85 protein-coding genes and 1 CRISPR repeat array are annotated in these 95,449 nt (G+C 61.6%); of the genes, 22 read left to right on the forward strand and 63 right to left on the reverse strand.

The genetic code is table 11. From position 1 onward, the window contains the following. The first annotated feature begins 277 nt into the window (after positions 1-277). Positions 278-830: a CRISPR direct-repeat array (repeat unit 37 nt; unit sequence GTTGATCCGCCGAGATCGTCGGCGGCCCCATTGAAGC). A gap of 471 nt (positions 831-1,301) precedes the next feature. The 8 genes from J3481_RS07165 to J3481_RS07200 form a co-directional block, all read right to left on the reverse strand. Next, positions 1,302-2,300, reverse strand: a complete 999-nt coding sequence (locus J3481_RS07165) for a type I-G CRISPR-associated protein, Cas3-extension family (protein ID WP_206831269.1) — start codon at positions 2,298-2,300, stop codon at positions 1,302-1,304. Then, positions 2,275-5,259 carry a type I-G CRISPR-associated helicase/endonuclease Cas3g gene (gene cas3g / locus J3481_RS07170; protein WP_206831270.1) on the reverse strand — a complete coding sequence of 995 codons (2,985 nt, stop codon included), beginning with the start codon at positions 5,257-5,259 and terminating at the stop codon, positions 2,275-2,277. Before cas3g ends, J3481_RS07165 begins: the two co-directional genes overlap by 26 nt. Positions 5,260-5,285: 26 nt before the next feature. Beyond that, positions 5,286-6,782, reverse strand: coding sequence for a type I-G CRISPR-associated protein Csb2 (csb2, locus tag J3481_RS07175; protein ID WP_206831271.1), 1,497 nt, complete (start codon positions 6,780-6,782; stop codon positions 5,286-5,288). Further along, positions 6,779-8,008 carry a type I-G CRISPR-associated RAMP protein Csb1/Cas7g gene (gene cas7g / locus J3481_RS07180; protein WP_206831272.1) on the reverse strand — a complete coding sequence of 410 codons (1,230 nt, stop codon included), beginning with the start codon at positions 8,006-8,008 and terminating at the stop codon, positions 6,779-6,781. Before cas7g ends, csb2 begins: the two co-directional genes overlap by 4 nt. A gap of 203 nt (positions 8,009-8,211) precedes the next feature. Continuing rightward, positions 8,212-8,364 (reverse strand): hypothetical protein, encoded by a 153-nt coding sequence (locus tag J3481_RS07185; protein WP_206831273.1) that lies wholly within the window; start codon positions 8,362-8,364, stop codon positions 8,212-8,214. 144 nt (positions 8,365-8,508) lie between these two features. Further along, a complete protein-coding gene (locus tag J3481_RS07190; protein WP_206831274.1) occupies positions 8,509-9,795 on the reverse strand; it encodes a glutamate-5-semialdehyde dehydrogenase in 1,287 nt (428 codons plus the stop codon). Beyond that, complete coding sequence (proB, locus tag J3481_RS07195; RefSeq protein ID WP_206831275.1) at positions 9,792-10,919, reverse strand: glutamate 5-kinase; 1,128 nt, start codon at positions 10,917-10,919, stop codon at positions 9,792-9,794. Before proB ends, J3481_RS07190 begins: the two co-directional genes overlap by 4 nt. Positions 10,920-10,950: 31 nt before the next feature. Next, positions 10,951-11,817, reverse strand: a complete 867-nt coding sequence (locus J3481_RS07200; protein WP_206831276.1) for a fumarylacetoacetate hydrolase family protein — start codon at positions 11,815-11,817, stop codon at positions 10,951-10,953. 251 nt (positions 11,818-12,068) lie between these two features. On the opposite strand from J3481_RS07200, the gene yicI reads away from it, so the two are divergent. Next, positions 12,069-14,399 (forward strand): alpha-xylosidase, encoded by a 2,331-nt coding sequence (gene yicI, locus J3481_RS07205; RefSeq protein WP_206831277.1) that lies wholly within the window; start codon positions 12,069-12,071, stop codon positions 14,397-14,399. 69 nt (positions 14,400-14,468) lie between these two features. Here the strand turns inward: yicI and J3481_RS07210 are convergent, their stop codons facing one another. After that, positions 14,469-14,729, reverse strand: a complete 261-nt coding sequence (locus tag J3481_RS07210) for a universal stress protein (RefSeq protein ID WP_206831278.1) — start codon at positions 14,727-14,729, stop codon at positions 14,469-14,471. A 329-nt stretch (positions 14,730-15,058) separates the two neighbouring features. On the opposite strand from J3481_RS07210, the gene J3481_RS07215 reads away from it, so the two are divergent. Continuing rightward, positions 15,059-15,970: an AraC family transcriptional regulator gene (locus J3481_RS07215; protein ID WP_206831279.1), complete on the forward strand. Its 912-nt coding sequence runs from the start codon at positions 15,059-15,061 to the stop codon at positions 15,968-15,970. Between the two features lie 86 nt (positions 15,971-16,056). Next, complete coding sequence (locus tag J3481_RS07220; protein WP_206831280.1) at positions 16,057-18,123, forward strand: beta-galactosidase; 2,067 nt, start codon at positions 16,057-16,059, stop codon at positions 18,121-18,123. Positions 18,124-18,210: 87 nt separating this feature from the next. Here J3481_RS07220 and J3481_RS07225 read toward each other — a convergent pair whose 3' ends face one another. After that, the gene (locus J3481_RS07225) at positions 18,211-19,425 is read right to left on the reverse strand and encodes an ammonium transporter (protein ID WP_206831281.1); all 1,215 of its coding nucleotides are present in this window, start codon (positions 19,423-19,425) and stop codon (positions 18,211-18,213) included. 3 nt (positions 19,426-19,428) lie between these two features. Next, entirely contained in the window at positions 19,429-19,794 is a 366-nt protein-coding gene (locus J3481_RS07230; RefSeq protein ID WP_206831282.1) for a P-II family nitrogen regulator, read from the reverse strand. A gap of 346 nt (positions 19,795-20,140) precedes the next feature. Here J3481_RS07230 and J3481_RS15060 point away from each other — a divergent pair, with 346 nt between their 5' ends. The 4 genes from J3481_RS15060 to J3481_RS07250 all read left to right on the forward strand — a co-directional run bounded on the left by J3481_RS15060 (position 20,141) and on the right by J3481_RS07250 (position 24,323). After that, positions 20,141-20,476 (forward strand): winged helix-turn-helix domain-containing protein, encoded by a 336-nt coding sequence (locus tag J3481_RS15060; protein ID WP_407929324.1) that lies wholly within the window; start codon positions 20,141-20,143, stop codon positions 20,474-20,476. 603 nt (positions 20,477-21,079) lie between these two features. Further along, entirely contained in the window at positions 21,080-21,928 is an 849-nt protein-coding gene (locus J3481_RS07240; RefSeq protein WP_206831284.1) for an ATP-binding cassette domain-containing protein, read from the forward strand. A gap of 958 nt (positions 21,929-22,886) precedes the next feature. Next, positions 22,887-23,534: a hypothetical protein gene (locus tag J3481_RS07245; protein WP_206831285.1), complete on the forward strand. Its 648-nt coding sequence runs from the start codon at positions 22,887-22,889 to the stop codon at positions 23,532-23,534. A gap of 12 nt (positions 23,535-23,546) precedes the next feature. Next, positions 23,547-24,323: a hypothetical protein gene (locus J3481_RS07250; protein ID WP_206831286.1), complete on the forward strand. Its 777-nt coding sequence runs from the start codon at positions 23,547-23,549 to the stop codon at positions 24,321-24,323. A gap of 37 nt (positions 24,324-24,360) precedes the next feature. On the opposite strand, the gene arfA is transcribed toward J3481_RS07250, so the two are convergent. From arfA to J3481_RS07325, 15 genes are all read right to left on the reverse strand, one after another. Continuing rightward, a complete protein-coding gene (arfA, locus tag J3481_RS07255) occupies positions 24,361-25,866 on the reverse strand; it encodes an arabinosylfuranosidase ArfA (protein WP_206831287.1) in 1,506 nt (501 codons plus the stop codon). Positions 25,867-25,888: 22 nt separating this feature from the next. Beyond that, entirely contained in the window at positions 25,889-26,818 is a 930-nt protein-coding gene (locus tag J3481_RS07260; RefSeq protein ID WP_206831288.1) for a carbohydrate ABC transporter permease, read from the reverse strand. Next, entirely contained in the window at positions 26,815-27,723 is a 909-nt protein-coding gene (locus J3481_RS07265; protein WP_328702062.1) for a carbohydrate ABC transporter permease, read from the reverse strand. The genes J3481_RS07260 and J3481_RS07265 overlap by 4 nt, the downstream gene beginning before the upstream one ends. A 69-nt stretch (positions 27,724-27,792) precedes the next feature. Then, positions 27,793-29,193 (reverse strand): ABC transporter substrate-binding protein, encoded by a 1,401-nt coding sequence (locus tag J3481_RS07270; protein ID WP_206831289.1) that lies wholly within the window; start codon positions 29,191-29,193, stop codon positions 27,793-27,795. Positions 29,194-29,409: 216 nt separating this feature from the next. Continuing rightward, a complete protein-coding gene (locus J3481_RS07275) occupies positions 29,410-30,333 on the reverse strand; it encodes an ArsR/SmtB family transcription factor (RefSeq protein ID WP_206831290.1) in 924 nt (307 codons plus the stop codon). A 72-nt stretch (positions 30,334-30,405) separates the two neighbouring features. Continuing rightward, positions 30,406-31,599, reverse strand: a complete 1,194-nt coding sequence (locus J3481_RS07280; protein ID WP_206831291.1) for a sn-glycerol-1-phosphate dehydrogenase — start codon at positions 31,597-31,599, stop codon at positions 30,406-30,408. 65 nt (positions 31,600-31,664) lie between these two features. Then, positions 31,665-33,149, reverse strand: coding sequence for an L-arabinose isomerase (gene araA / locus J3481_RS07285; protein ID WP_407929321.1), 1,485 nt, complete (start codon positions 33,147-33,149; stop codon positions 31,665-31,667). Positions 33,150-33,175: 26 nt separating this feature from the next. Continuing rightward, complete coding sequence (locus J3481_RS07290) at positions 33,176-33,886, reverse strand: L-ribulose-5-phosphate 4-epimerase (RefSeq protein ID WP_206831292.1); 711 nt, start codon at positions 33,884-33,886, stop codon at positions 33,176-33,178. After that, a complete protein-coding gene (araB, locus tag J3481_RS07295; RefSeq protein ID WP_407929322.1) occupies positions 33,880-35,574 on the reverse strand; it encodes a ribulokinase in 1,695 nt (564 codons plus the stop codon). Before araB ends, J3481_RS07290 begins: the two co-directional genes overlap by 7 nt. 97 nt (positions 35,575-35,671) lie before the next feature. After that, complete coding sequence (locus tag J3481_RS07300) at positions 35,672-37,108, reverse strand: sugar porter family MFS transporter (RefSeq protein ID WP_206831293.1); 1,437 nt, start codon at positions 37,106-37,108, stop codon at positions 35,672-35,674. 201 nt (positions 37,109-37,309) lie between these two features. Then, positions 37,310-38,437 (reverse strand): GntR family transcriptional regulator, encoded by a 1,128-nt coding sequence (locus J3481_RS07305; protein ID WP_206831294.1) that lies wholly within the window; start codon positions 38,435-38,437, stop codon positions 37,310-37,312. A gap of 68 nt (positions 38,438-38,505) precedes the next feature. Continuing rightward, positions 38,506-39,558 (reverse strand): substrate-binding domain-containing protein, encoded by a 1,053-nt coding sequence (locus tag J3481_RS07310; RefSeq protein ID WP_206831295.1) that lies wholly within the window; start codon positions 39,556-39,558, stop codon positions 38,506-38,508. A gap of 26 nt (positions 39,559-39,584) precedes the next feature. Next, positions 39,585-40,583: an ABC transporter permease gene (locus J3481_RS07315; RefSeq protein ID WP_206831296.1), complete on the reverse strand. Its 999-nt coding sequence runs from the start codon at positions 40,581-40,583 to the stop codon at positions 39,585-39,587. A gap of 4 nt (positions 40,584-40,587) precedes the next feature. Then, entirely contained in the window at positions 40,588-42,093 is a 1,506-nt protein-coding gene (locus J3481_RS07320) for a sugar ABC transporter ATP-binding protein (RefSeq protein ID WP_236011365.1), read from the reverse strand. A gap of 157 nt (positions 42,094-42,250) precedes the next feature. Next, positions 42,251-43,378 carry a GntR family transcriptional regulator gene (locus J3481_RS07325; RefSeq protein ID WP_206831298.1) on the reverse strand — a complete coding sequence of 376 codons (1,128 nt, stop codon included), beginning with the start codon at positions 43,376-43,378 and terminating at the stop codon, positions 42,251-42,253. 547 nt (positions 43,379-43,925) lie between these two features. Here J3481_RS07325 and J3481_RS07330 point away from each other — a divergent pair. Further along, positions 43,926-45,905 (forward strand): glycoside hydrolase family 127 protein, encoded by a 1,980-nt coding sequence (locus tag J3481_RS07330; protein WP_407929323.1) that lies wholly within the window; start codon positions 43,926-43,928, stop codon positions 45,903-45,905. A 46-nt stretch (positions 45,906-45,951) separates the two neighbouring features. Here the strand turns inward: J3481_RS07330 and J3481_RS07335 are convergent, their stop codons facing one another. Beyond that, on the reverse strand, positions 45,952-46,560 hold the full coding sequence (locus tag J3481_RS07335; RefSeq protein ID WP_206831300.1) for a nitroreductase family protein: 609 nt from the start codon (positions 46,558-46,560) through the stop codon (positions 45,952-45,954). Between the two features lie 370 nt (positions 46,561-46,930). On the opposite strand from J3481_RS07335, the gene J3481_RS07340 reads away from it, so the two are divergent. Continuing rightward, positions 46,931-47,248 (forward strand): hypothetical protein, encoded by a 318-nt coding sequence (locus J3481_RS07340; protein ID WP_206831301.1) that lies wholly within the window; start codon positions 46,931-46,933, stop codon positions 47,246-47,248. Positions 47,249-47,298: 50 nt separating this feature from the next. On the opposite strand, the gene J3481_RS07345 is transcribed toward J3481_RS07340, so the two are convergent. Both J3481_RS07345 and J3481_RS07350 read right to left on the reverse strand, forming a co-directional pair. Beyond that, a complete protein-coding gene (locus J3481_RS07345; RefSeq protein ID WP_206831302.1) occupies positions 47,299-49,206 on the reverse strand; it encodes a DHA2 family efflux MFS transporter permease subunit in 1,908 nt (635 codons plus the stop codon). A gap of 12 nt (positions 49,207-49,218) precedes the next feature. Then, the gene (locus tag J3481_RS07350) at positions 49,219-49,905 is read right to left on the reverse strand and encodes an HlyD family secretion protein (RefSeq protein WP_236011366.1); all 687 of its coding nucleotides are present in this window, start codon (positions 49,903-49,905) and stop codon (positions 49,219-49,221) included. Positions 49,906-50,121: 216 nt separating this feature from the next. Between J3481_RS07350 and J3481_RS07355 the strand changes: the two genes are divergently transcribed. Together J3481_RS07355 and J3481_RS07360 are read left to right on the forward strand one after the other, a co-directional pair. Continuing rightward, the gene (locus tag J3481_RS07355) at positions 50,122-50,784 is read left to right on the forward strand and encodes a DnaJ domain-containing protein (RefSeq protein WP_328702063.1); all 663 of its coding nucleotides are present in this window, start codon (positions 50,122-50,124) and stop codon (positions 50,782-50,784) included. Positions 50,785-50,818: 34 nt separating this feature from the next. After that, entirely contained in the window at positions 50,819-51,580 is a 762-nt protein-coding gene (locus J3481_RS07360) for an SDR family oxidoreductase (protein ID WP_206831304.1), read from the forward strand. A 7-nt stretch (positions 51,581-51,587) separates the two neighbouring features. On the opposite strand, the gene J3481_RS07365 is transcribed toward J3481_RS07360, so the two are convergent. Both J3481_RS07365 and J3481_RS07370 read right to left on the reverse strand, forming a co-directional pair. Further along, the gene (locus J3481_RS07365; protein ID WP_206831305.1) at positions 51,588-53,663 is read right to left on the reverse strand and encodes a putative bifunctional diguanylate cyclase/phosphodiesterase; all 2,076 of its coding nucleotides are present in this window, start codon (positions 53,661-53,663) and stop codon (positions 51,588-51,590) included. A gap of 238 nt (positions 53,664-53,901) precedes the next feature. After that, on the reverse strand, positions 53,902-55,011 hold the full coding sequence (locus J3481_RS07370; RefSeq protein ID WP_206831306.1) for a TDT family transporter: 1,110 nt from the start codon (positions 55,009-55,011) through the stop codon (positions 53,902-53,904). A gap of 113 nt (positions 55,012-55,124) precedes the next feature. Between J3481_RS07370 and J3481_RS07375 the strand changes: the two genes are divergently transcribed. Continuing rightward, positions 55,125-56,033, forward strand: a complete 909-nt coding sequence (locus J3481_RS07375) for a LysR family transcriptional regulator (protein ID WP_328702064.1) — start codon at positions 55,125-55,127, stop codon at positions 56,031-56,033. A 64-nt stretch (positions 56,034-56,097) separates the two neighbouring features. On the opposite strand, the gene rlmH is transcribed toward J3481_RS07375, so the two are convergent. The 19 genes from rlmH to J3481_RS07470 all read right to left on the reverse strand — a co-directional run bounded on the left by rlmH (position 56,098) and on the right by J3481_RS07470 (position 72,696). After that, positions 56,098-56,577, reverse strand: coding sequence for a 23S rRNA (pseudouridine(1915)-N(3))-methyltransferase RlmH (gene rlmH / locus J3481_RS07380; RefSeq protein WP_206831308.1), 480 nt, complete (start codon positions 56,575-56,577; stop codon positions 56,098-56,100). 54 nt (positions 56,578-56,631) lie between these two features. After that, positions 56,632-57,825: a S1C family serine protease gene (locus J3481_RS07385; RefSeq protein ID WP_236011379.1), complete on the reverse strand. Its 1,194-nt coding sequence runs from the start codon at positions 57,823-57,825 to the stop codon at positions 56,632-56,634. Between the two features lie 71 nt (positions 57,826-57,896). Next, positions 57,897-58,703: an MBL fold metallo-hydrolase gene (locus J3481_RS07390; protein WP_206831310.1), complete on the reverse strand. Its 807-nt coding sequence runs from the start codon at positions 58,701-58,703 to the stop codon at positions 57,897-57,899. Positions 58,704-58,757: 54 nt separating this feature from the next. Then, positions 58,758-59,594: a two-component system regulatory protein YycI gene (locus J3481_RS07395; protein ID WP_206831311.1), complete on the reverse strand. Its 837-nt coding sequence runs from the start codon at positions 59,592-59,594 to the stop codon at positions 58,758-58,760. After that, positions 59,591-60,904, reverse strand: a complete 1,314-nt coding sequence (locus J3481_RS07400) for a YycH family regulatory protein (protein ID WP_206831312.1) — start codon at positions 60,902-60,904, stop codon at positions 59,591-59,593. Before J3481_RS07400 ends, J3481_RS07395 begins: the two co-directional genes overlap by 4 nt. Next, positions 60,901-62,667 carry an ATP-binding protein gene (locus tag J3481_RS07405; protein WP_236011367.1) on the reverse strand — a complete coding sequence of 589 codons (1,767 nt, stop codon included), beginning with the start codon at positions 62,665-62,667 and terminating at the stop codon, positions 60,901-60,903. Before J3481_RS07405 ends, J3481_RS07400 begins: the two co-directional genes overlap by 4 nt. Next, entirely contained in the window at positions 62,667-63,359 is a 693-nt protein-coding gene (locus tag J3481_RS07410; protein WP_206831314.1) for a response regulator, read from the reverse strand. The genes J3481_RS07405 and J3481_RS07410 overlap by 1 nt, the downstream gene beginning before the upstream one ends. 13 nt (positions 63,360-63,372) lie before the next feature. Further along, on the reverse strand, positions 63,373-63,834 hold the full coding sequence (locus J3481_RS07415) for a hypothetical protein (RefSeq protein ID WP_206831315.1): 462 nt from the start codon (positions 63,832-63,834) through the stop codon (positions 63,373-63,375). After that, positions 63,831-65,210 carry a replicative DNA helicase gene (gene dnaB, locus J3481_RS07420; protein WP_206831316.1) on the reverse strand — a complete coding sequence of 460 codons (1,380 nt, stop codon included), beginning with the start codon at positions 65,208-65,210 and terminating at the stop codon, positions 63,831-63,833. The genes J3481_RS07415 and dnaB overlap by 4 nt, the downstream gene beginning before the upstream one ends. 8 nt (positions 65,211-65,218) lie before the next feature. After that, on the reverse strand, positions 65,219-65,662 hold the full coding sequence (gene rplI, locus J3481_RS07425; protein ID WP_206831317.1) for a 50S ribosomal protein L9: 444 nt from the start codon (positions 65,660-65,662) through the stop codon (positions 65,219-65,221). Between the two features lie 96 nt (positions 65,663-65,758). Then, positions 65,759-66,064, reverse strand: a complete 306-nt coding sequence (locus J3481_RS07430) for a MazG-like family protein (protein ID WP_328702065.1) — start codon at positions 66,062-66,064, stop codon at positions 65,759-65,761. A 194-nt stretch (positions 66,065-66,258) separates the two neighbouring features. Then, a complete protein-coding gene (rpsR, locus tag J3481_RS07435) occupies positions 66,259-66,489 on the reverse strand; it encodes a 30S ribosomal protein S18 (RefSeq protein WP_012812131.1) in 231 nt (76 codons plus the stop codon). Positions 66,490-66,563: 74 nt separating this feature from the next. Beyond that, positions 66,564-67,034 (reverse strand): single-stranded DNA-binding protein, encoded by a 471-nt coding sequence (ssb, locus tag J3481_RS07440; RefSeq protein WP_206831318.1) that lies wholly within the window; start codon positions 67,032-67,034, stop codon positions 66,564-66,566. A 17-nt stretch (positions 67,035-67,051) separates the two neighbouring features. Beyond that, positions 67,052-67,339, reverse strand: a complete 288-nt coding sequence (gene rpsF / locus J3481_RS07445) for a 30S ribosomal protein S6 (RefSeq protein WP_206831319.1) — start codon at positions 67,337-67,339, stop codon at positions 67,052-67,054. Positions 67,340-67,514: 175 nt separating this feature from the next. Continuing rightward, a complete protein-coding gene (gene ychF, locus J3481_RS07450; protein ID WP_206831320.1) occupies positions 67,515-68,615 on the reverse strand; it encodes a redox-regulated ATPase YchF in 1,101 nt (366 codons plus the stop codon). 374 nt (positions 68,616-68,989) lie between these two features. Beyond that, positions 68,990-71,023, reverse strand: a complete 2,034-nt coding sequence (locus tag J3481_RS07455; RefSeq protein WP_206831321.1) for a molybdopterin-containing oxidoreductase family protein — start codon at positions 71,021-71,023, stop codon at positions 68,990-68,992. After that, the gene (locus J3481_RS07460) at positions 70,995-71,219 is read right to left on the reverse strand and encodes a DUF951 domain-containing protein (RefSeq protein ID WP_328702066.1); all 225 of its coding nucleotides are present in this window, start codon (positions 71,217-71,219) and stop codon (positions 70,995-70,997) included. The genes J3481_RS07455 and J3481_RS07460 overlap by 29 nt, the downstream gene beginning before the upstream one ends. Positions 71,220-71,237: 18 nt before the next feature. Further along, a complete protein-coding gene (locus J3481_RS07465) occupies positions 71,238-72,086 on the reverse strand; it encodes a mechanosensitive ion channel family protein (RefSeq protein ID WP_206831323.1) in 849 nt (282 codons plus the stop codon). Positions 72,087-72,120: 34 nt separating this feature from the next. Next, positions 72,121-72,696, reverse strand: a complete 576-nt coding sequence (locus tag J3481_RS07470; protein WP_206831324.1) for a hypothetical protein — start codon at positions 72,694-72,696, stop codon at positions 72,121-72,123. Between the two features lie 99 nt (positions 72,697-72,795). Here J3481_RS07470 and yyaC point away from each other — a divergent pair, with 99 nt between their 5' ends. After that, the gene (yyaC, locus tag J3481_RS07475) at positions 72,796-73,404 is read left to right on the forward strand and encodes a spore protease YyaC (RefSeq protein WP_206831325.1); all 609 of its coding nucleotides are present in this window, start codon (positions 72,796-72,798) and stop codon (positions 73,402-73,404) included. A 23-nt stretch (positions 73,405-73,427) separates the two neighbouring features. Here yyaC and J3481_RS07480 read toward each other — a convergent pair whose 3' ends face one another. The 13 genes from J3481_RS07480 to rpmH all read right to left on the reverse strand — a co-directional run bounded on the left by J3481_RS07480 (position 73,428) and on the right by rpmH (position 84,278). Next, positions 73,428-73,952 carry a DUF4446 family protein gene (locus J3481_RS07480; protein ID WP_206831326.1) on the reverse strand — a complete coding sequence of 175 codons (525 nt, stop codon included), beginning with the start codon at positions 73,950-73,952 and terminating at the stop codon, positions 73,428-73,430. A gap of 105 nt (positions 73,953-74,057) precedes the next feature. After that, entirely contained in the window at positions 74,058-74,762 is a 705-nt protein-coding gene (locus J3481_RS07485; RefSeq protein WP_206831327.1) for a DUF554 domain-containing protein, read from the reverse strand. A 35-nt stretch (positions 74,763-74,797) separates the two neighbouring features. Further along, the gene (locus J3481_RS07490) at positions 74,798-75,646 is read right to left on the reverse strand and encodes a ParB/RepB/Spo0J family partition protein (RefSeq protein WP_206831328.1); all 849 of its coding nucleotides are present in this window, start codon (positions 75,644-75,646) and stop codon (positions 74,798-74,800) included. Next, positions 75,639-76,406, reverse strand: a complete 768-nt coding sequence (locus J3481_RS07495) for a ParA family protein (protein WP_012812143.1) — start codon at positions 76,404-76,406, stop codon at positions 75,639-75,641. Before J3481_RS07495 ends, J3481_RS07490 begins: the two co-directional genes overlap by 8 nt. 201 nt (positions 76,407-76,607) lie before the next feature. Next, positions 76,608-77,492: a nucleoid occlusion protein gene (gene noc / locus J3481_RS07500; protein ID WP_206831329.1), complete on the reverse strand. Its 885-nt coding sequence runs from the start codon at positions 77,490-77,492 to the stop codon at positions 76,608-76,610. 145 nt (positions 77,493-77,637) lie between these two features. After that, entirely contained in the window at positions 77,638-78,360 is a 723-nt protein-coding gene (gene rsmG / locus J3481_RS07505; RefSeq protein ID WP_206831330.1) for a 16S rRNA (guanine(527)-N(7))-methyltransferase RsmG, read from the reverse strand. Further along, complete coding sequence (gene mnmG / locus J3481_RS07510; protein ID WP_206831331.1) at positions 78,353-80,239, reverse strand: tRNA uridine-5-carboxymethylaminomethyl(34) synthesis enzyme MnmG; 1,887 nt, start codon at positions 80,237-80,239, stop codon at positions 78,353-78,355. The genes rsmG and mnmG overlap by 8 nt, the downstream gene beginning before the upstream one ends. Before the next feature lie 16 nt (positions 80,240-80,255). Beyond that, complete coding sequence (mnmE, locus tag J3481_RS07515) at positions 80,256-81,653, reverse strand: tRNA uridine-5-carboxymethylaminomethyl(34) synthesis GTPase MnmE (protein WP_206831332.1); 1,398 nt, start codon at positions 81,651-81,653, stop codon at positions 80,256-80,258. A 76-nt stretch (positions 81,654-81,729) separates the two neighbouring features. Next, positions 81,730-82,377: an RNA-binding cell elongation regulator Jag/EloR gene (gene jag, locus J3481_RS07520; RefSeq protein ID WP_206831333.1), complete on the reverse strand. Its 648-nt coding sequence runs from the start codon at positions 82,375-82,377 to the stop codon at positions 81,730-81,732. Between the two features lie 77 nt (positions 82,378-82,454). Continuing rightward, positions 82,455-83,474 (reverse strand): YidC/Oxa1 family membrane protein insertase, encoded by a 1,020-nt coding sequence (locus J3481_RS07525; RefSeq protein WP_206831334.1) that lies wholly within the window; start codon positions 83,472-83,474, stop codon positions 82,455-82,457. Between the two features lie 12 nt (positions 83,475-83,486). Then, positions 83,487-83,705, reverse strand: a complete 219-nt coding sequence (gene yidD, locus J3481_RS07530) for a membrane protein insertion efficiency factor YidD (protein WP_206831335.1) — start codon at positions 83,703-83,705, stop codon at positions 83,487-83,489. Next, positions 83,702-84,064 carry a ribonuclease P protein component gene (rnpA, locus tag J3481_RS07535; RefSeq protein WP_206831336.1) on the reverse strand — a complete coding sequence of 121 codons (363 nt, stop codon included), beginning with the start codon at positions 84,062-84,064 and terminating at the stop codon, positions 83,702-83,704. Before rnpA ends, yidD begins: the two co-directional genes overlap by 4 nt. Positions 84,065-84,143: 79 nt before the next feature. Beyond that, complete coding sequence (rpmH, locus tag J3481_RS07540) at positions 84,144-84,278, reverse strand: 50S ribosomal protein L34 (protein ID WP_206831337.1); 135 nt, start codon at positions 84,276-84,278, stop codon at positions 84,144-84,146. Positions 84,279-84,742: 464 nt separating this feature from the next. Between rpmH and dnaA the strand changes: the two genes are divergently transcribed. The 9 genes from dnaA to J3481_RS07585 all read left to right on the forward strand — a co-directional run bounded on the left by dnaA (position 84,743) and on the right by J3481_RS07585 (position 95,119). Then, positions 84,743-86,110 carry a chromosomal replication initiator protein DnaA gene (dnaA, locus tag J3481_RS07545; protein WP_328702067.1) on the forward strand — a complete coding sequence of 456 codons (1,368 nt, stop codon included), beginning with the start codon at positions 84,743-84,745 and terminating at the stop codon, positions 86,108-86,110. 219 nt (positions 86,111-86,329) lie between these two features. Next, positions 86,330-87,454: a DNA polymerase III subunit beta gene (gene dnaN / locus J3481_RS07550; RefSeq protein WP_206831338.1), complete on the forward strand. Its 1,125-nt coding sequence runs from the start codon at positions 86,330-86,332 to the stop codon at positions 87,452-87,454. Further along, positions 87,454-87,684, forward strand: a complete 231-nt coding sequence (gene yaaA, locus J3481_RS07555; protein ID WP_206831339.1) for a S4 domain-containing protein YaaA — start codon at positions 87,454-87,456, stop codon at positions 87,682-87,684. Before dnaN ends, yaaA begins: the two co-directional genes overlap by 1 nt. Continuing rightward, positions 87,665-88,783, forward strand: a complete 1,119-nt coding sequence (recF, locus tag J3481_RS07560; protein WP_206831340.1) for a DNA replication/repair protein RecF — start codon at positions 87,665-87,667, stop codon at positions 88,781-88,783. The genes yaaA and recF overlap by 20 nt, the downstream gene beginning before the upstream one ends. 80 nt (positions 88,784-88,863) lie before the next feature. Then, positions 88,864-90,777 carry a DNA topoisomerase (ATP-hydrolyzing) subunit B gene (gene gyrB, locus J3481_RS07565; RefSeq protein WP_206831341.1) on the forward strand — a complete coding sequence of 638 codons (1,914 nt, stop codon included), beginning with the start codon at positions 88,864-88,866 and terminating at the stop codon, positions 90,775-90,777. 59 nt (positions 90,778-90,836) lie between these two features. Next, a complete protein-coding gene (gene gyrA, locus J3481_RS07570; protein WP_206831342.1) occupies positions 90,837-93,296 on the forward strand; it encodes a DNA gyrase subunit A in 2,460 nt (819 codons plus the stop codon). A gap of 217 nt (positions 93,297-93,513) precedes the next feature. Beyond that, positions 93,514-94,302: a GNAT family N-acetyltransferase gene (locus tag J3481_RS07575; RefSeq protein ID WP_206831343.1), complete on the forward strand. Its 789-nt coding sequence runs from the start codon at positions 93,514-93,516 to the stop codon at positions 94,300-94,302. Positions 94,303-94,387: 85 nt separating this feature from the next. Then, positions 94,388-94,768, forward strand: a complete 381-nt coding sequence (locus J3481_RS07580; RefSeq protein ID WP_206831344.1) for a cytidine deaminase family protein — start codon at positions 94,388-94,390, stop codon at positions 94,766-94,768. A 42-nt stretch (positions 94,769-94,810) separates the two neighbouring features. Beyond that, positions 94,811-95,119, forward strand: a complete 309-nt coding sequence (locus tag J3481_RS07585) for a hypothetical protein (RefSeq protein ID WP_206831345.1) — start codon at positions 94,811-94,813, stop codon at positions 95,117-95,119. Positions 95,120-95,449 lie beyond the last annotated feature (330 nt).

Consider the following 95,449-nt stretch of genomic DNA (forward strand, 5'->3'; position numbering starts at 1 on the left):
GTACCGCGAAGCGACGACGCACCACCACAAACGTGGATTAGTTCTTACGGCCCGGAAATTCGTGCGACTGGTCTATGCGCTGCTGAGCAAAGGCCAAATCTACGACGAAAGGCGGGCGACAGGCTAAGCGCTGACTCCTTAACCGACATCCTGGAACATTCGCTACCAAGAGGATGAAAATTCCAATCATCCTCCGTAGGGGGGCTTGCTTTGTCTCAAGTTGAACTTACACGAATTTCATTCGTCACCCCCTTGACATTTCACCGCAGGTCTTATCGTTGATCCGCCGAGATCGTCGGCGGCCCCATTGAAGCATATCCTGGGTCTTGGCGAACCCAGGCAAGGAAGGTTGATCCGCCGAGATCGTCGGCGGCCCCATTGAAGCGCTACTGTCATGGAGTCATCTACTGTCCATATCCCACATCGTTGATCCGCCGAGATCGTCGGCGGCCCCATTGAAGCTTGCTCCTCCGATTCTCCTCCGCGCTCCTTGACAGCAGTGTTGATCCGCCGAGATCGTCGGCGGCCTTATTGAAGCAGGCTCCGCGGTGTCCGCCCATCAGGTGGAATGGGGCGGTTGTTCCGCCGAGATCATCGGCGGCCCCATTGAAGCAAGTCGTGATTGAACCTGTCGTCACGCAATATCCCGGTTGTTCCGCCGAGATCGTCGGCGGCCCCATTGAAGCAAGTCGTGATTGAACCTGTCGTCACGCAATATCCCGGTTGTTCCGCCGGGATCGTCGGCGGCCCCATTGAAGCGCGTTCATTGGCCGCTCCCATCCGGTAGTATTCCGTTGTTCCGCCGAGAGCGTCGGCGGCCCCATTTACGCTTATTTCTTGGGAATGTGGGCGTCCACACGATGCTTGGGAGGCAGAGTGATGGAAACGTCGAAGGGTTTTCAGAGTTCACGAAGCCAAATCCACCAGAGCCCGTGAAATATTTGGATTTCATTGACAAGTGTCGGTGGGCTCCCGCTCTGTCGGTTTTCGCGTACGTCGGGGCGCAGTCTGTCCCATGAGTGCGTCAGCACAAGACTCTGAATGGGGTTCTGTTCTGGATCATGGCATCTGTCCTCGCCATTCTGATAATCGGTGTTCTGTATGCGTTTGTCCGCTATCTCATTGCATATTTCAGATGCACACGGTGAGTGCCACACACGCCGTGTTGAAGTGAGAACGGGACACGAAGTCCTGATCGAGCCACCGTGCATACGACGGCCACCTTCAGGCTGCGCCATGAAGCGCACCTTCGGGTGGCCGTTTGACTAGTTCCTAACTGAACCCAAATTCATTGGACCCGTTCAAGAGCCCCCGTCGCCTACCGGCTGGGCCCGCGTGAAGCTAAAGTATTTATCCAACTGAATGCGCCGCGACACCATCACCTGTTTCACGCCCAGCTGGCGCAGACCGCCGGTGCGTAAGCCGGGATGCGCGAGCATCCATCGAATGGAAGGCAGTGTCGCTGGTTCTGTCCAGATGGGCCATGCAAAGGAGAAGCCTTGGGCGTCATAATGCCCGCCGACAATTGCGAGCCGGTTTCCGCCATCTGTCGGCGCCGCGCTGAGCACGGAGATGCCGATGGCAGCAAGCCGATTGGCCCCAAGCTGCGTGCCCAGCTTGTACCTGGCGTCAGTTGGATTGCCTGCCATGAGCGCGTATCGGGCGATCTCGTCTGGGTCCCATCGAAACGAGAAGAGCATCGCGTCTTCACGTGTCCACGGATGGAACAGCGTGGCCACGAGGTGCTTGATGGAAGCCTCCCCCTGCTGACCTGGTTCTTCTTGCCTCCCCGGCTGCCACCGAGGGACGTCTCGCAGTCGGGCCAAAAAGTGTTGATGCCCCTGACCAAACAAAAGACAGACCGGTGTTGGCTGGATACGAGGATCACCCGATTTTTTCCTGTTTTTGGACTCCACCGCGCCATCGCTCATGAGTGCGGCGAAGAGATCCGCTCGGTACCGACCGGCGGGCACCGCGGCTCGGGCCACTTCTTGGAGCACCTCACGCGCTTCCGACTGCTCGTAGTCGAGATCAGCATGGTCGCCGAATTCATGGTACTCTGCGAGCCGCCGAATCCCTGCGTCCGCACGCCGCGCGATGTCTTCCGGGGACAGGGACAAGCGTGTCACCAGCACCGGCCGAGTCGGCGCCTCCGTCCAATACACGCGAGGATGGATGCACGAAGCGGGCTCCAGCTCTTCATCAGTCGCGGTCAGGGCGCGAAGGAGGCCAAGCAGTGCGAAGAACGCAAGAGGATTGTCGGGCTCTAGGCCGTCAAGTCGGCATTCGCTCAAGGGCATGCTCGGTTCCTCCCACTCTGCGCTCGTCTTCCGACACGCGGTGATCGGCGAGTCTCAACACGCTTTCGAGGTACGCCAGCGTCCACACGCCGTACCGCGCCTTCAACCGCTCGTACAACCCGGCCCAGTCGTCACCTTCCCAGTCGAACGAAAGCTCCTGCGGTCCCGTGGCTGGCGAGATGGTGACAGATGAGCCGAGTAAGAGCCGAATCGCTGTCCTCGCCGAGCGGAGTTCGGGATCCGCGTGCGGGAAAAACGGGCGGCCGTACCCGTGATGCGTCCCGACGAGCCACAGCACCAAGGCTGGATCGTTCGCCTCCCGAAAGCGCGGGTGGCGAAGTGCTATGGCCACGGACAAGGCTTCGTGACGCCACCTGTGCGGCAGTCCCGCCTGCGATCTCGCCTGTTGCGGAAGCCGCCTTCCCGACTTGGCGAGCAAGGGGCCCTCGAGATCGGGCCCGAGAGGGTCTCCGTAGGCCAGAAACGCCTGAAACCGAGGGTCTGCCTTGCCGAGGTCGTGCAACAGACCTGCGAGGGCAACGTCCTGCGTGACCTCCGCTGGCAATCCGGCGAGTCGGCCGAACCGAGCGGCCGCCTCCGAGACGCGCAGACAGTGCTCGTCCAGAGGCACGGGCAGGCTGGCAAGCGATCCGAACGCGTCGTCCTCCGTGGAGGGCGCCGCAACACCGCTCCGCCCGAGTGCGGACAGCCCGCGAGGAGCTTGAAACACGACACCCTTTGGTCGGCCAAGCGCGTCGCGACCATAGACTTCGTAGAGCGCCTCGACCTCGCCGTGAGCCTCATCCAACCTTAACAGCGCAGCACGCAGGGTTTCGTCGAGCTTGAGTTCGAGCAACGCGTCACGGGCGTTTCGCCACGGCAACACCTCGTACTCGGCGAGGAGGGCGGCGAGTTTGCCGTCTTCTTCCGCCGGGATAAGTCCCGGCGCAACGCGCACCGCGAAGTACGCGGTTTGGAAGGGCAAATTGGCTTCTAGGCCGAGATCGCGCACGGGCTCATTCCACTTGGGGTTCCAGCCGTACATGTCGAGCCCTCCGTAGGTCGCTGGGACAATCACGGTGTCGCCGGGACGAATGTGGCGGGCATCCACCCAATGAGACGTGTCGGGATCGCCGGTCCATCGGAAGGCACGGCGTTCCCTCCGGCGGGTGTCCGTCTCTTCGCTCGGAGCCTGCGAGGCGACATCCGCCAGCTCGGTCTCCTCCGCCGTGTCTCGCGTGAGCCAGCGCCGAACGGCCCAGGCGGGAAGTTCCACAGCCTCGCTCGATCTCGGCAGCACGAGTTGCAACAGAGTGTACGTCGCGTCGTCGCCGAAAGCGGGATCGACGTCGGCGCGCCAAACGACGCTAACCGCGTCAGGCTGACGCCGCGAGCCATGGAGGTACAGCGAGACATCCGGGTCCGCGGCCGGCACGGGACTCGTAGCCGCCAGCATGTCCACGTGCGCAGGCATGAGGACAGGCGCGTCCTCGGTCTGCGACATGGCCTGCGCGGGCACGGGCTCCTCCTGGCCAAGGCGGTGGAACGCGGCGAGGCCAAAGTCGATCACGGGCGGCTCCTTTCGGCTCCCCGGCCGCGCGTGCCGCTTCAGGTAAGCCCACGCCTCCGCGAGAGCACGGCCGTACACCGGATCGTCCGTTCGGGCGGACAAATCCGCTGGCGCAGCCACCACAGCCCCGCAGCACGGTGTGGGGCGCCCGGCTCGGTTGAGGCGCCCGAAACGCTGCCGGAGAGCGTCGATGGGCGCGAGATCGCTCACCACAGCGTCGAGATCGATGTCGATCCCGACCTCCACGCACTGCGTGGCGACGAGAGCCATGGGCTTATCCAGCTGCCGCACCTCGGGCCATGGCCGCGTGCGCACGGGCTCAAGAAGGTGCGTCAACCATGCGTCTCGATCCAAGGGACGAGCCGGACCGATGACGAGCAACGTCTGCCATTCACGTGAGTCAAGCACCGCACCAAGCGCTTCGAACACCGCGCGGGCGCGTCCCACTCGGTTCACCACGACGGCGATGGCAGGGTTCGTCACACCTTGGGTCCGGAGCGTCTGCGCGGCCTGCAAGAATTCCTCTACAAGCACCTGCACGCGGCGCTCTTCGTCCGCGGCCTCCGACACGCCGCCAGCGGCGTCATTCGAGGCGGCTGCATCCCGCGCCTTTTTGTATTCCACCAGGCGAACGGGCTTCTCGGCAGACCAGCGCGCGCCAAGGATAGGATGATGTAGATCTTCTTCCGCGAGCTCGAACGAGCCTCCATCCTCCGCCTGCGGGGTTGCGGTCATGACCGTGCAGCCCCACGGCATGTGGACATCAACTTTCTTCCATGCCGTCCCGTTATACGCCTCTATCCAGGACAGCGTCTGGCGGAGCGGCTCCGCCAAATGCGCTTCATCAAGAAACAGTTGGCAGTCCACGCCCAACAGTCCTGCGTGTACCGGCTTCATGGCGTCTGACACGCCGTATCCACGAAACAAAAGCCGCGATCCAATCTGGTCCACGGTGGAGCACACGACGGTGGGTTGCACAGGCGTTCGAGCCCAATCGTCCTCGCGGGGCACGCCACCTCTGAGCCGTCGGACCACAAGCGGCTCCGCACCGCCGCTCATCTCACGAAGCCGCGCCGCCACGCGCGCCGTCACGGTCCCCTCCGGCGCTTGCGCGAGTTTTTCGGCCAAGTGCTTCGCGTGTTCGTACGCGTCGTCGACGACTAGCCTGCGGTCCACGATGAACCCCATGCGCACGGGCGCGCGCCGCTTCAGTCCAGCGCCCGCCTCCAAGGCGAGGAAAAAGACCGCAATGTCGATCACACTCGTCTTTCCCGACGCCGTAGGCAACTTGAGCAACCTCGGCCACGAGCCGGTGTCCGCGAGGTGATTCAATAGGCGAACCTGCCATGGAAACGGTTCATAGCCGTGGACTTCGCGCAGAAACTGCACAAAATCTCCTCGAGAAAGGGATGCGTTCAATCCGCCTCACCTCCGTCGGGCAAGGGACGGCACAGGCCGAGCCCCAGATATCGCCCGGCACCGAGCATCACCGGCCCACACACGGGCTCTGAAAACCAAATCACCGCGTGCGTCAGCATCCGCCCCTTGAGGTAATCAGGTACCTGCCATCGGACCCACGCCGGATTCCGGCGAGAAGAAATCACGGAAGGCACACCTTCCCAAGCCGAATGGCGCGAGACCTGAACCGCCGGCAGCGGGCCGTCCACCCCCGGCAGCATGACCTGCTGCGGCCGAGGGAGGCCGATGTGTTCGCACGCGCTTGCCACGTCCTCCATGATCTCGGTCACGGCTTCGCTCGCACGCCCTTTGATCCGGCGATTGAGCACCAAAGGCGTCACGGTCGCGTACGAGTGGCTCGGTTTTGCGGTGTAAAGCGCCGGATCGAGCGAGCGCTTCGCGGGCTGGAGCGTCGGAGAAAGCTCCAAGTTCCCCGTGGGCAGCGCGATGCGCAGGACCCGCCTTCCGCGCCGCACATCCATCGGGCAGACGGCGCGGAGTGCCCGGAGCCAGCCCTCGTCTCGAAAGAGATCGACGCCGCTCGGCGGCACACACGCGAATCCCAGAATTCTCCCATCTGCGTACGGAAAGCCCGCAAAAGGTAGCGGAACGATGGCCAGGTGCGGATGTCTCTCGGGTACACCGTCTTCGGAGCGCCCCGTGACAACCGGCGGTGGTGATGTCCCCGCGGCCAGATATCCCTCGATGATGCGAGTCCGGATGGCCTGCGCGACCAACGCACAGGCGCGGACATCAGGCATCACGCCACCCACATGCTCGAACACAAGCCAAACGGGGGAAAAGACCGTGTGCAGGCCGTCTGGCGCCACGGACAGCGGCTCAGGCACCACCCACTCGCCCACGCTCGGTCGCCGGCCGGACGCAAACGCGCGAACCAGCTCGTCCAGTCGGCCTCGATACACCCTGCGAAGTGGCGGGACGGCGTCTGGCGGTGCCGGTTCATCCGTCACGTACGCCCTGCATCGCGTCAGGCTGGACGAGTGCCCCACGTACGCCGTGTCTCGGGCGATGGCATCGAGCAGCTTCACCCGCTCTGCGACATCCGCGCCGTCAAGGACGTCCGCCCACAGGAGTCGCACCGTCGGCGAAGCGGGCCTAACCGTGATGAACCGACGCGGCTGCCGGCTGCGATAATCCGCGAGATTGTCCGACGCGCGCCGGACCTTGAGCGCGGCGCGATCGTTGGGCGGCACATACGCCAAGTAAGACGTGCGGAGCCATGCGGTAGGTGCCTCAATCCGCGGCGGATCGAGCGATTCCAGCCACTCCAAGGCAGCCCGCTCCTCCGGACGTTCCCCGCGGTACGCCCACGTGGCCACGAGCGCGGAAAACACGCGATCCGGCTGTGGCGGCCAGTCCGGCGCCTCGCTGTCCGGCTGGAGCGCTGCCACCGAGTTGCCCGTGAGGAATTCGATCTCGATGACGAGCGTCACTTCTCTTCCTCCGCCTCTCCGCCTTGCCCGGACAGCGCCAGCTGCTGACTCTCTTTGACGATGGCAACCAGCTTGTCCTGCGGCACGAGGCGAATGGGCTCCCGACGCAGCCGGAATCCTACGGCCTCGGCGTTGGCAAGCGCCTCTTCATACAGTGCGCGCGCCGAATCAAGGTCAAGCTTCACGGCGTCCGTCGAGCCATCTGGATGGACCACCTCAAACGGCGCCGGCCTCTCGGGGACGAGATCACACCGGGAGCGGAGCGCATACCCATTGCGGTCCTGCTCAAGCGCGGCGAGAAGGCCAAGAGCGGCGAGCAGCGTCCGAGCCGCGACATCTCGCTCGTCTCCGCCGAAGCGAAGGCGGCGCAGACCGGCAAATGTCAGCACGAACGTCTGCTCCAGATAGTCGCACGTAATGCCAAGCGGGTCCACGGTCGGCACGATGTTCCCGTGATTGATCTCCGACGGGCGGACCTGCTTCGCGTCCTTGCCCACTAGCTCAGGCCGAACATCCCACACGTCTTTCCGATCGTTGTGCTTGTACACTTGGACTTTCCTCAGGATCCCGAGAGGATCGATGCGGCTGCCCGTGCGGCGGCCGGCCGTGCGCACCACGACGGTGCCGTCCCGCCGCGGGATCTCTTCCACTGGCACGCCGATGGCGACAATCTCGGAGGTCAGGCAGCGCGCGAACTTGGCGCCGAGACCGCCGCCGCTTCCAGTAGAGTGCCACGCCCCGAAGACGAGCGCGGTTGGCGAGGTCTCAAGCAGCGCCGTAGCATCGGAGGGGCTGGCCTGGGCGAGCCGCAGGCCCACCTCGCTCTCCATGAACGGTTTGCCGTCGATCATGCTGTCGCGCAGGATGGCGTCGTAGATGCGGTGCGGCGCCTCAAGGGATGTGATCTCCGACAGGCCCAGCAGACCGCGGTCTCGGAAATCCACGACGACGTGCGGAATGGGTAAGCCGTTATGGCGCACGGCATCGACCAGGGCCTGCTCCATGCGATTGGCCTGAGACTGCACACTGTCGACCAACGCGCACCACACCTCCTCTCCGTCCAGCATGCGGCGCTCGAACACATGCCGAGGCGGATCGTTCTGGAACTCACCCGGATACGTGGGCGGGAAGATTTTGTCTCCTTTGCCGCCGGCCGGCTGCAGGCGCTGCCGGCGCCGAATCGCAGCGTCTCCCATCACCATTTGCGCAAGGGTTTTGACGTTCATTGAATGATTCTCCTCTCCTTCCTGCCGGGATCTTAGCCTGGCCGGAATTCAATTCCTGATCGGACGCTCCGCTTGCCTTCATTCGACGTCCGACACAGAATTCCTCCTCGTTCCGCTGGCGGAAATATTCGAACCATTGTCACGACAAAAGAACAGCCTTGGGCATCGGATCGCCCAAGGCTCATCTCTCACTTTTCAGCCGTTCAATACGCCCCGTACATGCCAGCGCCTGCGCCCGAAGAACAGCCGCAGCTCGGCGCGGGTGCCACGCTGACCGCGGGGACCAACAGGAAGAACAGCACGAAGATGATCAGAAACACAACCGCCCATCGCGTATAGCCGCCAAACGTACCCATGAACCCTACCCCTTTCAAGCAAGATGGTCCATCGTACGCTGGCGGCCCGCGCGTCACAGCCGACAGGAGCCCGTGGCCTCCTCCGCACCTGCCGTGCCGCGTTGGCCCTCCCCGCCATCCCCGCCTGCCCGGCGGGCCTCTGTTCTACTCCCGGGTCTGCCCGTGACCGTGGATAACGTACTTATAACTCGTCAGCTCGCGCAGTCCCATCGGCCCGCGGGCGTGCACCTTCTGCGTGGAGATGCCGATCTCCGCCCCAAAGCCGAACTCAAACCCGTCCGTGAAGCGGCTCGACGCGTTGTGATACACGGCAGCCGCGTCGATGGCCGAGAGAAAGAGGCGCGCCGCCTCCTCATCCTCCGTCACAATGACCTCCGAGTGCTGCGTGCCATAGCGTTCGATGTGCGCGATCGCGTCCTCCAGCGTATCCACCACGCGCACGGCCAGAATGAGATCCAAGTATTCCGTCTCCCAATCCGATTCCTCCGCCGCCACCGCGGGGATCCCGGCACCGCGCAGGATGTTGAGCGAGCGCGGGCACGCGCGCAGCTCCACGCCGCGCTCGACGAGCGCGCGCCCCGCCTCCGGCAGCCACGCGTCCGCAATTTCCGCGTGCACCAGGAGCGTCTCCGCTGCGTTGCAGACGGATGGACGCTGCGTCTTGGCGTTCACGGCGATGCGCGTCGCCATCTCGAAGTTCGCCGCTCGGTCTACGTACACATGGCAGTTGCCCACGCCCGTCTCGATCACCGGCACCGACGCGTTCTCCACCACGCGCCGAATGAGCCCCGCGCCGCCCCGAGGAATGGCGAGATCGACCAGCCCCCGCGCGCGGATGAGCACGTCCACGGCGTCCCGGTCGGCGTGCGCCACGAGCGACACCGCCTCTTCCGGCAGACCGGCCTGCCGCAGGCCATCGTGAATCGCCGCCACGAGCGCCTGGTTCGACCGAAGCGCCTCGCTGCCCCCGCGCAGCACCGCCACGTTTCCCGTCTTCACCGCGAGGGCCGCCGCGTCCACCGTCACGTTCGGCCGCGCTTCGTAGATCATTGCGATCACGCCTATCGGCACGCGCACCTTCCGAATGTCGAGCCCGTTTGGCCGAAGGATGCGCTCCACCTCTTCCCCGACAGGATCCGGCAGCGCCTCGACCGCGCGCACGCCCTCGATGATCTGCTGAAGCCGCGCCTCGTCGAGCATCAGCCGATCGACGCGGGCCGCCGGCTGGCCTTCCCGCCGCGCCGCGTCCACATCCGCCGCGTTGGCGGCCAAAATTTCGTGCCGTCGCGCCCAGATGGCGTCCGCCATGTGCAGGAGCGCATCATTTTTCACGCGCGTGGGCGCCGTGGCCATGCGCCTTTTGGCCGCCTGTGCCGCCAACAGCGCGGCGCGCACCGACGCCGCCATCTCCGCCTTCGAATCGACACTCATCCCGCCGTCGCCTCCGTCCAAATCACCATGTCGTTCCGATGCACCACTTCGTGCAGCGCGTGCACGTCCTCGCCTGCGCGCTTTTTCTCCAGCCACTCGGCGAGATCGCGCGATGAAAAGTTGGAGATGCCCTTGCCGAAGGCCGCGCCCGTGGGCCCCACGAGTTCCACCACCGCGCCTTCCTGAAACTCGCCGTGCACCTGCACAAGCCCCGGCAGAAGCAGGCTCTTTCCGCCGGCGATGAGCGCGCGCATGGCGCCGTGATCGACCTGAAGCGCGCCCTCCGGCTTGGGCGCGTGCAACAGCCACGACTTGCGCAGGCTGACCGGCTCCGGCGAGGGCAAGAAGCGCGTGCCCACCGATTCGCCGCCAAGCACCCGCTCGAGCAGGCGCGGCTCGTCGCGGTGAGCGATGACGACCTCCACGCCCGACTGCGTGGCGATCTTCGCCGCCTGGATCTTGGTCCGCATGCCGCCGGTGCCTGCGCTCGATCCCGCCCCTCCCGCGATGCGCTCGATCTCGTCCGTGATGACCTCGACCTCGGCAATCCGCGTGGCCCCGGGATCCACGCGCGGATTGGCCGTGTACAGGCCGTCGATGTCCGTGATGAGCACCAGTTTGTCCGCCTCGGCCACCAGCGCGACGAGCGCGGCCAAGGTGTCATTGTCGCCGAAGCGGATCTCGTCGACCGCCACGGTATCATTCTCGTTGATGATGGGCATGACGCCGCGCTGAAGCAGCGCCATCACAGTGTTGCGGATGTTCACGAATCGCTTGCGATCCTCGACGTCCGCGCGCGTCAGAAGCAATTGCCCCACGGCGATGCCGTACTCCGCGAACAGACGCTCATAGTGCTCCATTAAAAGCACCTGGCCGACCGCGGCAGCCGCCTGCTTCTCCGGCATTGAAATGTGCGCCCGCTGCCAGCCCAGCCTGCCGAGCCCCGCCGCGATGGCGCCTGACGAGACGAGCGCAAACTGACACCCCGTCTCGCGCTCGAGCCGCGCCATTTCCGCCACCAACTGGCGCATCCGCGGCAGCGCGAGCGATCCGTCCGCTTCCGTCAGCGAACTCGAGCCAACCTTGACCACCACGCGCCGGCGCCCTCGTCCGTCCCTCGACATGTCGTCCTCCTCCAAGCGTTTTTCCGCCGCTTCAATCTTTTACGAGCCGATTGACAAGGCGCCCAAGCCCTTCAATTTCGCAGGCCAACTCGTCTCCCGGCTTGAGCCACACCTTCTCCTCCCGGCCCAGGATGACGCCTTCCGGCGTCCCCGTGTAGACGAGATCGCCCGGCTCGAGCGTCATGATCCGGGACAAATCGCTGACGATCTGCGCCACCGAGAAGATCATATCCGCCGTGGAGGAGTTCTGCCGCAATTCGCCGTTCAGGTACAGGCGCAGGCCCAGGCGCTGCGGATCCCCCACTTCGTCCGCCGTCACAATGTACGGGCCGAGCGGCGCGAAGCCGTCGATGGCCTTGCCGTACAGCCACTGGGAGGCGCGCATCTGCAGGTCCCTCGCGCTGAGGTCGTTTCCCACGGCGTAGCCAAACACCGCGCCGAGCGCCTCCTCCAGAGGCACGTTCCGGCACCGGCGCCCGATGATCGCCACGAGCTCCACCTCGTAGTCCACCTCGCGCGCCACCTCAGGGATGGCGATCTCGTCCCCATGACCGGCCAGACTGTTCGCAAATTTGGCGAAATAGACCGGCGAAGACGGGATGGGCATCTTCGACTCCTCGGCGTGCTTGCGGTAGTTGAGCCCCACGCAGAGGATCTTCTGCGGATTCGGAACGGGAGGTGCGAGGCGCAGGTTCGACAACGTGCCCGCCACGGCCCCCTTCTCCTCGATCTCGACCAGCGCGCGCCGGCACGCCGGGTAGTCGGCGATCACGTCCTTCATCTCGCCAGGCACCGACAGCCCGAGCTGCGCCGCGCTCGTTGAGACGTCCACGACCTCGTCGCCGCGCACAAGCCCGAGGCGAAAGCCGCTCCCTTCCCGATAGGTGCAGAGCTTCATGGCGATCCTCTCCCTCGTCCTCAGTCGCTTTTCACTGCCGCCATTGTAACAAATTCGAGCCCGCGGCGGCGAAGCTCGCAGCCTCCGGGCGGATCTCGAGCGCGCGAGAAGCGTGTATCCGCGGGACGAGCTCAAAATCCTACCATTCAGGCAGCAAGGAAAAGCAAGATATTGCCGTAATGGCACAAAATCATCTGATACAATGCTTCCACGAAACGTGACGGTCGGCATCCTGCGGGGAGTGAACATCCATGAAATTCACGGACGGCAACTGGCTCGTGCGCGAAGGCGTATCGATTTACCCCGGCCTCTCGGTTCAGGACTGGCGGCGAGACGGCGACGGCGTCCTCTTTTTTGTCGCCTGCCGCCCAGTGGCGAACCGCGGTCACATGCTCGATGGCCCGATGCTCACCTGCCGCATCTCCTTTCCGCGCCCTGGAATGGTCCGGATAGAGCAAAACCACTTCCTCGGCCGCGTCCATCGCGGGCCCCATTTTCCGCTCGAAATGGAACCCCAGGCGTTTGACGTGATCGAGAACGAAGACGACGTCGTCCTTTGCTGCGGCGAGCTCGAGGTGCGCGTGCGCCGCGCTCCTTGGTCCGTCGCCATTTACGAGGACGGCCGGTTCCTCACGGAGAGCGGTCCGCGCTCCGCGGCGTATGTGCTCGATCACGGCCGCCCCTACATGCGCGGCCAACTCCATTTGTCCGTCGGCGAATGGGTGTACGGCCTGGGTGAGCGGTTCACGGCATTTGTCAAGAATGGACAGTCCATCGATATCTGGAATCGAGACGGCGGTACTGGGTCGGATCAGGCGTACAAAAGCGTACCTTTCTACCTCACCAACCGCGGTTACGGCGTCTTTGTCAACCATCCGGAGTGCGTCTCGTTCGAGGTTGGAACAGAGTTCGTCTCCAAGGTCCAGTTCAGCGTCGAGGGCGAGCGGCTCGATTATTTCGTGATCGGCGGCGGTCATCCGAAGGCCGTGATCGAGCGATACACCGCGCTCACGGGGAGGCCCGCGCTCCCGCCCCAGTGGTCGTTCGGCTTGTGGCTATCCACGTCATTCACCACCGACTACGACGAAACGACGGTCAGCCAGTTCGTCGACGGGATGGCGGCCCGCGGCATTCCGCTCAGCGTCTTTCATTTTGACTGCTTCTGGATGAAGCCGTTCGAGTGGTGCAACTTTGCGTGGGACACCGCGTGCTTCCCGGATCCAGAGGGCATGCTCGCGCGACTCAAATCGCGCGGCCTGAAGATCTGCGTGTGGATCAACCCCTACATCGCACAGAAATCGCCGCTCTTCCAAGAAGCCATGGAGCGAGGATATCTGCTCCGCCGCCCGAACGGCGACGTGTGGCAGTGGGATCTTTGGCAGCCTGGGATGGGCATCGTCGATTTTACGAACCCCGACGCCCGCAGATGGTACCAGTCCCATCTGCGGCGGCTGCTCGACATGGGCGTCGATGCCTTCAAGACGGACTTCGGGGAACGGATCCCCACCGACGTCGTGTATCACGACGGATCCGACCCGGCCAAGATGCACAACTTCTACAGCTACCTGTACAACGAAGCCGTGTGGCAGGTTCTCTGCGAACGCGGGAGAAGCGACGCCGTCGTGTTTGCGCGATCCGCCACCGCCGGCGGCCAGCGCTTCCCCGTTCACTGGGGCGGGGACTGCCGCGCGACCTACGAATCGATGGCGGAGACGCTACGCGGGGGCCTGAGTCTCGCGCTGTGCGGGTTCGGGTTTTGGAGCCACGATATCGGTGGCTTCGAGGACACCGCCCCCGCAGATCTGTACAAGCGCTGGATTGCGTTTGGGCTGTTTTCGAGTCACAGCCGCCTGCACGGAAGCGGTTCGTACCGGGTTCCGTGGCTGTTCGACGAGGAATCGGTCGAGGTTCTGCGGCATTTTGTGCGCTGGAAACTGAGGCTCATGCCATACCTGTGGTCCGCTGCCGTCGAGGCTCATCGCTCGGGCGTGCCGATGCTTCGCCCGATGATGCTCGAATTCCCGGACGATCCGACCTGCGATACCCTGGACCGCCAATACATGCTCGGTTCGTCGCTTCTGATCGCGCCGGTGTTTTCATCCTCCGGCGAAGTCACCTACTATCTGCCGGCAGGCGTATGGACCCACCTGTTCACCGGAGAGGTGAGGCACGGCGGCAGATGGTACCGGGAACAATACGACTTCATGAGCTTGCCCGTCTTTGTTCGCGAAGGCAGCGTCCTGGCGCTCAGCGCGGAGGCGGATCATCCGGAGTGCCCTTACGCTCGCGGCCTCATGTTTCACGTCTATCGGATTCCGGCTGGCCAGAGCGCGTCATGCGACTTGTTTGACGAACGCGGTCAAGAGGTAGGCACATTCCGCGCATCGTGGGATGAGGGCCACTTGGTTCTGCAGCCGCAGGGCGGACTCGAGCGGTGGCGCGCGGTATTGCACGGCCTGGAAGTCTCCGAGGCGGCGATCGAAGGCGCGGAATGCCGCCTCTCACCCGAGGGCGTGGAGATCATCCCTCAGGACTCGCGCCAAGAGGTTCGAATCGCGTGCCGTAGAAGCCACGGGGCATGACGGATCTGCCGGATCGACACACGCGGTCCGCAAACGGATGCGGCGCGAGGTCGGCTCGCGCCGCTCCATCTAGCGCACGACCAACACGGCCTGCTTTGCCCGATGCAACACGGCTGTGCTCACGCTGCCTAAAAGAAGCCTGTCTACGGCATTTTTCCCGTGGCTGCCCAAAACGACGAGATCGGCCCCCGCCTCGTCCGCCGCGTGGACAATCCGCTCGGCGGGCGATCCGTGCTCCACGCGGAACTCCACGCGCGGCCCAAATGAAGCGAATCGACGCTCTACTTCGCCTCTCAGCTCGCCCGCGAGCTTCTGCGCCTCCCGTTCCATTCCCGTCTCGCACAGGCCAACCACTTGATTCGACTGCGCACAGCGACCTCCCTTTGTCGATACCGAAACTCCGCGGCAGCGCTTTCAAGCCTACACCGAGATGGCGATGGGACGTCCAGCCGCTGCCTGTGCACCGTATTGTAGTCGCGGACAGTGGCCTGGAATGAGAAGATTGTGACTGAAAATCGGACAATTTTGACCTTCGCATTTCTTTTTAAGCTCTCCGCCGTCTTGACAGAGTTCGTTTTCAGGCGCATGCTGGTGCAGGGAACGCGAGATTCGGATGCCCGCGAGCTCCGCTGAAATCGCTTGCAGACGAGGGACCTTCGGTGGAAGCCGTACATCTCCTGGAACACCGGCAACACGGCGACCGGACGTTTCACATCCAGGCCTACCACGTGGTTCTGACCCCAGGACCGTATCAACAGACCGTCAACCTGCACTGGCACAGCGAGACGGAGTTCATCCTCGTGACGCGGGGCAGCGTGTGCCTTCAGGTGGGGAGTCACCGCCATCTGCTCTCCGAGGGCGGCGTGGCCTTTCTGAGCGGCGGCGAACTCCACAGCATGGCCGCAGCTGGCACAGGCCCGTCAGAATGCAAGGCCGTTGTGTTTGGCCTCGACCTTCTGGAAAGCCCAGCAAATGACCGCGTCCAGCAGGCGTACCTGTCGCCGCTTGTGGCCGGAAAACTTCGCCTCCCAGGCGCCATGCAGCACGCTCACCCGGTTCGGGAGTATCTTGCGATGCGCGTGGGTGAGATCGCCGAAGCCCTGGAGCAGCAGCCTTTGGGTTACGAACTCGCGGTGAAAGCCGGCCTGTACGATGTTTTCGCGCAGCTGTTCCGCGCACACCTCCTTGTGGAAGCGAGCTCCGGGCGGGAGATAGACCATCGCCGTGCGGATACCCTGAAATCGGTCCTCACGTACATCGACAGCCATCTCAGTGACAAGCTGCGGCTCGCGGATCTGGCGCGCGTGGCGAACATGAGCGAAGGTCACTTCTGCCGGTTCTTCAAAGAGATGACCCACCGGAAGCCCATGCAGTACGTGAACGAGCGGCGCGTGGCTCGCGCAGCGGACCTGCTAAAGGATCCGAATCGCAGCATCACGGCCATCGGCATGGAACTTGGGTTTCACGACGTGAGTTATTTCATCAAGGTGTTTCGCAGTTACAAACACTGCACGCCCCTCGCCTATCGCAAGGCGTTGCTTACAAGGTCGCCGCGAAGCGAGGCCAGGTGACAGCCGCGCGTGCGGCGACGCCTGATGCGCGATGTGAACTCGAGACCATGGCCGAAGCGTCGAGCGAAGGAAGGGAAGGATGACCTGTGGCGAAGCACGCACCCATTTTCCCGAACGTTCAAGGTTTTTTACACGGAGGAGATTACAATCCGGATCAGTGGCTGACGTATCCCGAGGTGCTGGAACAGGACGTCGAACTGATGCGCGAAGCCAAGTGGAACGTGGTGTCCCTGGGCATTTTCTCGTGGGTGAGCTTGGAGCCGGAGGAGGGCGTGTTCACGTTTGAATGGCTCGACGAGACCATCGAGCGGCTGACGAAAGCGGGCGTGCGCATCTTGCTCGCCACGCCGAGCGGCGCGCGCCCGGCGTGGTTGTCGGCCAAATATCCGGAAGTCCTGCGCGTCGGGCCGGACGGAAAGCGGAATCGGCACGGCGGCCGTCACAACCACTGTTACACGTCGCCCGTCTACCGCGAAAAAGTGCGGATCATCAACCGCAAGCTGGCCGAGAGGTACGCGCACCATCCGGGCGTGATCGGCTGGCATGTGTCGAACGAGTACGGTGGCGAATGCCACTGCCCGCTCTGCCAGGAGGCGTTTCGCGAGTGGCTGAAGCGCAAGTACAAGACGCTCGATGCGCTCAACCACGCCTGGTGGACGCCGTTTTGGAGCCACACGTATACGGACTGGTCGCAGATCGAGTCGCCCATGCCGCACGGCGAGATGTCGGTTCACGGGCTGAACCTGGACTGGAAGCGGTTTGTGACGGATCAGACGGTGGATTTCTGCCGCCACGAGATCGAGCCGCTCAAGGAGGTGAACCCGGAGCTTCCGGCCACCACCAACTTCATGGGCACGTATCCCGGCCTCAACTACTGGCGCTTCCGCGACGTGCTCGACGTCATCTCCTGGGACAGCTATCCGCGCTGGCACGCGCATGAGACGCTCGTCCCGGAGGCCGTCCACACCGCCATGGTGCACGATCTCAACCGCTCCATCTTGAAGAAGCCGTTTCTCCTCATGGAGTCGACGCCGAGCGTCACGAATTGGCAAGCGGTGAGCAAGCAGAAACGGCCCGGCGTCCACGTGCTCGTCTCGCTCCAGGCCGTCGCGCACGGCGCCGATTCGGTGCAGTACTTCCAGTGGCGCAAGAGCCGCGGATCCTTCGAAAAGTTCCACGGCGCCGTGGTCGATCACGTCGGCCACAGCAATACCCGCGTCTTCCGCGACGTCAAAGCCGTGGGCGAGATGCTGAAGCGGCTTGCACCGATGGCCGGCGCGGAGGTGAAGGCGGACGCGGCCGTCATCTTCGACTGGGAGAACCGCTGGGCGCTGGAGGACGCCAAGGGCCCGCGGAACATCGGTCTGCATTACGAGGAAACGGTGCTCGGCCACTATGCGGCGCTTTGGCGCATGGGCGTGCCGATGGACGTGATCGACGAAGAACAGCCGCTTGACGGGTACAAACTCGTCGTGGCCCCGATGTTGTACATGGTGCGCCCGGGAGTGGCCGAGCGGATGAAGGCGTTTGTCGAGCAGGGCGGCACGCTCGTCCTCACGTATTGGTCCGGCATCGTGGATGAAAACGATCTCGTCTTTCTGGGCGGCTTCCCGGGCCCGCTGCGCGAACTTGCCGGCGTGTGGGCCGAGGAGATCGATGCCCTGTACGACGGCGAGCGGGTGCCCGTCCTGGCCGCGGAAAACAATCCGCTTGGCCTGGCGGGCCGCTACGAAGCGCGCGAATTGTGCGAGGTGGTTCACCTGGAGGGCGCGGAAGCCATTGCGGTGTACGGCGCGGACTATTACGCCGGCCTGCCCGCGGCGACGGTCCACCGCGTGGGAGCCGGAAAGGTCTACTACGTGGCCGCACGGCTCGACGACGCGTTTTTGCGCGAATTCTTCGCGCGCGTGGCGGCGGATGCCGGCGTGACGCGCGCCCTCGAGCAGGATCTGCCGGACGGCGTGAGCGCCATGGTTCGCACGGGCGACGGCGTGGAGTACGTCATGCTGATGAACTTCACGCCCGAGGCGCGCGAGGTTGCGCTCGATGGATCGGACTACAAGCCCCTCTACGGCGAAGCTCCGGCGAATGGCGCCGTCCACCTTCCCGCCTACGGCGTGAGCGTTTTGGAGCGGCCGGCGCGAGCGCGTTGAACTCCGACCGCCCGATGGCCATGGCCCGAACGACAAGGAGGGCGATCCGGCTTGAACGGCCGGATCGCCCCCGCCTTTGGGTTACGTTCAGAGGTCCGTGAACCGCTCCAACTCGTTGTAGGCCGGAATGCCGTGCGCGACGACGTCGATCCCTTCCTCTTCTGTCTCCGGCGAAACGCGCATGCCGATGGTGCGATGCAACACCCAGCCAATTCCAAGCGACGTGAGAAATCCCCACAGCGGATACACGACGCAGGCCAGGAGCTGCACGAGCAGAAGATGCACGTGGCCCGTGGTGAGCAGGCCGCGCGAGGTGTCGAACAGGCCCACCGCCAAGGTCCCCCATACGCCGCCTGCGCCGTGGACGGCGAAGGCGCCGACGGGATCGTCCACCTTCCACGCGTCCAGCCAGCCTGTGGCGAACACCACCAGCACGCCAGCGGCCGCACCGATGACCACGGCCGCCCAGTGCGAGACGAACGCGCACCCAGCCGTGACGGCCACGAGACCGGACAGGACGCCGTTCATCATCATGCTGGGATCCGCCACCCTGAAGCGGACGATGTTCACCATGACCGCCGCGGCGCCGCCCGACGCCGCCGCGACGACCGTGTTGAGCGCGATGCTCGACAGGCGCGGGTCATAGGCGTTCAACGTGCTGCCGGCGTTGAAGCCGATCCAGCCGAACGCGAGGATAAAGGCCCCGGCCGACGCGAGCGGAATGTTGCTCGGCGCAAATACGTTGACGCTGCCGTCCGCATTGAACCGCTGCGCGCGCGGGCCGACGCTCTTGGCGAAGCCGAGCGCCATAAATCCGCCCATCGCGTGGATGACGGCCGATCCGGCGAAGTCCTCCATCCCCATGTTCGCAAGCCACCCATTCGCGCCCCACGCCCAGTGCGCGCCGAGAGGATACACGAGGGCGCAGACCAAAATCACGATGATGACATACGCGGAGAACTTCATCCGCTCCGCCACCGCGCCCGAAATAATGGAGGCCGCCGCGATGGCAAAGCCGATTTGGAACAGGATGAAGGCGACCTGCGGCACATTCGCCGGAGCGATGGCTGGGCCAAAGCCCCACAGATGACCCACGTCCGATCCGAACGCCAGGTGCACGCCGACGAGGTAGAACGCCAGCACTCCGAAGGTGAGATCGACAAACACCTTCATGGTGACGTTCACCGCGTTTTTCGTGCGCACGAGTCCTGCTTCCAACAGGCTGAACCCGCCCTCCATGAACAGGACCAGGGCGGCCGCGAGGACCACCCAGACGGCGTTCAGCGCGGTCTCTGAAGACATGAACTAGGTGTCCTCCCTCTTTTGATTCAACTCGTCGATGGTCTCGTCGATCTCGCCTGTGCGAATGTTGTACGCCTCGAGGATGTCGTACACGAAGATCTTCCCGTCGCCCATCTTGCCCGTCTGCGCCGCGCCGATGATGGCCTGCACCGTCGCGGGGACGTACTTGTCCGAGACCACAATCTCGAGCTTGATCTTCGGGTGCAGATTGATGTCGTAGGCGTGACCTCGATACACACCGACGGCATCCTTCTGCTGACCGCGGCCCTGCACCGGGATGACCGTGAATCCCGTCACGCCGACCTGCCGCAGCGCCTTGATGGTGGTCTGGAGTTTCTCTGGACGAATGATGGCATCGATGCGCTTCACAAAACGTCCTCCCCGGGGCCTCGGCCCTTCGGCCGAGGACTAGATTCAGTGTAAATCTTGCACATGGCGCTTGTCTACGCAATATGTAAGTTAAGTTTACGCAAGCGCATCCAAAGCTGACATGAAAATTTGGGTTCCCCGCACCGACACCCTCAGGATTGGATGTTGAAAACGACGCCCTCTGACAGAACACACCTCCCTCGCGCGCTTTCAATTCCATGGGACCTATTGACCTGGAAGATGCAGACGGATATGATGAACCAAAAATGCTATGTTATGGTTGCGTTTCGCTCAGACGTAGCGTATCCCGCTGTGTTCGTCACGGTTCACATGTGTGCTGGTCGAGGTGAGACTCGATTTGTCGAATACGGTAAGACTCTCTGCCCGTTGCTTGTGGGATCGAGAAAGGCAATCCATTTTGCGCTCGGAAAAAGAAATTCTCTTGTCGGATATGGAGTTTCGATTGTTACAGGAATTATTCAGAAAACGCAATCAGATCGTCCCAACATCCGATCTCATTTACGCTTTATGGAATACTGCTCCTACAGCATGTAGAGCCAATCTGGCCAACCTTATCTATCGTCTTCGAAATCATCTGGGGGACCGCAGCCTCATCGTCAGCGTGCACGGAGTGGGCTACATGCTGCGAGTATCTCAAGATCATCTTGAAAAGAACTGTTAATAAGATGGTAACCATGGTTGTCGCTTAAGATGAGAGACACCGGCAGATCACGATCGTGAGCTGCAGACCCTACAAGGAGGGCGAAATGCATGCGCACACGGAGTTTGCTTTGGACAGGCGTTAGCGTCGTCTTTGGTGTATTCGCAGGAGGTGCAGTTGCGCTGGCAGCTGCAGTTCCACAAACGACCGTCTCGGGCAATGCGGGATATTCGTATTGTAACCTCGGCTGGGACTATGGAACAGTTGGAACAGCTGAGGTTGGTGCTCATTCGACCCAGGGTAAAATCGTGGGAGGTGCTTTCACAATCACATACAGTGATGGAGGTTCCCATTCGGGTCCCGTCAACTTTTGGCCTTGGCAAAAGAACTCTCCGGATTGGTCGACAAGCAACACGCACACGTTCCCTCGTGCCGGTGTGTACACTGCGACGTTGACTGGATACGCCATCGTTCAGTTACAGAACGGCCAGCAAACTCAGGCAACCTTCCTCGCGCCCACAAGCGCCGCATACATCAGAGGCTGACGCTCTGGATCATTTGCTGTGCGGATGCGCCGCTTCATCGCAGGCGGCGCTTCGCGAGCGTTTGGGGGGACCGTACGAGTTGATCGAAATTGCGGACATGGACAAACGTATTGGGCGGTCGTGGATTCTCCGAGACGTCAACACGGTCCTTCAACCCGGGCTGACGGTGATCGTTGGCACGAACGGATCTGGTAAATCAACCCTAATACGTTGCATGGCAGGGCTGTGGCGACCTACGCGCGGAGAAATACGGCTGAACGATAAACCCGTCGGGCGGTTCGGCCCGGAAATGGGCGTGCTTCTCGATCCACCGTCTTTCTACGAGCATCTGACGGCGCGTGAAATGCTTGCATACTACGTTCATTTGGCTGGAAGGAAATGGAAAAATGAATACGAGGAGCTTCTTCTCCGCTTTGGTGTGCCCGAAGGCCGTATACGCGGCTTTTCACGGGGGCAGAAGCAAAGGCTAGGTATTGTCTGTAGCGTATGGAACCAACCCAAAATTTGGATACTCGACGAGCCCTTCACGGGATTGGACGCCCGGGGAGTCGACGCGCTCTGGAAGGAGGTCGACAGAGCTCTCCGAACGCATGCAGAGCACGTCGTGATGGTGCTCCACGCGGCATACGGCTTTCCCCAAACAATCCGTCAAGTGGTTCGAATCGCCAACCATACTGTGGATTTTTCCGGTTCTCGACTCGAGTTTGCAGAGCGAGTGCTTGTAGAGAGAAACGGTAAAATAGACGCTAAATGGGTAGATGTACTTACCCGGAACCATGTTCCCTTTCAAGAAGGGGAAAATCCGACAGAAATCATTCTATCCCCCGAATCTGAAATGTTCAGTTACGCAGTGGAATGTCTCCTGAACGCAGGTTTTCAACCACTCGCTGACGAAACCGGGCACTACGCAAGGAGTGACACATTTTGATTCAAGCTCTTCGCGCCGAATGGATTCGCGTTCGGCGTCACTGGGTGGCATGGCTTTCCCTCGCAACCGATGTCGGATACCTCATTTGGCAGTTGCATTCGGACATGGCCGCACGTGGACCGGTGAGTGTCACTTCGAGGGGCTGGACTGGCTTCTACAGTCCGGAGTATGTCATTCCTTACGTTCTAACATGGTTATCAACTCCTTATTTATTTCGTATTGGTATTTGGGCTGCGACAGGCGCTTTGTGGTCGTGGAATGACTGGCGGCCTTCTATGCCCTCGGAGCATGTGGTTCGATTCCGGCACGCGACGCGCACATGGATTTTCACAAGACTCATTTCCCTCCTAACACTTTCATGTCTTACGCAGGTCGCTGGCATCATTGTCGCGGTCTGCATTGGTTTGCTCCATGGGTTTTGGCCTTCTGGGTCACACTTCTTCTTGAGCATTCACGTCGCCGTTTCAGGCATCCTATTCGCGTGGACCATGGGTGTCATAGGTCTCGCTTTCATGGCACTATGGTCCAACTTCGCACTTGGTGCGCTGAGTGCCTGGATTGCATGGTGGCTACACTTCACGACGGAACCCCGAGTCTTGTACACGATTACCCTATTCATATCTCCGAGATTATCGTGGATTCTTGCGGCTACAAGTCCATTTGACAACCTGAGCGTTTTGACACAAACCACCTTTACATGGGGTACGAGCCTCACTGCTCGCGGATCGCCAACCACTTATCCGTTTACAGATGCAAGTCATATTGGCGTCTATCTTGGAAGCAGTGCGAACACTGATTGGCTTCTCATGCGCTATCTTCCAACACCGTTCGCTGCTTGCGCCCTGCTCGGCGCCGAACTTACTCTTTGCACCGCGTTTGCTGCTTGGTCTTTTGGAAAAATTGGAAGATCCGACCCGAAACACTTGGTGCGCCAGGATGTTCGTGCGGAGGTGGACTCGTGAATTCCGTTCGCAAAATCATCATCACCGGGTTCTGTGTGGCGATCGGAGTGATGCTTTTGGCGTACTATGTCGCCATTCCGGCATGGACGCACCATTCAGATGCCGCGAGGCTTCGCGTCGCCGAGCAGATGTGGGCCGAAGCACACTCCAAGAGTCTTCACATGCGAGACCTTGTCGTCGCGAAGATAGGTCCTTACAGCTTGACCAGCAGGGATGTATATGTTTTCTACATGAGTACCCGACAATCGCAGGATGCGATGGAATCAGCCCTTCGTTCTCCGAATGCGTCCTCGTTTGAAGACAGCTGCTTAGGACTTGTGCAGTCGTTAGCGCTGATGGTTGGGGCCGCGCAGAAGTTACACATCTCGATCCCGCCCGACTTGTCGGGATACATCCGGGAGCAACTATCGCCGTTCTCCGACGCCAGACCATCAAATTGGTCAGTCGCTATGATGAAGGCTCGCGCGAACCATCTGTCCTGGGAAAGTGAGGTTGACTGGGTTCCGAGTTTCGTCGCAGCACAGTTGGCGAAGCGCTTTCCGCAAGTGCTTCAGAGCATGAACAAAGATTTGCAGGCATACCGCGCTCATGTAGAATGGATCATTCCCCCAGATAGAATGCAGTCTCTCATTTCGTCGACGTGAGGAGGTGCTCGATTGTGGAAGACCGTCCGCCGCCCGCTTCTTTTGGGCGGTTCTCTTTGGTGGATCGGTAGCGTAGCTTATGGATTTGCAGTGTGCGCTACACAAAGCTCAGCATTGGATTCTCATGTTCACCTGAACCTTGTTAAGACCGTAGAAATCGCTCTCGCGTGGATGAATTCCCCTATCTCTATATTTCTGTTTGGATTCTGGGTTTCGTTCGTGTTCTGGGACGATATGCGCCAAGGCATGGATCGAGAATTCCGTGTTCGAGGACTGACATTTCTCAATGTCCTTTGGAGGCGCTCCGCCTGGCTGAGCGCGGCCGTGACGCTGGGAATGTTGTTGTTAACCGCTTTCATCTCGATGGGGATTCTCGCCTATCCACCACTGGTCTCGCAAACCTCGCAATTCGTTCCGACTGCGTGGCTCCTTGCCACGACTTTACTCAAGCTAACGTTCATCGCAGCTACGGCGGCTGCGGTAACCGTCGTGGGCCACGCGCTTGTTGCAGGAGCGCTTTACAACTTGGCTTTGTGTATGTGGATGAGCCGAGCTGAACGCCCAGAGCTCGGGGTACCTGTACCACTCAGTCCGTGGAGCATTCTCGAGGCGCGGGTCATACGTGAGATTCCTGACGTGCGCAATGCCGCCCCATGGATGTCGGATATGGCCGCGACGTCCCCTACCATCATCACTGCGAGTGTGTTTCTTCTCTTGGCGTGGACCGCGATCATCCTATCCTGGGCTACGATGAAGTATGGGACCCGAATCGAACGTGCTCATTTTTAGGGCAGGGCCGCGTCTGACGCGGCCCACCTAGCGTCCTTTACACGGACAATCGAATCACGTTCCACGACAGCGCAGGGAGTTCGACAGCAAGGCGTCCCGCGTCCACCGTTCCCACCGCTCGTTTTTGGGGGACCACCTCGCTGGGCCGGTCCTTCGTATTGACCGCCTTCATGTCCGGATGGGTCAGCACAATGTGTTCTTGAGATTGGGCGTTCGGGAATCCCCGCAGGTCCACGTCGAGCACGAGCGGCTCCGCGGCGCGGTTGACCGCCAGGAGGACCACCTCGCCCGCCGCCTCGTTCCACACCGGCACCGCCTCGAGATACGGCACATCCGTGAAGTCTTTGCTATCGTATTTCGGCGATTCGACCGGCGCGTAGAGCACCGTGCCACGCGCGTAGTTGGACGCGTGAGCGAATGGGTAAAAGATGGTCTGCCGCCAGCTCGGACCGCCGTTTTCCGTCATGATGGGCGCAATCACGTTGACAAGCTGCGCCAGGCACGCAATCCGGACGCGATCGGCATGCTTCAACAGCGTGATGAGCATGCACCCCACCACGAGCGCGTCCTCCATCGTGTACACGTCTTCAAGGAGCGGCGGGCCCACCTGCCAGGGCTCGACCTGCTTGTCGGCCTCGTTGGAGTGGAACCACACGTTCCACTCGTCGAAGGACAGATAGATGGTCTTGTTCGACCGCTTCTTCGCGCGAACGAAGTCGCATGTCGCGACGACCGTGCGGATGAACGCGTCCATGTCGAGCGAACACGCCAGGAAGTTGGCGAGATCGCCGTCGCGGTTGCCGTAATAGGTGTGAAGCGAAAGGTAGTCGACGTTGTCGTACGTGTGCTCGAGGACGATGCGCTCCCAGTCTGGGAAGGTCGGCATCTTGGCATTCGAACTTCCGCAGGCGACAAGCTCAATGGACGGATCGACCCACTTCATCACCTTGGCGGCTTCCTGCGCAAGGCGGCCGTACTCGTCCGCGGTCTTGTGGCCGATTTGCCACGGGCCGTCCATCTCGTTGCCGAGGCACCACACGCGGATGCGGTGGGGATCGGCGATGCCGTGCTTGCGACGGAGATCGCTCCAGTAACTTCCGCCCGGGTGGTTGCAGTATTCGACAAGGTTCTTGGCGTCCTCAATGCCGCGCGTGCCGAGGTTGATGGCCATCATGACTTCACTGCCGGCCTTCTTCGCCCAGCGCGCGAACTCGTTCAGCCCCACGCGGTTGGGCTCGAGACTGCGCCAGGCGAGATCCAGTTGCACAGGGCGTTCCTCAATGGGCCCCACGCCGTCTTCCCAGCGGTAGCCGGACACGAAGTTGCCGCCGGGATAACGGACGATGGGCACGTTGAGCTCCTTGACGAGGTCGATCACGTCCCGACGGAACCCGTCCTCATCGGCGGTGGGATGGCCGGGGTCATAGATGCCGCCGTAAACGGCGCGGCCGAGGTGCTCGATGAACGAGCCGTAGATGCGCGGATCGGTTTCCGCAAGGCGATACGCTGGATCGAGGGTGATGCGAGCTTGTAGATTGGCCATGGGGAATTCTCCTTATCTAGCGCTACAGTTTGACGCTTCCCTGTGTCAGACCGGTGACGATTTGCTTCCGGAATAGGATGAAGCCGATGATCATCGGCAGGATCGACAACAGAGAAGCCGTGATCACCAGTTGGTAGATCGGCATGGACTGATCAGCGGCAGGCGTCGCGATGAGACTTAACAGGACGTCCACGCCTACAGGCAACGGATAGAGCGATTGGTTGTGAAGCAACACCAAAGGCAGGAAGAAGTTGTTCCACGTCCCGATAAAGCTGATGAGAAGGAGCGTTACCATCGCTGGGCGAATGACGGGCAGTACTATTCTCCAGAAAATGGTTCGCTCCTGCGCGCCATCCACTTTTGCGGCTTCGAGCATTTCGTTCGGAACCACGTCGCGGATGTAGATTCTAAGGAAGTAAACCCCAAATGGGCTCGCGATAAGAGGTAAAATGACCCCGAGATAGGTATTGACAAGGTGAAGTGGTTGCTCAATGACGAAGAGCGGAATGGTAGCCACGGTACCCGGGATCATCATGGACGCGAGAATGATATAGAAAAGCACTTCCCTCCCCCGAAACTCAAACTTCGCCAGTGCATATCCCGCCATCGCACTGACGAGACACGTGAGGATGGCGACGGAGCCTGAATATACAATGGAATTGAGGAACCAACGCGCAAACACTCCACTGTTGTACGCAAAGAGCAAATGGATGTTCTGAACAAGCTCCAGGTGCCTCGGGAGGGAAAAGATCCCCGAGCTCTGAAGCTCTACTTGCGTCTTTGTCGATGCAATCAACAGCCAGACCACAGGGATGAGAAAGTAGATGGCTGCAACGATAAGGAACGCCATGACGACGACAGCGACGAGATGCCTGACAAACGACGAAGGGGCTGAGGACGCTTGACGTGCACGCGAATCCCGCGCCGTCTGAGGAGAGAAGCTCGAGCTCATAGGGTCAGCGCCTCCTCAGATGGGATGACCGAAGCGCCTCGTTCGCGAGAGCGGCGCCCGATGATGCGAGCTATCACCATCACGCATGCTGAGATGAAAATCGTGATCGCGCCCAGAAGAACAGCGAGCGTTGCAGCGTACGGCAGATTGGTGAGGTTAAACGCCATCGCATAGATGTCCATGTTCGGTGTAAAGGTCTGTGATATCGGTGTCAGTGCACTCAAAAGGAACGGCTCGTTGAACAACTGCATCGATCCGATGAAGCTGAGGATGACGGTCATCAGGATGGTGGGCCTGAGCAACGGGAGCTTGATGTACCAAGCGAGTTGGAACTCATTACATCCATCCACAATGGCCGCTTCGTACAAATCTGTCGAGATACCGGTCAGCGATGCCGCGTACAGGGTCATATTGTAGCCCGCCCATTCCCAAGTCGCGATGTTGATAATGCTGTACAACAGGGCCGATGCGGATAAGGGATCGAAGTGCATGGCCTGCAAGAATGGATCGAGCGGCTTGGAATAGAGAAATCCCCACATGATCGAGGCAAACACGCCAGGCACCGCGTACGGAAGGAAGTAAACCAACCTAAAGAACGGCTTCCACCTCGCATATTTCGTGTCAAGCACCAACGCCAAGATCAGGGACAGCGCGATCATGATGACACCCTGCAAGACGGCGTACCGGATGACATTCACGACAGAACTCCAGAACGCGGTGTCTTGAAACGCGTTGACATAATTTCTGAAGCCCACAAAAATCGGTTGGCCGAAGCGGTTGATGAACAGGCTCGTGTAGAACGCGTAGATCAGAGGCGCCAACAGGAACGCGATGAACAGCAACATGAACGGAGCCAAAAAAGCGGCGGCTGACACAGTCCTGGATTGGTTACGGGCAACCGGCACGCAGGATCACATCCTTTCGCTTTCAGGGACGCCCTCGAGCTTGAAGGCTCGAGGGCGATATGGCAGGCGTCAGGTGGTCACGTTGTATCCCTGGGAGCGAGCGTAGTTCACAACCGCCTGTTGCACGTTCGAAAGGGCCTGCTGCACGCTTTCCTTGCCCGAGAACGCTTTGCCTATCTCGGTCTGCAACTCGTTAAACACATAACTCGACCACGGGCTCCACTGGAACTTGGTATTGACCCTCGGCGATTCCTTCTCGAAGACATCCACATTGGCTGGCTGGTTGTCGAGCGCCGGGTTCGGCTGCTTGAAGGAAGGAATGTTGAAGCCAGCCGTAGCCGCAGGGAAGAGCCCTCCGCCGCCGTCCTTTGCCGGCGCCACATCGTGCGCCAACTCCGCAGGGGCCGCATTGATGAAGGCCGCAAAAATCGCGGCCGCTTCCGGATATTTGGTCGCTTTCGTCACAGCTTGGACAGAACCTCCCCAGTCCCCGTCCATCGTGTCACCGGGCGTCCATTCGGGGATGAAAGCGGCCCTCCACTTGTGAGCGGACAGATTGTGGTCATAGGGAACGAGAATTTCGCTGTCGTACCACGCCGATCCAATTGCCGTGGCGTAAAGGCCCGCGTTGATGTTCTTCTGCCACTCCGGAGACCCCGCCGCGATGCTTTGCACAGCACCGGCTTTCACGAGTTTCTGCCACATCGAGAACACTTGAACCGCCTTAGGCGAATCGATATTTACCTTCCAATTGTTTCCTGACCCCTGGAAGGGAACGCACCCTGCCTGCCACAGGAGTCCGAACATCCATTGGCCGTCGTTGTTTGAGAAATACGAGAAGTACTGAGACGGATCGAGCTTATGGAATTCCAGCGCCTCCTGCTGGAACTGACTCCAAGTCGACGGAACCTTCAGATGATATTTGTTAAACAATGAACTCTGATAGAACAACCCCATGGGTCCCGTGTCCTCTGGGATCCCATACACGTGCGAACCCACGGAAACCTGATTCCACGTCCACGGGGTGAATCGATTCTTGAGCTGGGATACCCATGGAGAGATATCCTGCAATGCTCCTGTGGCGATGTACTCAGGCATCACGTCGAACTCGAGCATCACGACATCAGGGATACCGCTTCCCGCTTGAATCACGGTGCTGAACTTCTGATACTCAGTCGTACCTGCTCCAGCGTCCACCAGTTTGACCTTGATATTCGGGTAATACTTCTCGAAGATATCGACTTCTTTTTGCGCGTTCGGAACCCAAGACCACCACGTAAGCGTGGCTTTTCCGTTGTACTGAGGCAACGGCAGTCCATCCACCACCTTCACCGACGCCGAACCGGAACTGGACGGACTGGCGGAGGTTGGAGTCTGCCCACCCGACGACGTGCCACACCCCGTCGCAATCAACGCGAATGCGCCTGTCATCGATCCGATCAACATGGTCTTTTGATGACCTTTTTTCATCCTTACAACGCCCCTTTTTCAAACTCATACGTACAACTCGATCCACAAGTCGAAGCACCTCGCTCAGATGAACACCCCCTCGATTATTTTAAATTGATAAAAATCAATGCCTGCCAGCAACCCTTGAATGCGCTTTCTAGTGATAGAATAATCAAGGATCGGGCGTTCGTCAATATAAAATTCAAACTCAAATCAATTGTTTTAATAAATATTAAATTAAACAGCCGCGCCCTTCCCGTAGATCACGCGCACCTTGATATCTTGATCGTAATGCCCGAACCGGCGGCCGAAGATGGTCATGCCGCCCACGTGGCGCGCGTGCTCCGGAACCGAGAAGCGCAACGGAATCGCGTGACCGTGAAACGGCTGCAGATGCTCGATGGTGACCTCAGAGATCTTGCACCCGTCGATGAACGTACCCTCGCGGTTCACCCTGACGAGCTTTAGATGTCCGTACTGGTTGAGATGGGGCGGCCACCAACTCGGATTTTGCCGCCCCCGCTCGTCGCCAAAATCGCCTGGGCTCGTCCAGTAGCCAATCTCCACGCCGTTGATGGAAAAGTAGATGTCCGAGGGGTAGTCATTGTTGTACGAAGGCGCCTCCGAGGCCAATTCGGCGATGATCTGGATCTCTTCCACGGGCCTGTCCGTGCGGATGAAGTTCGGGATCCAGTACTCCAGATACCCCTTTGTGAGCCACACGATCTCGGCGTCAATATGCTGGGGATCCGCGAAATAGCGGGGATCGTCAAACGTGCCGATGATGGTCTCCGCGGTGGCGAGGCCGCAGGTGGGCCACACCTCGAACGACACATAGTGGCCCACCCGGATGTCCACCTCGTACACGTCCTGATCCTTCGTTTCCGGGGCCAGCTCCACGAGGATCTTCTGCTCGTTGACATAGCAGAACTTCTGCAATCCATGCCGGGCACCCGCCGTCTCGGTGACCACGAGGCCGCACTCCTCAAGCTTCCGCACGTGCTGGGTCACCGCGCCGTTCGTCACCCCGAGCTTTTTGGCGATCTCGTCCATGTTCAGCCGCCCATGCTGCAACAACAGCTCCAGCAACTGAACCCGAACCTCGGAACCCAGCGCTTTGAACAGCGGCAAGCCCGAGCGCAACTCCTTGATGTGAATCACCCTATCACCCACCCCGGCCGTTATCTTTAATCAAGTATAAAACAAACCGAGGTTGGGTGACAGCGTACGCGGTCAGAGCGCCCCCGTCTCGTTCAGCAAGCGCAGCATCGTGTGTCGATTGCGCAGCTTGTGGGCGCGCTTCAGGCTCGCCGCGACGAGACTCCGCTCAATGCCCAGTTCAGCCGGCTCCGCGGGGGCTCCGAGCCGCCGCATCAGCCCGCGGACGTGATCGCCGGACGGAATCGACGCCAGGATGTTGCGCACCTCTTGTTCCCGGCCCTCCAACGAGGCCCAAGGCGCCTGCCCCGCCCGCACCGCGTCGGCGACGGCATCCGGGACGTGCGCGTGATACACGTCGGCAATCACGCCACACGCCGCGGCCACCTTGAGCCCATGCAGCACCTGGCGCCGGCCGGATCGCAAAAACTCCATCTCCCAATCGTGGGACAGGTGATGCTCGCCGCCTGAGGCCGGATGGGATTGGCCGAACAGAAGCATCACAAGCCCCGAGAGAACGAGCGCCTCCATCAGGCTGCGAATCGCGTCGCTTCGGAATTCGGCGAGCCCCGCCGCCTGAGACGCAGCGGTTTCGAGTGCCTGGCGCGTGATCGACGCCAGGTGCGCGCAGTAGGGCTCATCCGCGGCCAAGGCCCCGAACGCCCAGTCCGCAAGCGAGGTATACTTGCCGATCACGTCCCCGAACCCGGCCCACACGAGCTCCTTCGGCGCCCGTTCCAGCACGTCCGTGTCCGCGAACAGCGCGACGGGCGCGTGCGTCTGATAGGTGGTCTTCACGCCGCGCACGATGAGCGGCGCTCCGGCGGACGTGAACCCATCCACGGAAGGCGCCGTGGGCACGCTCACAAACGGGATGCGCATTTTTGCGCTCGCAAACCGGGCGATGTCGTGCAGCGTGCCCGACCCCACCGCCACGAGCGCTTCCACGTCAGGGCCCGTGGCGATGAGCGCCTGGACAATCGACGGTTCGTCCGCCACCACGTCGCCCTGGCCGTTGGGCTCGATGACGCACGCCGTCCAGAGAACGCCGAGATCGGTCAAAGCGTGCGCGAGCGCCTCGCCCGCTGCGGCGCGGGTGTGCTCGTCCATGATGAGCACCACGCGCTCGAACCGGTCTCGAATCCACGTCGCGGCCTCCGCCAGCGCGCCGGGGCCCACCCGCAGGTGTTCCATCGGAATCGGCTGGTGCGGTTTGCCGCACGGGCAGTCCGTCGTCAGCCTGCGCAACTCGTCCAATCTCCACGTCACGCGCGTCCCCCCAATGACGCGTGGGGCTGCGCCGAGGCAGCCCCACTTCGCTTTCATCGCTCAACTCAGCGGCCGTAAACCGCTTCGTTCCAGCGCAGCTCGTTCGCAATCTGGCGCGGGGTGGAGTGTTCGTCGATCACGACGCACTCCACGCCCATCATGTCGGCCAAATCCTGCAACTGTTCCACCGTCACCCTGTACGAGAACACCGTGTGGTGCGCGCCGCCCGCGAGAATCCAGCTCTCCGCGGCGGACGCGAGCGAAGGAAGCGGCTTCCACAGCACGCGCGCCACGGGTAGCTTCGGCATCGGCCGATCCGGCTGAATGGCCTCGACCTTGTTCACCACCATGCGGAAGCGATGGCCGAGATCGACGATGGTCGCCTGCACCGCGGGGCCACTTGCGCCGTCGAACACGAGCCGGGCCGGATCTTCCTTGCCGCCGATGGAGAGCGGATGCACCTCGATGCGCGGCCGCGTCGCCGCAATGGTCGGACACACCTCGAGCATGTGCGCGCCGAGCACCATTTCGTTCCCAGGCTCGAAGTGGTACGTGTAATCCTCCATGAAGGACGTGCCCTCGCCCTCGGCCAGCACCTTCAGCACGCGGACGAACGCCGCCGTCTTCCAGTCTCCCTCGCCGCCAAAGCCGTAGCCGTCGGCCATGAGGCGCTGCACCGCGAGGCCCGGGAGCTGGCGCAGCCCGTGCAGATCCTCGAACGTGGTCGTGAAGGCCTCGAAGCCGCCCTCCTCGAGAAACGACCGCAGGCCGAGCTCGATCCGCGCCTGCTCGCGCACGGCTTCGTGCAGCGGGCCGCCCTTCTGCGCGCCGTCCTGGAAGTCGTACAGCTCGGCGTACTCCTCGATGAGCCGGTCGATCTCGGCCTCCGACACCGCCCGCACGCGCTCGGCGAGATCGCCCACGCCATAGCCGTTGACCGACCAGCCAAACCGGGCCTCGGCCTCCACCTTGTCGCCCTCCGTGACCGCCACCTGGCGCATGTTGTCACCGAAGCGCGCGACCTTCAGCCCGCGGCTGACCGCCGCCGCCACCGCCGTGAGCGCCCATCCGCGGATGCGCCGCGCCAGTTCGGGATCCTGCCAGTGCCCCACCACCACCTTGCGCGGCACGCCGAGGCGGCTCACCATGAACCCGAACTCGCGATCTCCATGCGCGGACTGGTTCAGGTTCATGAAGTCCATGTCAATCGTGTCCCATGGAATGTCGCGGTTGAACTGCGTGTGCAGGTGCAAAAGCGGCTTTTGCAGCGCCATCAGGCCGCGAATCCACATCTTCGCCGGGGAGAAGGTGTGCATCCACGCGATCACGCCTGCACAGCGATCGTCGGCGGACGCCTCGAGGCACAGGCGCCGGATCTCGTCGGCATCCTTCAGCACGCCCTTCCACTTCAATCCGTGCTGCTCCCCGACGGCTCCCTGCAAAGCCGGGATCATCTCTCGCGCATGCGCTTCCACCTGGGCGAGCGCCTCTTCACCGTACAGGTGCTGACTCCCCACCACAAACCAGAATTCGTACGATGGCCGTTTCATCCGCATCCTCTCCCATTCGCCGCCCATCAGTGTGCCGCCCCGCCGGGCTGGCCGTAGTACGCGTTCTTCCCATGCTTGCGGTTATAGTGCTTGTCGAGCAAGAACGAATCCATCTGCGCCTCGCCGCCCGTGAGCAGCATCGTGTCGAGCGCCATCCGCGCCACGACTTCGAGCACCACCGCATGATAGACGGCCTCCGCCGGATCCTTGCCCCACGTAAACGGCGCATGGTTGGCCACGAGCACCGCCGGCATCGCGACGGGATCGATCCCCCGCTCCCGGAAAGTCTCCACAATCACCTTGCCGGTCTCCAGCTCGTACGCCCGCTCGATCTCGTCCTTGGTCAGCGGACGCGTCACCGGCACGTCACCGTAGAAATAGTCCGCGTGGGTCGTACCGAGGGCGGGAATGGGCCGCCGGGCCTGCGCCCACACGGTCGCCGACGGGGAGTGCGTGTGCACAATCCCGCCGATCTCGCCAAACGCCTTGTACAGCTCGATGTGCGTCGGCGTGTCGGACGAAGGGCGGAGGTGCCCCTCGACGACACGGCCGTCGAGATCGACCACCACCATGTCGTCCACGGTCAGGTCTTCGTAAGGCACGCCGCTCGGTTTGATGACCACGAGCCCGTCTTCACGCGAAATGCCGCTCACATTGCCCCAGGTGAAGGTGACAAGCCCGTGCCTGGGCAGCGCTAGGTTCGCCTCGAGGACCGCCTGCTTCAGTTCCTTCAGCATGTCCTCACCTCTTCCTGGACCACGGCGCTCTTCAATCGCTTGAGCACTTTCATCACGTCGTTTTCGCCGCGGCCGAAGTAGTCATACAAGCGGGCGTATTCGCGGTACAGTTCGTCGTATACGCGCACCGCGCTCGGGTTCGGCACGTAGGGTGTCTCGCGCACGCTGCCCATTTCCCGTGCCGCTTCCTCAATCGAGTCGTAGCCGCCGCCTGCTTTGCCTGCGGCCACCGCGCCAAACATCGCCGCGCCGAGCGCTGGCGCCTGCGTCGATGCGCCGATGTGAATAGGCATGTTCAGGACATCGGCATAGATCTGCATCATGAGCGCGTTCTTCTGCGCAATGCCGCCACACGCGTACATCTCGTTCACCGGCACGCCGCTCACCCGGAAGGTCTCGACGATCATGCGCGTGCCAAAGGCCGTGGCCTCGATCAACGCCCGATAGATGTCCTCCGGCTTGGTGGCGAGCGTCGCACCGAGCAGAAGCCCCGTGAGGTCCGCGTCGACGAGCGTCGATCGATTGCCGTTCCACCAGTCGAGCGCCAGAAGACCCGTCTCGCCGGGCTTCAGTTGCTCCGCTTTTCGGGTCAAAAGCTCATGGATGCCCATGCCTTGGCGGCGCGCCTCGTCCCAATACGCCGGCGGCACGCCATTTTCGATCCACCACTCGAAATGGTCCCCGACGCAGGATTGCCCCGCCTCGTAGCCCATGTAGCCAGGGATAATGCCGTCCTCGACCACGCCGCACATGCCCGGCACCGCACGTTCCTCCGTGCCCAGGAGCACGTGACACGTTGACGTGCCGATGATCATCAGCATCTTGCCCGGCTCCGTGATGCCGACGGCCGGCATGGACACGTGCGCATCCACATTCCCCACCGCCACGGGCGTCCCGGGCACAAGCCCGATCCGGCGAGCCATCTCATCCGTCAACTCGCCGGCCCGCGATCCGATGGGCAGAATCGGCCCCCACAGTTTCTCTTCCACCACGTGCTCCAGACGCGGATGAAGGGCCTTGAAAAACTCGGAGCTCGGATATCCCGTCCGCTTGTGCCAGATGGATTTGTATCCCGCTGGACAGGAACTGCGGACAAGCTTGCCCGTCAGTTGCATCACGACCCAGTCGGTCGCCTCCACCATGGCGTCGGCGGCGTCATAGATCTCCGGCGCCTCATTGAGAATTTGCCAGATCTTCGGGATCATCCATTCTGACGAGATCTTGCCGCCATAGCGCGCCAAGAACGCTTCTCCGCGCTCCCGGGCGATCTCGTTCAGCTTGTTGGCCTCGTCCTGCGCCGCGTGGTGCTTCCAGAGCTTCACATACGCGTGCGGATGCCGCTCGTAGCGAGCCTCCAAGCAGAGCGGGGTGCCATCCGCCCGTATGGGCAACATGGTGCAAGACGTGAAGTCAATTCCGATGCCAATCACGTCTTCTGGGCGCACACCGGAATCCCGAAGGAGTTGCGGAATGGTCACCTCCAGCACCTCGAGGTAATCGCGCGGGTGTTGCAGCGCCCAGTCGGGTTCCAGACGGGTCACACCGTCTGGCAGATACTCGTCCATGACCCCGTGCGTGTACGGTTTGACGGCTGTGGCAATTTCGCGCCCCGTCCCAATCTCCACCAACACGGCGCGTCCGGACTGCGTTCCGTAGTCCACGCCTATCGAATACTTGCCCATATCCATCCCCACATTTCCTTCGCGCATTCAAAGGGTGGAACCGCAGACATCACCTCAATTGTACTTACAAGGACGATAGAGCACAATGAGTTATTCGGACAAGTTACGGTAAAAACCTGGCGTGCTTCGACGCTCGACCGGCATCCGGATCGTGCGATGCTGAGCGACGTTCAGTTCCCGTCCAAATCCGCTCGATTTCCTCAAGAGACTTGTTTTTCGTCTCGGGCACCAGAGCGCTGACAAAGATCACGCCCAGGATGTTGATGACCGCAAACATCCAGAACGTATACGCACCACCGATGTTGTTCAACAGCACCGGCGTGAACTGACCGATGGCCCAGTTGGCGCCCCACAGGAATACCGTGGTGACACCCGCTGCGCGAGCCCGCAGGTGATTCGGAAAGATTTCTGGAATCATGATCCAGGGGATGGGCCCCATCGACACGCTGAACGCCGCCGTGAAGCCCATGATGAACAGCACAAGCCAGAACCCGTTGTGCAAGTGCAGGTAGAACGTCAGTCCCATCAGCGCCATGAAGATGGCCATGAGCGCTGACCCCACGATCATGAGCGGCTTCCGCCCGACGCGATCGATCAGAACCACGGCCACGACGGTGAACACGACCCACATCGCGCCAAAGAAGGCCTGGATCTCAAAGTCCGAGTTCAGACTGAACCCAACCATGCGGAAGATTTCAGGGCCGTAGTAGGTGACGGCGTTCATGCCAATGATTTGGTTGAACAGAGCAAGCAGAATTCCCACAGCGAGCGCTTTCCGCCATCCCGGCTTGAACAAATCGCGGACGCTTGCAGCGCTTTCGCTGTCGAGAGACCGTCGAATGGCCTCGAGTTCATGAACGGCAATTTCACGTCCGTTGATGCGCGCGAGAATACGAAGCGCTTCATCGCTTCGGCCCGCCTTGGTCAACCAACGCGGACTCTCAGGCGCAAAGAGCAGCACGAAAAAGAAGATGGCAGCCGGCACCGCGCCGAGCCCCAGCATCCAGCGCCAACCTGTATGCACGTCCCAGTTCAAGGAGCCAGAGCGCTGAATGAGGAAGTTGGTCAGATAGGTGAGAAAGATACCGATGATGGTGAGCAGCTGGTAGAGAGACGACAGCGCACCGCGAATCGTCGCAGGAGCGCACTCAGAAATGTAGGTGACGGACAGCGCGGATCCCATGCCGATCCCAAGTCCACCCACAATGCGCGCCAACACAAGGGTCACGACGTCGTGCGAAACCGCTGACACGAGGGCGGCAATGGCGAAGAGAACGGCGGCCGTCATCAACACCTTCCGCCGCCCGACGCGATCGCTCAAAAACCCGGATACCGCAACGCCGATGACGCCGCCAATCATGATGCTGGAGATGACCAGACCTTGCATGAAAGGCGAGAGCCCGTAGAGCGTTTTCAGAAAGCCAATCGCACCGGAGATGACGGCGGTATCATAGCCGTACAGGAGACCTCCCAGTGCGGCTGCAAGCGAAATGGTCACTGCGTACGAGCGAGAACCGCGTTCCTGCAAAGGGGTTGCCATGGTTCGACCTCCTCGGCGTAAGCTCAGGCGCGACGTCGGCCGCAAATGGATTGTCCGGACAATGAACGAATCTACTCATTGATGTACGTACAACTTGTAGAATAAAGCGGTTTCTTGGGTTTGTCAATCCGCTTTCATGCATTCAGGACACGAAAAAGACCGGCCTATCGGCCAGCCTTTTGGACAATCGCGATGTCGTTTTCACAGGGCGGTGTTGACGGCGATGGGCGCCGTGGAAGAGCGCACAATGAGCTTCGGCTCATAGACGATGGAGGCAGGGTCCTCCCCGTCCCGCCTTCCGCGCTCGATGGCACGCATCACCCACTTCGCCGCGTCCAGCCCCATCTGCGTCTTCGGGTGCTCCACCGTCGTCAACTTAATCTCCGTCGCCTCCGCCAGGTACGAGTCGTCGTACCCCACCAGCGACATCTCCTCCGGCACTCGGATGCTCAGGTCCCGCAGCACATCCATCACCTTCACCGCCAACTGGTCGTTGTAGCACACCATCCCCGTCGGCCGCTCCTTTTCGCCCTCCAGTTCCGCCCGCACGCGCCGCACCACTTCCTCATCCAAGTCCTCCGTCCGATACGTCACCAGCCACTCCGGCCGGACGGTGACCCCCGCTTCCCGACATGCGTCCATAAACCCCTGCATCCGGTACACACCCTGCAGGTCGTCCGTCTTGAAAATCCCCATCAGCTTCCGATGCCCAAGCTCCAGCAGATGCTGGGTCGCCATCCATCCGCCCTTTCGGTCGTCCATGATGATGTGCGGCGGGTCCAGCTGCGGATAGTACTGGTTGATCATCACATACGGAATCTTCCGTTGCTCCAGCTCCAGATAGTACCGGATGTTCGGATTGTATGTGCTCGACTCTGTCGGCTCGATGATCAGCCCCGCGATAGGCCGCTGTAGCATCGACTCCAGGCACTGCGCCTCTTTCGTCAGGTTGTTGTACGTGCACGCGAGAATCAGCGAATACCCCTTGTTCGTCACATAGGACTCGATGCCGCGAATGATGGTCGGAAAGATGTAGTCCGAAATGTACGTCGTGATGACACCGATGTACCTGCGCGCCTCTTGGCTCTCCCCCGGCCGCTCTTCCTGCGGAAAGGCGCAGAACGTCCCCGCGCCCTGTTCCCGGTACAGAAGCCCCTCGTGCACCAGGTCCCCCACCGCCTGCCGGATGGTATGCCGGCTGACGCGAAACATCTTCATGAGCTCGTTTTCCGAGTAGATCTTCTGCCCAGGCTTCACCTTACCCGTGCGGATCCATTCCCGAATCTGTTCTTTCACTGCCACGTATTTCGCTTTCCCGCCCCCCTGCATATGTCACCCCCCCTACAAAAAAGGGATGCCGGAAGGGCACCCCTTATCATTCCAGCCGTTTTCACGCTTTATTGCTGAAGGTATGCATTCACGTTGTCCTTCGTCACGATCGTCACGCCTGTATCGACCTCGGGCGGAACGGGATCAACGTTGGACTGTTGCCAGTTCGCCACGGGATGAACAAGGTTATGATGAATGACGAAAAGGTCCATGAGGCCCCAGAAGCCCATATTCCACGTCCCTTGTGCAACCGTGGCAGTGATTTCACCGCTCTTAATGGCGTTCAGCGTGGCTTTATCCGTGTCAAACGAGACAATCTTGACCTTGCCCGTCTTTCCGGCCTCCTGCACCGCCGTGGCCGCGCCAGTTCCTTCATCCGCCTCAGTACAGAAAATTCCTGCCAGGTTGGGGTACGTTTGCAACAACGCAGATGTCACCTGGGCGGTCTTGATCTGATCAGAGTTCCCGTTTTGAACCGCAACCACTTTGATGCCTGGGTATTTTGCGGCCATTTCCTCTTTAAAGCCTTGCACGCGCTGATCGAGGTTGAGTTCCCCTGGCGTGGTGATCACAGCGACTTCTCCATGACCGCCGAGGGCTTGCCCGAGATAATCTGCTGCCTTCTGCCCAGCTTCAATATTGCTTGTGCCCAGGTACGCATACCGTTTGCTCTGAGGCGCGTCCGAGTCGAAGCTGATCACCGGAATGCCGGCGGAAATCGCCTGGTTGATCACCGGCGTCATGGCCTGAGCGTTGATGGAGGTCACCAAGATACCTGCCGGGTGCTTCGCAATGACCTGCTGCATCGTGGTGACTTCTTGGTTAATGTCGTACTGCGGCGCCCCGGTAAACACCACCTTTACCCCCAGGTCTTTGGCCGCCGCTTGCATGCCAGCGAAACAGCCTTTCCAGTACTCGATCCCGGAAAGGAACGTCACCATGTAGTACGTTTCATTGGAGGAACCCTGAAATGCCGAGGTGCCGCCACTTGAACTCGAGGTTCCTCCCGAGTTGGATGTCCCTCCATTGGTCGAACACCCCGTGACCGCGAGCGCCACCGATGCGGCCGCGGCTGCTGCTGCGAGATACTTCTTTCCTTTCTTCCAGTCCAATCGTTTCACCATTGTACCCCCTCCGTGCTTCGGATTCACGTGGTTTTCTTTCGATGCGTGAGCACGTCCAATGTGACGGCGGCAATCAACACGAACCCAGTGACAAGGCTTTGCCAATACACCGAAACGTTCAGCAGGACCAATGCGTCGTTCACAATTCCCACGAGGACACTGCCGAGCAGGGCCCCGAGGACGGTTCCCTCACCTCCCGTCAAACTCGCGCCACCGATGATGCATGCTGCAATGGCTTGAAGTTCCATGCCCTGTCCTGCGGTTGGGGCAGCAACGCTGAAGCGGGACAGGGTCAGAATGCCTGCCAGGCCAGCCAAGAGAGCGGTGAAGATATAGATCCAGACTTTCACTTTTGAGACGCGTATTCCGGAAAGGTAGGCCGCAGCTTCGTTGCTGCCAATGTAGTAGACTTTCCGCGCAACAACCGCGCGCCTCATGATGAGGTCGGAGACAATGACAACGACCGCCAGAATCCAGATGAGCACCGGGATTCCAAGCAAATTTCCCTGCCCCAGGTATAAGAACGACTTTGGAACTCCGGTGACGGACAAGGGCGCGCCTTGGGTCACCACATAGGCCACACCTTGCACCACACCCTGCATACCCAGCGTCATAATGAAGGGATTGATCTTGACCTTCCCGATAAACAACCCCGTGATGAGCCCCGAACATAGGCTCGCAAGGAGTCCCAACAACGCCGCAATCCACACGTTCATGCCGTCGAGCGCGAGAGCCCCTGTCACGACACCTGCCATCGACATGACAGATCCTACGGACAGGTCGAAGCCTCCGGAGACAAGCGCGACCGTCATTCCTACCGAGACAATGGCCGTCATCACGATGCTCAGAATCGTGGTGACGATGTTGTCTACGCTGAGGAATGAGGACGACATGAAAGACAAAATGACACATAGCGCAACAATGACCACAACGATGGTGAGTTCCCTGATGCGAGAGACTTTTCGGAGCCACGTTTCACGACTGTGGTCTAGACTTGCTGGAGAGGTATCCACCGGTTGCATGATCTCACCCCGCTACAGCTTTCGAATGCAGCCCAGATGCGTATTCCATAATGGTCTCGTCGTTCAGCTGAGATCCGTCCAGTACACCCGCAACGGTCCCGTTGTGCACCACGAGTACGCGGTCGCTTAACCCCACGATCTCCGGAAGTTCAGAGGAGATAACAATCACGCCGATCCCGTCATTGGCCAGTTTTCGGAGCAATTGGTGAATCTCGGCCTTCGCCCCTACATCAATTCCGCGAGTAGGCTCGTCCAGAATCAGGACTCGGGGATTGCGCGAGATCCATTTGCCGATCATCACCTTTTGTTGGTTTCCGCCGCTCAAGCTTCCGACCAATTGATCATCATCTTTGGCTTTTACCCGCAGATCGCGCATCACCGTGGAAGCCAACTCCCGAGCGCGATTGCGCAGCAAAAACCCGCGTTTCGAAAGGGCGTCGAGATGGGTGACCGCCACGTTATCTCGGATCGACATTTTCAAAAATAATCCTTGTTCCTTGCGATCCTCAGTCAGGTAGTACAAGCCATGGCTCATGGCGTCCTGCACCGTCTGAATGCGCACCTTCTCACCGTCGAGGAAAATGTCACCCGACGTTCTCGGCTCCACTCCTGACAGCGCACGCATGATTTCTGTTCGCCCGGAGCCGACAAGTCCAAAGACGCCCAGGATCTCGCCTCTACGGAGATCAAATGACACATTTCTGCACTTGGACCCAGCGTTCAGGTTATCGACCTTCAACAGCGTTTGCCGAGACGGCGTTCCTTTCTCCGGGTAGATGCGTTCCAGCGAACGTCCGACCATCATCCGGATCACTTCATCGGCATCGGTCTTTGCTGCCTCAACCGTACCGATGAGAGAACCGTCCCGAAGAACCGTGATCCGATCGGACAGCCGAAAAATTTCGTCGAATTTATGGCTCACATAAATGATGCCTTTCCCTTGCGCCTTGAGGTCTTTCAGGACGTCGAACAGCCTCGCGGCGTCTTCCACACTGAGCGCGGACGTCGGCTCGTCAAAGATGTAAACGTCCGCATCGGTCACAAGCGCTTTCACAATTTCCACAATCTGCTGCTGGGATACACTAAGGTTCTTGACGATCTCGGTAGGAGAAAAGTTCACATGAAATCTCTCGAGATAGGCTCGGGAGATCTCTTGCATTTTCCGAGTCCTCATAAATCCCATCTTCGAGGGCGCCTGACCTACCAGGATGTTTTCCATGACCGAGATGTCCGGGAATAAGCTAAGTTCCTGGTGGACAATTGCGACACCCATCCGCCGGGCGTCCACAGGTGACTGCAGTCGAACAGGCTTTCCGTTCAGGAATATTTCACCTTGATCTGGGTGAAGTGCGCCCGTCACAATCTTCAAGAACGTGGACTTTCCCGCGCCGTTCTCCCCCATAAGGGCGTGAATCTCACCTTGCCTGAGCTCGAACGAAACGTTGTCCAAGGCCACTGTACCCGGAAACACCTTGCGAATTCCGCGAGCTTCCAGCAACACTTGTGCCATGCACATCACCCCCTGCCTCTTGTACGCATATCCGTACAAGTTCTTTTAAGAGTACCCAGAGAACCGGATGAAACCGAATTCACGTCTGAATCCTATCACAGATGAGGCTCGAGCTTCAAGCCCCATCCTTATTTGTCCGAACAACATTCCCAACAGGTCAAGGAGACACATGGGAGGGATCAGCGATGGGCGCCGTGGAAGAGCGCACAATGAGCTTCGGCTCATAGACGATGGAGGCAGGGTCCTCCCCGTCCCGCCTTCCGCGCTCGATGGCACGCATCACCCACTTCGCCGCGTCTAGCCCCATCTGCGTCTTCGGGTGCTCCACCGTCGTCAACTTAATCTCCGTCGCCTCCGCCAGGTACGAGTCGTCGTACCCCACCAGCGACATCTCCTCCGGCACTCGGATGCTCAGATCCCGCAGCACATCCATCACCTTCACGGCCAACTGGTCGTTGTAGCACACCATCCCCGTCGGCCGCTCCTTTTCGCCCTCCAGTTCCGCCCGCACGCGCCGCACCACTTCCTCATCCAAGTCCTCCGTCCGATACGTCACCAACCACTCCGGCCGGACGGTGACCCCCGCTTCCCGACATGCGTCCATAAACCCCTGCATCCGGTACACACCCTGCAGGTCGTCCGTCTTGAAAATCCCCATCAACTTCCGATGCCCAAGCTCCAGCAGATGCTGGGTCGCCATCCATCCGCCCTTTCGGTCGTCCATGATGATGTGCGGCGGGTCCAGCTGCGGATAGTACTGGTTGATCATCACATACGGAATCTTCCGTTGCTCCAGCTCCAGATAGTACCGGATGTTCGGATTGTATGTGCTCGACTCTGTCGGCTCGATGATCAGCCCCGCGATAGGCCGTTGCAGCATCGACTCCAGACACTGCGCCTCTTTCGTCAGGTTGTTGTACGTGCACGCGAGAATCAGCGAATACCCCTTGTTCGTCACATAGGACTCGATGCCGCGAATGATGGTCGGAAAGATGTAGTCCGAAATGTACGTCGTGATGACACCGATGTACCTGCGCGCTTCTTGGCTCTCCCCCGGCCGCTCTTCCTGCGGAAAGGCGCAGAACGTCCCCGCGCCCTGTTCCCGGTACAGAAGCCCCTCGTGCACCAGGTCCCCCACCGCCTGCCGGATGGTATGCCGGCTGACGCGAAACATCTTCATGAGCTCGTTTTCCGAGTAGATCTTCTGCCCAGGCTTCACCTTGCCCGTGCGGATCCATTCCCGAATCTGTTCTTTCACTGCCACGTATTTGGCCGGAGAAGCCATACATCCATCACCGTTTCTCAGAAAAATGATGGGTCTATCAAGGACGCCCTACGATAGAATCGTCTACAGCACTGTCTTGAGACGAAGTCGTATTCGTGCCCAAGTGGAGCTTCTCTTGAGGCTTACCACCGCTGAATGGGGCGCCCACTTTGCCGAATACATCTCATCCAACGGTCGCGCTGGCGTGATCGCAGAACCCCTTTTCGTGATCCCCTACAACATGTATACCACATACGCATCCGTGTACATGTGGCAACTCGGATAAGGAGCGCGGAGCTCCGCTGGGTTACGACGATGAACCTCCAGACCCAGATGTTTTCCGCCCTCGTGAGCGGGTACGTGACCGATCCCCTGGGACATCGGCGCGCTCTGCACATGTTCGCTCTCGTCAGTTGCCCCTTCCCCTTCGCGTCTTGCACAGCGCGCTATCAAGAGAGCATCCTTATCCCCTATGCAGAATCGCCCCGTGCGTGTAAGATGAACTCATACGTACAAGTCTGCCGACACAACAGAAAGCGGATACATCCTTGTGAAGGGGCGTGTGCTGGTGAACTCTCGGGCCGCTCAACATGCCATCATTTTATCCGTACAACTGAACTCCGCCTTCTGGTCTCGTTATCAGGACCTCGTGCGCGAGGTGGTGCTTCCGTATCAGTACGAGATTCTGAACGATCGCGTCCCGGGCGTGGAGCCGAGCGGCGCCATTCGCAACTTCCGCATCGCCGCCGGAATCGAGCAGGGCGAATTCACAGGCATGGTGTTTCAGGACAGCGACGTGGCCAAATGGCTCGAAGCCGTCGGCCACGCATTGAAATCGAAACGCGATGCGGCGCTCGAGAAGCTGGCGGATGACGTGATCGATCTCGTCGTCGCCGCGCAGCAGCCCGACGGCTACCTCAACACGTATTTCACCATCAAGGAGCCGGGCAAGCGGTTCACCAACCTCATGGATTGCCACGAACTCTACTGCGCGGGGCACATGATCGAGGCGGCCGTGAGCTACTACGAGGCCACCGGCAAGCGCAAGTTGCTTGACGCCATGTGCCGATTCGCGGATCTCATCGCCGACACGTTTGGACCGAACGAGGGCCAAATTCACGGCTACGACGGCCATCAGGAAATCGAACTGGCGCTGGTGAAGCTGTACCACGCAACCGGAGAGCAGCGTTACCTCGATCTCGCCCGCTACTTCCTCGACGCCCGCGGCACCGAACCGAATTTCTTCCTCGAGGAGTGGGAACGGCGGGGCCTCCAATCCTTCTGGTGGCCTTGGATGAAAGAGCCCGATCTCGCCTATCATCAGGCGCACAAGCCGGTGCGCGAGCAGGACGTCGCGGTGGGACACGCGGTGCGAGCAATGTACATGTACACCGCGATGGCGGACGTCGCCCGGCTGACGGGCGACGAGTCGCTGCGAAAGGCCTGCGAGCGGCTGTGGGAAGACGTGACGCGCCGGCAGATGTATATCATCGGGGCCATCGGCTCCACGCATCAAGGGGAGGCGTTCACGTTTGACTACGATCTCCCCAACGAGACGGCGTATGCGGAGACATGCGCCTCGGTGGGCCTCATCTTCTTCGCCAAACGCATGCTCGAGCTGTCGCCGAAGGCCGAATACGCGGACGTCGTGGAGCGCGCCCTTTATAACGCCGTGATCGGCAGCATGGCGCAGGACGGCAAGCACTACTGCTATGTGAATCCCCTGGAGGTGTGGCCGCGCGCCAATGAGGAAAACCCGGACCGCAAGCATGTCCGGCCTACGCGCCAAGCGTGGTTTGGCTGTGCCTGCTGCCCGCCGAACGTGGCGCGGCTCTTGATGAGCCTGGGGGATTTCATTTACACGTGGCGCGAGGATCGGCGGACCCTGTACGTGCATCTTCATATCGGCAGCGATGTGGAGTGGGAGCTTGAAGGCGCACGCGTGAGGGTGTCGCAGGAGTCGGCGTTGCCGTGGCGCGGCGAGACCTCGCTTCGCGTGTCCGCGGCCGAGGGCCCCCGGCGCTTCGCGCTCGCCGTGCGCATTCCGGCTTGGTGCGCGGGCGAACCGGTCATCCGGGTGAATGGGCGGACCCTTTCCCCCGAGGAAGTGCGTGTGGAAGATGGGTACGCCGTGATCGAGCGCGAATTCGCAGACGGGGACGAGGTGGCGTTCCATCTTCCCTTGGCGGCGCGGTTTGTGGTCAGCCACCCCGAGCTGCGAGCTACAAACGGCATGGCGGCCATTGAACGCGGCCCGCTCGTCTACTGCGTCGAAGAGGCCGACAACGGCCGCAATCTCGCCGCGCTATCCGTCGACCTCGACGCGCCCTTCGCGGAGGTCCCGTGCCATATTGAAGGCGTGGACGTGGTGGCGCTTGAATTCGAGGGATACAGGCGAGACGACCAGGCCTTCGCGGACGGATCGCTGTACCGGCCGGTGTCTCCCGAGGCGAAGCAGGAGCACAGGGTGAACATCCGCGCCATTCCCTACTTCCTCTGGGGCAACCGCGGCCTCGGCGAGATGCGGGTGTGGCTGCGATCGCGCTGAAAACAGCGACCCCCGCGGGCAGCCCGGCCTGCGGGGGTCATCTGCCTTATTTGAACACCTTAAAACGGTCCTCGATGGGCTGCACCTGCTTCTCGCGCGGGGCACTCTCCGGCGATCCGAAGGGCATTTGCGCCACGAGCCGCCACGTCTCCGGCAGCTTCCATTCGGCCTTCACGCGATCCTCGGCCACGTTGTAGTGCTGCAAACTGGCCCCATACCCGTACGCCTCGAGCACAATCCACACCGCGTACTGGTGCATGGCGTTGGTGTGCTCGGCCCAGACGGGGAACTTGTCCTGATTGCCCGGGAACTTTTGCTGGAACGACTCGATCACGGCCTGATCTTCGAAGAAGAGCACCGTGCCGTAGCCGCTCCGGAATCCGGCGAGCCGAGTGGAAACGGCTTCAAACTGCTCTGGAGCGACCACCGCGCGCATGACGTCTTCAATCAGGTTCCACAGCTTCTCGTGCGACTGGCCCAACAGGAGCACGAGCCGCGTCGACTGCGAATTGTACGCAGACGGCATGTGTTTCACGATGTCTGCGAGCACTTGCTCCAGTTCCGCGTCGGTTAAGGGGGATGTCTTACCCACCGTGTGAATCGACCGGCGATCGCGAATGGCCGCGAGCAACCCCTTTTCCGTAGTGACCGCCATGTGCATTCCCTCCACTCTCATCTCTATACTTTCGTAAGCAGAATACGACGCATAAGCACTTTTATTGTACCCCAAGTCGCCCGCCAAAATCACATCTTCGCCGCCGCACGCCAAATGCGGTAGAATGGTTCCATCCAGCATCGGGAGGCAAGCCGTGGGTTTCCTGCACGCTGCACTTCTCGCGGGGAGACAGGTATCCCCCATCGCGCCTATCCTATCAGGACTGTTGTCCGGAATCTCCATCTTTTTTCTGTCATCATCTCTCCATGAACGTTCGGACGAGATCGAGCACCTACGTTTAGACGGGTATCCTCTGTGGCGAGCCGGGATGCGGTTTGGGCTCACATCGTTCGCCAAGGCGCTTCGATGGGTGCTTCCGTTCCTGCTGGCCTATATCCTCATCAGCGGCCTGTCCGCGATGCATGCGGAGTCCACGCTGTCCGCCTCGGCCTCGCCTGAAGCCCGCCCCCATCGCTTCCATCTTTGGAGCTCCATACTGGAGGCCACCGTTGTCACCGCGTTTGTCGCAACCTTATCCATCGCGTTCGGCTCTCTCATGCGACGTCAGTTCTCGCGACGGTACGGTTTACCTCATGAGGCCCGCGTTCGCTCGGTGGCAACATCCACCATCTTGGTTTTGTCCGTGATGACAAGCATCATCCTCAAATCCGCGCTCGGCGCGGCGTAAACACAGCGAGAGCCGCAAGGGATGGTGATCCTTGCGGCTCTCTACGTTCTTCACTTCACGGGTTGCGGTTCGTCCTCGATGTCCGTGGACGAATCGGTGTCCGTTTCTTCCTCATTTGGCGGTTCGGACGCCTCCGCGGACTCTCCGGCGCCCCCAGCTTCGGGCTCCGCATCCACGACTTCCTCCACCTCGGCAACGCTGTCCGCAATCTGGATATCGTGTTCCAACGCGTGTTCCACGGCGCCTTCCTCGTGCGCCGTTCCCTCGTGGAGAGCTGCGGGTTGAGACGCCGGAGCCGCTTCCGCCTGCGCCCGCGCCACCGTCACGGCGCCACCCGCGCCAGCCGCGGCGGCGACAGGCTTAGCCCGGCGAATGAAGAACGCCAGGACAAACGCGAGAAAGCTTCCCCACGTCGCCCACCAGAACGCGTCGTTGATGCCCATGATGGTGCTCTGCTGCTCCGCCATCCCGTACAAGGCGTACCGCGCCAACTCCTGCGCCGCCTGCATGGTGCTGTGGAGCTTCACCATGAAGGACTCCACCATGGTCTGGTACATCGTCGCGATGTAGTGATTGTTCAACGTCACGGTGTTCTGGAAGTTGGCATAGTGCACCTTCGTGCGATCCGTCATGATGGTCACGAGGACCGCGGTGCCAACCGACGAAGCCACCGTTCGGGCCGTGTTGGCGGCCGACGTGCCGTGCCGGTACAGGTGCCGCGGAAGTTGGTTCAGGCCCGCCGTCTGCACCGTCATCGCGAGCATGGACATGCCGAACATCCGCAGCGTGTACAACAGCATGATGTGGCCATAACCCGTCTGAGCATTTAACTTCGTGAACTCCCACGTCGTCACCGTCGTGATGGCGAGGCCCAGGACCGCGAGCGGACGAGCGCCGACGCGATCGAAGATGGCGCCCGAGATGGGCGACATGATACCCATGAGCAGGGCGCCCGGCAACATCATGAGGCCGGACTGAAGCGCCGTGTAGCCTCGGATGTCCTGAAGATAGATGGGCATCAGGATCATCGCGCCGAACATCGCCATGTTCACAATGCATCCGACGATGGTGGTCATCGTGAAGATGTCGTACTTGAACACGCGAAGATCGAGCATCGGCTCCTTGGCCGTCAGTTCGCGCAGGATGAAGAACACCAGGAAGACGCCGCCGACAATGAGCGAGATCTCGACAGTGGTGTCGCCCCATCCCTTGCTCCCGGCTTCGCTCAGGCCGTAGAGCAGGCACACGAACCCAACGATGGAGAGCAAGAAGCCCGGAACGTCGAGCTTCGGCCGGACCGGCTTCGCCACGTTGCGCAGCACGGCGACGGCCATCACGATGTCGATGAACGCGAGCGGAATGACGACCCAGAACAACCAGCGCCACGACCAGTTGGTCACAATCCACCCGGACAGGGTCGGGCCGACGGCCGGCGCGAAGAACATGGCGATAGCCATGGTGCCCATGGCGCGCCCGCGCTGGTTGGCCGGGAACAGCTCGAGAATCACCGTCATGAGCAGCGGCATCATGACCGCCGATCCGGACGCTTGCACGATTCGCCCAAACACCATCACGCCAAAGCTCGGCGCAATGGCGCAGAGAAACGAACCAATGAGAAACAGCGACATGGCGGAGATGAACAGTTGTCGCGTCGTAAACGTGCCCATCAGGAACGCCGTGATGGGGATGAGCACGCCGTTGGTCAGCATATACGCCGTCGAGAGCCACTGCACCGTGTTGGCATCGACGTTGAACGCCGACATCAGGTGCGGCAGGGCCACGTTGAGCAACGTCTGATTCAAGATCGCGATAAAGGCACCGAAGATCATCACAATCATGATGGACGCTCGGTGCGGATGTCCATGCGCCGCCTCACCGCTTGACGCGTGACTCGGCGCGTTGGGCGAGGCCGGCACGACCGCTTGGCCCGCGGTCGGTTGCAGCGAATCGTTCGACATAAGCCTCACCTCTTACTTGTGGATGCGAACCGTCGCGCTCATGCCAGGAACCAGGCCGCTGCCCGCTGTTGTGCCAATTGAAATCTGCACGGGAACCACTTGCGTGACCGGCGTGTAATCCGCCGTGGTGCTCTGATTCGGAAGCAGAGAGAACGTGCTCGCGGTGGCGTCGCCAATCTGCGTCACGGTGCCGCTGATGGACCCGGCCTTACCGGCGACCCAGACGTCGACCTGATCGCCCACCTTGACGTTCTGCAGCTGCGTCTCCTTGATGTTCGCCACAATGTACAGGTGGCTCATGTCGTACGCGTACGCGAGCGGCGTGCCAGCGGCAACAAACTCGTTGTTGATGGCGCTATTCTGCGCAATGGTGCCGTTCGCCGGCATGTCAATCGGCACGTCGACCGTCTTGTTGCCGACCTGCGTCTGAATCTCGCCAATCTCATCGCCCGCGCTGAACGTCGAGCCGTTGGTGCCCTGCCAGTTGACAAGCTTGCCGCTCGCCGGAGCGGACACAACGATCTGCGTTCCGGCGACCTGAGCGTCGTCGGTCTTCAGATACAATGTGGACTGGTTGTAGAAGTAGTAGCCCGTGATGGCGGCTGCGATGAGCACGATGAGGATGATCAGGTTCACCAGGATCATCCTGCGGAACGTGGTGCCGGAATTGTTCGGCGTGGGGTTGGCATTTGCGCTCATGCTGTACATCTCCTCCTCTGGTCTCTTTTCGATCTCAGCGCCACCTTCCTGGGCCGAGATCATTTTAGACATTAGACCTTTTAACCACTATGTATATTTAACCTATTTAGGTGTATGAGTCAAGCGCCTGGCGTGGAAATTGTTTCAGTTCTGTGTACAAAGCATGATACAATGGGCGCAGAATGCCATTCTTTTGGCGAAAGGCGTGGGCTCCGCGTGAGCGAATGGATCGTCATGAAGCAATGCGCGTCCTGCCGGGCGGTGAACCGCATTCGCCTGGATCACGGCTTCTTTTGCCGCTGCGGCAAGTGCAAGGCCCCGTTGGCCCTCACCCATTACGAAATTCTCGGCGTGCCGCGCAACGCCACGTTGCCTCAGATCAAAGCGGCCTATCGCAGAGCGGCGAAACACTGGCATCCAGACGTGCACGACGGCCGCGATCGCGCCATGGCCGAACGCCATTTTCGGCGCGTGCAGGACGCCTACCGGACGTTGTCGGAGCCGGAAGCGCGCCGACGCTATGATCTCCTGCTCGATTTTGAAGGAACTTATCGAGAGGCGGCCTCCGCACCTGCGGAGGAGCCGCGGCCGTCCGCATCATCGCAGTCCCCTCCCGGACAGGAGCGCTCCCTGCTCCGCACGGCCTGGCGGTCCACAGGGTTTTCGAGAACGCGGACAGATTCCGGGCGCGCTGGCCCCGTGACCCTGTACACTGTGCTCGGCGTGGGCCTATTCACCATCTGCACGATGGGCGGCGCCATCCTGACCGGGCTTTTTGGCTCGAAGATCGCGCTCATGATATTCTTGGGCCTGGGCCTCATCGGAGGCATGCAACTCCTGTACCTGCTGACCAAAATGACCCTCGATGCAGAATCATGACCTTGAGATGGAACGGCGTTGGGAGTGAACGGACGTGAAGTGGAACGGCAACACGATTCTTGTGACGGGCGGATCGACGGGCATTGGACTTGCGCTGGCCGTGCGGTTTCTCGCGCGCGGCAATCGCGTGGTGGTCTGCGGACGCCGTCAGGACAAACTGGACGAGGCGAAGGCCGCGCACCCGGATCTCATCACCGTTCGCTGCGACGTCATGCGGCCGGAGGAAAGGGCGCAGCTTCTGGCCTACATGAAGGAGACCTACCCGGACTGGAATGTGCTCGTGAACAACGCGGGCATCCAACAACACGTGAACGTCCGGCGCGCCAACGAGCCTTGGGAGCATTACGAGCGCGAGATCGCCATCAATTTCGACGCGCCGGTGCACCTCACCTTGGCCTCACTGCCGCACCTGCTCGAGCAGCCGCGCGCCGCGATCATCAACGTGACATCGGGCCTTGCCCTGGCGCCGGCGGCGTGGGCGCCCGTGTACAGCGCCACCAAGGCAGCCCTGCGCTCGTTCACCGAATCACTTCGCCTGCAGCTTGAGGGCACGCCGGTGGAGGTCATTGAAATTGCGCCGCCCGCCGTGAACACCGATCTCGGCGGCCCCGGCCTGCACACGTTCGGGGTGCCGCTCGACGCGTTCGCAGACGGCGTGTTCGAGAAACTGGAGGCGGGCGCCAGCGAAATTGGCTACGGAGATTCCGAGCGCCGGCTGGCCCTGGTGCCGCAGGAACTGCGGCAAGCCGCGAAACAAATGTGGTCCGGTTTTCGATCGAGGAACCCCAACTTTTGAAGGACGCCTACACGGTATCCCCTTGTTCGGAAGCGAGCTGCCTGCTCCAATGCGCGAGATCCTCGGCGGACGCCGGGCGCGCCTTCCAGAACCCCTGCATCTCGTCGCATCCCGTGCGCGCGAGCAGCATCTCCTGCTCGCGCCGCTCCACGCCCTCCGCAATCGCGCGCATGCCGAGATCGTGCGCGAGGCGGACCACGCCGGCCATCAAGCGCTCCTTGCGTTCGCCTTCCGGCGCAAGCGGCAACAGCGACGGATGCAGCTTGATGGCGGCGTACGATCCGGCCGTAAGCGCGGCGAGCACCGCCTCTCCGTGGCCGAAGTCGTCGATGGCGATGGCCACGCCGATTCGGTCGAGCTCTTGGGCGAGATCGCCGACGAGATCCGCATACTGACCGAGCAGGTTCGCGTGAATTTCCAGCTCCAAGCGATCCGGCGGCAACTGGGCTTGCCGCAAGGCGTATACGACGCCGTCGAGGAAGCGCGGATCGGTGATCTGCGAAAGCGACACGTTCACGGAGACGCGCAGGTCGAGATTCCGCCGCTGCCAATGCGACGCGGTGCGACAGGCTTGATGAAGCACCCACGCGCCGATTTCCTGCATCAGCCCCCACTGTTCGGCAAACGGCACAAAGATGGCGGGCGGCACGGTTCCAAGTTCAGGAGAATGCCAGCGCAAAAGCGCTTCGGCGCCCACCCAAACGCCTCGGCGCACGTCGAAGATGGGCTGATAGTCGAGCGAAAACTCGCCGCGATCAAACGCCTTCACGAGGGCGTTGTGCAGCAAGAGCCGGTTATGGATGGCGCTGTCCCCGCTCTCGCTGTAGAGACACAGCCGATGGCCCCCCTGCTCTTTGGCCGCATACATGGAGATGTCCGCGTAGCGGAGCAGTGTATCGACGTCCCGACTGTGATCGGGATACATGGCCGCGCCGATGCTGATGCCCATCGGCACCGCCTCTCCCATGACCTTCAGCGGCTCGCGGAACGCATCCAGGCAGCGCGCAGCCGTATCTCGGACGTCCGTCTCCCCCGCGATTCCGCGCTGAATCACCGTGAATTCGTCTCCGCCCATGCGGTAGACCAAGGCCCTGCCCTTCAAGGTCTCGCGCAATCGCTCCGCGATGGCCTTGAGGGTCGCGTCTCCGAATTGGTGTCCGAACGTGTCGTTCACATACTTGAATCCATCGAAGTCGAGGAGAAACACCGCGAGCTTTTCCCCTCGCCGCTCCGCCTGTTCCACCGCCGCTCGCAGGTCGTGCTCGAACTGCTGGCGATTGGGCAGCTGCGTCAGGGCGTCCGTGTACGCCAGGCGCTGCAGTTCCACCTGATGGATCTTGCGATCCGTGATGTCCATGGCCAGCCCCTCGAGGTAGATCACTTGGCCGTCCGCGCCAAACCTCGGATACAGGTGGACCGCCACCCATCGTTCCGTCCCCTTGCGGTGGCGAATTCGGTATTCGCTGCGCGCGCTGGACCCGATGCGGATGGGCTCTGTCGCCTGCGGAAGATCGTCAGGATGGACCAGGGAGACACACAGGTGCGGATTTTTCACCAGCTCTTCGCTCGAGTAGCCGCACATCGCCTCACACGCGTTCGAGGCGTAGATCAACCGGTTCGCCACGGCGTCGTAGGCGAACAAGCAGATATCCGCCGCGTCCGCGATCCGCTCGATGAAGCTCCGCGACTGCTCCACCTCGGCGTACATCTCCGTGTCCCGGACATGGTCCGTCACCACAAAGACCAGCCCGCCGCCTGCCGACCAGGCCCACGTCTCGGATTCCAGCGCTTCGTCCGCCTTCGTCCGCCATTTCACCAGGCGTCCATTCACGCGGCCGTGTTGCTCGATCTCGTCGAGATATCGCTCGAAATCGCCTTCCTCCCACCAAAAGGGAGCGGGTCGGCCCGCGATCTCGTCCTCTTCCCATCCCAGCACGCGCGCAGCTGGATGGGACCAGAGGCTCACGCGATTCTCGCGGTCCACACCGAAGACCGCGAGCGGCGCTTCGCGGACAAGCCAGTCCTCACTCTGACGCGGTTGCAGACCGTTGTCGTCACCGGATTGCGGAGCACGTGAACGCACCAGACTCCCCATCCCATTCAGAAACATAAAAAGTCCCCAGTGGGCCTTCCCACGGGCCTTTCGGAGCAGAAGACGCAGAAGAAAGCACGACAAAATCCCGTCAACCCGTCGGCACAAGCGGCCGCCGGTCAACGCGGATTCCTAAGAGTTCTCTCACCATTATACTGCTTATCCTGCCAAGTTGACTAGTGTCTGTTGGATCCGGAAGAGGTGGAGAAATGGCACGACGGGCGGACCATCACGCCCGGCGCGCCTTGAGCTCCGTTCGATGGGCGTGATCCCGACGCCATTGAATCAGATGACCGGCCGCGACGCCGTGGATGGTCCGCACTATCACGATGGCGAAGCACAGCCAAAGGATGCCGAGCTGCACCCCGCCCGCCACCGCGAAAAAGGGGTGACCCAGCAGGCGATGGAGGGCATACGTACCGTTCGTGAAACTCCCGATGGGGAAGACGTAGCTCCACCAGCCGAGATGGAACGGCAGGCCATCACCTTTTGGCGTCAGGTGAAGGAACGTGTACAGCGCAGACAGGAGAATCCACCAAACGCCCACGCCCCACATCGCGATGGCAAAGACGGCGCCGAGATCGCGCAAGGGTCCGGCCAAGGTGCCGAACACATGCGGCGCGTTAAGCGGAATGCCGCAAAAGGTGCCCATGGCCATGCCGATGGGGCCAATCTCAATCCACAAGGTCGGAGCCTCCTGGCCGCTGAGCCGGCGATGAAACACGAGCCGCGAATACACCAGGGCGCTCGTCATGATGAACAGAAAGAAGGTCATGCCGAACAGGGCCAGGATTCCAGCCGCCATGGAGAACTGCGCGCCCGGCCCTCCCGCGTACGGGATCAGGTTGGTCCCGGTGGCCGCGGCCACGATGGGAGGAACGAGCGGGATGAGCCACGATGCCACGGTCTCATCGCGTTCCACTTTGTGTTCCGTGAACAGCAGATATGGCACGACGATGACCGAGAAGATGGAAGCGGCAACGCCGGCCAGCCAGACGACAAAGCTGATGACGATGGCCGTCTGCTTCGGCAAGAGGTGCGTCCCGATGAGGAAGACATCGTTGCCCACGACGTTGATGGCCATGGCAAACGCGCCGTAGAACAGCGCCCGTCCTGGATGCCGGAAATCGTCGATGGCGGCCTCAGGTGTCAAGAGCCAGCGCAGGATCCACATGATGAAAGCGAACAGGAACACCGCGTTCACGCAAAAGAACAGAAAGATCCCCACAGCGTGCTGAAACGGCAGCCGAACAGGCGAAGTGTACGTCAGCGCCGCGACAATGCCGATACCCATGACGGTCGTGAACCAGTTGACGCCAAACTGTCGGATGATGTGCATGCCGTCACCTCCCACCCATGTCAACTTTCATGGTATGAGGTGACTTGCATTAGGGGAAATACATCTTTTTAATTTGGACTATAAGAAGATCTTATTTGATGGGATGTGGGCGCGTGGATCTGCAGTTGCGCGTGTTTGTCACAGTCGTCGAGGAAAACAGCTTCACGAGGGCGGCCGAAAAGTTGCACATCAGCCAACCCGCCATCAGCCAGCACGTGCAGACCCTGGAGCAACGGCTTGGCGTTCGCCTGATCGATCGCGGCCGCAGGCGTCTCCAGGTAAATCCGGCTGGAACGATCGTTTACCAGCACGCGAAGGAAATCCTCGCGCTGTACCGCCGCATGGAGCGGCTCATCGCCGACATGCAGGAGGTTCCGGCTGGACAGGTTCACGTGGGCGCGAGCCTCACGTACGGGGAATACGTGCTGCCGCACGTGATCGCGCGGTTTCGCAGGGCGTATCCTGCCGTCCAGCCGTCCGTGTCCATCGCCAACACGCAAACCATTGCGCACAGGGTGGCCGTGCGCGATCTCGACATCGGGATCGTCGAAGGGCGCGACGTGGTGGAAGACGAAGTGGTGCTGACTCCGTTCGCGGAGGACGAGATGCTGGTGGTCACAAGCCCATCGTCGCCCTGGTATTCCGACGCGCCGGATCGCTCGCTGCTCGAGCGGGCCACGTGGTTCATCCGCGAACCCGGGTCCGGAACGCGGGAAATGACGGATCGGCTGTTCGTCCAGCTCGGTATTCAGCCGCGCGATCTCGTCGAATACACGAGCAGCCAGGTCATCAAGGAGTCGGTGACCGCGGGCCTTGGCCTTGCGTGCCTCTCGCGCTGGGTGGTGGCCCGGGAACTCGGCTGGGGGCTGTTGCGCGCGCTTCGCATCCCCTGTGCGCCGGTGAAACGCACGTTTTCCATCGTGACGCCGAAGTCCGAATTCGAGACGAAGGCCTCCAAGCTGTTGTACGCCTTTCTCATGGAACACGGATCGCCGAAAAACCCAAGCCTCGCGGGCGAATAAGGCGCACGGCACGCGGCAGGCCGGAGCAGGCCGTTCGCCGCCCTCGTCTCGCGTGCGGCGCGTTTCACTTGTGATACGGTTCGCCGCGCAGGATACGAATGCCGCAGTACAACTGTTCCAGAAGGACCACGCGCGCCAAGGCGTGCGGCAAGGTGATGGGCCCGAAGCTCCAGCGAAGCGCGGCGCGGCGCTTGATGCGCGGATGCAACCCGCGCGATCCGCCGATGACGAACACGAGCCGCCCATATCCGGCGGCGCACAGCCTGTCGTACCGCTCGCTCCAGGCCTCGGAAGACAGCGGCTCGCCGGCGATATCGAGCGCGATCACGCCGTCCCTCGGGCGAAGCCTCTGCTCAATCCGCTCCGCCTCTCGTTGCAGCATCGCTTCCACCTCGCCGGGCGACATCCGGTCGCTGTCCGGTTCGTCCGGCACCTCCACCATTTCCAGGTCCACATACGCCGAAAGGCGCTTCTCGTATTCGCGAAGCGCCTCCAGCCAGAACGTCTCCCGAATTTTCCCCACCGCCACCACCGCGATGCGCACCCGACGCTCCCCCTTCCGCTGGGGACGCAAAGCGGCCAAGCCGCCCGTTCTCAATTACCGGGCGAAGTCGAGCGCTGGCTCGGCGGTCCGTCTCGTCCCCATCTGGCCAATTTTCACCTTCAGCGCGAGCAACTGATCCCCTCGATACACGCGCAAAGCCGCGACGTCCCCCGGTTTCGTCTGGAAGAGGGCCGTCCTCAGTTCCGCCATCGTCCGCACCGTCTGCCCATTGAAGCCGACGATCACGTCACCCGGCCGCAACCCCGCGGCTCGCGCCTCCAGCGAAGTCACGCGCTTCACCCACACGCCATAATCCACCGGAATGTCCGGCCACATCTGCTGCGGAAGCGAGGCGAGGGAGTAACCCTCCACGCCGAGCGCCGGATGAACCGCGTGACCCTTCTCCATCAGCTGCTTGGCGACGACCTTCACCTCGTTCGAGGGAATCGCAAACCCCATCCCCTCGAAGTTCTGCGCGACAATTTTACAGCTGTTGATACCGATGACCTCGCCGCGAATGTTGAGCAAGGGGCCGCCGCTGTTGCCCGGATTGATGGCTGCGTCCGTCTGAATCACCGTCTGGTAGTCGAGCGTCTGCCCCGTGGCCTCGTCCTGCACCGGCATCAGGCGCGATTTTGCGCTCACGATCCCGCTCGTGACCGTGTCGGCAAAATCCAGGCCGAGCGGCGTCCCGATGGCGATGGCCGGTTCCCCGGCCTCGATGCGGCTGGAGTCCGCGAACGTGATCGGCTCGACGCCGCGAAACACCGACGCGGGCACGCGCAACACCGCCAGATCCGTGTACGGGTCCGTGCCCACCACGTCCGCGTCGTGATGTTTGCCCGGATCCACCACAATGTCCACCTTCGCGGCGCCTTCCACCACGTGGTTGTTGGTGACGATGTACGCGTGCCGATCGTCCTTGTAAAACATGACGCCCGTTCCGATGCCGGTGGCCTGCAGCTTGGACGTCTGAGAGAAGAAGTTCGACACCAGCTGATAGTTCTCCACGCCGACGACATCCGGCTCGACTCGCTTCACCGCCTGCGTGACGCCGGTCGATAAGCTCACCACGCCGCCCGGATCGGCCGCCATGTCCACCGCCCGCACCACGGAAGGCGATGGCGCAGGTGCAGAGATGGCCGCCCCACCTCGCGATGCTGCGATCGCGGCCGCCGCTCCCGCGCCACTCGATACCAACGCCACTGCTCCGATCACCCATGCACGCGTCAGCCGTCTCTCGCGCATTCCGCTCACAGCTCATCCCCCCGCGTATCGACGCGATTTGCTGAGGGTAGTGTGAGCGGGAAAGCTTGGCATCATACGGTTGCCCGGGAAATTTTCATCGCTGAACAAGCCGCTTGGCGGCTCGTCCGATGCAGCCGGAGGCGTTCTCTCAACTCCGGCCTTGCGTCGAGCACAATCTGTTCCACCGTCAATTCCGCGAGCTCCGGCAGATTGTTCTCGCCGCTCAGGTGCGCGAGATACACGTGCACGGGCTCGTCGCCCAGAATGTCGATCAGCGCGTACGCCGCGTCCACGTTCGACAGGTGCCCCTTGTCGCCGAGAATGCGCCGCTTCAGGTGCCAGGGATACGGACCCGCGCGGAGCATCTCCGTGTCGTGGTTGGTCTCAAACACATACACATCGCAGCCCTGCAGAAGTTCGCGCTGCCGATCGCTGACGTAGCCGAGATCGGTCACCACGGCGAGGCTGCCTTCTACCGTGTCGAAGCGAAACGCGACCGGCTCCTCGGCGTCGTGCGACACGGCGAACGGCGTGATGCGCACACCGCCGAGTTCAAACGCCTCTCCCGCGCGAATATGTACGACGCGCTCCAGATCTTCGATACGCGCCTTGGCCGGCAAACCGGCATATGTACCCTCCGTCATGTAGAGCGGAGCGTCGCATTTTTTCGCGAGTTGAACGAGACCTTTGACGTGATCGTCGTGCTCATGGGTGACCAGGACAGCCGTGAGATCGCGCAGTTCCCGCTCGCATTGCGTGCGAAGCCGCATCTCGAGCTGCCGGCCGCTGAGCCCCGCGTCGAGCAGGATGCGCGTCTCGCCCGACTCCAAATACAGGCTGTTGCCGTTGCTGCCGCTCGCCAGGACACAGAAGTACACGCGCTCGCCTCCTTTGGCCCACGGCCCATTCCGATGCTCCTCCGCCGGGCGGGCTCAGTAGGCGTTCTGCATCTCCACCTCGCCGGTGAACGCGTTCACGAAGTACGTTCCCGCGGTGGTCACGATGCGCCACACTGGAAACCAATAGCTGTGCAAGATGGCCTGACTGCCGGAGGCGACCTGGATTTTGCGGGCGTAGCCGAGATCGACCTTGACGACGCTGTTCACCTGGCCGGATCCGGCCTTGTCCACCGCCTCGGCGAAGCTGTCCAGCGCGTCGAGCGCGCTGATCACCGGTTTGGGAGGGCTGTTTGCCTGGACGTGATCGATATACGTCTGAGTATAGCCGATGAGCTGACCTTTGTCCTGCACGGTGATCACGTCCGCGTCAAAGACGGGATAGCCGTTCACCACCTCGAAGTACACGGTGTGCGCGGGGTCGGACGTGATCGGGTCAGGTCCGTAATCCGTGCCGCGGAACACGTAGGCCAGCGGGCCGCGATTCGGGGGAAGCGGCAAAGGAGGTCGGTACTGAACCGCCCAGGTGCCCTGGCCGGTGACGGTGATCTGGCCTTCGCTCGTGGTGAGCGTGCCGCCGGAGATCTGGACTTTGCCCTTTGCGCCTGGAAACGCCGCCTGCTCGAGCGAAGACCAGCGCGGATTGGCGAAGTCGGCCTGGAACGTGACGAGGCTGGGCTGCCCCGACGGGACGGAGGTCGTCAGGCTGAAGCCCTGATTGGCGAGAAGCGTCTTCGTGTTGGCCAGGGCGTCGGCTGGCGACTCCGCGTAGCCGCTCGCCAACTGCCGAGATTCGTACAAGAGCCAGCCCAGGATGCAGTCGAGCAGGGCAAATAGGGCGATGAGCCACGATTTCGCGACTTCCCAGTTCACGACAATCCCCCCGCGATGATTTGGCCCGATGTCGCGTTCAGGACCCATACGCCGCCGCTCGCGTTCGTGACGTAGTAGATGGGCACAAGGCGCATTTGTCCAGCCTTCATCCCTTGCATCGACGGCCAATAGCCCGGTTCCACGTGAAACGTCGCGAGCGAAACGGTCTTCGCGCCGGTCACTCTGGCCAGCGCCTTCTCCAGCGCATCCATGCCCATCACGGGCACCGAAACGGCCTGCACCGGCTTTGTCAGTTCCCAGAGCGGCCGATCAAACTCCATGACGTGGCCGCTGTCGATCTCGAAGTTGTAATCGGCGTCATTCGAGAGGATGGGATATCCGTCGACGTACTGGGCCAGCGAGAAGCTCGGACCGTTCAGGTTGATGGTCAACATGCCGACGAGATCGAAACCGATGAGGTTCGCTGGGCCGCCTCCATGCGCGTGAAGAAAATCGAGCGCGGCGACATCGTCCTCCGCGTGGGCCGGCGCGGCGCTGGCGTTCGGATCCTCGTATTGCAGGGCCAGTGCGGCGCGATCGACCTGGACCGCGCGGCTGCCGTCCGTCCAGAGGGTCACGGATTTGCTCTCCTGGATGCGGGTGATGGCCTGCGGATTGACGAAGAACGACTGCACGAGCGGCATGATGGGAGGCTCTGTGTACGCGTACACGTAGCTCGTCATGCGGCCGTGCACTGGGACGAAGCTCTCGCCTTCGAAGTCGCTCCACGCGGAGTAGGGCGCCGCCGTCACGTCGCGCTGCGCCTGCCGGATGATCGTCGACGCCGGGACCTGGGCCGTGGCCGCCATCAGCTCGGACTTGCCGGCCGGGTTCATCCCCTCGTACACCACGGTGCACAACTCGCCCGGGCCCGACACGAGCGCGATGGCGCGACAGCTGAGGCTTCCGACCGATGGGGCGAGATCGCCGAGCCAGACCCGCCCGACGGCCGGATCGAGCGGGATGCCGAACTGGAAGACGACGCTCGCCTGGGCCCCCGACGGCATCGCGGCGATGGGCTGAGGGCGTTGCGCGTGGAGGCCCATCAGGAGGCTCGTCCACGCGGCATACGCGGCGCTCCCCGGCCGCGCGACGGTGTACCCCTCGCCCGCTCGGATGTCGATCTCGTACGGCGCCACGGTCGAGGCGAGCGAGGGCGACGTCGAATACGGGATGGTTTGGGTCTGCGTCAGGCCGATCTCGGCGCCTCCCTGCAGGTTTCCAGACCAGAGCGCGTAGCTCAGGACCACGCTGCCCGCGACGAGCAGCGCCAGGATGACCGTCTTCGCCGTCCGCCACCATGCCCTCATGCGGCATCCTCCTCCGCCCGCCGCAGCGTCACGTACACCGTCGTCCCCCGCTGCGGCTCGCTCTCCATGCGGATTTCGCCGCCCATGCGCTCCACCATCTCCCGCGCGAGAGCCAGCCCAAGCCCGGTGCCCCCGCCGCGGCGGCTCCGCCCCTTTTCGACCCGATAGAACCGCTCGAACACGTGGGGCAGATCCTCTGGGGGAATGCCGATGCCCGTGTCCGAGACCACAAACGTGATGTGCTCTCGCTCCACTTCCGTCCGCACGTCGATCCGCCCGCCCGGCGGCGTGTACTTGAGCGCGTTCGACAGGACGTTGTCCAATACGCGGTTGACCATGTCCTCGTCTCCGTAGACGCAGACCCGGCGCTCGTGCGGCAGATGAACCCGAAGCGAGAGCTCCTGCTTGGCGGCCTGCAGCTGAAACCGTTCTCTCACGCCCGACAAGAGCCCGTCCACGGGAATGGCCCTCATCTCCACCCCGCGCGGCCCGCCCCGATCCAGGCCGGACAGGAGGAGCAGATCGCGCGTCAGGCGCACCATGCGATCCGTCTCGCGGGCGATCACCTCGAGGAACTCGCGCTTGGTCTCCGCTTCGTCTTCGCCGAGATCGCGCATCACCTCGAGATACGACTTCACCGTGGTCAGCGGCGTGCGCAGCTCGTGCGACACGTTGCTGACGAAGTCCCGCCTCGCCTGATCGAGCTTCTCCTGCTCCGTGACGTCGCGGACGACCGCGACATAGCCGTCCACCTGCCCGCGGCGCTGGACGCTCGTCAGGATGACGTGGAAGATGGTGTTGCCGATCACGCGGACGTCCCGCACCCCGGTGGCCACATCCCCTTGCATGAGCCGTTCCAGCTCCAGCCGCCGGAGGGCCTCGTCCTCGCCGCCCGCGGCCTGGCTCAGCATCTGGCGCGCCGCGCGGTTCATCATCAGCACCTGCCCCGACGAATCCAGCACGATCACGCCCTCGCCCATCGACGTGATGACGGCGCGCAGGCGCTCCTGCTCAAGGCGGTTGGCCGCGATGGCCTCCTCGAGTTCGTCGGCAAGGTGGTTGATGGACGCGACGAGATCGCCAATTTCATCGTTGCTCGTGGCCGCGAGGCGCTGCGAGAAGTCCCCTCTCGCCATGACCTCGGCCTGGCGGGTCACTTCGATCACGGGGCGCGTCAGCGCGCGGGCGACGATGGCCCCGAGGATCATGACGATGGCCAGGACGCCGATGGAACCGGTGTAGAAGATGGTGGTGGCCTGGTGGATGGTCTCGTAGGTGGGCTGGATGGACAGGACGTATTCGAGCACGCCGAGGTACGCCCCGTGCAGGGTCACCGGCACGGCCACGGCGAGCAGGTGGCTCTTCGACAGGGGATCGTATCGCACGGATTGGGCGAACGTGTGGTGAAGCAGCGCCTGCGTGGCGACGGAGTCGATGCGCTTCTGCCCCACCAGCGCGCCGCCCGCAGTGGTGTACATCACGTAGCCGTTTTGATTCAACACGTACACGGTGCCGTTCAGGAACTGGGGCACAGACTGCAGGAGATTGGCCACGGCGCTGTTGGACACTCTCGCCCCAGGCGCGAGCTCCGGGGCGATGAGCGTGGCCATCAGCTGGGCCTGCGTGCGCGCGGTCTGCGCCTGGTTGCGCACGAGGGACGACGTTAGGGCCTGGACAAAATAGGCCCCGATGAGCTCCACCGCGAACAGGATGAGCAACGTGTACACCATCACGAGCTTCACGCGCAGGCTCCGGAACCGCATCATTCATTCCTCACATAATAGCCGACGCCGCGGCGCGTGAGCACATACCGCGGCTGGCTCGGATCCGGCTCCAGCTTCTCGCGCAGGCGGCGAATGGTCACGTCCACGGCCCGCGTGTCGCCGACGTAGTCGCTGCCCCAGACTTGGTCCACCAGCTGATCGCGCGTGAAGACGCGGCCCGGATGTGCGGCGAGGACGGCGAGCACCTGAAACTCCCGGTGCGTGAGCGGGATGGGCTGCCCCGCCTTGGTGACGGTGTATTCGGCGAGATCGATCACGAGGTCCTGGACGACGTACCGCTCGCTCTGCCGATGTTCCCGCAGGACGTCCGACGCGCGCCGGAGATTCGCCTTGACCCGCGCCACGAGTTCCCGCGTGCTGAACGGCTTCGTGACGTAGTCGTCCGCCCCAAGTTCGAGCCCGAGCACCTTATCCACCTCGTCGTCCTTCGCCGTCAGGATGATCACCGGCACGCCCGAGGCCTGGCGGATGGCCCGCAACACGTCAAAGCCGTCCACCTCCGGCAGCATCACGTCGAGCAAAATGAGATCCGGCTGGAGGGCTCGCCAGCGCTGCAGGGCTTCCGCCCCGTCGTACGCGCAAGAAACCCGGTATCCTTCTCGCTCGAGCGCAAAGCGCAGGATGTTGGCGATGGGCTCTTCGTCTTCCACCACCAGGATGTGCGCAGGCATACGCTTCCCTCCCTCAGGACGATCTCGCCCACACGATGCGCGGATGGGAAAGTACCGTCGCGTACGAGCCCATGTTCTGCAGGAGAACGTCGTACGGGTTCGACACGCTCACCATGCCGAGATCGGGCTCGTACGCCCCCACGTCGATCACGGGCGGGCCGAACCACCAACTCTTCACGGTGACGTACGCCGTCACGTGCGGCGGGAGATACGCCGAAGCGTAGTCGGGAATGTCATATACGTAGGCGAACCGCGCCCAGAACACGAACAGGAGCGCGACGGCGAATGCGGCGAGCGCCCGCGCCCAAAACCGCAGGCTGCGAATCGCCCGCCACGCCCGCACGCGCCGCATGCGCCGTCTCCGTCGCCTTTTCCGGCGCTTTCGCGCCTTCTCCATCAGTTTTCGCCGTTCGCGGCGAGTCAGCCGGCGCTCGCCGACCGCCGAAAACGCGAGATCCGACTCGTATTCGTTCATGGCTCCGCGTGTGCTCGTTCGAGATTGACAAACTTGTTGAAGTTCTTCAGGAACACGAGCTCAATCTTGCCCGTCGGACCGTTGCGCTGCTTCGCGATGATGACCTCGACGACGTTCGGGTTCTCGGTATCCGGATTGTAGTAGTCGTCTCGGTATAGAAATGCCACCACGTCCGCGTCCTGCTCGATGGAGCCCGACTCGCGGATATCCGACAGCATCGGGCGCTTGTCCTGGCGTTGCTCGACGGATCGGCTGAGCTGAGCCAGGGCGAGAATCGGCACCTCGAGCTCGCGGGCGAGCTGCTTGAGCGAACGCGAGATGTCCGAGATCTCCTGCTGACGGTTTTCCCCCGCCATGCGCCGCCCGTGAATGAGCTGCAGGTAGTCGATCACGACAAATCCGAGGCCGTGTTCCAGCTTGAGGCGCCTGAGCTTGCTCCGCATCTCGGGCACGGTGATGCCCGGCGTGTCGTCGATGTAGATGGGCGAATTGCTGAGCGTCGTCACGCCCATGGACAGTTTCGGCCAGTCTTCGTCGTCGAGCGTGCCGTTGCGCAGTTTGTGGCCGTCGATGAACGCCTCCGCGCAGAGCATGCGCTGCACGAGCTGATCCTTCGACATCTCGAGCGAGAAGATGGCGACCGGCAACCCGGCCCGGACGGCGACGTTTTGGGCGATGTTCAGCGCAAAGGCCGTCTTGCCCACGGACGGGCGCGCCGCCACGATGATCAGATCCGACTTTTGAAAACCACTCGTCATCCGGTCGAGATCGCTGTAACCGGTGGGCACGCCGGTGATGTTGCCGTCGCTCTCGTACAGCTGTTCAATGCGCTCGAAGGTCGACTGCAAGACATCCGAGATATGGGTGAAGTCCCTCGTGCGCTGGTGCTGACTGAGCTCCAACACCAGCCGCTCCGCATCCGCCAGGACCTCCATCGCGGACGCGTCCGGCTCGTACGCGGCCTCCGCGATACGCGTGCCCGCCGAAATGATGCGGCGCAACAGCGCCTTTTCCCTGACGATCTCGGCGTAATGCACGACGTGCAGCGCGGTCGGCATCATCGCGGCGAGATCGGCCAGATACTCCGGCCCGCCGACGGCGTCGAGGACATCCCCGTAGGTGCGCAGGCGGGAGGCGACGGTGATGATGTCCACCGGATCCCCCGCCTCGTACACCTCGCGGATGGCGCGATAGATGGCCTGGTGGGCGGACCGATAGAAGTCATCCGGCTCGAGGATCTCGAGCGCCTCCACCACCGCGTCCGGCGAAATGAGCATGGCGCCGAGAACCGCCTGTTCCGCCTCGAGGTTGTGAGGCGGCAGGCGCAGTGGCACCTCGGCAGTCGCATCGCGCCACAGCGTTTCTTCTGCCGCCATGGCGTCCGTCACTCCGCTTCCACGTAGACCAGGATCTGCACGTGCACTTCAGGATGCAGCTTGATGGTGACCTTGTGTCCCCCGAGCGACTTGATGGGGTCGGACAGTGCGATCTTGCGCTTGTCGACCTCGAAGCCGTGCGCTTTCAGCGCGTCCGCGATGTGCTTGGTCGTGATGGCCCCGAAGAGGCGTCCGTCCTTACCCACCTGGGACCGAATGGTGATTTTCTGGTTGTCGAGCCGCGCGGCGAGCGCTTTCGCGTCAGCGAGCTCCTGCGCCCGAAGCCGCTCTTCTTTGCGCCGCTTTTCTTCGAGCGCCTTGAGCGCCTGCGGCGTGGCTTCCTCGGCCAGCTTGCGCGGGAACAAGAAGTTTCTCGCGTATCCCTCGCTGACTTCCTTGATTTCGCCCTGCTTGCCCTGTCCCTTGACGTCCTGCAGCAGGATGACCTTCACAGCGGCCACCTCCCCGTACCCTACATCGTAGCGGCTGGGCGTGCAACGCGCAAAGCCGCCGCGTCTTTGCAGATCGGCGGTGGGCGCCGTTGCACGTCACCACCGCCCTTTCAGATATTTGACGACGTCCTGCACAGCCTGCCGGCGATCGCTGTCCGGATCGAGCGGCATGCCCTCGAGCGCGACGACCACTTCGCGGTCCAGCCGTTCGGGCGGAATGCCGAGCTCCTGCGCCATGGCATAGGCGATCCCGACGACCTGCGCCAGCGACTCGACGAACATCGCGTGATTGCCCGTGTGGGCGTGCCGCATGACGTCCACGACCTGTTGCAAGAGATCGATCTGTTCGTGCTCGACAGCCCGAAGGCGCTTCATGAGCACATCTTCGATGCTTTCAGCCACGGCCATTCCCCCAGACGCCCCGCGATTCGGCTCCATTCCACTTCCACAGGCTTGGCGCGAAGTCCTGCAAAGGGACGCCATCGGCAGCCGGTTCCTCTGCGGCCGCGAGCGGCAGCCGGCCGAGCATCGTGCGCGGACGACAAAAGGCCGTTCGCAGGCGGCTCACGCCGCCTCGAACGGCCCTCGGCGCATCTTCATTCCGTGGTGTACGGCAAAAGCGCAACCTGACGCGCCCGCTTGATGGCAACCGTCACCTGGCGCTGATGGCGCGCGCAGTTGCCCGTGATGCGGCGTGGCAGAATCTTGCCCCGCTCCGTCAAAAACTTGCTGAGGCGGGCCACATCCTTGTAGTCCGCGTAATCGATCTTGTCAACGCAGTACTGGCACACCTTGCGGCGCTTGCCGCCGCGTCCCTTGCGTGGCATCGTGTTCCCTCCTTCGCGCGCTGGCCTCGCAGTCCATGGCCATCCGCACCTTGCGTCGAGCCCCAGCGCGATGGTCAAAACGGAAGATCGTCTTCGGAGATATCGATCAACTGACTGTCATCCGCGAACGGATCGTCTTCAAACGGGGGCGCCGACGAAGGCGTCGGCCGCTGCTGCCGAGTTTGCGTGCCGGCCGCACTATAGCCGGATCCCTGAGCTTGGTCTGGACCGCGGTCCAAGAAGCGCACGGTTTCCGCAACCACTTCGGCCACGCGCACGCGCTGCCCATCGCGGTTGTCGTACGTCCGGATTTGCAACCTGCCGTCGACCGCCGCGAGCCGCCCCTTCTGGAGATACTGCGCAACGACCTCGGCCTGCTTCTGCCACACGACCACGTTGATGAAGTCGGTCTGGCGTTCGCCGTTCGGCCCGGACCGCATACGGTCCACAGCGAGCGTGAACGACGCCACGGCTGTGCCGTTGTTGGTGTATCGCAACTCCGGATCCGCCGTCAGGCGGCCGATCAGGATCACTCGGTTCAGCATGCTCGTCCCCTCCGCGTTCACTCACCGACGCGGACCGTCAAATAACGAATCACATTGTCGTCAATCCGCATGAGGCGCTCGAGCTCTTTCGGCGTCTCCGTGTCGCACGTGAACTTCATGAGCACGTAGTAACCCTCACGGTGGCCGTCGATCTCGTACGCCAAGCGGCGCTTCCCGATCTCCTGAAGTTCGTCGATTTGACCGCCCTTGTCGGTAACGATGGACTGGTACCGCTGAATCACCTCAGCGGTCTGCTCAGCTTCGAGCGAGGGATCCACGATGTACATCGTCTCGTACTGGCGCATACCGTGACACCTCCTTCTGGTCTAATGGCCCCCACACGGGAGCAAGGATGGCGCGCCACAAAAACGTGTGCACCGACAATCCATGCTAGCACGATCCGCCCGCTCGCACAAGATCACGCGTCTTCCTTGGTGACCAACGGTTGACATGGTGAGCGAGATGGCTCCGCTTCAGGCATTAAACGTTGAAGCGGAAATAGCACACGTCGCCATCCTGAACGACGTAGTCCTTGCCCTCCAGGCGAATTTTCCCTTGTTCTCGCGCCGCTTGAAAGCCACCTGCCGCGACGAGATCGTCGTACGCCACCACTTCGGCGCGAATGAAGCCGCGCTCGAAGTCCGAGTGAATGACACCCGCGGCCTGCGGAGCCTTGGTCCCGCGGCGTATGGTCCACGCCCGAACCTCGGGTTCGCCCGCCGTAAAAAACGTGATGAGGCCGAGCAGCTGATACGCCTTGCGAATCAGGCGATGAAGGCCCGGCTCGTCAAGGCCGAGATCTCGCAGGAAGGCGTCGCGGTCTTCCCCCTCCAGTTCCGCCACTTCGGACTCGAGCTGAGCGCATACCACAACGACTTCCGAGCCTTCCGACTGCGCGCGCGCTTCGACTTGCTGAACGTACGGATTCGAGCCGGGGTCCAGAAGGTCGTCCTCGCCGACGTTGGCCACATAGAGCACAGGCTTTGCCGTCAGCAAGTGCAGATCTCGGAGCAAAGCCGCCTCTTCCTCGTTCAGCTCGACGGATCTCGCCGGTCGCTCAGCTTCGAGCGCCGCCTGCAGGCGCTCAAGCGCCTCGGCTTCCATCTTGAAGCGCTTGTCCCCGCTCTTCATGTTCTTGCGTGCGCGGTCCAGCCGCTTCATCACCGTTTCCAGGTCCGCCAGGATCAGCTCCACATTGATGATGTCGATGTCGCGGAGAGGATCCACCGTGCCTGCGACGTGCGTGATATCGCTGTTCTCGAAACAGCGCACCACGTGCACGATGGCGTCCACTTCGCGAATGTGCGCGAGAAACCTGTTTCCGAGGCCTTCGCCCTGGCTCGCGCCCTTGACCAAACCCGCGATATCGACGAACTCAAACGCAGTGGGAACAATCCTTTTCGGATGGACGAGATCCGCAAGCACCTGAAGGCGCGGATCCGGCACCTCGACGACACCCACATTCGGATCAATGGTGCAGAAGGGATAATTTGCCGCTTCCGCGCCGGCTTTCGTAATCGCGTTGAACAAGGTGGACTTTCCGACGTTCGGAAGGCCGACGATCCCAGCCTGGAGTGACATGTTGACACCTCGCCGCGTTGTTTGCAGGATTAAGTATAGAGATTCAACCGAAGCTCGACAAAGCTGTCGGGGAGAATTCTTGTCCAAGTTGTACGAGTGCGAGCATAAAATAGGGATGCCCGCAAGTCCGGGACATCTGTCCGGATAAATCTTCTCCCCGTTGGAATACTCATCATCAGAGGAGGTGATAGCGATGCTGCGTCGGCTCTTGCGCCGCCTTCGCGTTCGCAAATTGTCGCCCAAGGCGCTGGCCTGCGAGCCCAAGCGCGCCTCCCTCTCGACTGCCCGCGCGTATCCCATGGCTTCATGATGGCGATGATCGGGCGTGCCACCGGCCTCTTCTTTCCCACCCATGACACACCCGTGCGATTATCTCAGGCGTTCTGCGCGAGAGCCTCCGACTCGGGAGCTCTCGCGTCGTCATGTGGAGCGGCGGGCAGCTTCTCCACATCGCAGAGGCAATCGTAGAGGGCCGCCTGGATTCCGAAGTCCGCCATGCCGTCTGAGGTGAAGTCGTTCAGGGTCACGCCCTGTCCGTGCCACCCGATTTCCATGCGGACGACGCGCGGATGCCCATCGCTCTGCACGCGGGCGCGCGCCACCACGCTCGCCCTCTCGTTCCGCACCCTCACCCAGTCTCCGTCCTTGATGCCGCGCTCAGCCGCGACTTCCGCACCCAGTTCCGCAACAGGATGTGGGCTCTTCGCCTCGGGCAAGGTGTCGCGCTGCGACATCTGCCATTTCCGCGGATGCACCGTGAGCAGCGTGTACGGCAGGTCTGCATCCTTCGGAAACCGGCCGACGTCGATCCGCGCGACAGGCGAGTGCCCATCCCGCTCGGCCATGGACGACGCAAACTCGAATTTGCCGCTCGGGGTCAAGAACCTGCCATCCTGCCATGGCACAGCCGGGACGCCGAGGCGGACAAACCCGCGCTGCCGCAATTCGTGGAGCTTCCCTTCGGGCCAACGATGAAGTGCCCTGCGGATCCAGGTGTCCACGTCGCCCTCCATGATCTCCGGGCGGCCTAAGGCCACGGCGAGATCGCGAAAAATCTGCCACTCCGGCTTCGCCTCGCCGCGCGGCGGCACCACCGGGCGCGCATAGCTCACGCAGTCGTGCCACATGGTCGTGTACACCACGTCCTCCTCTTCCAGCACATTCGTGCATGGCAGGACGTAGTCGGCGCATTCGGCAGTTGCCGTCATGAACGTGTCGATCACGACTTTGCAACGAATCCGGCTCATCGCCTCGCGCAAGCGGGCGCTGTCGGGAACCTGGGCCACCGGGTTGCTGCGCGTGACAAACATCACCTGCACCGGAGGGTCGGCCGCAAGCAGGTCGGCCGCAAGCGTCGGCCGGAGCATCTCCCGAACGTCCGCTCGGCGCCTTCCCGTGATGGCTTCCTCGTCGTAGAAGCGGCTCAATTGGCGCTGCGCGTAGTTCACGCCGCCTCCGGGAACCCCAACGTGGCCCGTGGCCGCGGCGAGCGCGTCGATGGCGCGGATGGTCTGTCCTCCCTGCGCGTACCGCTGCATGCCAATACCGAGCAGCGTGCAGACGGGCCTCGTCTTTCCATAGAGTTCCGCCAGAAAGCGGATGTCCTCTGCGGGTACGTCGGTCCACCGGACGACCTCATCGAGATCGTACCGGTCCAGCTCAGCGGCCAACGCCTCCCAGCCGATGGCGCGATCGCGCAGAAACGCGCGATCCAGCCAGCCCTCGTCGCGGCAGATGCGGAGCGCCGCGAGGGCCAGGAGGCCGTCCGTGCCCGGACGAGGGTAGATGGCCTTGTCGGCGCGCCGAGCCAGGTCCTGCGGCAGCGCGCTGATGACGACGAGCTTGGCGCCCCGCGCCTGCGCCTCGCGGATGAACGGGATCATGTGCACGTTGGTGTTCGCCACATTGCGGCCCCAAACCACAATGGCCTGCGCGTGTTGGGCCATGTCCTCAGGCGCGTGGCTGTTGGCCTGGCCGAAGTCATACGCCTGAGCACGGATGCCCGCATCCCAGCACAGACTGCCGATGGCCTCTGAACATCCTCCGAGCTCGTAGAAAAATCGCTGATTCAGCGCCTTCAAAAGTCCGCCCGAGCCCCAGTCATAGTAGTGCAGGATGCCGTGATGGCCGACTTCCTCCATCGTGCGCCGGATCTCGCAGGCAATTTCCCGGATGGCCTGCTCCCAGGGAATGGGCGTCCACCGTTCGCCTTCCCTTTTCAACGGGTGAAGGATGCGATCGCGACTGTTCCGTCGAACGGCCAGCTGCCGCCCACGGTTGCAGAGCGTGCCGCGGGTGATGGGGTGCTCCGGATTGCCGCTGAGCTGAATTTCGCCGTCTTCCCCGACCTCGGCCACAAACGAGCAAGCATCGTAACAGTCAACGGGACACGCCGTCCGGACCTTCATCCATTGTTCCCCCCTTCTCCAACACCGCGCGAACGAGGCGCTCAAAGCGCGATCGCGGAATCAGGACGCTGTGACCGCAGCGATGGCACTTGATGCGAATGTCCATGCCCATGCGGATGATCTCCCAGCGATTTTCGCCACACGCGTGCGGTTTCTTCATCCGCACGACGTCGCCAAGTCCAAACGAAACCGCCACGCAATGGCCCCCCATTCTTTACTCCACGGCGAGTTCCCCGCCCGCGGTGCCTTGTGCATCCGAAGCCTCGTGCAACGCGCGATCCAACGCCTCTTTGATCCGTTCGTGCGCCTCGCGCTCGATTTCTCCGTTTTTCGTGGGAGCACAGACCGCGGTCGCCCGGATGACGAGGTTGGTATTGGACACATCCTGGACACCGAGAACCTGAACGGGACCGGTCAGTACATCCGGCCGCTCTTCTTTCAAACCCGACAAGACGCGCTCCATGACGGATTTCACGAGATCCACATCCGTGTCGTAGGGCACGGTCACATCGATCACGGCCGTCGAATTCGTGCGCGAGTAGTTTGTCACGCTCGTGATTTGACCATTGGGAATGACCTGGACCTCGCCAGTCCAAGCCTGAATTCGGGTCAGGCGAATGCCAATCGAAATGACGGTGCCCTTGAATCCGTTGATCTGGACGATATCCCCGACGCCGTACTGATCTTCGAAGAGGATAAAAAGGCCTGAGATTAAATCCTTGACCAAGCTCTGCGCTCCGAAACCCACGGCTACGCCGACAATGCCCGCACTGGCAAGAATCGCGGACACGTTGACGTGGAAGAGCGACAGAATCTCGACCACCAATACAAAGTATACCGTGTACCGAACGACGTTCGTAAACAGGGATTCGAGCGTCTTTCGTCGCCGCTCGTCCATCTTCGTGTGAAGGGACAGCATGCGCCGCGTGATGCGAACACCCACGCGAATCAGGATCCGGGCCAACAGAAAGAAGATGGCGATCCGGATGACGTCCCAAATCACCACTTCCAGGCTCGGCATGTCCGACAGCGCCTGGCGCCGAATGTCCGCCCAAAGCGTCACCGCTCACCCTCCCAGCTCGTCTCATGATGTCCCATCATACCATAGTTCGAAACGCCGGGACGGACTGCAGGGTGTGAAGCATGAGATCGAGGAGCGGATTCGCATCAAGGACGTCGTGGGAACCCAAGAGGTGAAGCATCACCGCGAACGCGGGCGCGGCCTGGAGCATACTCCAGCCGCCAGCGAACGCGCCGCATGCACTGCTCGCGATGCGCGAGGCCCACGACATGCTTCCGAGGTCCTCTTCGTCGAGCACCGCGCGGAGGAAACGGTGAACCGAGATGAACGAAAACCAGACCGCGCCCGCAAGCAAGAAGGCAATGAGCCAGTCCAGCGCGCGGATGGCGGCCCATGGGATCGCATTCGACAGCGCCGGATAGGGAGCCGAGCCCGTTCCGAAGACGGCGAGATCGTCCCCGATGTGCTGTTCCACCCAGGCCAAGACCGGCCGGGTGATGGAAAGGTGCAGGACCACCCAGGGGGCGACGTGGACGGCCGCGTAGGTGCTGGCGAAGCAACCCGCCGCGTACAGCAGGGCGACTTCAGCTGGTTGAGATGCGATCCAGATGGCGATCCAGAGCGCGCCCGCCAAGAGGACGAGATCGACCATACCATCCCCCCGTGCTTCTACTTCGGACCCTGTCAGGACAGGTATAGTCGATGATACGCAAACGTATACTGGGAATATTCCGTGCGAGGGGGAAATCGGGTGAATCGCTTGTCGACAGAGGCTTCCTTGCCGAGCGCTCATGGCGGCCGCGTTTCCATGGAACATCCAAACGCCGTGTCGGCCCTCGAACAGCAGTTGGATGCAGCGCTCGCGCGATACGGCAGACTGCCGATGGTCATCGTGTGCGTGGGTACGGATCGTTCGACGGGGGATGCTTTTGGCCCCATTGTGGGATCGCGCTTGGCGCGCAACGTGAAGCTCGCCGGCGTGCACATCCTGGGGACGCTGGACGAACCGGTGCACGCGGTCAACTTGCAGACGACGTTGCAGAAAATCGATGAGTGGTATCCCGTGAAGCCGTTCGTGATCGCCATCGACGCATGCCTGGGGAAGTTTGATCACGTGGGGCAGATTTCGCTCGAAGTGGGTCCGCTGCGACCTGGCGCGGGAGTCAAGAAGGTCCTTCCCGAGTTCGGCGATCTCTGCATCACGGGCGTCGTGAATGTGTCCGGCTTCATGGAGTACTTCGTACTGCAGAATACGCGGCTCGCCATCGTCATGCGGATGGCGGACATCGTCGCCGATGCGCTGACGTCGAGCATTGTTCGCTGGTATGAACGCCATCCCAACGTGAAAACGGGGATGTGACGGATCGCACATCCCCATGTGGTTCAAGAGATCTGAGCCGTGGTGCCGCGCTGCGGCGTGCCGTGGAGAACTTCCTCGATCACCGCTCGCTCCTCGTCCGTGAGCATATAGGGAGAATCTCCGCCCTGCACCGGTTTTCCGTAGGTGACGGAATCCTCGCGGCCGTAGATGGACGTGATCACGACACCGTCGCCCTTGCCGTCGATGAGGGCCACCGAGTAGCTGAGATCGCTCCCAACTTCCGCGAACGCGTTGTAGCGCAGAATCGCAGGCGTCGAGACCTTCGATTGAAGCGCCTCCTCCAATTCGCGGATGTGTTCCTCGGCTTCGCGGAGTTTCAGTTCAAGTTTGCGAACCGCATCCTTCGTCTCTTCGAAGACGCGCTCCAGATCCGCGGCGCTCGTGACCTCCTTGAGCCGGTGGAACTTGCGCTTCAACCGAGCGGAGCGAGATAAAGACACGGCTGCGATCACGAGACAGATGAGAGCCAGAACGCCGCTCAACAGCGCGATGTCAAGCGCGTACGGCTGAAGAATGGAAAGCCCCATGGCCATTCGCCCCTTCTGCAACAACTGTCCGACACGGTCCGCTCGCAGTGACGGTAGTATGGCTGGATCGCGAACCCGTGCCGCCTGCCAATGGTTGGACAACCTTCAGAACTGCGAGATGGCGTGCGTCAACACTTTGACCACGGGCGCAAGGATCAGGGCCGGTAGCAAGTTGGCCACCGCAATCCTGCGAAGTCCTGCGAGTTGCACGCCGATGGCGACAATGAGTAGACCCCCGGCCGCCGTGATGGGTTCAATGACAAGCGGCGTGTCCAAAAAACTTCCGAACGCATGAGAAATGAGCGCAATCAGTCCTTGGTAGACCAAAACTGGAATGGCCGCCAACCCGACGCCAGGGCCGAGCGTCGAGGTGAGGACCACGGAGGAAAATCCATCGAGCACGGACTTCGCAAACAAGGTTTTGTGGTCACCCTGCAGCCCGTCCTGCACCGCGCCCACAATGGACATCGAGCCGACACAAAACAACAGCGTCGCCGAAATGAAACCTTGGGCGATAGGCCCTCGATACAGGCGGCGAAACCGTTCCTCCAGACGGTGGGCGAGCCGCTCCAGCCGATCCTCGATCTTGAGGAGTTCGCCTGTCACGGCACCCAACACGATCGAGAAGATGATCAGGACGATATCATTCATGTCGCTGAGCGCCATGCTGAGACCGATGGCGATGACACAGAGGGCGACGCCCACGGTCACCGTCTCGCGCATCCGATCGGGAATGCGCGGCAAAACATAGCCCACAGCGGTGCCCAGCAAAATGGCGAGCACGTCGATCAGGGTACCCAATAAAAACATGGATTCACCTCACGGCACAACGGGTTGGTTTTCTCTCATGGAGCGTGCGCCAACATCAGATCCATGATGCGCCGGAGGTCTTCTTCCGAGTAATAATCGATCTCGATCTTACCCCGTTTCTTGCCCGGTTGAATGCGAACCGACGTGCCCAAGTATGCCTGAACCTGCTCCTGATATCGCCGATACTCCGTCGGAAGAACGGGCTTTTCGGTTTCACGTGAAACCTTTTTCGGTTGGTAGATCACCATCTCCAACTTTCGCACGCTCCACGCTTCCTTCACGGTCTGTTCCGCCAGCCGGAGCTGCTCATCCGCATCCTCCACGGAAAGCAACGCCCGCGCATGTCCCATGCTCAATGTTCCACGTGAAACCATGTCCTGAATTTGAATCGGGAGTTGCAACAATCGCAGCATGTTCGTGATGTGACTGCGGCTCTGCCCCACGCGCTTCGCCAGCTCGTCCTGTGTCAAGTTGCACTTTTCGATCAACTTGGCGTACGCATCGGCAATTTCGATGGGATTCAGATCTTCGCGTTGCAGGTTCTCGATCAACGCAATCTCCATCAACAACACGTCACTCAGATCCCGCACGACCGCGGGCACAACCTGCAAACCCGCCATCTTGGCGGCCCGATATCGGCGCTCACCCGCGACGATATCGAACCCCTTCACCTGGCTCCTGCGAACGATGAGCGGCTGGAGAATTCCATGCTCGCGAATCGAGTCGCACAATTCTTGCAGCTTTTCCTCATTGAACGTCCGACGCGGCTGATAGGGATTCGGCCGCAAATCCCGAATATCAATCTGCACAATCTGATCCTCGTCCGACACGTTCAACTGCGGGATGAGCGCATCCAACCCGCGGCCCAAACCTCGCTTAGCCACGCGCGATCACTTCCTTCGCGAGTTCCATGTACGACTCGGCGCCGCGCGACTTCGGATCATAGTGAATGATGGGCCTTCCGTGGCTCGGCGCCTCGCTCAAGCGAACATTGCGAGGGATGATGGTCTTGTACACCTTGTCTCGAAAAAACTTTTTCACGTCCTCGATGACCTGCAAACCCAAGTTGGTGCGCGCATCCAACATGGTCAGCACCACTCCCTCCACCTCGAGCGACGTGTTGAGGTGCTTCTGCACCAGCCGCACGGTATTGAGCAGCTGGCTGAGACCTTCGAGCGCGTAGTACTCGCACTGGATGGGGATCATCACGGAGTCGGCCGCCGTGAGCGCGTTCACCGTTAACAGACCCAAGGACGGCGGACAATCGATGACGATGTAATCGTATCGGCTCCTCATCCCCTGAATGGCTCGCCGCAGCCTCACTTCTCGCGAGATAGTTGGAACCAGCTCAATTTCGGCACCCGCCAACTGAATGGTGGCCGGAAGCACGTCCAAATTGTCGAGGCCCGACGGCATGATGGCATCGGCGATGTTCACGTCGTTGATGATCACGTCATACACGCAGTACTTCACATCCGCCTTGTTGATTCCCACGCCGGATGTGGTATTCCCCTGCGGATCGATATCAATCAGCAACACGCGCTTTCCCAACGTCGCCAGACAGGCCCCGAGATTCACCGCGGTCGTCGTCTTCCCCACGCCACCTTTTTGATTGGCAATGGCGATCACGCGGGCGCTGGACACGACAAGTCCTCCTTCAAACTCGAACGAAATTCCCTAGACATTGGAGATCATGTTTTGACTCCTCTCATTCTACTGCAAAACCTTTTGGATTTCCGCCTTCACCTTGTATGGATCCCTTCAACAGCGGTGAAAATGCAAAAGCGGCCCCCCGGCCGCTTCATCCCCACGCGTGACCCCACCGCATTGCGATGGAATCCGTCGTTACGACGGCTTCGCTTGTCTGCGTGCGTCCGAACTCTCCCTCTCTCCGGCGGGATTCTTGGGCACGCGAATGGTGAACTGATAGTATTCCTCGTCATCCACCTCTTCACACACCACGCGAAGGCCTGTTTGTTCAATCATCTGCAGGGATTGACGAATCGTATTCACAGCTAGGCGCACGTCCTTGGACAGCCCCCGCTTTCTCGGCTTCCTACGCCGTTCCGCCGCCGATCCCAGCGCTTCAAGCTTCGCCTTGACCTTCTCCTCCATCTGCTTGACATTCCAACCTTTATCAATGCACTCGTTCAACAACTCGACCTGGAGTTCCTCCGAAGGCAAGGCCAACAGGGCACGCGCGTGGCGCTCCGTGATTTGCCGAGTCAGGAGGGCGTCCTGAACCGCCTGCGGCAAGTGAAGCAGCCGCAGTTTGTTGGCGATGGTCGACTGCCCCTTCCCAAGCCGCTGCGCCAGGCTTTCCTGCGTCAACCCATGCAACTCCATCAGTTGCTGATACGCAACGGCTTCCTCAATGGGGGTGAGCCCCTCGCGCTGCAGATTCTCAATCAGCGCGGCCGAGGCCGTCTGCGCGTCGTTCAGGTCTCGTATGATGGCCGGGATGGTCGGCCAACCGAGATGACGAACTGCGCGGAGCCGCCTCTCGCCGGCGATGAGCTCATACACGTCGCCTTTTTTCCTGACCACGACAGGCTGAATGACGCCGTGCGTGTGAATGGTCTTGGCCAGTTCCTCAATCGATTCCTGATGAAAGATGGCTCGGGGTTGGTATGGATTCGGGACAATGCGCTCCACCGGAATATCCACGACCTGCGTCTGCGCATGCGAAGTGTCGCGGAAGCTGATGAACCGTCCCCACGTTTCCCTCATCTTAGACCCCTCAATTCATGAACACACGAGGATCGACACTCAATGTCGAATTCACCAAGGCGTGCCCGGATTCCTTCTCTTCGACAAAACTTATCATGAATTTACAAACATCGTCTCCCGCAGACCACATTCGACAAGTTGCGCGTTACAGCGGCTGGCGAGACGGTGTGCCCGGCTTCCTCGGGTACCGCTTCGGACAGTCCTCCTCTTGTCGAAAGACTGCAATGACGCGATCGCCCTGCTCGTCCAGGAGTTTGTAACTCGTCACGCCCTCCGGGCGCGCCCGAAGGACGCGCGCGGCTCGAGCCGCATCGTCCGCCTCCTCACCCAGGTACGAAGGCCCCTTGTACAGGAACGCCCACCCGCCACGCACGAGCATCGGCGACGCATACTCCAAAAGGACGTTCGATCGCGCCACGGCCCTCGCCATCGCGGCATCAAACGACCCGCGCGCATCGGGCCTCCTGCCTAGCTCCTCCATCCGCGCGTGCACGGCCTGCACGTGAGACAGCCCGAGATCTGCGATGACATGTTCCAAAAACTGAACCCGCTTGCGGGAGGCGTCGCACAGGACAAACGACACGTCGCGCCACAAAATTGCCAGGGGAATACCGGGGATCCCTGCCCCGCTGCCCATGTCGATCACGCGGCCCTTCCGCTCCACCACCTGGCGCCACGCAGGCACCTGCGCGATGGCCGCGCTGTCGAGAAAGTGCTTGATCCACATGTCGCGCGCGTCGACGATGGCGGTGAGATTGAACCGCTCGTTCCACTCCGCCAGCATCGCGCCGTAGCGGGCGAGCTCCGCTGTCGCCTCTTCGGTGACAGGGGCGCCCCACTCGCGCATCTGCGCCAACACGTCATCCATGGGCCGCGCGCCTCTCCTGCGCGTCGAGGTACACCAACAGAATCGAGATGTCCGCCGGCGTCACTCCCGGGATCCTCGCCGCCTGACCGACCGTGCGCGGCCGGATGCGCGACAGTTTCTCCCTCGCCTCCATCGCCAGCCCCTTCATCTGCATGTAATCGACATCGTCGGGCAGCCTCCGCCCCTCGAGCCTCTTCTGGCGCTCAATCAGCTCGTTCTGCTTCCGAATGTACCCCGCGTATTTGATTTCGATCTCGACCTGCTCCCGCACCTCCGGATCGATCTCGACGCCGCCCGTGGGGTCGAGTTCTCGGACTTGCTCGTACGACAGCTCCGGCCGCTTCAAGAGCTGAGCGAGGCTCATCCCAGATTCGATGGGCTGCGATCCAAACTCCTCAAGGCGCGTATTCACTTCCTGCGGCTTCACCTTCACCCGCGACAACCGCTCCAGCTCCGCCTGAATGCCTTCTTTCTTCCGCATCACCCTGCTATAGGCCCGTTCCGAGACCAGGCCGATGCGGTAACCGAGCTCCGTGAGGCGCAGATCGGCGTTGTCGTGGCGCAGGAGCAGCCTGTGCTCCGCTCGCGAGGTGAGCAGCCGATACGGCTCGTTCGTCCCTTTCGTGACGAGATCGTCGATCATGACGCCGATGTACGCGTCCGATCGCGACAGCACCACCGGTTCTTCGCCTTTCACCTTCCGCGCCGCGTTGATGCCGGCCATGATGCCCTGTCCCGCAGCCTCCTCGTAGCCGGAGGTGCCGTTCAGTTGACCGGCGGTGAACAGACCTTCGACCAGCTTCGTCTCCAGCGTGGGCCAGAGCTGCGTCGGCACCACCGCGTCGTATTCGATGGCATAGCCGGGGCGCAGCATTTCCGCCCGCTCCAGCCCGGGTATCGAGTGAAGGATCTTGAGCTGCACATCCTCCGGCAAGCTGGTGGACAACCCCTGCACGTACCACTCACACGTGTGCGGGCCTTCCGGCTCGAGAAAGATTTGATGCGTGTCGCGATCGCGAAACCGCACCACCTTGTCTTCGATGGAAGGACAGTAGCGCGGTCCGGTGCCCTTGATCTCCCCGCTGTACAAGGGCGATCGATGGAGGTTCTCCAGGATGATCCGGTGCGTCTCCTCCGTCGTCCCCGTCAGCCAACATGGCACCTGCTCGCGCACGGGCGTGTCGGGATCGAACGAAAAGTGCCGCGGAACCGGATCCCCTGGCTGGGCGATGAGCTTGCTGAAGTCAATCGAATTCTTGTTGATGCGAGGCGGGGTGCCTGTCTTGAAGCGCACGAGCCGAAAGCCGAGATCGACCAGACAATCCGACAGGCGCACGGCCGGCATTTGACCGTTCGGACCACTTTCGTACGACACTTCGCCGATGTAGATGCGCCCGCGAAGGTACGTGCCGGTGGTGAGCACCACGGCCTGCGCATGAAATTCCTGTCCGCTCTTCGTGACGACGCCGTAGATCCGCCCGTTTCGAACCAGCAGCTCTTCCACGAGCCCCTGCTTCAGATGCAGGTTCTCGGTCCGTTCGAGCGTCCACTTCATGTTGAGCGCATAGAACGCCTTGTCGGCCTGGGCCCGTAGCGCCTGGACCGCCGGACCCTTTCCGGTGTTCAGCATCCGCATCTGGATGTAGGTCGCGTCCGTGTTCTTGCCCATCTGACCGCCGAGCGCGTCCACCTCGCGGACCACGATGCCCTTCGCAGGGCCGCCGATCGACGGATTGCACGGCATGTAAGCGATGGTATCCAGGTTGATGGTCAGAAGCAGCGTCCGGCATCCCATCCGCGCCGCGGCAAGCGCCGCCTCACAGCCGGCATGGCCGCCTCCGATGACGATCACGTCGTACGCACCGGCGAAAAACCGCATCTCCATCCACCTCCCGTCACTTGCCCAAGCAGAAGCGGGAAAAGATCTCGTTCAGCAGATCCTCTCCGGCCTCTTCGCCAATCGTCTCTCCGAGCTTTTCGTACGCGGACTGTAGGGCGACGGCCACCAAATCCATCGTGGCACCGGCCCGTGCCGCGTCCCGCGCCGTCCGAAGGTCCTCTTTCGCATCCTCCAGCAGCCGCTTCTGGCGGTGATTCGCCATGTAGGTCGCGTCCAGATCGATGGCGAGATCGCGCCGAATCTTGTGCACCACGGCGTCGCGCAGCTCATCCAGCCCCGTGCCCTCGCGGGCCGACACGCGCACCGCTCCCTCTGGCGCCAACGCCGCCGCAAACCTGGCCGCCTCCGGGTGGATCCCGCGATCGACCTTGTTCAGCACCACAATTCTGCGCGATCCGTCCGACTCGCGCGCGATGGCCTCATCCTCGGGAGACGGCGCTTCACTTCCGTCCAACACCAACAGCACGAGCTCCGCTTCCCGCATGGACTGGCGCGATCGCGCCACGCCGATTCGCTCCACGACGTCCTCCGTCTCCCGGATGCCGGCCGTGTCGATCAGCCGCAGGGGAATGCCGCGCAATTGGATGTATTCCTCCAGCACGTCCCGCGTCGTTCCGGGAAGGTCCGTCACAATGGCCCGCTCTCGCTCCACGAGGGCGTTCAACAGCGACGACTTTCCGACGTTCGGCCGGCCGACAATGGCCGTGGCCACCCCTTCGCGCAGCACGCGCCCGAGTTCCGCCGAACGGATCAGTTGGTCGATCTCGCCCATCATGCCTTCGCACACGTTCACGACGTGATCGCACGCGACATCCTCCACGTCGTGCTCCGGATAGTCGATGGTCACTTCCACGTGCGCCTCGAGCTCCAACAGCCGCCGCCTCAGCGCCCGCACGGCCTCGCCGAAGCGGCCGCGGACTTGCCGCTCCGCCAGCTTTCCTGCGAACGCCGTCTTCGCGCGGATCAGGTCGATCACGGCCTCGGCCTGCGACAGGTCCATCCGCCCGTTCAGAAAAGCGCGTTTCGTGAACTCCCCCGGCTCGGCCAGTCTCGCGCCTGCCTCGAGACACGCCGCCAACACGGCCTCCACCGCATACGCGCCGCCGTGAACCTGCAGTTCGAGCACGTCTTCTCCTGTGTAGCTGTGCGGCCCCGGCATCCAAAGCACAATCGCCTCGTCGATGACCTCCCCCGAGGCCGGATCGACCACCTGCCCGTATCGCATGCCCCGCTCGCGCAGGCGCACGGGGCGGCCGCGCTTTGACCGCACCAGGCGCTCGCCCACGTCCCGCGCGTTGCGTCCGCTCACCCGGACGATGGCGACGCTCGCCTCTCCGACAGCCGTCGCGATGGCCGCAATCGTGTCCTCCTGCTCTACGGCGCGAGTCGCCATGCTTCACCCTCCCTCCTATACAAAAACCCCACTGCACTGAGCGGGGTCTCTCTTTTGCGCGTTCTTGCACGCCGCCTCAGATCCAATCGCGTCGTTTCGGAATGATCCTCACGCGCCGGTACGGCTCCTGCCCCTCGCTGAGCGTCACCACGTCTCCGCGCGACTGCAGATGGGCATGGACCCACTTGCGATCCTTCCTCGGCATCGGATCGAGCGTCACCGGCCTGCCCAGCCTCACGGCCTTGTCCGCCGCATCGTCCACGAGCCGCCGGAGCGACTCCAGGCGCCGATCCCGATAGCCCGCCGCGTCGAGCGTGAAACGCATCTTCTCCGCGGCATCGCGATTGGCCACGATGTTCACCAAATACTGCAGCGCGTCGAGCGTAGCACCGCGCCGGCCGATCAGGATGGGTAAGACGTCCTCGTCCGCCGAGATCGACAACTTCACGGAACCGTCCTCATTCGCATCCTCCGCGACGATCACAGCCTGCCCAAGCCCCATCTTCGCGATGGTGGTCCGCAGAAACTCCTTCGCGGCGTCGAGCGGCGTCTCGATGACGCTCACCTCGACCTCCGCCTCCCTGCCGCCGAGCCACCCCAGCAAGCCTCGAGCCGGCTCCTTGAGAACGCGGACTTGGGCCTGGGATCTCGGCACACCGAGGCGCACCAGCGCCGACATCACCGCTTCTTCGATGGTCTTGCCCGTCGCCACCACTTTTCGCATCTCGCCTAAGCCTCCGACCCTGTTCGCTCTGGGCCTTGTGAAACCCTGGCTCGCGCCTTCGCTCCCCCAACCTCAAGCTACGGCTCTTGCGGAGGATGGGCTTCGGACGACGGCTCTGGAGACCCCGCGTTCGTTTGCCGGCTTGATTTCGAAGACTTTCCGTCCCGATTCCTGTTGGCCCCGTCGGCCTTGTTTCCCGACGTGCGGGCCGATCCCCGCGTATCGCCCTTCGCGCCGGACGCACCCTTGGAGGATGCCTTGGCTGAGCTCTTGGAAGGCTTCGATTCCGCGCGCGAAGTCGACTTGGCCGACGGCGTCGCAGGCGCCTTCCCGCCTCCCACCAACGCGAGTTCCCGCTCTTCGCGCAGGTTCGGCAGCGTGATAAACAGATACACCTGCAGGGCGACCAACAGGTTCGTGTAAATCCAGTAGAGGACCAGTCCTCCTGGCAGTCGGAACGCGAAGAAAAAGACCATGATGGGATACACAAAGAGCATCGACTTCTGCTGAACGGGCTGGGTCCGCATCGACAACCACGAGGACAACAGCGTCGAAAGCGCCGCCAGCACGGGCAGGATGTAATGCGTGTCCCAGTGCCCCAGCGGAAAGATGCCCAAGAAGGTGCTGTGCCGCATGCCCACGTTTCCGACAATCGCGCCGTAGAAGGCCCACAGGAAAGGCAATTGGATCAGCATCGGGAAGCACCCGGCGAGCGGGTTCATCCCCGCTTCCTGATAGAGCTTCATGAGCTCTTCCTGCATCTTTTGCTGATCGAACTTATATTTGGTCCGGATTTTCTGAATCTCGGGCTGCAGTTTCACCATGCCGCGTTGAAAGCGGATTTGCCGAAGAAACAGCGGCAACACGACCAGACGAACCAGAATCGCCATGAACAAGATGGAGATTCCGTAGTCGTTGCCGAACAGATGGGCGAAGTAATCCATCAAGTCGGAAATGCCGTGCAGGACGTCGCCCCACCAGTTTTTCGGCCACGCGCCGGGCTTCGTGGGATACAACCCGCATCCCGTCAGCACCACCACCGCCGCAAGACTGAGCGCGATGGTCCATCTCTTGCTCGCCTTCTGTTTGCCGTTCAAACGCGCATCCCCCTACCTGACGTCAGGCACCTCGTCCACGCCGCCCGGGTGCCATGGTCCACACTTCACCAATCGCCGAACGGCGAGCCAACCGCCGTACAACACGCCGAAACGCGCAATGGCCTGAACCGCGTATTCGGAACACGTGGGCGTAAACCGGCAGGTCGGCAGCTTCGCCGGTGAAATGTACCGCTGGTAAAATCGGATGAACCCAATCACAAACCGCTTCACGGGCGTTCATCTCCCGCCGATGGCGGCAACAGCTTCGCCTTTTTCAACAACCGCGCCACTTCCCGCTCGAGCGCATGGAAATCGGCCTCGGCCGCGTTTGCGCGGCACACCACGACGACGTCCACCGATTGATCGCGAAGCTCGTCCAAATAGCGCTGAAAAATGGCGCGCAACAATCGCTTCAAGCGGTTTCGAACGACCGCCTTCCCAACTTTCCTACTAATGGAAAACCCAACGCGAACGCGAGCCTCCCGATTGTCGCAATAATACAACACGAGCCTGCCGCTCGCAAATGACTTCCCCTTGCGGAACACCCGCCGAAAATCTCGGCTGTCCTTGAGCCGGTACTGACTTTGCAAGGCCCGCCCTCCAGTTCCTCGATGACCTCCCTGAATCAACCCACCCTTTCACAAAAAAAGGCCACTTCCGTGGCCCTTCTCACGCGGACAGCACCTTACGGCCCTTGGCGCGCCGGCGCGCCAGCACGCGGCGACCAGCCTTCGTCGCCATGCGCTTCCGGAAACCGTGGTTCTTCTTCCGCTTGCGAACGTTCGGTTGATAGGTCGGTTTCATCGAGACACCTCCCCCGTGCGGACACACGTAGCTACGATACAGAAAGATCCTGACCATGTCAATGTTCATTTCTCCACTATCCACATGTGGATAATCTCCGAAGACAAGTCCTTCTTGTCTCCCTCTTCGTCTCGCTCATCCACACGAAATCCACAAGTCAACAGCCTGTGGACGATCACGCATGTGCATTCGTGGATGATGTGGAAAGACGTTTTTCGACATTGCTCGACGCGCGCGATCCTGCTATGATCTGCGCTATCCGTTATCCACAACTGAGCGTGTGGATCCCATTCATCCACAACCTTATCCACAACCTGTGGACAACGTTTCCCACAGCTTCTGCACATGTGGATTTTCACTTTTCACAAGTCCACAGGTGACACCGACGACAACCCGGACTTCCTATCGTGCGTCATACTCCCGCGTGCTGTGGACAGTTTTTTCAACACTAGGGGGAACCATTCGTGATGAGTACCAAACTCGATCCGACCTACGATTCGTTGTGGAATCAGGTCCTCCAGCTGGTGCAGGAGAAGGTCTCCGGACCGACGTACAGCACCTGGTTTGAGGACACCCACATCGTCAAAATCGATGAGTCGGACCAGACGGTCTACATCTCCGCGCCCTCTGCGTTCGTACGCAACTGGCTGTCCGAACACTACACCGCCCTCGTTGAAACGCTCATGATGAACGTGATGGAGCGCGAATACCGCGTGCGTTTTGTCACCGAGGACGACGCGCAGGTTCCCACCGTCCTTGTTCGCCGCCCGCCGGAACCCGCCGTGGCGCCGGAAGACGAGGGCGAATCCAATCTCAATCCTCGCTACACCTTTGACTCATTCGTCATTGGCGCAGGGAACCGATTCGCACATGCGGCGTGCCTTGCGGTCGCCGAACGGCCGGCCAACGCTTACAACCCGCTGTTCATCTACGGAGGCGTCGGACTCGGCAAGACGCATCTCATGCACGCCATCGGGCACTATGTCCGTCAACATCACCCGAATTTCAAAGTCAGCTACATATCCTCCGAGCGGTTCACCAACGAGTTCATCGCGGCCATTCGCGACAAGAACCCGGACTCGTTTCGCGCCCGTTACCGCACGGTGGACGTGCTCTTGATTGACGACATTCAGTTCATCGCCAACAAGGAACAGACGCAGGAAGAATTCTTCCACACCTTCAACAGCCTTCACGAGGTAGGAAAACAGATCGTCATCTCCAGCGACCGGCCGCCGCGCGAGATTCCGACCCTCGAAGATCGGCTCCGCTCTCGGTTTGAGTGGGGACTCATCACCGATATTCAGCCGCCGGATCTCGAGACGCGCATCGCCATCCTGCAGCGGAAGGCCAAAGCGGATGGGTTGGACGTGCCGGTGGACGTGCTCGCGTTCATCGCAAACCAGATTGACTCGAACATCCGCGAGCTCGAGGGGGCGCTCACCCGCGTCATCGCCTACTCCTCCCTGGTGAAGGACGACCTCAGCGTGGCCCTGGCCGAGGAGGCCTTGAAAGATCTGATTCATCCCAACCGGCCGCGGGCGGTCACCGTGAGTCACGTTCAAAAGGTCGTCGCCGATCACTATGGGCTCAAGGTCGACGATTTGAAGGGAAAGAAGCGCACGCGCAACATCGCCTTTCCGCGACAAATCGCGATGTACCTCACCCGCGAACTGACGGATCTTTCCCTTCCGCGCATTGGAGAAGCCTTCGGCGGACGGGATCACACGACGGTCATGCACGCGTGTGAACGGGTGCACGAGGAGATGATGCGAGACGATGATTTGCGCGCAACCATCGATCGACTGAGCCAAGCGATTCGAACCCTCACGTAGGTCACACATTGTCCACAGGTGGACAGCGCGAATTGCAGGACTTATCCACAGAGTTGTCAACAGGCTGTGCATGAATTTCGCGGCCGGATCGAGGGGTTGTCCACAAATCCACCGCGCTGATCATGATCATGACGATCAGGATCCTTCCTACTTCTCCTCCTGATCCGGACTGGCGGTCCGCCATCGTATGCCCAGCTGCACACGGAAGGGAGTCGACGCATGGAATTCTCACTGCACAAACAGGCGCTTGCCAACGCGCTGCAGATTGTCTCCAAGGCCGTCGCGGTCCGAACCCCCAAACAAGTGCTGATGGGGATCCTGATCGAAGTGCATGAGGACGAGATCGTCGCAACGGCTTACGATTTAGAGCTCGCCATCCAGACGCGTGTGAAAGCCACCGAGGAAACCGGATTGCGCGTGCAACAGACAGGTGCCATCGTGTTGCCGGCGCGCTACTTTGGCGACATCGTCCGCAAGCTCCCGGACACAGACATCCATATGCGGGTCGACGCCAACTATATGACGGAGATCTCGGCATCGAGTGTAGAATTTCACCTCCACGGGATCGACGCGGAGGAGTTCCCCGAGCTGCCGAACTTCATGGGCTATGAGAGCATGCAGATCCCAGCGCGAACCCTGGGTCGGCTCATCGAATCGACGGTGTTTGCGGCAGCCACCTCTGAGGTGCGCCCCGTGCTGACCGGGGTCTCCATCACCTCCGATTCGACGCATCTCACGTTCATCGCGACCGACGGCCTACGCCTTGCGCAGCATCGCGTCCCACACGATCATCTGCCCGAGCGCCAGGTGGTGATTCCGGCGAAGTCGCTCGCCGAGCTGTCCAAGATCCTGCCGGAAGACGACACGCAGGTGGACATGGTGCTGACGCCGAGCCACGGGCTTTTTGTGATTGGCCCGACGCGGTTTTACACCAGGCTTCTCGAGGGCACGTATCCGGACACCTCGCGGCTCATCCCGCGATCTGCGCGCACGGAAGTGGTGGTCGAAGGGGATGCGTTTCTCTCCGCCATCGATCGCGCGGCCCTCATCGCCCGCGACAAGGACAACCACATGGTCCGGCTCGAGGTCACCGGAGACACCATCACGGTCACATCTCATTCGCCCGAGGTCGGCAACGTGTCGGAGACGCTCCACGCTCTGCGCAAGGAGGGGGAGGATCTGCAGATTGCGTTCAATGGGCGCTACGTGATCGAGGCGGTGCGCGCGCTCGACGCGGCAGAGATCGCCATTCGATTCAACGGCGCGAATCAGGCGTTTGTGATTGAGCGAAGCGGCGATCCGTCGATGTTGCAACTCATCTCGCCCATTCTCTGGAGGTCCTGATGGACATTCACATTCAAGGCGATCACATCACACTGGGGCAGTTGTTGAAAAAAGTCCGGCTGGTGGCTTCGGGCGGCGAGGTCAAGTCGTTTCTGGCGGAAGGCCGCGTCCGCGTCAACGGGCTTCCCGAGGCGCGGCGAGGGCGGAAGTTGTACGCGGGCGACGAGATCGAGGTGGAGGGCACGGTGTATCGCGTGGTGACAGAAACGGATGAACATCCGCCGCATTGAACTGATCGATTTTCGCAATTATGCCCGAGCCGAAATCGAGCTGTCGCCTGGGGTGAACGTCCTCGTCGGGGAAAACGGCCAGGGGAAGACCAACGTCCTGGAAGCGATGCTGCTCATTGCCGTCGGGAAATCGCACAGGGCGCATCGGGATCGCGATCTCATCCGCTGGGAACAGGAACGCGCGCGCATCAGCCTGCAGGCCTCCACGCGGTATGGTGACCGCCGGCTGACGCTGGAACTCGGCCCGGAGGGGCGACGAGCCCATGCGAACGGCGTTCAGGTGGGACGGATGACCGAGTTCGTGGGTCAGGTGCAGGTGGTGCTGTTTGCGCCCGAGGATCTCGATTTGGTGAAGGGGAGTCCCCGCGTGCGGCGCCGTTTTTTGGACACGGAACTCGGCCAGATGGAACCGTTGTATCTCCACCATCTCAGCCACTACAACCGCGCGCTCCTGCAGCGAAACCGCTGGCTCAAAGAGAACCAGGCGTCCAACGATGACGAGATTCTCGCGACCTTTGATCGGCAAATTGCGGTCCATGGGGCCCACGTGATCCACAGGCGGCTGCGGTTCTTGCAGAAGCTGCGCGCGTACGCCGCCCGTATCTACACCGATATCGCAAGCGGCCGCGAGACGTTCGACCTGGCGTACCGGAGTTCTGTGGGCGGGATCGAAGCGGGGATGACGGTCGAGGAGATGGCGGAGGCGATGGAAGCGGCGCTTGCGAGGCATCGCTCTCAAGATCTGCGCCTGGGCACGACGGGCGTTGGCCCGCACCGGGACGATATGCTGCTCTTTCTCGACGGGCGGGAGGTGCACGCCGCGGCCAGCCAGGGCCAGCAGCGGACCATCGCGCTGTCGCTTCGGCTTGCCGAGATCGACTTCATGCACGAGGAGATGGGCGAGTATCCGGTCTTGCTGCTCGACGACGTGTTGTCTGAGCTCGACGATCTCCGTCAGCGGAATCTGGTGGTTGGGATGAGCCGCAAGGTGCAGACCGTCATCACCACCACCAGCCTGAATCGGCTTGGCCAGGAGCTCGACGGCGACTACCGGCTGTTTCGGGTTTGTTCTGGTATAATAGCCGAAGAACGCGTCTGAAGCCCGGAAAACTCGGCGATCCTTGTGAGATGGACGCCGAGCGGCTTTTTGTTGTCTTTCTGGAGGCGGAGGGAACTTCTTTGGCGGATAGAATACCCGAACAGGTGTACGACGAGTCGCAGATTGAGGTCCTGGAAGGTCTGCAGGCCGTGCGAAAGCGGCCCGGCATGTATATCGGTTCCACGAGCGCAAAGGGGTTGCACCACCTCGTCTGGGAGATCGTCGACAACGCGGTGGACGAAGCGCTTGCGGGCCGATGCACTCGGATTGTGGTCCAGGTTCATCCGGATAACAGCGTGAGTGTCATAGACAACGGGGCCGGGTTTCCCGTCGGCATTCACCCGAAGACCGGCCGTCCGGCTGTGGAGACGGTGTTGACCACGCTGCACGCCGGCGGCAAGTTCGGTGGCAAAGGGTACAAGGTGTCAGGGGGTCTGCACGGCGTGGGCGCGTCCGTGGTGAACGCGCTCTCGACGTGGATGCGGGTGGAGGTGCACCGCGACGGCCACATCTACGTGCAGGAGTATGAGCGCGGCACGCCGCTCTATGACCTGAAGATCATCGGCACCACGGACAAGACGGGGACGAAGGTCTCCTTCAAGCCGGATCCCGAGATTTTCACGGAAACGACGGTCTTCTCGGCGGAGACGCTCATGAACCGCCTGCGCGAGCTCGCCTTTCTGAATGCGGGCCTCGAAATCGTGTTTGAGGACGAGCGCGAGGGCGGCAAGCGGGCCGTCTTCAAGTACGACGGCGGCGTGGCCGAGTTCGTCCGCTGGCTGAATCAGTCGAAGGACGTGCTGTTTGAGGATCCCATTTACGTGTCTGCGGTGAAGGACGACGTCGCGGTCGAGATCGCGCTCCAGTACAACGACGGCTACGCCGCAACGGTGTACTCGTTTGCGAACAACATCAACACGGCGGAAGGCGGCACGCACGAGGCAGGCTTCAAGAGCGCGCTGACGCGCGTGATCAACGATTACGCCCGGCGATACGGCTTTCTGAAATCGAACGACAACAGCATGACGGGCGACGACGTCCGCGAGGGGCTGACCGCCGTCGTGAGCGTGAAGGTGCCGGAACCGCAGTTCGAGGGGCAGACCAAGACGAAGCTCGGCAACAGCGAGGTGCGCGGCATCGTGGAGACGCTGTTCGCCGAAAAGATGCAGACGTTCCTCGAGGAGAACCCGTCCGTCGCCCGGAAGATCGTCGACAAGTGCATTCTCGCCGCGAGAGCGCGAGAAGCGGCGCGGCGCGCGCGGGAACTCACGCGGAGCAAGAAGATGGACGTGACGAGCCTGCCCGGGAAATTGACCGATTGTAGCTCGAAAGATCCGGAGCGATCGGAGCTGTTCCTGGTGGAGGGCGATTCCGCGGGCGGATCGGCCAAGATGGGGCGAGATCCGCAGACGCAGGCCATTCTTCCGCTCCGAGGGAAGATCATCAACGTCGAGAAGGCGCGCTTGGACAAGGTGTTGGCGAACGAGGAGATCCGCGCCATCATCACGGCGTGCGGCACCGGCATTGGCGACGACTTCGACATTTCCAAGGCCCGCTATCACAAGATTGTCATCATGACGGATGCCGATCACGACGGCAGCCACATCCGCATCCTGCTGCTGACGCTGTTCTATCGGTTCATGCGGCCGCTCATCGATGCGGGCTATATCTACATCGCCCAGCCGCCGCTCTACAAGATCGAGAAGGGCAAGGTCGTGCGGTATGCGTACTCGGACGCGCAGCTCGAGCAGATCCTGCAGGAGATGGGCCGCGAGGGCGTGCGGCTGCAGCGGTACAAGGGGCTCGGCGAGATGAACGCGGATCAGCTTTGGGAGACGACGATGGATCCCGAGTCGCGCACCCTGCTCCGCGTCACCATGGAGGACGCGATGGACGCGGACATGATCTTCAGCATCCTCATGGGGGACAAGGTCGAGCCGCGGCGCGACTTTATCGCTGAGCACGCGCGGTTTGTCCGCAATCTGGACGTCTGATGCTCCCACGCCGGCGCACCGATCCGCGCGCGGGTGGAACACGATGAGAGGTGAAACAGATGGCAGACGAGAGCAGCTCTCGCGGCATTTTGCCGGTGGACATCAGCCAGGAGCTGCGCAATTCGTTTCTCGACTACGCGATGAGCGTCATTGTCGCCCGGGCGATCCCGGACGTGCGCGACGGCCTGAAGCCGGTCCATCGCCGCATCCTCTACGCCATGTACGAAGCGGGCATGACGCCGGACAAGCCGTACAAGAAGTCGTCGCGCATCGTCGGCGACGTGCTGGGTAAGTTCCACCCGCACGGCGACGCGGCGGTGTACGAGGCCCTCGTGCGCCTCGCCCAGGACTTCTCGACCCGCTATCCGCTCATCGACGGCCATGGGAATTTCGGCTCCATCGACGGCGACGCGGCCGCGGCGATGCGGTACACGGAGTCGCGCATGTCCGCAATTGCGCTCGAACTGTTGCGGGACATCAACAAGGAGACGGTCGACTTCATCCCCAACTACGACGAGCAGGAAGAGGAGCCGGTCGTTCTTCCGTCCCGCTTTCCGAACCTGCTCGTCAACGGGTCGAGCGGCATCGCCGTCGGCATGGCGACGAACATCCCGCCCCACAATCTGCGCGAAGTCATCGACGGCGTGGTCATGCTCATCGACAACCCAAACGCCACGCTCGACGACCTGATGACCGTCATCAAGGGACCGGATTTCCCGACGGGCGGCGTCATCCTCGGCCGCGAAGGCATCCGCAAGGCCTACGAGACCGGGCGCGGATCCATCACCGTGCGCGCGGTGACGCACTTTGAGGAGTTGTCGGGCGGGAAGACGCGCATCGTGGTGACGGAGATCCCGTATCAGCAGAACAAGGCGCGCATCGTCGAGAAGATCGCGGAGCTTGCGCGGGAGAAGAAGATCGACGGCATCACCGACCTGCGAGACGAGAGCGACCGGCGCGGCATGCGCGTCGTGATCGAGCTGCGCCGCGATGTGCGGCCCCAGGTCGTGCTGAACAACCTGTTTAAGCACACGGCCCTGCAGACGAGCTTCGGCGTCATCAACCTGGCGCTCGTCAACGGCGAGCCGAAGGTGCTGACGCTCCGCGAGACCCTTGAGCACTACCTGAATCACCAGCGCGACGTGGTCCGCCGCCGGACGCAGTACGATCTCGCCAAAGCCGAAGCGCGGGCGCACATCCTCGAGGGACTTCGCATCGCGCTCGATCACCTGGACGAGGTCATCGCGCTCATCCGGAGATCGCAGACGGTCGACGAGGCGAGGCAGGGGCTCATGTCCACCTTCGGCCTTTCCGAGGAGCAGGCGCAGGCCATCCTCGACATGCGCTTGCAGCGGCTCACGGGCCTGGAGCGGGAGAAGATCGAGGCGGAGTATCAGGAGCTCCTCCAGCGCATCGCCGAGCTCAAGGCCATCCTCGCGGATCCGAAGCTCTTGGACGGCGTGATCCGCCAGGAGATCCTCGAGATCAGGGAGCGGTTTGGCGACGAGCGCCGCACGCGTATCGTGAACGCCGAGGGCGAGATCAGCGAGGAGGATCTCATCCCGGTGCATGACGTCGTGATCACCATCACGCACCGCGGCTACATCAAGCGGCTGCCGCTGTCCACCTATCACAGCCAGCGCCGCGGGGGCCGGGGGATGACGCTCATCAACGCGCACGAGGAAGACTTCGTGACCGGGCTGCACGTCACCTCGACGCACGATTACCTGCTCTTCTTCACGAACCGCGGCCGCATGTACGCCATCAAGGCCTACGACGTGCCCGAGTTCAGCCGGCAGGCGCGCGGAACGCCGATCGTCAACCTGTTGAACATCGAGCAGGGTGAGAAGGTCACCGCGATGATCCCGGTGAAGTCGCTCGATCCGGCCGAGATCGGCAACAAGTACCTGTTCTTCGCGACCCGCCAAGGCATCGTGAAGAAGACGCCGCTTGCCGAATACTCGAATGTGCGCAAGAACGGGCTTATCGCCATCAACCTCCGCGACGACGACGATCTCGTCGGCGTGAAGCTGACGGACGGCACGAAGGAGATCATGATGGTCACGCGTCAGGGGCTCGCCATTCGCTTCCCGGAGACCGACGTCCGCCCGATGGGCCGGGCCGCCACGGGTGTGAAAGGCATCTCGCTCGGCGACGGCGACGAGGTCATTGCGATGGATGTCGCCGAGGACGATCACGACGTGCTCGTGGTGACGTCCCGCGGTTATGGCAAACGGACGCCGGTGAGCGAATATCGCGCGCAGTCGCGCGGCGGAAAGGGCATCAAGACGCTCAACTGCACGCCGAAGAACGGCCACGCCATCGAGATGTGTATGGTGACGCCCGAGGACGACATCATGATCGTCACGCAGGCCGGGGTCGCCATCCGCATCCACGTGCGCGATGTGTCGACGCTGAGCCGGAACACGCAGGGCGTGCGGCTCATCAACGTCGACGAAGGCGTGGAGGTGGCCTCCGTCAGCCGCGTGATCACGGAGGACGACGATTCGGAGACGTGATCGCATGGGGCGCGCTGGATTGAGGCGCGCCCGTCTGTTACGATGCCAGTGAGGAGGCGGTTTCGGTGCAGAACGCGTTCTGGGACTTTCTCGTGCACACGAGCGCGATGTTTCTCGCCTTCGCGACGTTCGTGGGGCTTTGCTTCATTGTGGTCAACGCGATCGTGAAAGAGAAATGAGGCCGTGAGGCGCTGGTCGAGGGCAGGAGAGTGACTGCATGTTTCGAAGGCTGACAGCGTCCGATCACGACCGCGTCGTCGCCTACTTGTCGAAACGGCCGGCGCTTCACACGTTTCTCACGGGCGACATTGAGCGGTACGGCTATGACGCGCCGTTTCAAGAGGTGTATGGGTATCTGTCCGATGGGTGCGTGACCGCCGTCCTGCTGAGGTTCTACGGAAGTTATATTTTTTCCACCGAGGGCCCGGATGCCGTCGAGGAAGTGGTGCGTGTGCTTCAATCCAACACGGCTTGGAGCATGATCCAGGGGGATTCGGTGTCGCTCAGCCTCTTGCAGGATGTGGGCGGCTTTCAGCCCAGGCAGGTGCGCGAATTTGCGTTTGCGGAAAGGCCTCCGCATGCGCCGAGGCCCTTCGTGGACACATCCGTCGTCCGCCAGGCCACGGTCGATCACGTCGGCCAGCTGTGGCAACTGCGCAAGAGCATCGCGGAGTTCGCAAACAGCCAAACGACGGAGCTCTCCTTGCGACAGTCGTTTGAGGCGGGCGATACGCTCTGCTTTTACGTTCCCGGCGAACGGGGCGAAATGGCAGCCTCGGCGAGCGTTGTCGCGGAGAACACTTGGACCGCGATGGTGGTGGGCGTCTGCACACGTCCGCTCTACCGCGGGCTTGGGTATGCCACAAGGTGCGTGGCCAAATTATGCGATGTCTTTGATGAGCGCGGAAAGACGCTTTGCCTCTACTACGACAACCCGAACGCGGGAGGCATTTATCGTCGCCTGGGCTTCGCCGTGACGAGCGGGTGGACGCAGTTTTTCAGGTAAATCACCCGGGTTCTCCCGGGCGAGGGTTCGGCCGTGATCGTCGAGAAAACGGATTCACCTTCGGCCAAGGGATGGAGGCGCGCCGATGACGTTTGATGAGCTCATCGCCAGAGCCCGATCCGTGCATGGAATTCGCCAACTCTCGCCAGAGGCGACGGCGGGATCGGTGGCCGCGGCGCTCGAGACGGATCGGGGGCACGTGTACGTGGGCGTGTGCATCGACACGGCGTGCTCGCTCGGCTTCTGCGCTGAACACGCGGCTGCGGCGGCCATGATCACGGCCGGGGAAAACCGCGTCGTCCGCATGGTGGCGGTGGGACGGGACGGCCGGATCCTGCCACCGTGCGGGCGGTGTCGGGAATTCATCCGGCAGCTCCATCCCGATAACCGAGAAGCCGAGGTGATGGTGGCGTCGGGCGTGATCGTCAGGCTCGGAGAGCTTCTGCCCCACGATTGGCTCGCGTGAAGACAAAGGGGTGACGCGAATGGTGTGGAAAGGGGGAGTGCGGTGAAGGGTGGGACTTTCGATGATCTCCTTGGGGATCCAGAATTCCGAAAGCAGTATCCTCCTGAATGGTTGGGTATTTTCGAAGATCAAAAGGTCCGCCAGGACATGCAGCAGTTCTTGGACTGGGTTGAGTCCCTGACTCGTGAGGCAAACATCGGCAGGATGAGCGTGGACGAAATGCTGGAGTCCACAGCCAAGCGACTTCGAGGCGTCCTGTTCACGATGCTCGAACAGAGGGTGAGGGAGATGGAACGCGCTGGACGCGATATGTCGCACGTGCGAGCGTGGCTTGCGATGCGCGGAACCTAGCCTCAGCAGGAGGAGACAGAAGGAGACGCTTGAGCAGAGGATCGCGAGGGAATATCAAGCGCCACGCTCGTGATTTAAAGGAACGGGTTTCCGTTGTCGTTATTCTGTTTGATCTTGATTTTTTCTCGCGATATTTTTTCTCGCGATCCCGCTTGACAGGCAGGGGGCAGGGGTGATAGTATCATTCTCGCCGCCCGCGAGGCGGCGCGAAAAACCGCGGGATGCCGCGGAGTCGCTCCTTGAAAACTAAACACACAAGACCACCAAGCCCGTGAGTCTTGACGACCACGAAGTCAGGATAAGCTGTTTGGATTGAGAGTTTGATCCTGG

The sequence above is a fragment of the Alicyclobacillus fructus genome (assembly GCF_017329605.1).
Taxonomy (GTDB): Bacteria; Bacillota; Bacilli; order Alicyclobacillales; family Alicyclobacillaceae; genus Alicyclobacillus; species Alicyclobacillus fructus.

Excerpts from the sequence above, each read along its gene's own strand:
- J3481_RS07165 (WP_206831269.1), bottom strand. The coding sequence starts at position 2,300 with ATGCCCTTGAGCGAATGCCGACTTGACGGCCTAGAGCCCGACAATCCT.
- cas7g (WP_206831272.1), bottom strand. The coding sequence starts at position 8,008 with ATGAACGTCAAAACCCTTGCGCAAATGGTGATGGGAGACGCTGCGATT.
- J3481_RS07185 (WP_206831273.1), bottom strand. The coding sequence starts at position 8,364 with ATGGGTACGTTTGGCGGCTATACGCGATGGGCGGTTGTGTTTCTGATC.
- J3481_RS07190 (WP_206831274.1), bottom strand. The coding sequence starts at position 9,795 with ATGAGTGTCGATTCGAAGGCGGAGATGGCGGCGTCGGTGCGCGCCGCG.
- proB (WP_206831275.1), bottom strand. The coding sequence starts at position 10,919 with ATGTCGAGGGACGGACGAGGGCGCCGGCGCGTGGTGGTCAAGGTTGGC.
- J3481_RS07200 (WP_206831276.1), bottom strand. The coding sequence starts at position 11,817 with ATGAAGCTCTGCACCTATCGGGAAGGGAGCGGCTTTCGCCTCGGGCTT.
- yicI (WP_206831277.1), top strand. The coding sequence starts at position 12,069 with ATGAAATTCACGGACGGCAACTGGCTCGTGCGCGAAGGCGTATCGATT.
- J3481_RS07210 (WP_206831278.1), bottom strand. The coding sequence starts at position 14,729 with ATGGAACGGGAGGCGCAGAAGCTCGCGGGCGAGCTGAGAGGCGAAGTA.
- J3481_RS07225 (WP_206831281.1), bottom strand. The coding sequence starts at position 19,425 with ATGTCTTCAGAGACCGCGCTGAACGCCGTCTGGGTGGTCCTCGCGGCC.
- arfA (WP_206831287.1), bottom strand. The coding sequence starts at position 25,866 with ATGGCCAATCTACAAGCTCGCATCACCCTCGATCCAGCGTATCGCCTT.
- J3481_RS07260 (WP_206831288.1), bottom strand. The coding sequence starts at position 26,818 with ATGAGCTCGAGCTTCTCTCCTCAGACGGCGCGGGATTCGCGTGCACGT.
- J3481_RS07270 (WP_206831289.1), bottom strand. The coding sequence starts at position 29,193 with ATGAAAAAAGGTCATCAAAAGACCATGTTGATCGGATCGATGACAGGC.
- araA (WP_407929321.1), bottom strand. The coding sequence starts at position 33,149 with ATGAAACGGCCATCGTACGAATTCTGGTTTGTGGTGGGGAGTCAGCAC.
- J3481_RS07290 (WP_206831292.1), bottom strand. The coding sequence starts at position 33,886 with ATGCTGAAGGAACTGAAGCAGGCGGTCCTCGAGGCGAACCTAGCGCTG.
- araB (WP_407929322.1), bottom strand. The coding sequence starts at position 35,574 with ATGGATATGGGCAAGTATTCGATAGGCGTGGACTACGGAACGCAGTCC.
- J3481_RS07300 (WP_206831293.1), bottom strand. The coding sequence starts at position 37,108 with ATGGCAACCCCTTTGCAGGAACGCGGTTCTCGCTCGTACGCAGTGACC.
- J3481_RS07305 (WP_206831294.1), bottom strand. The coding sequence starts at position 38,437 with ATGCAGGGGGGCGGGAAAGCGAAATACGTGGCAGTGAAAGAACAGATT.
- J3481_RS07315 (WP_206831296.1), bottom strand. The coding sequence starts at position 40,583 with ATGCAACCGGTGGATACCTCTCCAGCAAGTCTAGACCACAGTCGTGAA.
- J3481_RS07320 (WP_236011365.1), bottom strand. The coding sequence starts at position 42,093 with ATGGCACAAGTGTTGCTGGAAGCTCGCGGAATTCGCAAGGTGTTTCCG.
- J3481_RS07325 (WP_206831298.1), bottom strand. The coding sequence starts at position 43,378 with ATGGCTTCTCCGGCCAAATACGTGGCAGTGAAAGAACAGATTCGGGAA.
- J3481_RS07335 (WP_206831300.1), bottom strand. The coding sequence starts at position 46,560 with ATGGCGGTCACTACGGAAAAGGGGTTGCTCGCGGCCATTCGCGATCGC.
- J3481_RS07345 (WP_206831302.1), bottom strand. The coding sequence starts at position 49,206 with ATGTCGAACGATTCGCTGCAACCGACCGCGGGCCAAGCGGTCGTGCCG.
- J3481_RS07350 (WP_236011366.1), bottom strand. The coding sequence starts at position 49,905 with ATGAGCGCAAATGCCAACCCCACGCCGAACAATTCCGGCACCACGTTC.
- J3481_RS07370 (WP_206831306.1), bottom strand. The coding sequence starts at position 55,011 with ATGCACATCATCCGACAGTTTGGCGTCAACTGGTTCACGACCGTCATG.
- J3481_RS07385 (WP_236011379.1), bottom strand. The coding sequence starts at position 57,825 with ATGCGCGAGAGACGGCTGACGCGTGCATGGGTGATCGGAGCAGTGGCG.
- J3481_RS07400 (WP_206831312.1), bottom strand. The coding sequence starts at position 60,904 with ATGAGGGCATGGTGGCGGACGGCGAAGACGGTCATCCTGGCGCTGCTC.
- J3481_RS07405 (WP_236011367.1), bottom strand. The coding sequence starts at position 62,667 with ATGCGGTTCCGGAGCCTGCGCGTGAAGCTCGTGATGGTGTACACGTTG.
- J3481_RS07410 (WP_206831314.1), bottom strand. The coding sequence starts at position 63,359 with ATGCCTGCGCACATCCTGGTGGTGGAAGACGAAGAGCCCATCGCCAAC.
- J3481_RS07415 (WP_206831315.1), bottom strand. The coding sequence starts at position 63,834 with ATGAACGAATACGAGTCGGATCTCGCGTTTTCGGCGGTCGGCGAGCGC.
- dnaB (WP_206831316.1), bottom strand. The coding sequence starts at position 65,210 with ATGGCGGCAGAAGAAACGCTGTGGCGCGATGCGACTGCCGAGGTGCCA.
- rpsR (WP_012812131.1), bottom strand. The coding sequence starts at position 66,489 with ATGCCACGCAAGGGACGCGGCGGCAAGCGCCGCAAGGTGTGCCAGTAC.
- ssb (WP_206831318.1), bottom strand. The coding sequence starts at position 67,034 with ATGCTGAACCGAGTGATCCTGATCGGCCGCCTGACGGCGGATCCGGAG.
- rpsF (WP_206831319.1), bottom strand. The coding sequence starts at position 67,339 with ATGCGCCAGTACGAGACGATGTACATCGTGGATCCCTCGCTCGAAGCT.
- ychF (WP_206831320.1), bottom strand. The coding sequence starts at position 68,615 with ATGTCACTCCAGGCTGGGATCGTCGGCCTTCCGAACGTCGGAAAGTCC.
- J3481_RS07455 (WP_206831321.1), bottom strand. The coding sequence starts at position 71,023 with ATGAAGGTCCGGACGGCGTGTCCCGTTGACTGTTACGATGCTTGCTCG.
- J3481_RS07470 (WP_206831324.1), bottom strand. The coding sequence starts at position 72,696 with ATGGTCGATCTCGTCCTCTTGGCGGGCGCGCTCTGGATCGCCATCTGG.
- J3481_RS07480 (WP_206831326.1), bottom strand. The coding sequence starts at position 73,952 with ATGGGGCTTTCCATTCTTCAGCCGTACGCGCTTGACATCGCGCTGTTG.
- J3481_RS07485 (WP_206831327.1), bottom strand. The coding sequence starts at position 74,762 with ATGTTTTTATTGGGTACCCTGATCGACGTGCTCGCCATTTTGCTGGGC.
- noc (WP_206831329.1), bottom strand. The coding sequence starts at position 77,492 with ATGAGGGAAACGTGGGGACGGTTCATCAGCTTCCGCGACACTTCGCAT.
- rsmG (WP_206831330.1), bottom strand. The coding sequence starts at position 78,360 with ATGGATGACGTGTTGGCGCAGATGCGCGAGTGGGGCGCCCCTGTCACC.
- mnmG (WP_206831331.1), bottom strand. The coding sequence starts at position 80,239 with ATGCGGTTTTTCGCCGGTGCGTACGACGTGATCGTCATCGGAGGCGGC.
- mnmE (WP_206831332.1), bottom strand. The coding sequence starts at position 81,653 with ATGGCGACTCGCGCCGTAGAGCAGGAGGACACGATTGCGGCCATCGCG.
- jag (WP_206831333.1), bottom strand. The coding sequence starts at position 82,377 with ATGCGAAAAGTGGTGGCGACGGGCAAGACCATCGAAGAAGCGGTGATG.
- rpmH (WP_206831337.1), bottom strand. The coding sequence starts at position 84,278 with ATGAAACCGACCTATCAACCGAACGTTCGCAAGCGGAAGAAGAACCAC.
- dnaN (WP_206831338.1), top strand. The coding sequence starts at position 86,330 with ATGGAATTCTCACTGCACAAACAGGCGCTTGCCAACGCGCTGCAGATT.
- yaaA (WP_206831339.1), top strand. The coding sequence starts at position 87,454 with ATGGACATTCACATTCAAGGCGATCACATCACACTGGGGCAGTTGTTG.
- recF (WP_206831340.1), top strand. The coding sequence starts at position 87,665 with ATGAACATCCGCCGCATTGAACTGATCGATTTTCGCAATTATGCCCGA.
- gyrA (WP_206831342.1), top strand. The coding sequence starts at position 90,837 with ATGGCAGACGAGAGCAGCTCTCGCGGCATTTTGCCGGTGGACATCAGC.
- J3481_RS07575 (WP_206831343.1), top strand. The coding sequence starts at position 93,514 with ATGTTTCGAAGGCTGACAGCGTCCGATCACGACCGCGTCGTCGCCTAC.
- J3481_RS07580 (WP_206831344.1), top strand. The coding sequence starts at position 94,388 with ATGACGTTTGATGAGCTCATCGCCAGAGCCCGATCCGTGCATGGAATT.